Origin of the sequence: Streptomyces sp. NPDC001914 (genome assembly GCF_042891215.1) — a bacterium.
In the GTDB taxonomy this organism is placed as follows: Bacteria; Actinomycetota; Actinomycetes; order Streptomycetales; family Streptomycetaceae; genus Streptomyces.
In genome coordinates this window covers 432,845-521,150 of sequence record NZ_JBIASW010000005.1, presented here as the reverse complement: position 1 = coordinate 521,150, position 88,306 = coordinate 432,845, and the positions used below count along the sequence as shown (strand labels likewise).

The 88,306-nt window shown below is 70.4% G+C and carries 76 protein-coding genes, 2 tRNA genes and 2 pseudogenes (1 of these 80 only partly in view); 26 read left to right on the top strand and 54 right to left on the bottom strand.

What is annotated here, in order from left to right:
* Window positions 1–142: 142 nt before the first annotated feature.
* Window positions 143–1,270, bottom strand: coding sequence for a DUF2786 domain-containing protein (locus ACFYYF_RS17870; RefSeq protein ID WP_388776602.1), 1,128 nt, complete (start codon window positions 1,268–1,270; stop codon window positions 143–145).
* Window positions 1,271–1,502: 232 nt separating this feature from the next.
* On the opposite strand from ACFYYF_RS17870, the gene ACFYYF_RS17865 reads away from it, so the two are divergent.
* Complete coding sequence (locus tag ACFYYF_RS17865; protein WP_388776599.1) at window positions 1,503–2,246, top strand: Clp protease N-terminal domain-containing protein; 744 nt, start codon at window positions 1,503–1,505, stop codon at window positions 2,244–2,246.
* Between the two features lie 229 nt (window positions 2,247–2,475).
* Window positions 2,476–4,164 carry a bifunctional 3'-5' exonuclease/DNA polymerase gene (locus ACFYYF_RS17860; RefSeq protein WP_388776597.1) on the top strand — a complete coding sequence of 563 codons (1,689 nt, stop codon included), beginning with the start codon at window positions 2,476–2,478 and terminating at the stop codon, window positions 4,162–4,164.
* A gap of 5 nt (window positions 4,165–4,169) precedes the next feature.
* Here ACFYYF_RS17860 and ACFYYF_RS17855 read toward each other — a convergent pair whose 3' ends face one another.
* The 3 genes from ACFYYF_RS17855 to ACFYYF_RS17845 form a co-directional block, all read right to left on the bottom strand.
* Window positions 4,170–8,522 (bottom strand): BTAD domain-containing putative transcriptional regulator, encoded by a 4,353-nt coding sequence (locus tag ACFYYF_RS17855; RefSeq protein ID WP_388776594.1) that lies wholly within the window; start codon window positions 8,520–8,522, stop codon window positions 4,170–4,172.
* 587 nt (window positions 8,523–9,109) lie between these two features.
* Complete coding sequence (locus ACFYYF_RS17850; protein WP_388776591.1) at window positions 9,110–10,024, bottom strand: glycosyltransferase family 2 protein; 915 nt, start codon at window positions 10,022–10,024, stop codon at window positions 9,110–9,112.
* Between the two features lie 112 nt (window positions 10,025–10,136).
* A complete protein-coding gene (locus ACFYYF_RS17845; RefSeq protein WP_388776588.1) occupies window positions 10,137–10,565 on the bottom strand; it encodes a DUF3052 domain-containing protein in 429 nt (142 codons plus the stop codon).
* 389 nt (window positions 10,566–10,954) lie between these two features.
* Between ACFYYF_RS17845 and ACFYYF_RS17840 the strand changes: the two genes are divergently transcribed.
* The gene (locus ACFYYF_RS17840) at window positions 10,955–12,517 is read left to right on the top strand and encodes an APC family permease (RefSeq protein WP_388776586.1); all 1,563 of its coding nucleotides are present in this window, start codon (window positions 10,955–10,957) and stop codon (window positions 12,515–12,517) included.
* A gap of 25 nt (window positions 12,518–12,542) precedes the next feature.
* Here the strand turns inward: ACFYYF_RS17840 and ACFYYF_RS17835 are convergent, their stop codons facing one another.
* Window positions 12,543–12,992 carry a hypothetical protein gene (locus ACFYYF_RS17835; protein ID WP_388776583.1) on the bottom strand — a complete coding sequence of 150 codons (450 nt, stop codon included), beginning with the start codon at window positions 12,990–12,992 and terminating at the stop codon, window positions 12,543–12,545.
* A gap of 83 nt (window positions 12,993–13,075) precedes the next feature.
* Window positions 13,076–13,792, bottom strand: a complete 717-nt coding sequence (locus tag ACFYYF_RS17830; RefSeq protein WP_388776581.1) for a hypothetical protein — start codon at window positions 13,790–13,792, stop codon at window positions 13,076–13,078.
* A gap of 265 nt (window positions 13,793–14,057) precedes the next feature.
* Between ACFYYF_RS17830 and ACFYYF_RS17825 the strand changes: the two are divergent.
* Together ACFYYF_RS17825 and ACFYYF_RS17820 are read left to right on the top strand one after the other, a co-directional pair.
* Window positions 14,058–14,429 (top strand): annotated as a pseudogene (locus ACFYYF_RS17825) (tyrosine-type recombinase/integrase); the annotation flags it as partial.
* Between the two features lie 80 nt (window positions 14,430–14,509).
* On the top strand, window positions 14,510–15,328 hold the full coding sequence (locus ACFYYF_RS17820) for a hypothetical protein (RefSeq protein ID WP_388776578.1): 819 nt from the start codon (window positions 14,510–14,512) through the stop codon (window positions 15,326–15,328).
* A gap of 189 nt (window positions 15,329–15,517) precedes the next feature.
* Here ACFYYF_RS17820 and ACFYYF_RS17815 read toward each other — a convergent pair.
* The 11 genes from ACFYYF_RS17815 to bldG form a co-directional block, all read right to left on the bottom strand.
* Window positions 15,518–15,591 (bottom strand) — tRNA-Thr (locus tag ACFYYF_RS17815).
* A 108-nt stretch (window positions 15,592–15,699) separates the two neighbouring features.
* On the bottom strand, window positions 15,700–17,283 hold the full coding sequence (locus ACFYYF_RS17810) for an alpha/beta hydrolase (RefSeq protein ID WP_388776576.1): 1,584 nt from the start codon (window positions 17,281–17,283) through the stop codon (window positions 15,700–15,702).
* 405 nt (window positions 17,284–17,688) lie between these two features.
* Complete coding sequence (locus ACFYYF_RS17805) at window positions 17,689–18,894, bottom strand: DNA polymerase III subunit delta' (RefSeq protein WP_365479533.1); 1,206 nt, start codon at window positions 18,892–18,894, stop codon at window positions 17,689–17,691.
* Between the two features lie 349 nt (window positions 18,895–19,243).
* Window positions 19,244–22,651, bottom strand: a complete 3,408-nt coding sequence (gene tmk, locus ACFYYF_RS17800; RefSeq protein WP_388776573.1) for a dTMP kinase — start codon at window positions 22,649–22,651, stop codon at window positions 19,244–19,246.
* 163 nt (window positions 22,652–22,814) lie between these two features.
* Complete coding sequence (topA, locus tag ACFYYF_RS17795; RefSeq protein ID WP_388776571.1) at window positions 22,815–25,628, bottom strand: type I DNA topoisomerase; 2,814 nt, start codon at window positions 25,626–25,628, stop codon at window positions 22,815–22,817.
* 249 nt (window positions 25,629–25,877) lie between these two features.
* Window positions 25,878–26,075: a hypothetical protein gene (locus ACFYYF_RS17790; RefSeq protein ID WP_388776568.1), complete on the bottom strand. Its 198-nt coding sequence runs from the start codon at window positions 26,073–26,075 to the stop codon at window positions 25,878–25,880.
* 703 nt (window positions 26,076–26,778) lie between these two features.
* Window positions 26,779–28,308 (bottom strand): methyltransferase, encoded by a 1,530-nt coding sequence (locus ACFYYF_RS17785; protein WP_388776565.1) that lies wholly within the window; start codon window positions 28,306–28,308, stop codon window positions 26,779–26,781.
* A gap of 278 nt (window positions 28,309–28,586) precedes the next feature.
* Entirely contained in the window at window positions 28,587–29,183 is a 597-nt protein-coding gene (locus ACFYYF_RS17780) for a small secreted protein (RefSeq protein ID WP_361684865.1), read from the bottom strand.
* 231 nt (window positions 29,184–29,414) lie between these two features.
* Window positions 29,415–31,823 (bottom strand): sodium-translocating pyrophosphatase, encoded by a 2,409-nt coding sequence (locus ACFYYF_RS17775; protein ID WP_388776562.1) that lies wholly within the window; start codon window positions 31,821–31,823, stop codon window positions 29,415–29,417.
* A 342-nt stretch (window positions 31,824–32,165) separates the two neighbouring features.
* On the bottom strand, window positions 32,166–32,603 hold the full coding sequence (locus ACFYYF_RS17770) for an ATP-binding protein (protein WP_388776560.1): 438 nt from the start codon (window positions 32,601–32,603) through the stop codon (window positions 32,166–32,168).
* A gap of 100 nt (window positions 32,604–32,703) precedes the next feature.
* Window positions 32,704–33,057: an anti-sigma factor antagonist BldG gene (gene bldG / locus ACFYYF_RS17765; RefSeq protein WP_037625427.1), complete on the bottom strand. Its 354-nt coding sequence runs from the start codon at window positions 33,055–33,057 to the stop codon at window positions 32,704–32,706.
* Window positions 33,058–33,137: 80 nt separating this feature from the next.
* Between bldG and ACFYYF_RS17760 the strand changes: the two genes are divergently transcribed.
* Window positions 33,138–35,627, top strand: coding sequence for a DEAD/DEAH box helicase (locus ACFYYF_RS17760; protein WP_388776557.1), 2,490 nt, complete (start codon window positions 33,138–33,140; stop codon window positions 35,625–35,627).
* A gap of 172 nt (window positions 35,628–35,799) precedes the next feature.
* Here the strand turns inward: ACFYYF_RS17760 and ACFYYF_RS17755 are convergent, their stop codons facing one another.
* From ACFYYF_RS17755 to ssd, 7 genes are all read right to left on the bottom strand, one after another.
* Window positions 35,800–36,357 (bottom strand): Rv3654c family TadE-like protein, encoded by a 558-nt coding sequence (locus ACFYYF_RS17755; protein ID WP_388776555.1) that lies wholly within the window; start codon window positions 36,355–36,357, stop codon window positions 35,800–35,802.
* Window positions 36,354–36,776, bottom strand: a complete 423-nt coding sequence (locus tag ACFYYF_RS17750) for a TadE family type IV pilus minor pilin (protein ID WP_388776553.1) — start codon at window positions 36,774–36,776, stop codon at window positions 36,354–36,356. Before ACFYYF_RS17750 ends, ACFYYF_RS17755 begins: the two co-directional genes overlap by 4 nt.
* Window positions 36,763–36,948 carry a DUF4244 domain-containing protein gene (locus ACFYYF_RS17745; protein WP_388776550.1) on the bottom strand — a complete coding sequence of 62 codons (186 nt, stop codon included), beginning with the start codon at window positions 36,946–36,948 and terminating at the stop codon, window positions 36,763–36,765. Before ACFYYF_RS17745 ends, ACFYYF_RS17750 begins: the two co-directional genes overlap by 14 nt.
* A 197-nt stretch (window positions 36,949–37,145) precedes the next feature.
* Window positions 37,146–37,928, bottom strand: a complete 783-nt coding sequence (locus tag ACFYYF_RS17740) for a type II secretion system F family protein (RefSeq protein ID WP_388776548.1) — start codon at window positions 37,926–37,928, stop codon at window positions 37,146–37,148.
* Window positions 37,925–38,797, bottom strand: a complete 873-nt coding sequence (locus ACFYYF_RS17735) for a type II secretion system F family protein (protein WP_388776545.1) — start codon at window positions 38,795–38,797, stop codon at window positions 37,925–37,927. Before ACFYYF_RS17735 ends, ACFYYF_RS17740 begins: the two co-directional genes overlap by 4 nt.
* Window positions 38,784–40,250, bottom strand: coding sequence for a TadA family conjugal transfer-associated ATPase (locus ACFYYF_RS17730; protein WP_388776542.1), 1,467 nt, complete (start codon window positions 40,248–40,250; stop codon window positions 38,784–38,786). The genes ACFYYF_RS17735 and ACFYYF_RS17730 overlap by 14 nt, the downstream gene beginning before the upstream one ends.
* On the bottom strand, window positions 40,247–41,341 hold the full coding sequence (ssd, locus tag ACFYYF_RS17725) for a septum site-determining protein Ssd (RefSeq protein ID WP_388776539.1): 1,095 nt from the start codon (window positions 41,339–41,341) through the stop codon (window positions 40,247–40,249). Before ssd ends, ACFYYF_RS17730 begins: the two co-directional genes overlap by 4 nt.
* Before the next feature lie 572 nt (window positions 41,342–41,913).
* Between ssd and ACFYYF_RS17720 the strand changes: the two genes are divergently transcribed.
* A complete protein-coding gene (locus ACFYYF_RS17720; protein ID WP_365479494.1) occupies window positions 41,914–42,747 on the top strand; it encodes an HAD-IB family hydrolase in 834 nt (277 codons plus the stop codon).
* A gap of 367 nt (window positions 42,748–43,114) precedes the next feature.
* Here ACFYYF_RS17720 and ACFYYF_RS17715 read toward each other — a convergent pair whose 3' ends face one another.
* Window positions 43,115–43,939 carry an oxidoreductase gene (locus ACFYYF_RS17715; protein WP_388776537.1) on the bottom strand — a complete coding sequence of 275 codons (825 nt, stop codon included), beginning with the start codon at window positions 43,937–43,939 and terminating at the stop codon, window positions 43,115–43,117.
* A 101-nt stretch (window positions 43,940–44,040) separates the two neighbouring features.
* Here ACFYYF_RS17715 and ACFYYF_RS17710 point away from each other — a divergent pair, with 101 nt between their 5' ends.
* Entirely contained in the window at window positions 44,041–45,021 is a 981-nt protein-coding gene (locus tag ACFYYF_RS17710) for an ATP-binding protein (protein ID WP_388776534.1), read from the top strand.
* A 144-nt stretch (window positions 45,022–45,165) separates the two neighbouring features.
* Here the strand turns inward: ACFYYF_RS17710 and ACFYYF_RS17705 are convergent, their stop codons facing one another.
* Entirely contained in the window at window positions 45,166–46,437 is a 1,272-nt protein-coding gene (locus ACFYYF_RS17705) for a hypothetical protein (RefSeq protein ID WP_388776531.1), read from the bottom strand.
* Between the two features lie 326 nt (window positions 46,438–46,763).
* On the opposite strand from ACFYYF_RS17705, the gene ACFYYF_RS17700 reads away from it, so the two are divergent.
* The 6 genes from ACFYYF_RS17700 (at window position 46,764) to ACFYYF_RS17675 (ending at window position 55,155) form a co-directional block, all read left to right on the top strand.
* Window positions 46,764–49,151: a SulP family inorganic anion transporter gene (locus tag ACFYYF_RS17700; protein WP_388776529.1), complete on the top strand. Its 2,388-nt coding sequence runs from the start codon at window positions 46,764–46,766 to the stop codon at window positions 49,149–49,151.
* Window positions 49,152–49,612: 461 nt separating this feature from the next.
* Window positions 49,613–51,613, top strand: coding sequence for an acetate--CoA ligase (gene acs, locus ACFYYF_RS17695; RefSeq protein ID WP_365479481.1), 2,001 nt, complete (start codon window positions 49,613–49,615; stop codon window positions 51,611–51,613).
* Between the two features lie 377 nt (window positions 51,614–51,990).
* Complete coding sequence (nhaA, locus tag ACFYYF_RS17690) at window positions 51,991–53,346, top strand: Na+/H+ antiporter NhaA (protein WP_388776779.1); 1,356 nt, start codon at window positions 51,991–51,993, stop codon at window positions 53,344–53,346.
* A 43-nt stretch (window positions 53,347–53,389) separates the two neighbouring features.
* Window positions 53,390–53,866, top strand: a complete 477-nt coding sequence (locus tag ACFYYF_RS17685) for a phage holin family protein (protein ID WP_361693059.1) — start codon at window positions 53,390–53,392, stop codon at window positions 53,864–53,866.
* Window positions 53,863–54,813, top strand: coding sequence for an alpha/beta fold hydrolase (locus ACFYYF_RS17680; protein WP_388776526.1), 951 nt, complete (start codon window positions 53,863–53,865; stop codon window positions 54,811–54,813). The genes ACFYYF_RS17685 and ACFYYF_RS17680 overlap by 4 nt, the downstream gene beginning before the upstream one ends.
* A 162-nt stretch (window positions 54,814–54,975) precedes the next feature.
* Window positions 54,976–55,155, top strand: coding sequence for a hypothetical protein (locus ACFYYF_RS17675; RefSeq protein ID WP_388776523.1), 180 nt, complete (start codon window positions 54,976–54,978; stop codon window positions 55,153–55,155).
* A gap of 104 nt (window positions 55,156–55,259) precedes the next feature.
* Here the strand turns inward: ACFYYF_RS17675 and ACFYYF_RS17670 are convergent, their stop codons facing one another.
* Genes ACFYYF_RS17670 through nth form a run of 3 tightly spaced genes read right to left on the bottom strand, consistent with a single transcriptional unit; the run spans window position 55,260 to window position 58,351 of the window.
* Complete coding sequence (locus ACFYYF_RS17670) at window positions 55,260–56,459, bottom strand: MarP family serine protease (protein ID WP_388776521.1); 1,200 nt, start codon at window positions 56,457–56,459, stop codon at window positions 55,260–55,262.
* Window positions 56,460–56,472: 13 nt separating this feature from the next.
* Window positions 56,473–57,183 carry an NUDIX hydrolase gene (locus ACFYYF_RS17665; RefSeq protein WP_388776517.1) on the bottom strand — a complete coding sequence of 237 codons (711 nt, stop codon included), beginning with the start codon at window positions 57,181–57,183 and terminating at the stop codon, window positions 56,473–56,475.
* 52 nt (window positions 57,184–57,235) lie between these two features.
* On the bottom strand, window positions 57,236–58,351 hold the full coding sequence (gene nth, locus ACFYYF_RS17660) for an endonuclease III (RefSeq protein WP_388776776.1): 1,116 nt from the start codon (window positions 58,349–58,351) through the stop codon (window positions 57,236–57,238).
* A 429-nt stretch (window positions 58,352–58,780) separates the two neighbouring features.
* Here nth and ACFYYF_RS17655 point away from each other — a divergent pair, with 429 nt between their 5' ends.
* Window positions 58,781–59,455, top strand: a complete 675-nt coding sequence (locus ACFYYF_RS17655; RefSeq protein ID WP_006382668.1) for a Crp/Fnr family transcriptional regulator — start codon at window positions 58,781–58,783, stop codon at window positions 59,453–59,455.
* A 110-nt stretch (window positions 59,456–59,565) separates the two neighbouring features.
* A complete protein-coding gene (locus ACFYYF_RS17650) occupies window positions 59,566–60,387 on the top strand; it encodes a nucleotidyltransferase (protein ID WP_388776514.1) in 822 nt (273 codons plus the stop codon).
* A 192-nt stretch (window positions 60,388–60,579) separates the two neighbouring features.
* Here ACFYYF_RS17650 and ACFYYF_RS17645 read toward each other — a convergent pair whose 3' ends face one another.
* From ACFYYF_RS17645 to ACFYYF_RS17630, 4 genes are all read right to left on the bottom strand, one after another.
* The gene (locus tag ACFYYF_RS17645) at window positions 60,580–61,410 is read right to left on the bottom strand and encodes an MBL fold metallo-hydrolase (RefSeq protein ID WP_388776511.1); all 831 of its coding nucleotides are present in this window, start codon (window positions 61,408–61,410) and stop codon (window positions 60,580–60,582) included.
* Window positions 61,407–62,276, bottom strand: coding sequence for an NUDIX hydrolase (locus ACFYYF_RS17640; protein WP_388776508.1), 870 nt, complete (start codon window positions 62,274–62,276; stop codon window positions 61,407–61,409). Before ACFYYF_RS17640 ends, ACFYYF_RS17645 begins: the two co-directional genes overlap by 4 nt.
* Window positions 62,277–62,592: 316 nt before the next feature.
* On the bottom strand, window positions 62,593–63,063 hold the full coding sequence (locus ACFYYF_RS17635) for a RidA family protein (RefSeq protein ID WP_388776505.1): 471 nt from the start codon (window positions 63,061–63,063) through the stop codon (window positions 62,593–62,595).
* A complete protein-coding gene (locus ACFYYF_RS17630) occupies window positions 63,060–63,218 on the bottom strand; it encodes a hypothetical protein (protein ID WP_351291915.1) in 159 nt (52 codons plus the stop codon). The genes ACFYYF_RS17635 and ACFYYF_RS17630 overlap by 4 nt, the downstream gene beginning before the upstream one ends.
* A gap of 139 nt (window positions 63,219–63,357) precedes the next feature.
* Here ACFYYF_RS17630 and ACFYYF_RS17625 point away from each other — a divergent pair, with 139 nt between their 5' ends.
* On the top strand, window positions 63,358–64,335 hold the full coding sequence (locus ACFYYF_RS17625; RefSeq protein WP_361693041.1) for an ArsA-related P-loop ATPase: 978 nt from the start codon (window positions 63,358–63,360) through the stop codon (window positions 64,333–64,335).
* Window positions 64,332–65,810: an ArsA-related P-loop ATPase gene (locus tag ACFYYF_RS17620; protein WP_388776501.1), complete on the top strand. Its 1,479-nt coding sequence runs from the start codon at window positions 64,332–64,334 to the stop codon at window positions 65,808–65,810. Before ACFYYF_RS17625 ends, ACFYYF_RS17620 begins: the two co-directional genes overlap by 4 nt.
* Before the next feature lie 172 nt (window positions 65,811–65,982).
* On the opposite strand, the gene wblA is transcribed toward ACFYYF_RS17620, so the two are convergent.
* Entirely contained in the window at window positions 65,983–66,321 is a 339-nt protein-coding gene (gene wblA, locus ACFYYF_RS17615) for a transcriptional regulator WblA (protein WP_028799159.1), read from the bottom strand.
* A gap of 405 nt (window positions 66,322–66,726) precedes the next feature.
* Between wblA and ACFYYF_RS17610 the strand changes: the two genes are divergently transcribed.
* Window positions 66,727–69,018: a transglycosylase domain-containing protein gene (locus tag ACFYYF_RS17610; protein ID WP_388776498.1), complete on the top strand. Its 2,292-nt coding sequence runs from the start codon at window positions 66,727–66,729 to the stop codon at window positions 69,016–69,018.
* Window positions 69,019–69,345: 327 nt separating this feature from the next.
* Here the strand turns inward: ACFYYF_RS17610 and ACFYYF_RS17605 are convergent, their stop codons facing one another.
* The gene (locus ACFYYF_RS17605; protein WP_361693035.1) at window positions 69,346–69,810 is read right to left on the bottom strand and encodes a GatB/YqeY domain-containing protein; all 465 of its coding nucleotides are present in this window, start codon (window positions 69,808–69,810) and stop codon (window positions 69,346–69,348) included.
* A 170-nt stretch (window positions 69,811–69,980) separates the two neighbouring features.
* Here ACFYYF_RS17605 and ACFYYF_RS17600 point away from each other — a divergent pair, with 170 nt between their 5' ends.
* The 3 genes from ACFYYF_RS17600 (at window position 69,981) to ACFYYF_RS17590 (ending at window position 72,216) form a co-directional block, all read left to right on the top strand.
* Complete coding sequence (locus tag ACFYYF_RS17600) at window positions 69,981–70,907, top strand: metallophosphoesterase (RefSeq protein WP_361693003.1); 927 nt, start codon at window positions 69,981–69,983, stop codon at window positions 70,905–70,907.
* Between the two features lie 406 nt (window positions 70,908–71,313).
* Complete coding sequence (locus ACFYYF_RS17595) at window positions 71,314–72,114, top strand: Pr6Pr family membrane protein (protein ID WP_388776496.1); 801 nt, start codon at window positions 71,314–71,316, stop codon at window positions 72,112–72,114.
* Window positions 72,115–72,142: 28 nt separating this feature from the next.
* Window positions 72,143–72,216 (top strand) — tRNA-Pro (locus ACFYYF_RS17590).
* A 74-nt stretch (window positions 72,217–72,290) separates the two neighbouring features.
* On the opposite strand, the gene xerC is transcribed toward ACFYYF_RS17590, so the two are convergent.
* From xerC to ACFYYF_RS17525, 13 genes are all read right to left on the bottom strand, one after another.
* Entirely contained in the window at window positions 72,291–73,610 is a 1,320-nt protein-coding gene (gene xerC, locus ACFYYF_RS17585; protein ID WP_388776494.1) for a tyrosine recombinase XerC, read from the bottom strand.
* Window positions 73,598–73,804 carry an excisionase family DNA-binding protein gene (locus ACFYYF_RS17580; protein ID WP_388776491.1) on the bottom strand — a complete coding sequence of 69 codons (207 nt, stop codon included), beginning with the start codon at window positions 73,802–73,804 and terminating at the stop codon, window positions 73,598–73,600. Before ACFYYF_RS17580 ends, xerC begins: the two co-directional genes overlap by 13 nt.
* Window positions 73,801–75,147, bottom strand: a complete 1,347-nt coding sequence (locus ACFYYF_RS17575) for a replication initiator (protein ID WP_388776489.1) — start codon at window positions 75,145–75,147, stop codon at window positions 73,801–73,803. Before ACFYYF_RS17575 ends, ACFYYF_RS17580 begins: the two co-directional genes overlap by 4 nt.
* A 97-nt stretch (window positions 75,148–75,244) precedes the next feature.
* Entirely contained in the window at window positions 75,245–75,553 is a 309-nt protein-coding gene (locus ACFYYF_RS17570; RefSeq protein WP_388776487.1) for a SpdD protein, read from the bottom strand.
* 26 nt (window positions 75,554–75,579) lie between these two features.
* Window positions 75,580–75,735: a hypothetical protein gene (locus ACFYYF_RS17565; protein WP_388776485.1), complete on the bottom strand. Its 156-nt coding sequence runs from the start codon at window positions 75,733–75,735 to the stop codon at window positions 75,580–75,582.
* Window positions 75,736–75,750: 15 nt separating this feature from the next.
* Window positions 75,751–75,930 (bottom strand): mobile element transfer protein, encoded by a 180-nt coding sequence (locus ACFYYF_RS17560; RefSeq protein ID WP_356753204.1) that lies wholly within the window; start codon window positions 75,928–75,930, stop codon window positions 75,751–75,753.
* A gap of 17 nt (window positions 75,931–75,947) precedes the next feature.
* Complete coding sequence (locus ACFYYF_RS17555) at window positions 75,948–76,649, bottom strand: DUF2637 domain-containing protein (RefSeq protein ID WP_388776481.1); 702 nt, start codon at window positions 76,647–76,649, stop codon at window positions 75,948–75,950.
* A gap of 86 nt (window positions 76,650–76,735) precedes the next feature.
* Window positions 76,736–78,094 carry an FtsK/SpoIIIE domain-containing protein gene (locus ACFYYF_RS17550; RefSeq protein ID WP_388776478.1) on the bottom strand — a complete coding sequence of 453 codons (1,359 nt, stop codon included), beginning with the start codon at window positions 78,092–78,094 and terminating at the stop codon, window positions 76,736–76,738.
* A 5-nt stretch (window positions 78,095–78,099) separates the two neighbouring features.
* A complete protein-coding gene (locus ACFYYF_RS17545; RefSeq protein ID WP_388776475.1) occupies window positions 78,100–78,447 on the bottom strand; it encodes a hypothetical protein in 348 nt (115 codons plus the stop codon).
* Between the two features lie 176 nt (window positions 78,448–78,623).
* Complete coding sequence (locus tag ACFYYF_RS17540; protein ID WP_388776472.1) at window positions 78,624–79,445, bottom strand: protein phosphatase 2C domain-containing protein; 822 nt, start codon at window positions 79,443–79,445, stop codon at window positions 78,624–78,626.
* A complete protein-coding gene (locus tag ACFYYF_RS17535; protein WP_388776469.1) occupies window positions 79,442–80,293 on the bottom strand; it encodes a sigma-70 family RNA polymerase sigma factor in 852 nt (283 codons plus the stop codon). Before ACFYYF_RS17535 ends, ACFYYF_RS17540 begins: the two co-directional genes overlap by 4 nt.
* 175 nt (window positions 80,294–80,468) lie before the next feature.
* Window positions 80,469–80,867, bottom strand: coding sequence for an ATP-binding protein (locus tag ACFYYF_RS17530; protein ID WP_388776466.1), 399 nt, complete (start codon window positions 80,865–80,867; stop codon window positions 80,469–80,471).
* A gap of 92 nt (window positions 80,868–80,959) precedes the next feature.
* Window positions 80,960–81,820: a helix-turn-helix domain-containing protein gene (locus ACFYYF_RS17525; protein WP_388776463.1), complete on the bottom strand. Its 861-nt coding sequence runs from the start codon at window positions 81,818–81,820 to the stop codon at window positions 80,960–80,962.
* Window positions 81,821–82,312: 492 nt separating this feature from the next.
* Here ACFYYF_RS17525 and ACFYYF_RS17520 point away from each other — a divergent pair, with 492 nt between their 5' ends.
* Together ACFYYF_RS17520 and ACFYYF_RS17515 are read left to right on the top strand one after the other, a co-directional pair.
* Window positions 82,313–82,705 (top strand): hypothetical protein, encoded by a 393-nt coding sequence (locus ACFYYF_RS17520; protein ID WP_388776460.1) that lies wholly within the window; start codon window positions 82,313–82,315, stop codon window positions 82,703–82,705.
* Between the two features lie 39 nt (window positions 82,706–82,744).
* Window positions 82,745–82,912: a hypothetical protein gene (locus ACFYYF_RS17515; protein WP_388776457.1), complete on the top strand. Its 168-nt coding sequence runs from the start codon at window positions 82,745–82,747 to the stop codon at window positions 82,910–82,912.
* 227 nt (window positions 82,913–83,139) lie between these two features.
* Here the strand turns inward: ACFYYF_RS17515 and ACFYYF_RS17510 are convergent.
* From ACFYYF_RS17510 to ACFYYF_RS17500, 3 genes and pseudogenes are all read right to left on the bottom strand, one after another.
* A pseudogene (locus ACFYYF_RS17510) lies at window positions 83,140–83,519 on the bottom strand (helix-turn-helix domain-containing protein); the annotation flags it as partial.
* Window positions 83,520–83,620: 101 nt separating this feature from the next.
* The gene (locus ACFYYF_RS17505) at window positions 83,621–84,535 is read right to left on the bottom strand and encodes an SDR family NAD(P)-dependent oxidoreductase (protein ID WP_388776454.1); all 915 of its coding nucleotides are present in this window, start codon (window positions 84,533–84,535) and stop codon (window positions 83,621–83,623) included.
* Between the two features lie 94 nt (window positions 84,536–84,629).
* The gene (locus ACFYYF_RS17500; RefSeq protein ID WP_388776451.1) at window positions 84,630–85,493 is read right to left on the bottom strand and encodes an NAD(P)-dependent oxidoreductase; all 864 of its coding nucleotides are present in this window, start codon (window positions 85,491–85,493) and stop codon (window positions 84,630–84,632) included.
* 202 nt (window positions 85,494–85,695) lie between these two features.
* On the opposite strand from ACFYYF_RS17500, the gene ACFYYF_RS17495 reads away from it, so the two are divergent.
* Complete coding sequence (locus ACFYYF_RS17495; protein ID WP_388776448.1) at window positions 85,696–86,517, top strand: helix-turn-helix domain-containing protein; 822 nt, start codon at window positions 85,696–85,698, stop codon at window positions 86,515–86,517.
* Window positions 86,518–86,572: 55 nt separating this feature from the next.
* Here ACFYYF_RS17495 and ACFYYF_RS17490 read toward each other — a convergent pair whose 3' ends face one another.
* A complete protein-coding gene (locus tag ACFYYF_RS17490) occupies window positions 86,573–86,890 on the bottom strand; it encodes a hypothetical protein (RefSeq protein WP_388776446.1) in 318 nt (105 codons plus the stop codon).
* Window positions 86,891–87,148: 258 nt separating this feature from the next.
* Between ACFYYF_RS17490 and ACFYYF_RS17485 the strand changes: the two genes are divergently transcribed.
* Window positions 87,149–87,283 carry a hypothetical protein gene (locus ACFYYF_RS17485; protein ID WP_388776443.1) on the top strand — a complete coding sequence of 45 codons (135 nt, stop codon included), beginning with the start codon at window positions 87,149–87,151 and terminating at the stop codon, window positions 87,281–87,283.
* Window positions 87,284–87,348: 65 nt separating this feature from the next.
* Here the strand turns inward: ACFYYF_RS17485 and ACFYYF_RS17480 are convergent, their stop codons facing one another.
* Both ACFYYF_RS17480 and ACFYYF_RS17475 read right to left on the bottom strand, forming a co-directional pair.
* Complete coding sequence (locus ACFYYF_RS17480; RefSeq protein WP_388776441.1) at window positions 87,349–87,519, bottom strand: hypothetical protein; 171 nt, start codon at window positions 87,517–87,519, stop codon at window positions 87,349–87,351.
* A 110-nt stretch (window positions 87,520–87,629) separates the two neighbouring features.
* On the bottom strand, window positions 87,630–88,306 hold the end of the coding sequence (locus ACFYYF_RS17475) for a YncE family protein (protein WP_388776439.1). Its footprint extends 1,312 nt past the window's final position; 677 of the gene's 1,989 nt are visible here — the last part of the coding sequence; its start codon lies off the right edge, out of view; its stop codon occupies window positions 87,630–87,632.

Sequence of the window (88,306 nt, the reverse complement as noted above, 5' to 3'; positions counted from 1 at the left end):
CTCTGGCGGACGTGGCGCGGTTCCAGGAGACCCGGCGCGGCTCTGGCGGACGTGGCTCGGTTCCAGGAGACCCGGCGCGGCTCTGGCGGACGTGGCTCGGTTCCAGGAGACCCGGCGCGGCTCTGGCGGACGTGGCGCGGTTCTAGGGGAGCGGGCGTCTGCCGCGGACCTGGGCTCGGTCCGCGGCCGCGGCGCCCTCGTGCCATCCGGCCTCGTCGGTGATCCCGCGCATCCTGGTCGTCACCGTCTCCGGGAACATCCGGTCCAGCTGGTCCGTGACGGCCACGTCACGGGCCGCCAGGACCGGCAGCAGGTCCCCTTCCGTGGCGGTCACCTGTTCCTCGGCGACCGACGCGAGCCGGTCGCCGATCCGGTGCGCGTACGCGGCCAGGAACGACTGCCGGAAGGTCTTCGTACGCTTGCGGCCGCCCGCCCGCTGCGCCGCCTCCGCCTTCGTCATCGCGGCCGTGGCCTGCACGAGGAGCGAGGTGTACAGGAGCTCGACCGCCTCCAGGTCGGGTTCGAAGCCGACGACGGTCGAGAAGCAGAGGGCGTCGTTCCACACGGCCCGGCAGCGGTTCGCCCCCGCGACCGCGTCCAGGAGCACGGCCTTGGCCGTCTCGTACGGCGGCTCGACGCCGACGCGGCAGGCGCCGGGCGCGTCCTTCGCGTGGGTGCGGGCCGCGAGCAGCGCCTCGTCGATGGTGTGCCGCGCCATCAGCTCCTGCGCCTTGGCGCTCAGCGCCTCCGCCTCCTCCGGGAACCCGGTCGCCTCCGCCTTCGCGAGCAGGGCGCGGATGCGGGTGAGCATGCGCGTCTCCTGCGGGGCGGCGGCCGTCACCGGTGTCCGGGGCGGGTACAGGGGCTCGATGGCCGGCAGGCGCAGGAGCAGGCGGTAGAGCTCCAGGGTCGCGGTGGCGCGTGAGAAACGGTCGGCCCTGAGGTCGTGGGGTTCGGCCGCCAGCTCGTCGAGCTGGGCCGCCCAGCGCGCGCCCCGGGGTTCGCGGTCGCCGTCCCGCTGCTCGAGGATCGAGGAGATCACCAGGCGTACGTGTACGTCGTCCAGGTCGCGTCGCACGATCCGTACGACGTCGGCGGGCTGCCAGCCACGCCGCCAGGCAGCCGCCACGAACTCCTCACCGCGCCGGGCGAGTTCGGCGTCGGAGGCCGGGTCGGCCGCGAGCACGGAGGCTCCGGTGTCGAGCGCCGCGTCGGTGTCGGCGTAGAGGGCGGCCGCGAAGGCGCGCTCCACGGTGCTGGACGTACTCATCCCCCGATCGTGTCACGGGCGGCCCGGGTCTCCGCGTACACCCCGGCGCCGCGGCCGCCAACTGTCCACAGCCTGTGGACAGTGCTCCGCCCGCCCGGATCCTGCGGCGGACACCCTGTCCCACTTCCCCCTCCCGAGGATGCCCGGCCGCGCCACCCCGGGCGCTCCACGGCACTACTCGAAGTGTCAACTCCGGGTTGACACTCATGAACTGTCAACCTAACGTTGACACATGACGACGAACTCTCCCGGCAAGGCATCCGTGCGTCTCGACGACCTCATCGAGGCCATCAAGAAGGTGCACACCGACGCGCTCGACCAGCTCCAGGACGCGGTGATCGCGGCGGACCACCTCGGCGAGGTGGCCGACCATCTGATCGGGCACTTCGTGGACCAGGCGCGGCGTTCGGGGGCGTCCTGGACGGACATCGGCAGGAGCATGGGCGTGACCCGGCAGGCCGCGCAGAAGCGCTTCGTGCCCAAGGCGGAGGCGGACCTCGACCCCAGCCAGGGCTTCGGCCGTTACACCGACCGGGCCAGGAAGGCCGTCGTGGTCGCGCACGAGCGGTGCAAGGCCCTGGGCGGGACCGAGGGACTGCCCGAGCACCTCGTCCTCGGCCTGCTCAGCGAGCCCGACGCGCTCGGCGCGCGGGCCATCACCGCGCAGGGAGTCTCCCTTGACGCCGTCCGCGAGGCGGCCGTCGCCGCGCTCCCGCCGGCCGTCGACGAGGTCCCTGAGCTGGTCCCGTACGGGCCGGCGGCCAAGAAGGTCCTGGAGCTCACGTTCCGCGAGGCCCTTCGCCTCGGTCACAACTACGTCGGCACCGAACACATCCTGCTCGCCCTGCTGGAGTTCGAGAACGGCCAGGGCGTGCTCAGCGGCGCGGGCGTCGACAAGGCGGCGGCCGAGGCACACATCGGACGCATGATCACGGAACTGGTGAAGGAGAAGACGGAGGCGGAGAGCGCGTCCTAGGGCAACCGAGGGCAGGGCTCGGGCATCGCCCGGGGCGCGGCTCGGGACTCGGCTCGGGACACGGCTCGGGACACCGCTAGGGACACCGCTCGAAGGAGCAGCCCGCAAGCGGCCGCGGGAACGCCGGAGGGAATGTCCGGACGCGAGCCCGGGGCGACCGGAGGGACCGTCCCGCGTCGGCGGCGGCGCCGGACCGGCATTGTCAGACCCTCCTGCGAGACTCGGAGGCATGACCGAGCGCTGGGCTCTCGCGCCGGCCGAGGACGGTGGCGTGGAGCTCGCCGCCCTCGGCCCGGACGGGCTGCCCGCGGGGGAGGTCCGCCGGGAGGCGGACCTCGCGGAGGCCGTACGGGCCCGGCCGGACGTGAGCCGGTGGGTGTGGCGGTCGACGGCCGATGTCTATCCGCGACTGCTCGCCACGGGGGTGCGAGTGGAGCGGTGTTATGACATGGAGGCCGCCGAGACCCTGCTGCTCGGACACGAGGGGCGGCTCGGCGAGCCCCGGTCGGCGGCCGCCGCGCTGGCGAGACTGCGCGGCGGCCCCGTGCCGCCGGACCCGCCGCAGCGTTCCGCCGAGCCCGGATTACAGTCCTCCCTCTTCGAACCCCGCCCGGTGCACGTGCCGTTGGCGGATCTCCTCGCGGTCTACGCCGACCAGCAGCGCCGGCACGACGCGGCCGCGCACCCGGACCGGATGCGGCTGCTCACGGCCGCCGAGTCCGCGGGAATGCTGGTGGCCGCCGAGATGAACCGGGCCGGGCTGCCGTGGAGCGCCGACGTCCACCGGGACGTGCTGCACGAACTGCTCGGCGAGCGGTACACCGGGGGCGGTGAACCCCGGCGCCTCGCCGAACTCACCGACGAGGTCTCCGCCGCGTTCGGGCGGCGGGTCAGACCCGACCTGCCGGCCGACGTCGTCAAGGCGTTCGCGCAGGCCGGGATCAAGGTCAGGTCCACCCGGCGATGGGAGATCGAGTCGATCGAGCATCCGGCGGTGAAACCGCTGATCGAATACAAGAAGCTGTACCGGATCTGGGTCGCCCACGGCTGGTCCTGGCTCCAGGACTGGGTGCGCGACGGGCGGTTCCGGCCCGAGTACCTGCCGGGCGGGACCGTCACCGGACGCTGGGTGACCAACGGGGGCGGCGCGCTCCAGATCCCCAAGGTGATCCGGCGTGCCGTCGTCGCAGATCCCGGCTGGCGGCTGGTCGTCGCCGACGCCGACCAGATGGAGCCGCGCGTCCTCGCGGCCGTCTCCCGCGATCCGGGTCTGATGGAGGTCGCGGGCCGGGAGAGCGACCTCTATCAATCGGTCTCGGACCGGGCGTTCTCCGGCGACCGGGCGCAGGCCAAGCTCGCCGTGCTCGGCGCCGTCTACGGCCAGACCTCAGGCGACGGCCTGAAGAACCTCGCCCTGCTCCGCCGCCGTTTCCCCAAGGCGGTCGCGTACGTGGACGACGCGGCCCGCGCGGGCGAGGAGGGGCGCCTGGTGCGCACCTGGCTGGGCCGGACCTGCCCTCCGGCGGTCGGATCGGGCGACGGCGGCGGGGAGGCGGGCATCCCGCAGGACGATCCCGTCGACACGGCCGTCGACCAGGGCTGGGTGCCGGGGTACGCGTCTTCCGACTCCCGCGCCCGCGGACGGTTCGCGCGCAACTTCGTCGTGCAGGGCAGTGCCGCCGACTGGGCCCTGCTGATGCTGGCGGCTCTGCGCCGCACCTGTGCGGGGCTCGCCGCCGAGCTGGTCTTCTTCCAGCACGACGAGGTGATCGTGCACTGCCCCGCCGAAGAGGCCGACGCCGTGGTGGCCGCCATCCGGGACGCGGCCGAACTCGCGGGCCGCCTCACCTTCGGCGAGACCCCGGTGCGCTTTCCCTTCACGACGGCGGTCGTACGGTGCTACGCGGACGCGAAGTGACGCGGTCAGACCGCTCTGTCCGCTCTGTCCGCTCTTTCCACCCTGTCCGCTCCTTCGACCCCTTCGACCCCTTGGGCTCGTTCGGCTCCTTCGGCCAGCAGCGTCCGCAGTTCGCCCGTCACCGGGCTGTCCGTCTCCGCCAGGGCCTCCAGAGCCGACGCCCACTCCTCGTAGGCCGCTTCGAAGTCGCCGCATTCCCGGAGCAGCAGGCCCGCCTGGTGACGGGCGAGCCCTCCGGTGTACCGGTCGGCCCGGCGGTCGGCACGGCACCGCAGCAGATCGCACTCGCGCGCCGCGCGTTCCCGGTGACCGACACCGCGCAGGGCCCGCACCAGGCCGAGCCTGGTCTGTGACTCGCCGTGCCAGTCGCCGTGGCCGCCGAGGATGCGCAGGCTCTCCTCGAAGTGCGGCACGGCGGCGGCCGGTTCGCCGAGCGTGAGGTGGGCGTAGCCGATGTTGCAGTGCGCCGAGTGCCGGATGATCACGTCGTGCAGGATGTCGCCGATCGCGAGACTGCGTTTGTGGTGATCGATGGCGGCTCGCGGGTCGGTGTGCTCGTACAGGTTGCCGAGGTGGCTGTAGGTGATGGCCTCCATGTGCGGGTCGCCCAACTCCCTTGAGAACTGGAGACTCTGGAGCAGCGCCTCACTCGACTCGGCGTGGCGGCCGAGGGTTTCGAGGAGCATGCCCCGGTTGTTCAGGGCCCGTCGCTGGCAGGAGCGCACGCCGAGGCGGCGCCAGATCGCCAGCGCCTCGTCGTTCAGGGTCAGGGCGTCGGCCACCCGGCCCGTCATGAAGTGCAGACCCCCGAGGTCGCCGAGCGCGTACGCCTCCGCGGCCTCGTCGCCGAGCAGCCGCGCCGCGTCGAGCGCGGCCCGCTGAAGGACCTCCAACTCGGCCACCCGGCCACTGCGTTGGACGTACGGGTTGAGCAGGCGGGCCAGCAGGGGGAAGTACGGCGAGCCGTGCGCGTACCGCTCCGCGAGCGCGACCACGTTCGCCAATTCGGTGTCGCCCCAGGCGAAGGCCTCCCGGGCGGAGCAGAACGGGGGTGTGGCCGCCACGTCCGCCGCGTGCCCGGCCGGCTGCGAGGCGGTCGGCCTGCCGCGGTCCTCCCTGTCGAGACCGGGTTCGAGAATCGCCTCCAGGGAGCGGGCGGCGACACCGGCGTACCAGCGCAGGGCACGTTCGGCGACGACGGCGTCATCGCCGAGCAGGGCCGGGCCGTTGGCGACGTGGCCGGCGACGACGTCCGTGGCCGCGGGCCTGGGTGCCGGCCCGGGCGCGGGCGCTGTCTCAGCCGCGGGCCCGGGGGCCGACGTGGGCGCGGGCGCTGTCGCGAGGACGCACTCCGCCGCGCCCGCGATCTCCCGGGCGAAGTCCCGTACGAGATCGTGCGGCGCGTACCGCCCGTACGCGGTCTCGTCCAGGAGGGCGACGTCGACCAGGCGGTCGAGCGCGGCCTCGGCACGACGTTCGTCGGTGCCGGTGAGGCGGGCGACGAGGGCGGCACCGTACGCGGGCAGGTCGAGCGCGCCGATACGGCACAGGGCGAGCGCCGCGTCCCGGTCGGCCTCGCGCTCGGAGGCGCGCAGCGCGTCGTGCGCGACGGCGAGCGAGCGGCGCACGCTCAGGTCGTCGTACTCCAGATGATGCAACCGGCCTTCTGTCGCGGCCAGTTGACCGGCGAGAACGTCGGGGGTCAGTGCGCGGCGGGCGGCGAGACGGGCCGCGACCACCCGGAGCGCCAGCGGCAGCCGGCCGGTGAGTTCGACGAGGGGGTGACCTCCGTCGAGCCCTTCTCGGCGGCCGGAGACCGCGCGGAGCAGGGCCGCGCTGTCCTCGTCCGTCAGCGGCGCGAGCGGGAAACGGTCGGCGCCGTCCAGGGCGGTGAGCGGAGAGCGGCTCGTCACGATCACCGCGCAGCCCGCGCCGGCCGGCAGCAGTGGCCGCACCTGGGCGGCGTGCGCGGCGTCGTCCAGCACCATCAGGGTGCGGGTGGGAGCGAGCATCGACCGGAGCAACGCCGCCGCCGCGTCGGGGTGTTCGGGGATCCGCCGGGGTTCCGTCCCCAGGTCGCGCAGGAGCGCGGCGAGCGCCTGACCGGCGGTGAGCGGGGTCATGCCGGGGGTGGCGCCGTGCAGGTTGACGTACAACTGGCCGTCGGTGAATCGTTCCCGCAGTCCGTGCGCGACGTGCAGTGCGAGCGCGCTCTTGCCGACGCCCGCCATGCCGCTGATCACGGCGACGCGTGGCAGTACGGTGGCGGGCTCGCCGGCGAAGGGCCGGTCGTGCGGGCCAGTGTCGCCTCCGGCGCCGTCGGGGGACCCGTCGGCGTACGCGCCACCGGCGAACGTGACACCGGCGGTCGCACCGCTGTCGGTCGCATGGCCGTCGGTCGTATGGCCTGCGGTCGTACGGCCGTCGGTCGCCCGGCCCTCGGTCGTGGGGTCGGTCACCTGGCCGGTCGTCCGGGCGGGCGCCCCGGCGGGCGTCGTGACACCGGGGCCCGCCTCGGACGCACGCGCGGACGCACGGTCGAACGCGCCTGCGGATGCTCCGGCGTCGGGGCGGCCCGGGGCGTCGGCCGGGTGCGCCCGGCGCGGCGAGGGCTCCGGGTCCAGGACTCGGAAGAGCTGGTCGCGGACGTCTTCACGTCCGGTGAAGTGGGGCGGGGGCGGGGGAAGTTGAGCGGGCCGGGGAGGTACGCCGACGCCGCGCTCGCCCCGGCCGGAGCCGACCACGGACTCCGCCGTGCCGGCGTCAGCGTGCCGACCACGACCTCCGTCCCGGTCGCCGCTCCTGTCCTGGTCGACGTTCCTGTCTTGGTCGACGTTTCCGTCCGGGCTGACACTCCCGTCCCGGTCGACCTTCCCGTCCCGGCTGGTGTTCCCGACCCGGCTGGTGTTCCCGACCTCACCCACGTTCCCGCGCCTGTCACGGCCGCCGTCGCCACCACGACCGGCGCGCTCAGCCCCGGCGGCATCGCCCTCGCGACCACCGTCTCCAACACGGCCAGGACCCCCGTACCAGCCATCGTCTTCGTCGCGGTCGACAGTCCCGGCCTCGCCGACACTGTCCTCCCGACCGGCAGCCCGATCACCGTCGACGCTCGCGTCACGGCCTACACCCCCGCCCCGGCGGTAATCGCCGCCGTGACCCACACCGCCGTCCCGACCGGCGATCCCATACCTGGCGGCGTCGTCGGCGCCGTCGCCGCCCTGGCCTACGCCCCAGCCGTTGTCCGCCTCGCCGCCACTGCCTCCGGCCTCGCCGGTGTGTCCGAAAGTGCCTCTGTCGTCACTCCTGGTGCCGTCCCTCTCGCCACGCCAGGACTGATCGCCGCTCCCAGCCCGATCGTGCCCCCCGTCGGCGTCGCCGCTCGACGGCTGGTCGGCGTTCCCGGCCTTCCGCCGGTCGTCGGCGTCGCCGCCCCGGCGTCTGTCGCCGCCTCGTCTCCGGTCCGCGCCCACGCCCGGGATCCAGGCACTGCCCCCGTCGGCGCCCCCGCTCCCGCTCCCCTGCGGATCTCCGGAACCGTCCTGGAGCCCGTTCCCGCCCGGGGGCACGTCGTCGGTACGGGCCTCGCCCGGGAGCCGGTCGTAGTCCCGCAGGATCTCCAGGTGGGCCCTGCGCACGGCGGGCCCCGGTTCGATGCCGAGTTCGTCGAGCAGGCGGGCCCGCAGATCGCGGTGGACGGCCAGGGCCTCGGCCTGGCGCCCGGTGCGGTGCAGCACCAGCATCAGCAGCCGGTGGAACGACTCGCGCAGAGGATGCCCTGCCGTGCGGGCGGCCAGTTCCGGTGCCAGCCGGTCGAGCCGGGAGGCCGTCGGATCGAGGCACAGCTCCGCCTCGTACGCCCACTCCAGGACGAGCAGCCGCCCCTCCTCCAGGCGCTGGACGAAGGCGTGTCCGCCGGTCTCGGGCGGGAGGCCGCTCAGGGGGGTGCCGCGCCACAGCGCGAGCGCGGCGGTGGCCTCGCGCAGCGCCCGCTCCCAGTCGCGCTCGGCGTGCGCGTCCCGCGCGGAGGTGGCGTGCCGCTCGAAGACTCGGACGTCCAACTCGCCCTCGCCGACCCGCAGGACGTACCCCGGAGAGACCGCGCGCAGCCGTTCCGGATCGTCGAGCAGACGGCGCAGCCGGGTCACATGGTTCTGGAGGGACGCCTGGGCGGAGGCGGGCGGCGCCCCGCCCCACAGCGCGTCCTTGAGCGCGTCGACGGAGACGACCCGGCCCGGTTCGAGGAGCAGCGCGGCGAGCAGGGCGCGCATCTTCCGGCCACCGATCGAGACGACCTCGCCATCGGCGTCGTACAGGACCGGCGGCCCCAGCAGTCCGAACCGCAGCCCGTTCCGCATCACGCCGCCCCATCGCCTTTCCGCCCGGCCGCGCCGGCCGCGCACCACGGCGGTTTCGTGCCTCTCGGGACGAGTTCACGCCGGTCAACTGATCGTCCCCGAGGGAACCGTTGGCCATATGTTAGCGATCCGTTGGCGCAGGCTGATGTGATCAAGCCATCGGATCTGGCCCGACGGTGCGCGCGTACTACGCGTAACTCGGGGGAGTGTCGCCGCCGTGGCCGGATCCGGGGACGTCAGAGGCCCCGGTCGTCGAGGTGATCGACCGGGGCCTCCGTCCGTACCCGGCCGGTGGGCCGTCCCGGATGACGAGCGGTGCCGCTCCGGGTGACGAACGCCTCGGAGCAGACACGTCGACGCAGACGCTTCGGAACAGACGCCTCGAAACAGACGCCTCGGAACGGCAAGCCGTCTCGTGTGGCGAGCCGGCCGACGGCCTACGGGTTCAGCCCGTTCAGCCGACCGACGACCCGCGGGTTCAGCCGACTCACGACCTACAGGCTCGGACGAACCGCAGGCTCGGACGACCGGCAAGCTAGGTGGACCGGCAGGTTCAGACGACCGACCGGTTCAGACGACCGACCGGCTCAGATGACGGGCGGCCGGCCGAGGCGGGTGAGCCGCCAGACCGTCCGCCACCGCATCGGGCGCCGCTCTCCGCCGGGCCGCCGCAGCCCCTCCGCGAAGCCGCCGAACCAGGCCCTCAGCCCGCCGACCGACCGCGTCCGCAGGAGCGTGAGCGCGATCCAGATCCCCAGGTGCACGGGAATCAGCACCAGGGGCAGCCGGCGGCGGGTGAGCCAGACCCGGTTGCGGGCGGTCACGCGGTAGTAGATGGCGTGCCGGGCGGGCGAGGTCTTGGGGTGCTGGAGCAGCAGTTCGGGCTCGTACAGCACGGTCCAGCCGGCGTCGATGGCCCGCCAGGCGAGGTCGGTCTCCTCGTGCGCGAAGAAGAACTCGGCGGGCCAGTCCCCCGTCTCGGCCAGCATCGGCATGGACAGCGCGTGGCCGCCCCCGAGGAAGCCGGTGACCGGTCCGCCGCGCATCGGGTCCTTGGCGCCGACCCGCGGCACATGGCGGCGCTGCGTCTCCCCGTGCTCGTCGGCGATACGGAAGCCGACGATGCCGAGGCGCGGCCGGGCAGCGTACAGATCGCGCACCTTGCGCAGCACGTCGCCGTCGACGAGGAGCCCGTCGTCGTCGAGCTCGACGACCACGTCCACGTCCCCGAACTCACGGAGCCGGCTCAGGCCGACGTTCCGGCCACCGGGGCAGCCGAGGTTGTCGTCCAGCTCGACGGTGGTCACCTCGCCCGGCAGGCCGAGCCGTTCGGCGAACTCGGGCAGCGGACAGCCGTTGCCGACAATCACGATCCGGGTGGGGGCCACGTCCTGCTTGGCCACGGAGGTGAGCAGTGCGTCGACCTCCACGGGCCGGTTGCCCATGGTCACCACGGCAACTGCGATCCGTGGCCCCTCCTCCGCCTGCGACACGACACCCACCCCATCCCGGCCGACAACTGTGCCGCGATGCTAGTCGTTCACCCGGACGACCCCTCAAATACGCCGGCTGGTCCGTCGTGCGTACGTCCTGATCTAGGCCCATAAGTGCGGATCAGGAGCGCCGGTTCTCCTTGCGGCGGACGAATTTCAGTCCCGACCAGTCCTCCCCCAGGGCCGCCACCTTCACGTCGACCAGTCCGAGCGGCAGGAAGAGGTCCCGCAGATCGTTCTCCGTGATGTCGCTGGTGTGCCCGGCGGCGCGGCGGGGCCAGGCGATCCACAGCATGGCCTCGTCCGCGAGGCCGCCGGCCAGTGCGGCCGCCCGCGCCGCCAGTTCGGCGCGCTCCCGGAAGAAGGCGACGGTGACGTCCGCCCCTTCCGGGCCGCCCTCCCCGACCGCGCAGTCCTCGGGCAGCCCGGGGATCTCCCAGTCGGGCGGCGCTTGGAGCAGCCGCACCCGGTGCCCCGCCTTGATGCCGATCTTCCGGGCGAGCGGCGTACCCGAGTACCCGCCGCCGCCCGCCACGCTGGATCCCGTCATCCCCGCAGGATGACACCGCCCGACCCGGTCGGCCTCGCGTTCGGGGCCCGCCCGAGGTCAGCCCCGTACTCGGTCCGGCCCGGTCGGCGCCATACGCGACCCGGCCCGGTCGGCCCTGTACGCGACCCGGCCCCGTCAGACGCCGTACGCAGCGCCGTACGCACCACCCGCCGGCTCCGTGAAGCGCGGCGGCGCGAGGGGCGGGCAGGGGTGCCGGCCGTCCTGGGCACGCTCGATTACCGGTTGTCGGCGAGCGGGTTCATGCTGGTGGGAGCGGCCCGGTCCCCCGGACGTCCCCGGCGATTCCCGGGATGTCCGAGGCTCCCGGGCCGGGGACAGCGTGCGCCCGGTCCACCCCCGGCGGGCGCCACCAGGTTCCGGAGGGCGTCATGAGCTCACCATCCGTCCCGCCGCCCGCGCCCCTGCCACCGCTGGGCCCGGGATCCATGGACAAAGGCCTCAAGGGCGGCGCCCTGGGTCTGTTCTCCAGCACGGTGATCGGGCTGGCCTCCACGGCCCCCGCCTACAGCCTCGCGGCGACCCTCGGCGTCATCGTCGGAATCGTGGGCTTCCAGTCACCGATCGTGATCATCCTCGCGTTCGTCCCGATGTTCCTGATCGCCTACGGCTACAAGGAGCTGAACCGGGCCGACCCCGACTGCGGCACCACGTTCACCTGGGCGGCCCGCGCCTTCGGCCCCCGTACCGGCTGGCTGGGCGGCTGGGGCATCGTCGCGGCCGACATCATCGTGATGGCCAACCTGGCCCAGATCGCCGGAGCGTACGGGTTCCAGCTCATCGGCGCCGACGGGCTGGCGGAGGACACCTTCTGGGTCACCCTCGTCGGCGTGCTGTGGATCGCCGTCATGACCCTGGTCTGCTACATCGGCATCGAGCTCTCGGCCAACCTGCAGAAGGCGCTGCTCACGATCGAGATCGTCGTGCTGGCCCTGCTGGCGGTCACCGCGCTGGTCAAGGTGTACGGCGGCACGGCGCCGGACGTCTCCTCGGAGATCTCGTGGTCGTGGTTCAACCCCTTCGAGATCAACTCGTTCGACGACCTGACCAAGAGCATCCTCGCCGGAGTGTTCATCTACTGGGGCTGGGACACCGCCGTGTCGGTGAACGAGGAGACCGTCGACCGCGACCGCACCCCCGGCCGCGCGGCGGTCATCTCGACCGTCATCCTGCTTCTCATCTACGTCCTGGTCACCACGTCCGCGCAGGCCTTCGCGGGGGTCGGCGAGAAGGGCATCGGCCTGGGCAACCCGGACAACTCCGGAGACGTCCTGTCGAGTCTCGGCGCCGAGGTCTTCGGCAGCGGGACCTGGGGCACGGTCGCCACCAAGCTCCTGATCGTCATGGTCCTCACCTCGGCGGCGGCCTCCACGCAGACGACCATCCTGCCGACCGCCCGCACCACGCTGTCCATGGCCGTGTTCAAGGCCATCCCGCAGCGCTTCTCCCGCATCCACCCCCGGTTCCTCACCCCGACCTGGTCCACCGTGGGCATGGGGATCGCCTCGATCGTCTTCTACGTCCTCCTGACCAGGGTGAGCGAGAACGTGCTGGCCGACTCCATCGGCTCGGTCGGCCTGATGATCGCCTTCTATTACGGGCTCACGGGCTTCGCCTGCGTCTGGTACTACCGCAGGGTCCTCACGCGCAGTGCGCACGACCTGTGGACGCGCGGGATCATGCCGGGCCTGGGCGGTCTGCTGCTCCTGTACTTCTTCGTCAACGCCTGCTTCGTGTACGCCGCCGCCGACTACGGCAGCACCTCATGGACCCTGCCGTTCCCGCCGCACTGGCAGTTCGGCGGCGTCTTCGTGACCGGCGTCGGCGCCCTTCTCCTCGGAGCCGTCCTGATGCTCGTGTACAGCGCGGTCCGCCCGTCCTACTTCCACAAGGAAACGATCCCGGTATCGGCCCACGACCGCGAAGGCCACTGACCCCCACATCCATCGGGGGCACGGGTTATACGTCGTGTTCGCCCGCGACGACCGCGACGGTCCAGTTCGTCGGGTCACCGGCCACACGGATCTGCAGGCGCTGCGTCTCGATGTCGACGTAGACGCGGCCGACGGACACGACACCGTCGCACCGCACCAAGGTCGTGCCGTCCTTGTCGTCGTCCCTGTCGACGATCGTGACCTTCCCCTTCCCCGAACAGCGCGAGTAGATCGTGTACACACCCTTGCCGGGCTTGAACTCCTTCAGGTCCTTGTCCGACGTACCGGAAGTCTCGGCGACGAGAACCTCCGCGTTCTCGGGGAGGTCGAAGGACGACTCCTTCACCGAGGGCCTCACCGAAGGCTTCGCCGAAGTCCTCGTCTCCACCGGGGCGCTCGCCTCATGCGAGGCCGAACAGCCGCTGACGAACAGTCCGACCAGTGCGGCGGCTGCGAGTGATGCGTAACGGCGCATGGCGATTCTCCAAAGAGGGGGGAAGGGCCCTGCCCCTCACAGGATGTGGGGCTCGGGCCCAGGCCGGTGGGACTACGGGTCCGCTAGCTGACGACCCATCCCTCGCGGTACGGCGCCCACGCCGTCATGTACTGCTTCGTGCCGGTGCCGCAGTTGCTGTACCGGTAAGCCTTGTAGCCGTAGACGTTCTCCTTCATGATCCCGTAGTCGCCGTTGACGGTGGAGTGCGCCTTGACCTTGCCACTGGTCTCGATACCGAGTTCGGAGGTCCAGCTGTGCTTGACGCTCGCATTCACGTCGACCTTGATCTTCCCCAGGATCATGACCTTGGTCTCGCCACTGACCGTCAGCGAAGCACCGACCTCCGTCGTCCCGCTCTTCTTCGAGGAGAACTTGAAGTCGATCGCGTAGTCCTTCTTGTTCTGGACGTACGTGTGGTACTTGACCGACATCGTGTTCTTCTTGTTCTGAGTGACGTGGAAGAACCACTCAGGATCACACTGGTTGCTCATCGGCGTCTTCGCGGGCGGCATGTCGCTCTCCGCCGTCTCCCCCGGGATCGGCAAGTCTTCGTTCAGCGCGGCATCGGATTCCGTCCCGGCCTCCGTCAGACTGTCGGCGGACGTCACCGCGGGGCTCGTGTCGCCGTCGGCTGCGAGCGCGGGAACGGATGACCCGGCTATCAGCAGCGCCGTCGCGGCAATCGTTACGCGTGCCCTGTACTTCACAGAAATCCCCCATATGTCGTGCCAGCCCCTGTTGGTCATCAGGGGGCCGGTCGCCACCGCGAAGCAGATCATGTACGCGACAGGGAGTCACGACCGCTTGAGGAAATCCTGAGGTGAAGTGGCGAGATATGCTCGCCCAGTGCTCGCTTCACAAAGCGAACCTATTCAACCAATGCGATCACCTCGCACGACGATCTCTCGAAAGAGGACTGCCTGAGTAGGCGTCAAGTTGCTTTCAGAGCAGCCTCGTTGTGAGCTCAAGCGCATGAACAAGCCAAGAAGGCTCTTGGCGCCGAGTGGTCATTCTCGTTGACGTCCCATGTGATCGGCTTCACTCCGCCTCAAGACGACGAAGAGCCGCAATGCCGTGCCGATCCCACCGCCGTTCATCCCTTGCCTGGTCGAGCACAAGGCCCGGCAAGACGAGTTACGTGAGGCTGCGGGCGACGGGTCGGAGGAGCACGGCGCCGCATTCACGCGGTCCGACGGCCGGCCGCTCGACCCCGGGCCGACTGGGAGAAATTCAAGGAACTACTCCCCGAAGCCGGAATGGACGACCACGGCCTACACGACGGAAGCCGTCACACGGTCGGCACCATCCTGGACGAGCTGGGCGTGGACTATGCACCAGCATGGAGATGCTCCGGCACACCCAGATCAGCAGACCCGTCGGTACGTGAAGGGGCGGTCTCACCGGTCCAAGGACGCGAGCCACTCCTGCCCGGGGGGGCGCTTCGAAGAGGCGCACAGGGTTCCCAAGCACAGGCTGCACCGACATGATGAACAAGCGTGAAGGACTTCATGATTCCTCTCGCTCTTGCTGCAGTCGGGCTAGCGGCAACGTGGCTGGGAGCCATCGTTGGGGCACGAGCAGCCAAATTCGGTGCCGAGAAGAGCGCCGAGGCCATTCGAAGCCAAGTGCATGACCAAGGTGCCGTGGAGCATGCTCATTGGCTGAGGCAGCAGCGCTTCAGTACCTACGAAAGCTTCCTCGAAGCCTGGGATGAGTGCCTGCGTATCACTCAGGCATCCGCAGAAACTGATGCCTCAGACCTAGCGGGCCTTGAGGACCTTCGTTTGGCAGCGGACCGCATGGTGGGGCGCGCGCGACGCATCGCGATCTTAGGTCCCGCAGAAGTCACGCGTGCGGCTGAGTCTCTGGCGGAGACGATGCAGGAAGACGTCAGAGTCGCTGTCCGCTTCATCGAGGTGACCAAAGCTTCGATAGCGGAGGTCGACGGACGCCCGATACCCGCTGACGCTCTGTCCGAGGCGTCAGAGGATCACCGACACCACGCCCAACAAGTTGCGGATCTCATCTCTGCCCATCGAAGCCAGGGGCGCGACATGCGGGAGCTTGATGGCCACCCCCTGTTGCAGGCAGCGATGGAGAGTGCGGAGCGCTATCGACTCACCTCGGGAGAGGCACGAGAAGCGCTGAGAGCGAACGTTGAGCGAATCTCCGCGGCCGCAAGCGAGGCGTTCTCAATGGCGGATGTACTCATGCGGAACAAGGAAGCGCGGGAACGCAGCCGGGAACGGTTCACGAGCGCGGCGCGGGAGGCGCTCAGCAAGACGCCGCCCGACCTGCGGTCCGATCGAGAGTGAGCAACCCGTGCGCTTCCACATCTGCAGCGTCTTCGAGGCGGAAGCACTTCGGCACCCTCAGATGAACCCGCGGGCTGAGACCAGAACGGAGACCGCCGACACTCCAGGGGCCCGGTTCCAACCTCATCACCGCGTCCAATGAAAGCAAAAGCCCCAGGTCACGGCGAGTGAGTCCTGGGGCTTCCACAGAGCCGCCTTCGGGATTCGAACCCGAGACCTACGCATTACGAGTGCGTTGCTCTGGCCATCTGAGCTAAGGCGGCGCGCTGTCCACACCTATGGTGCGATCAGCAACGTCGGTAAGTCTACACAGTTTCCGGGGGTGCTCCGTACATGGCCCGGGGCGGGGTCCCCGTGGGGGCCCAGCAGGGCTATGAGCAGCGCTTTCCCTTCTCGGGAGGGGTGCCCTGGAGGAGGTAGCGGTTGACCGTGGAGTCGATGCAGGAGCTGCCGCGCCCATAGGCGGTGTGGCCGTCGCCGACGTACGTCAGGAGCGTTCCGGAGGAGAGCTGGGAGGCGAGGGACTGCGCCCACGGGTACGGGGTCGCCGGGTCCCGGGTGGTGCCGACGACGAGGATCGGCGCCGCGCCCTTCGCCTCGATGCGGTGCGGCTCTCCGGTGTTCCTGACCGGCCAGTACCCACAGTTCAGCGAGGCCCAGGCCAGGCCCTCACCGAAGACGGGGGACGCCTTCTCGAAGTCGGGCAGCGACTCCTGGACCTGGTCCGGGCCCGAGAAGGCGGGCGGCAGGTCGAGGCAGTTCACGGCGGCGTTCGCGGACATCAGATTGGCGTACTGACCGTCGGCGTCCCGCTCGTAATAGCTGTCGGAGAGGGCGAGCAGACCCGCGCCGTCGTTCTTCTTCATCGCCGAGGTGAGCGCGTCACGGAGCTGCGGCCAGGCCGTCTCGTCGTACATCGCCGCGATGACCCCGGTCGTCGCCAGCGCCTCGCCGAGCTTGCGGCCGTCCGGGTCGCCCGTCGGAATGGGCTCCTTGTCCAGTCGCTGGAAGAACGCCTTCAGGTTCCGGCCCACCTCGTCCGGGCTCGTGCCCGCGTCGCCGAGCGGGCAGTCGCTGTGCCGCACACAGTCCTTCGCGAAGGACTGGAACGCCGTCTCGAACCCCGCCGTCTGCTCCTCGTTGAGCTTGCGCGCGTTCAGGGACGGATCCAGCGCACCGTCCAGCACCAGCCGGCCCACCCGATCCGGGTAGAGCCCGGCGTACGTCGCCCCCAGGAACGTGCCGTACGACGCCCCCACGTACGTCAGCTTCTCGTCGCCCAGAACCGCCCGCAGGATGTCCATGTCACGGGCCGCCTCGACCGTGGAGACGTGCCGCAGCAGATCGGGCGAGTGCGCCCCGCAGCCCTCGGCGAACTTCTTGAACGCCTCGACGAGCTGATCCGTCTCCCGGCCGTCGTCCGGCGTCATGTCGGTCTGGGTGTACGCGTCCATCGCGCGGCCGTTGAGGCATTCGACCGGCTCGCTGCGGGCCACTCCCCGCGGGTCGACCGCGACCATGTCGTAACGGGCGCGGACGTCCGCCGGATAGCCGATCCCGGCGTACTGCTGGAGATAGCCGACCGCCGAACCGCCCGGCCCGCCCGGATTGACCAGCAGCGACCCGAGCCGCTTGCCAGGACCCGTGGCCTTCTTGCGGGACACCGCCAGCCGGACGTCGCCCGAACCGGGCTTCTCGTAGTCGAGCGGCGCCTTCATCGTGGCGCACTCGAAGCCGGGGACACCGCAGCTGCGCCAGTTCAGCTTCTGCTCGTAGTACGGCGTCAGCGCGGACGGCGTGGCACGCGGCAGCGCGGTGAGCACCGCCTGCGTCGTCGCGGCCGTCGTCGTGGAACTTCCCGAGGAGCAGGCCGAGATGAACAGCGCCGCGGCGGCCAGCAGCACGCCGCTCGCACGGAGGGGTCGGGTCGGCCGTGTGGTGCGCCTCAAGTCCATCTCGCGAGCGTAACCGTGCGCGATCAATTGATCACCCCCAGCCGAGGAAGCGGCTCGTACGAGTGACCCCGTCAACCGGCCACCAGCGAGACCGCTCCCCACCAGGTCTACACCGCCCGCCCCGCCCATGCCCGACCTCACCGGACAGCCCATCCCGACCGGCTTCACCGGACAGCCGGCCCCGGGACAGGCCTCACCTGACAGACAGGGGCTCCGGCCGACCCGAGCGGACAAGCCACCCGCCAGGTCACCCCTGACCGACCCCAACTCGGCGGGTCACCTCTGCCCGATCCGCCGGGGCACCTGTGCCCGATCTCCACGGGACGGGTCCCACCCGCCAGGTCATCCATTCCTGACCAAGCCCCACCGGCCTGGCCTCCCCCGGCCCGGGCCGACACGCCAGGATCAACCCGCGCGGAGCGCCATCGTCATCGCCTCCACCGCCAGCAGCGGAGCGACGTTTCGGTCGAGGGCGTCCCGGCACGCGGCGATCGCGTCGATGCGGCGCAGCGTCGACTCCGGCGAGCTGCCGCGGGCCAGCCGCTCCAGCGCGTCCTCGGCCTCCGCGTTGGCGATGGCCACGCGGGAGCCGAGCTGCAGGGCGAGAACATCGCGGTAGAAGCCGGTGAGGTCGATCAGGGCCAGGTCCAGGCTGTCGCGCTGCGTGCGCGTTCTCCGGCGCTTCTGCCGGTCCTCCAGCTCCTTCATGACGCCCGCCGTGCCCCGCGGCATCCGGCCGCCCTGCACCGCGCCGAGCGCCGCCTTCAGCTCCTCGGTCTCCTTGACGTCGACTTCCTCGGCGAGCTGCTTCGCGTCCTCCGACGCCGTGTCGATCAGCTCCTGCGCCGCCTTGAGACAGCCACCGACGTCGTCGATCCGCAGCGGGAGCTTGAGCACGGCGGCGCGGCGCTGACGGGCGCTCGGGTCCGTCGCGAGGCGGCGGGCCCGCCCGATGTGCCCCTGCGTCGCGCGCGCGGCGGCGGCCGCCACGTCAGGTTCGATGCCGTCACGCCGGATGAGGATGTCGGCGACGGCGTCGACCGGCGGCGTGCGCAGCGTGAGGAGCCGGCAGCGGGAGCGGATGGTGGGCAGCACGTCCTCGATGGAGGGCGCGCACAGGAGCCAGACAGTGCGCGGAGCGGGCTCCTCGACGGCCTTGAGCAGGACGTTGCCCGCGCCCTCCGTGAGACGGTCCGCGTCCTCCAGCACGATGACCTGCCAGCGGCCGCCCGCCGGGGAGAGCTGGGCGCGGCGCACCAGGTCGCGGGTCTCCTTGACGCCGATGGAGAGCAGGTCCGTACGGACGATCTCCACATCGGCGTGGGTGCCGACCAGGCTCGTATGACAGCCGTCGCAGAACCCGCAGCCGGGGATTCCGCCGAGCGCGCGGTCGGGGCTCACGCACTGCAACGCGGCGGCGAACGCGCGCGCGGCCGTGGAGCGGCCCGAGCCGGGCGGGCCCGTGAACAGCCAGGCGTGCGTCATCTTGGACGCCTCGGGGAGCGGGGCGTTCGCGGCGACCGCCGTGACGAGCGCGTCGGCGTCCCGGGCAGCGGCGGCGAGCTGCTCGCTCACCTTCTCCTGGCCCACCAGGTCGTCCCACACAGGCATGGGCTCCGCCCTTCCGTCGCACTTCGTCTCGCGTCGTCCATTGTGCGGGTCGCCACTGACAACCGAGGCCACCCACCCGGCCGACGGCAGAACCAGCAGCGGCAGAAGGCCGGACCAGCAGCACCACCCACCCCGGCAGAAGGCCGGACCAGCAGCACCACCCACCCCGGCAGAAGGCCGGACCAGCAGCACCACCCACCCCGGCAGAAGGCCGGATCAGCGGCGCCGCCCACCCCGACAGAAGGCTCGGAACAAGGGCCCGGCGCAAGGACCCAGGCGCAGGACGAACCCGCCGTCGACCGGAACCCACGTGCCCGCCCTCGGGCACGAGCCCCGGCCGACGGCCGGACTAGCGGCGCCGCCCACCCCGGCCGCGCCCTCGGCCGGGACCCTCGTCCCAGTCGTCCTCTTCGTCGCGCTCGTCGCGCGGGCCCAGCAGTTCGTCCGCCAGGGTCGGGAGGTCGTCGAGCGGGGTCTCCTCGGCCCAGTCCGGGCGGGGCCTGCGGCGCGGGGTGCCCGTCTCGTCCACCTGGGGCAGCTCCCGCGTGCGGTCGGAGGGACCCTCGGGCCCGCCCGCCGGCCGCTCGTCGCGGAAGAAGCCCCGGGGCATCCGGTCCGCGGGGTCCGCGGACGGCCCCTCGGACCTGCTCCCCGCACCGCTGCTCCCCGCGGCCCTGTCCCGTACCGGAGGAAGGACGGCCGTCTCGTCGGCCGGACCCGGACCCGGGGAGACGGGCGGCAGCACCGCCGTCTCGTCCGCAGACCCGCCCGGAACCGGCGGCTTGGGCAGCGTGGCCGTGTCCTCGACGTCGGCGCGCGATCCCAGACGCTTGCCCGCGCGGCGCGCGTCCGGTCGTACGGGCGGAAGCACGGCGGTCTCGTCGACCCCCCGTGGGTCGGTGACGACCGGCGTGGGCACGGTCGACTCGTTGTCCGGCACGGAGGGCGCCACGGGCTTGGGCGACGCCCCACCCCTGGAAGGCGCCGCGGGCCACGAGGGCTTCGAGGCGGCGGGAGCGGCGGACGGCGAGGCGGCCGCCGAGCGCGTCGGGGCCCCCGCGGCCTCGGATCCCTTGCCCGCCCCGGTCCCCGAACCCGTCGGGCCGTCGGGCTTCGGGGACGCCCCGGCACCCGACACCGCTGCCTCGGCCGAAGCTGCCGCGGCCGCCGAAGCGGCGGCGGCCTCCGCGGCGATCCGCCGGGCCTCCTCGGCCCGCAGCAGCGCCTCCTCGGCCTTCCGCTGCTTCTCCAGACGGCGTTCCTCGGCCTCGGCGCGCAGCCGCGCCTCCTCCTCGGCCTGCCTGCGCGCCCGCTCCTGCTCCGCGGCGCGTGCCTCTTCCTCGGCGAGAAGGCGGACCCGCTCCTCCTCGGCACGGCGGCGGGCCTCCTCGGCGCGCTGCCGGGCCTCCTCCGCCTGGCGCTCGGCCTCGCGCCGCTGGGCCTCCTCGAGCTCGCGCTGCTTGCGCTCCTCCTCCTCGGCGCGCAGCTTCGCGAGCTGCGCCTGGCGCTCACGCTCCAGGCGCTCCTCCTCGGCCTTGCGGGCGGCCTCTTCCTCGGCCTTGCGCCGAGCTTCCTCCTCGGCCGCCCTGCGCGCCTCCTCCTGGGCCTTCACCTCGGCCTCGGAGAGGGGCAGCATCACGTCGAGCCGGTGCCGTACGACGGTGGTGACGGCCTCGGGCTCCTGCGCGGCGTCGACGACCAGGTAGCGGCCCGGGTCGGCGGCGGCGAGCGTCAGGAAACCGGACCTCACGCGCGCGTGGAACTCGAGCGGCTCCGACTCCAGCCGGTCGGGCGCCTCGGTGAACCGCTCGCGGGCGGCTTCCGGCGACACGTCCAGCAGCACGGTCAGATGCGGTACGAGCCCGTCCGTCGCCCAGCGGTTGATGCGGGCGATCTCCGTGGGGGACAGGTCGCGGCCCGCGCCCTGGTAGGCCACGGAGGAGTCGATGTAGCGGTCGGAGATGACGATGGCGCCCCGCTCCAGCGCGGGACGGACGACCGTGTCGACGTGCTCCGCGCGGTCGGCGGCGTACAGCAGGGCCTCCGCGCGGTGCGAGAGACCCGCGGACGACACGTCCAGGAGGATCGAACGCAGCCGCTTGCCGACCGGCGTGGCGCCCGGTTCACGGGTCACGACGACCTCGTGGCCCTTGGCCCGGATCCAGTCGGCGAGGGCCTGTGCCTGGGTGGACTTGCCGGCCCCGTCGCCGCCCTCCAGTGCGATGAAGAAGCCGCTCGTGGCGGGCACCTGCGCGGGGTCGTCGCCGCCGCGCAGCGCGTCCAGCAGGTCCTTGCGCAGCGGCACGCCGGAACGGTCGTCGACCTTGGCGAGCACCAGGGCCGCGACCGGCAGCAGGAGCGCGCCGACCAGCATCAGGGTGAAGGCGGCGCCGCCGTGCGCGAAGACGAACTTGCCGCTCTCCAGACGGTGCGGGCCGATCGCCGCCGCGACCAGCGGCGCCACGATCGCGCCGACCGCCACGAAGACCCGTACGACCGCGTGCAGGTGCTCGGTCGTGCGGGCCCGCCGGTAGTCCTCGGTCTCCTGGTCGAGCAGGGCGTGCCCGGTGTTGGCGGCGACGCCCGCGCCCACGCCGGCGAAGGCGAGGATCAGCAGCACGGTGGTGACGTCCGGGACGAGGCCGGCGGCCAGCAGCGTGATCCCGGTGAAGGCGATCGCGAGCGCGAGCAGCCGGCGCCGCGACAGCGACGGGAGCAGGGAGGGGGCCGTGCGGATACCGGCGACGACGCCGCCGGTCAGCGCCAGCACCAGCAGTCCGTACGTCACCGGTCCGCCGCCCAGGTCGATGGCGTCCAGCACGGCGACGGCGACGGCGGCCGAGATCGCCCCGGCGACGGCGGCGCAGGCCGGCACCAGGTACGGGATCGCGCCCGTACGGCCCTTGTCGCCGCCGGTGGCCGACTTCGGGCGGCGCAGCCCTTCGAGCGGCGACCGCGCGCGCGGGGTGCGCGCGTCGGGCAGTTCGAGGAAGGTGATCACCGAGAGGGAGGCCGCGAACAGTCCGGCCGCCACGTACGAGGCGAGCGCCACCTGGTGCAGGTGGAACCAGTCGATCCCGGCGCCCAGCAGGTTGCTGACGAGGGAGACGGCGACCAGGGCGAGGGCCGCGAGCGGCACCGCGACGAACGCGGTGCGCAGGGACAGCCGGCGCAGCGCGTCCATGTGGTCCGGCAGCGGGCGCACGGTGGCGCCCTCAAGCGGCGGCGCGGGCAGCAGCGCGGGCGCCGCGCTCTCCCGGCACACCGTCCAGAACCGCTCGGCGACTCCCGACACGAAGACGATGACCAGGAGCACGGCGAGCGCGTTGTCCGGGGTCCAGTCGATGAACAGGGGCGCGACGATGAGGAGCGCGGCCCGCAGGCCGTCGGCCACGAGCATCGTCCAGCGCCGGTCGAGGGGTCCCTCGGGGGAGGTGAGCGACGTCAGGGGCCCGAGGAGCACGGCTCCGAAGAGCAGGGTCGCGAGGACGCGGGCCCCGAAGACGGCCGCCACGGCGAGGGCGGCCCCGCGGGCGCCGCCGCCGAAGGAGCCCACGGAGATCGCCGCCTGGAGCGCGAGTATGACCAGGACAAGCAGGGACAGTACGTCCGCGACACCTCCCACGAGGTGTGCGCTCCACAACCGCTTCAACTGCGGTTGCCGCAGCAGTGCGCGGACGGCACGCTCGCGCGAATCCGCGACCAGGGCTTCGTCGGGGGCCCAGTTGTGGGCCGTTGGCTGCTCGGCTCGCGTCATCCTGCAAGCCTATCCGGACCCACTGACTCCCCGAGGCGCTGCCCGAACATACGGACGCCCCTACACGAAATGGTGTAGGAGCGTCCGCTTCTCCGTCACGCAACCGGAACCGGGACTGGCAGGTCCGACGGGTCCGGCAGGTCCTGCGGGTCCGGCAGGTGACTCAGCCTTCCGAGGCCGTCGTCTTCTTCGCCGCGGTCTTCTTCGCCGGCGCCTTCTTGGCGGCCGTCTTCGAAGCAGTCGTCTTCTTGGCGACGGTCTTCTTGGCCGGGGCCTTCTTGGCGGGCGCCTTCTTGGCCGCCGTCTTCTTCGCGGTCTTCTTGGCCGGGCCCTTGGCGCGCTTCTCGGCGAGCAGTTCGTAGCCCCGCTCCGGCGTGATGTCCTCGACGCTGTCGCCGGAGCGCAGGGTCGCGTTGGTCTCGCCGTCGGTGACGTACGGGCCGAAGCGGCCGTCCTTGACCACCACCGGCTTCTCGCTGACCGGGTCGGTGCCCAGCTCCTTGAGCGGCGGCTTGGCGGCCGCGCGGCCCCGCTGCTTGGGCTGGGAGTAGATCTCCAGCGCCTCTTCCAGCGTGATGGTGAAGAGCTGGTCCTCGGCTGTGAGCGACCGCGAGTCCGTGCCCTTCTTCAGGTACGGACCGTAGCGCCCGTTCTGCGCGGTGATCTCCACGCCTTCGGCGTCCGTGCCGACGACGCGCGGCAGCGACATCAGCTTGAGCGCGTCCTCCAGGGTCACCGTGTCGAGCGCCATCGACTTGAAGAGCGAGGCGGTACGCGGCTTGACGGCGTTCTTGCCCGTCTTCGGGGTGCCCTCGGGGAGCACCTCGGTGACGTACGGGCCGTAGCGGCCGTCCCTGGCGATGATCTGGTGACCCGTCTGCGGGTCGGCGCCGAGCTCGAAGTCACCGCTCGGCTTGGCGAGCAGTTCCTCGGCGAGTTCGACCGTCAGCTCGTCCGGGGCCAGGTCCTCGGGGACGTCGGCGCGCTGGTGGTTCTCGGCGTCCTTCTCCCCGCGCTCGACGTACGGGCCGTAGCGGCCGACGCGCAGCACGATGTCGTTGCCCACCGGGAACGAGGACACCTCGCGGGCGTCGATGGCGCCCAGGTCGGTGACGAGCTCCTTGAGGCCGCCCAGGTGGTCGCCGTCGCCGTTGCCGGCGTCGGCGGCGCCGGTCGCGTCGCCCTCGCCGAAGTAGAAGCGCTTGAGCCACGGCACGGCCTGCGCCTCGCCGCGGGCGATGCGGTCGAGGTCGTCCTCCATCTTGGCGGTGAAGTCGTAGTCGACGAGCCGCCCGAAGTGCTTCTCCAGGAGGTTGACCACGGCGAACGACAGGAAGGAGGGCACCAGGGCCGTCCCCTTCTTGAAGACGTAGCCGCGGTCGAGGATCGTGCCGATGATCGACGCGTACGTCGACGGGCGGCCGATCTCGCGCTCTTCGAGCTCCTTGACCAGGGAGGCCTCGGTGTAGCGGGCCGGCGGCTTGGTGGCGTGGCCGTCGACCGTGATCTCCTCGACGGACAGCGGGTCGCCCTCACCGACCTGCGGAAGGCGGCGCTCACGGTCGTCGAGCTCGGCGTTCGGGTCGTCCGCGCCCTCGACGTACGCCTTCAGGAAGCCGTGGAAGGTGATCGTCTTGCCGGACGCGCTGAACTCGGCATCCCGGCCGTCGGCGGACGTGCCGGCGATCTTCACCGTGACGGAGTTGCCGACCGCGTCCTTCATCTGGGAGGCGACGGTGCGCTTCCAGATCAGCTCGTACAGCCTGAACTGGTCGCCGGTCAGTCCCGTCTCGGCGGGGGTGCGGAAACGATCACCCGAGGGGCGGATCGCCTCGTGCGCCTCCTGGGCGTTCTTGACCTTTCCGGCGTACGTACGCGGCTGCGCCGGCAGGTAGTCGGCACCGTAGAGCTGGGTGACCTGGGCGCGGGCGGCCGTGACGGCCGTGTCCGACAGGGTCGTGGAGTCCGTACGCATATAGGTGATGAAGCCGTTCTCGTACAGCTTCTGCGCCACCTGCATGGTCGCCTTCGCGCCGAAGCCGAGCTTGCGCGAGGCCTCCTGCTGGAGCGTCGTCGTACGGAACGGCGCGTACGGCGAGCGGCGGTAGGGCTTGGACTCGACCGAGCGGACGGCGAAGTTCGTGTCCGCCAGGGCGGCGGCGAGCGCGCGGGCGTTCGTCTCGTCCAGGTGGAGCGTGTTCGCGCCCTTGATCTGGCCGAGCGAGTCGAAGTCGCGGCCCTGGGCGACTCGCTTGCCGTCGACCGAGGTCAGTCGGGCGACGAGGTTCGACGGGTCGCTCGCGTCACCGGTGCGGCCGGTGCCGAAGGTGCCGGTCAGGTCCCAGTACTCGGCGGAACGGAAGGCGATGCGCTCGCGCTCCCGCTCGACGACGAGCCGGGTCGCCACGGACTGGACACGGCCCGCCGACAGGCGCGGCATGACCTTCTTCCACAGGACCGGCGAGACCTCGTAGCCGTAGAGACGGTCGAGGATGCGGCGGGTCTCCTGCGCGTCGACCATGCGCTTGTTCAGCTCGCGCGGGTTGGCGACGGCGCTGCGGATCGCGTCCTTGGTGATCTCGTGGAAGACCATCCGGTGGACGGGAACCTTGGGCTTCAGGACCTCCAGGAGGTGCCACGCGATGGCCTCGCCCTCGCGGTCCTCATCGGTGGCGAGGAAGAGCTCGTCGGAATCCTTCAGCAGGTCCTTGAGCTTCTTGACCTGGGCCTTCTTGTCGGCGTTGACCACATAGATCGGCTGGAAGTCGTGTTCGACGTCCACACCGAGGCGGCGGACCTCGCCGGTGTACTTCTCCGGCACCTCCGCGGCGCCGTTGGGGAGGTCGCGGATGTGCCCGACGCTCGCTTCGACGACATAGCCGGGGCCGAGGTAGCCCTTGATCGTCTTCGCCTTGGCAGGCGACTCGACGATGACGAGTCGGCGGCCGCCGTGTGCGGTGTCGCTGGTCGGGGACAACTTCGCTCTTCTCTCCGGTCGACGCGGAATCTCCCCGGGGACTTGCCTCCCGGGGGATCGGGTCATGCTGACGCTGCGGAGTGTGACGGTACATCCCGCCCCCGTGTCAAACGGGAAAAGCCCGCAACGGCCACTCGAACGGTAACCCGACTACCGCCATTCCTGCCGCCCGGAGTGTCGACCTGCTGTTCCGGGCCTATCCGGAGGGTAACTTCCCAGTTACCGGAGTCACCGTGCTCGCGCGCGGTCTCACAGGCGCGTGAAGCACCACACCCCGAGTGCCAGCGCCCCGCTTCCGGCGACACTCGCGAGGGTCACCGATGCGACGCGGTTCACACCGTGGGCGACCGGCTCGCCCTGCCGCACCCGGACCACCGTCCAGGCCAGGATTCCGCCTCCGAACAGGGCGAACACCATCCCCGCGAAGATCGCCGGACTGCTTTCCATCGCTCTGTCCCTTCACCCGGGTGCTCAGGCTCGGGAGGCTGACACGCCCCGGCAGCCGGCGTACGAACCCACGGTGAACGCCGGGCAACCGGCGCCCCATGGGCCCCTCGCAGCCCGCCCGACGGCGCGGTCCACCCCGCAGTCCTGCGTCCACCGTCGCGGCCTCCCGCACTCCCGACTGTGGCGAATCCGTCGTTCCCGTCCCCCTCCCGCCCTGCCGGCGGGGCTCCGCCAGGCTCCCTTCCGCTCCGGGATCGCCCCGCAACCGCGGCGGAGCTCTCCCCCCGCGACCGGTCCCTTTCTGTCTCGCCCTGTTCGGCGGGGCCTTTCCCGTGGCCAAAGACCGTCGCCGAAGTCCGTCGCCGCAGGGGGTCTCCCCGGTCCGTCCGCCTATCCATTTCCGTCATGCAGACCGGCCATTCCCATCGGCCATCGAGTCCACCGGAGCCGTCCCCTTGCAGGCAGCACGAATACTCCGGGTAACCGCAGGCGACGGCTTGGGTACCGCCGCGGGCGGCAGGAGGTTGGCCGGATTCCCCTCCCGGTGGAGCGGGCGAGGGAACGGACACCCGGCAGCTCGCGGCCCCACCCGCCGCGCCCGAACCGCCCGAGCTGCCCGAGCTGCCCGAGCTGCCCGAGCTGCCCGAGCTGCCCGAGCTGCCCGAGCTGCCCGCATACGGTCCGGCGGCCGACCCGGTGTCCCCTACTCGACCGGCTCCAGGAATCCCTGCTCGACCAGCAGGCGGATCTGCGCGGGTGTCCGGTCCCGCAGCAACACCGGATCCTCGCCGACCAGTTGGGCGATGGCGTCGAGGATCCGCCCGGCGCTCAGTGTGCCGTCGCACACGCCGGCGAAGCCCGCGCCGACCGTGTCCACCTTGGTGGCCCGGCGCATTCCCCGGTGCTGACGCAGCACCACATGCTCCGGGTCCTCGGCTCCTGGCAGCCCGACCTGCTCCTGCACGACCTCCGCCACGAGTCTGAAGTGACCGGCGAGCAGACCCGCGTCGTCGTGCCGTCTCAGATAGTCGACCCGGTCGAAGTGCTCACGTACGGCGTCGCCGAGCGGTTGCTCGACGGAGTGCGGCCACTCCTCCACGACGATCGACGGCTCGGCCGCCGCCGTCCTGCGCAGGGTGATCCACCCGAAGCCGACGGCCTTCACCTTGCGGGCCTCGAACTCGTCGAGCCACGCGTCGTACCGCGCCTGGTAGTCGGCCGGGTCGGCCCGGTGGTCACCCGAGTCGCGCAGCCACAGCTCCGCGTACTGCGTGACGTCCTGCACCTCGCGCTGCACGATCCACGCGTCGCAGCCGCGCGGCACCCAGGAACGCAGCCGGTCCTGCCAGTCCTCGCCCTCCACGTGCTGCCAGTTGGCCAGGAACTGGGCGTACCCCCCGTCGTTCAGCCGGTCCCCCGCCTCCTGAACGAGCGTGCGGCACAGGTCGTCCCCGCCCATTCCGCCGTCGCGGTACGTCAGCCGGGCGCCCGGCGAGATCACGAAGGGCGGGTTCGAGACGATCAGGTCGTACGTCTCGTCGGCGCGGACCGGCTCGAAGAGGGAGCCCTGGCGCAGATCGGCGGCCGGTGCGCCGGAGAGCGCGAGGGTGAGCGCGGTGATGTGCAGGGCACGGGGGTTCAGGTCGGTCGCCGTCACGCGTGTGGCGTGCTGCGCGACGTGCAGGGCCTGGATCCCGGAGCCGGTGCCGAGATCGAGCGCGGAGTCCACGGGCCGGCGCACGGTGATGCCGGCGAGGGTCGTGGAGGCGCCCCCCACCCCCAGGACGACCCCTTCGTCCCGGCTGCCGATGCCTCCCGCGCCCCCGACGGCGCATCCGAGGTCGGACACGATGAACCAGTCCTCGTCGTCGGGTCCGCCATAGGGCCGGATGTCGACGCTCGCGGCGACCTCGTCCCCGCCCGTCCGGGTCAGCCAGCCGCTTTCCAGCGCGTCCTCGACGGGCAGCACGTCCGCCACGCGGGCGTACGGCACGGGCTGCTGCAGCAGGAACAGCCGGACGAGCGTCTCCAGAGGTGTGTCCCCGCGGGTCGCCCGGAGCGCGGGCACGGTCTCGCTGCGTGCCAGCGCCGCGTACGCGGGGGCGCCGAGCAGGTCGAGGAGACCGTCCGCGGTGAAGGAGGCGTCGAGGAGCGCGCTCCGCAGCCGGGCGGCGATGTCGGTGCGATCGGACGAGGGCAGTGGTGACAGGCTGGTGTGACTCACGCCTCCCATTGTGTCCGCTATCGCCCACGGGCACCCACACCTGTGGACAGAGCCCGCCCACGGACCTCTCCGCCTGTGGACAGAGGCTCATCTGTGGACGTGGCTCGCCCGCCGGCAAGCGCTCGGCTGTCGACCGCGGCCGCCCGCCCGTGGACTGCAGCTCGCCCGTCGACGGCCGCCGGCGCGCCGACGGACAGCGAGCCGCCACGCGCAGCGGGGCCGAGAGCCCGGCACACCTGCGTGCCGGGCTCTCGGCCCCTGCCGTCCTACGCTCCCGCCGGTCGATCTCAGCCGTTGGCCGCCGCAGGGGATCCGGACGCCGACTTGCAGCTCTCCTGCTGCGCCATCGCCTGGCCCACGTCGCCCTCCTCCAGCTTCTTCAGGGCGTCGCTCCCGCTCTGGCTCAGCTTGCCGAGCTGGGTCGCGATGCCCTTGAGGCCCTCGGCGAACTTGGCCTGGTCCTTGGTGTCGAGCTTGGCGACCTGGGTCTTCAGGCTGGCGTACGAGGCGGAGATGTCGTTGAGCTCCTTGACCGCGTTGGTCTGCTTCGTCTTGCCGTTCTCGACGTCCGGCGGTCCCGCGTTGTCGACGGCGGTGCCGATCGCCTTGTAGGCGTCGGACATGTCCTGGAAGGCCTGGGCGTCGGTCTTCTGGACGGCTTCCGGCGTGCTGTTGTCCGAGGTCTGCTTCTGGATCGCGGCGTTCGCTTCCTCGATCTTCTGCGCCTGCGGCTTCACCGCGTCGCAGACCTGCTTGGCCCAGGAGTTCAACTTGTCGTTGCCGCTGTCGCCGCTGCTGCCGCATCCCGACAGCGCGAGCACCAGTACCGCACCGCCGGACAGTGCGGCCGCGAGCTTCTTGTTCACCGGTTTGGTCCCTTCCATGGCTCTCGGCCCCGGAACATACACGCCATGTGGGCGACACCCACATGGCGAATGCCCGCTATGACACCTATTGAAGCCATTTGCACCAAGCGAGAGAAGGCTCACGACGGCAATGTGAACATGCGCAGGGCGGGCGCGCGGCACGTCAACACGCGCCGCGCGCCCGCCCGTTGGCCCGCTCCCCGGTCCGGCACGAAATGACGTTCCGGACCGGGGAGCGGAACCGGTGCGCTACGAAACCACCGCCGGATCGGCCGACTTGGCGACCCCTTCGTCGCCCTCCTCTTCGTCGCCCATGGCGATCCCGCGCCGCTTGGAGACGTACACGGCGCCCACGATCACGATGAGCGCGAGGATGGCGATGAACACCCGTACGCCGACGCTCTTGTCGTCGCCGTACGAGAACTTGACGATCGCCGGGGCGATCAGCAGAGACACCAGGTTCATGACCTTCAGCAGCGGGTTGATCGCGGGGCCCGCCGTGTCCTTGAACGGGTCACCGACGGTGTCACCGATCACCGTCGCCTCGTGGGCCTCGCTGCCCTTGCCGCCGTGGTGGCCGTCCTCGACGAGCTTCTTCGCGTTGTCCCACGCGCCACCGGAGTTGGCGAGGAAGACCGCCATCAGCGTGCCGGTGCCGATGGCACCCGCGAGGAACGAACCGAGCGCGCCGACGCCGAGCGTGAACCCGATCGCGATCGGTGTGAGCACCGCGAGCAGGCCCGGTGTCGCGAGCTCGCGCAGCGCGTCCTTGGTGCAGATGTCGACGACTTTTCCGTACTCGGGCTTCTCGGAGTAGTCCATGATCCCCGGGTGGTCACGGAACTGCCGCCGCACCTCGTAGACCACCGCTCCGGCGGACCGCGACACCGCGTTGATCGCCAGCCCCGAGAAGAGGAAGACGACCGCGGCACCCGCGATGAGACCCACCAGGTTGTTGGGCTGTGAGATGTCCATCATCAGGTTCATCGGCGCGCCCGCGCCCGAGACCTTCTCGCCCACGTCGCTCGCGGCCGTGGTGATCGCGTCACGGTACGAGCCGAAGAGGGCCGAGGCCGCGAGGACGGCGGTGGCGATGGCGATGCCCTTGGTGATGGCTTTGGTGGTGTTGCCGACGGCGTCCAGGTCGGTGAGCACCTGCGCGCCCGCGCCCTCGACGTCGCCGGACATCTCGGCGATGCCCTGCGCGTTGTCGGAGACGGGACCGAAGGTGTCCATCGCGACGATGACACCGACCGTGGTGAGCAGGCCCGTTCCGGCGAGCGCCACGGCGAACAGCGCCAGCATGATCGACGTACCGCCCAGCAGGAACGCCCCGTACACGCCGAGGCCGATCAACAGGGCGGTGTAGACGGCCGATTCGAGACCGATGGAGATGCCGGCGAGGACGACGGTGGCCGCGCCGGTGAGTGAACTCTTGCCGATGTCCCGGACGGGACGGCGGCTGGTCTCGGTGAAGTAGCCGGTCAACTGCTGGATGAGCGCGGCCAGCACGATGCCGATCGCGACGGCGATGACGGCGAGGACCCGCGGGTCACCGCCCTTGGCCTTGATCGCCGCGTCCGTGACCCCGTCCAGTTCGGCGTAGGTCCCCGGAAGGTAGATGTAGACGGCGAGGGCGACCAGCACGAGCGAGATCACCGCGGAGATGAAGAAACCGCGGTTGATCGCCGACATGCCGCTGCGGTCGGAGCGCCGGGGCGCCACCGCGAAGATGCCGATCATCGCGGTGAGTACGCCGATCGCGGGCACGATGAGCGGGAACGCGAGCCCGGAGTCGCCGAACGCCACCTTGCCGAGGATCAGCGCGGCGACGAGCGTGACGGCGTACGACTCGAAGAGGTCGGCGGCCATACCGGCGCAGTCGCCCACGTTGTCGCCCACGTTGTCGGCGATCGTCGCGGCATTGCGCGGGTCGTCCTCCGGGATGCCCTGCTCGACCTTGCCGACCAGGTCGGCCCCGACGTCGGCCGCCTTGGTGAAGATGCCGCCGCCGACACGCATGAACATGGCGATCAGTGCCGCGCCGAGACCGAAGCCCTCCAGGACCTTCGGCGCGTCGGCCGCGTACACGAGCACCACACAGGAGGCGCCCAGCAGACCGAGCCCCACCGTGAACATGCCGACGACGCCACCGGTGCGGAAAGCGATCTTCATGGCTTTGTGCGAGACGGCGGTGAGATCCTTTTCCGGCTCACCCTCCGCCGGGGTCGCTTCCCTTGCCGCGGCGGCCACGCGGACATTGCTCCGTACGGCGAGCCACATACCGATATAGCCGGTGGTCGCCGAGAACGCCGCGCCGATCAAGAAGAAGATCGACCGTCCGGCGCGCTGATTCCAGTCGTCCGCGGGAAGCAGCATGAGCAGGAAGAACACCACGACGGCGAATACGCCGAGCGTGCGCATCTGACGTCCCAGGTAGGCGTTCGCGCCTTCCTGGATCGCCGTCGCGATCTTCTTCATGCTGTCGGTGCCCTCGCCGGCCGCGAGAACCTGGCGCACCAGGATTCCGGCGACCACGAGCGCTGCCACGGCCACGACCGCGACGACCGTCACGATGAGGCGGTTGTCGTCCGTCAGAACCGCGGCTGCGAAGGTTGTGGGGTGGTCAAACTGATGAGGGGTAGAAAGCCCCGCCATTCGTCCTCCTTGACGCTTGGGCTGAGCTCAAGATGTGGACGGATTCTAGGTACCGGAACCTGATCAAAACAGTGCGCGGTAAGCGGAATTAGCCTTCACTTGCCCTTCAGCAAATGATCGACAGGCGTCCACGGACCCAAATGCAGTAATGCCCCAGAAGCGTTGACGCTTGATCCAATTATCACGCGGTTGATCGTGAATCAATTCACGAAACGCCGTACGCGATGACCGGAGTACACGATCACCGGAGTGCGCGATCACCCAAAGGACCGGAGCATGTTCCCGGACATGCCGAAGGGCCCCACCGGGTGGGGCCCTTCGGGACAAAAAGAGGGGCAGCTGTCAGGAAAGAGCCACGGCCGGCGGCGTGGTGGGCCAGCTCATCCTGATCAGTCCGCCGTGCTCTCCGGCGATGACTTCCACGTCGTCGACGAGGCCGCTGATGACCGCGAGGCCCATCTCGTCCTCCTCGGCATCCGCGTCCGAGCCGTTCGAGGCGGCGCCGGACGCCGCCCCTCCGGGCACCGAACCCGGCGCCTCGTCGCCGACCTCGATGGAGAACTGCTTCTCCTCCTCGATCAGCGTCACGTGCACCGGCGCCGCGATACCGCCGCTCTGGTGCAGCCCGACGGCACGAGTACAGGCCTCACCGACGGCGAGCCTGACCTCGTCGAGGACGGCCTCGTCCACTCCGGCCCTGCGCGCCACCGCTGCCGCCACCAGTCGGGCGGTCCTGACGTGCTCGGGCAGCGCGCTGAAGCGGAGTTCAACGGTGGCCATGCATCCCCCTCTGAACTACGGGCGTGCTGTCCGGGGGCCGGGCCGTGGGCCCGGTCCCCGCTGTGTGCGATGCCGGGCCCACGACCCGGGAGACCGGTCGTCAGTCGGTCGCGTTGACCGCCTCGTCCACCGAGGTGTGGATCGGGAACACCTTGGTGAGACCGGTAATACGGAAGATCTTCAGAATGCGCTCCTGGTTGCAGACCAGACGCAGCGAGCCCTCATGGGCCCGGACGCGCTTCAGGCCGCCCACCAGCACGCCGAGACCGGTGGAGTCGAGGAAGTCCACGCCCTCCATGTCGACGACGAGGTGGAAGCTACCGTCGTTCACCAGCTCGACCAGCTGCTCTCGCAGCTTGGGCGCGGTATATACATCGATTTCGCCGCCGACCTCGACGACCGTACGGTCGCCGTTAGGGCCAGACACATTGCGAGTCGACAGGGACAGGTCCACGGATCCTCCAGCACCTTGCTATCGAGCGGTCGCCCCATGGGACACCTCGGCAGAGCCCCCGGGACGGTTCGCCAGCCGCGATGGCATTCAATCACTTACCGGCAGGCGTGCACGACGCCTTGGGCCCATTGTCCGTCACGCCAGTGACACACTCGATGCCGATGGCCAAGAATCACCGATCCGATCGATCCTCGGCGGACACCGCTTCCCGCCCGTCGCCGAGCACCGTCCTGGACCGGCTCGCCTCGGGGCCGAGCCGGGCTTCGCGCATCACTCATACGGAGCACTTGCCCCCGCGGGCGGGTCGCCATGCCGTCTGGCCCGACCGGATCCGTTCGGAGGTCATCGCCGCGGTGCAGGCGGCGGGCATCGAACACCCCTGGGCCCACCAGGCGCGCGTCGCCGAGCACGCCCTGGACGGCGAGTCGGTGATCGTCGCCACCGGCACCGCCTCCGGCAAGTCCCTGGCCTACCTCGCCCCCGTCCTGACGGCCCTCCTGGAGGGATCCGAGGCCCCGAACGGCAGGGGTGCCACCGCCCTCTACCTCGCCCCCACCAAGGCCCTGGCGGCCGACCAGCGCCGCTCGGTGAAGGAACTTTCACAACCGCTGGGCAACGCCGTACGCCCGGCCGTGTACGACGGCGACACCCCCTTCGAGGAACGCGAGTGGGTGCGCCAGTACGCGAACTACGTCCTGACCAACCCCGACATGCTGCACCGCGGGATATTGCCCTCCCACCCCCGCTGGTCATCCTTCCTGCGCGCCCTGCGCTACGTCGTGATCGACGAGTGCCACACCTACCGCGGCGTGTTCGGCTCCCACGTCGCCCAGGTACTGCGCCGTCTGCGCCGCCTCTGCGCCCGCTACGGCGCCTCCCCCGTCTTCCTGCTGGCCTCCGCCACCGCCGCCGAACCCTCGGTCGCGGCGCGCCGCCTGACCGGCCTGCCCGTCGTCGAGGTCGCCGACGACGCCTCCCCGCGAGGGGAACTCGTGTTCGCCCTGTGGGAGCCCCCGCTCACCGAACTGCACGGCGAGAAAGGTGCACCCGTCCGGCGTACCGCCACCGCCGAGACGGCCGACCTCCTGACCGACCTCACCGTCCAGGGCATGCGCTCGATCTCCTTCGTACGGTCCCGGCGTGGCGCCGAGCTGATCGCGCTGATCGCCCAGGAACGCCTCGCCGAGGTCGACCGCTCGCTGGCCCGGCGCGTCGCCGCCTACCGCGGCGGCTACCTCCCCGAGGAACGCCGTGCCCTGGAGAGCGCGCTGCACTCCGGAGAACTCCTCGGCCTCGCCGCCACCACCGCCCTCGAACTCGGCGTCGACATCTCCGGCCTCGACGCCGTCGTCATCTCCGGCTACCCCGGCACCCGTGCCTCCCTCTGGCAGCAGGCCGGCCGCGCGGGCCGCTCCGGAGAAGGCGCGCTGGCGATCCTGGTCGCCCGCGACGACCCGCTGGACACCTTCCTCGTCCACCACCCCGAAGCCCTGTTCGACCAACCGGTGGAATCCACCGTCCTCGACCCGGACAACCCGTACGTCCTGGCCCCCCACCTGTGCGCCGCCGCCTCCGAGATCCCGCTCACGGACGAGGACCTGGACCTCTTCGGCCCCGCCGCCGCCGGACTGCTGCCGCAGCTTGAGGCCGCGAAACTGCTGCGCCGCCGGACCTCGGCCTGGCACTGGACGCGCCGGGAGCGCGCCGTCGACCTGACCGACATCCGCGGGGGCGGCGGCAGCCCCGTGCAGGTCGTCGAGGCCGGCACCGGCCGCCTGCTCGGCACCGTCGACGAGGGCGCCGCGCACACGGCGGTCCACGAAGGCGCGGTCCATCTGCACCAGGGCCGTACGTACCTGGTGCGCAAGCTGGACCTGGAGGACTCCGTCGCCCTGGTCGAGGAGGCCAGCCCGCCCTACTCGACCGTCGCGCGCGACACGACCACCATCGCCGTCCTCGAGACGGACGTCGAAGTCCCCTGGGGCGAGGGCCGGTTGTGCTACGGCTCCGTGGAAGTCACCAACCAGGTCGTCTCCTTCCTGCGCCGACGTGTCATCACCGGCGAAGTGCTCGGCGAGACCAAGCTCGACCTCCCTCCCCGTACGCTCCGCACCCGTGCCGTCTGGTGGACGGTCACCGAGGACCAGCTCGACGCGGCCCGGATCAACCCGGAGATCCTCGGCGGCACCCTGCACGCCGCCGAGCACGCCTCGATCGGCATGCTGCCGCTGTTCGCCACCTGCGACCGCTGGGACATCGGCGGCGTCTCCGTCCCGCTCCACCCGGACACGCTCCTGCCCACTGTCTTCGTCTACGACGGGCACCCGGGCGGCGCCGGATTCGCCGAGCGCGCCTTCCAGACCGCCCGCTCCTGGCTCACGGCCACCCGCCAGGCCATCGCCTCGTGCGAGTGCGACGCCGGCTGCCCTTCCTGCATCCAGTCCCCCAAATGCGGGAACGGCAACGAACCTCTCCACAAGCGAGGCGCCGTACGACTGCTCACGGAACTCCTGCGGGCGGCACCGGAGCCGGGCCCGGAGGTACCAGATCCAAAGGTGCCGGTTTCGTGAGGCGCCGGGTCGGTAGCGGCCGGGTGGGGAGTGGCCCGGGCGGGGAATGGCCCGGGCGGGCCGTCGGCGCTGGATGCCCCGGATGAGTGAGGTCCGGCGGCCGGCCGGATGAAAGTCGGGTCCGGATAGGCCGAACGGGTGAGTGCCGGGTGCGCACGCGGATGCGCGACGGTCATATGGACCCCGCGGGCCCCGCTGGTCCTGAACGAAGCTTTGGATGATCCGTGGGTCTCGCAGATCCCGGAAGCCCTGGAGGTCCTGGAAGCCCTGCGGACTTCGCTGACCCCGCGGGCCCCGCCCTCGATCTGACCTCGGCGGTGATCGGCCCCGTTCCGGAGGACGCCGTCACCTCCGAGATCTGGCCATCGACCTCGCACCGCACGAGCCGCGCGCTCTGTGCTCGGGCCACGCGGTCCGCGCGGGCACAGGCCGCCGTGCCACCCTCGCTCCAGTGATCCGCCGCGGCGAGGGCCGCCAGGTCCGCGGCTCCTGCCGCCCGGTGCCGCACCACGACGGCCTGGCCCATCGCCAGCACCGCCCCGAAAACGGCACAGAGCACGGCGACCATGCCCACCGTCCACACCGTCGCCGCCCCTCGGTCGGAGCTCGCACGCCACCCGTCGGAGGGCGAACGCCACCTGTCGGAGGTCGCACGCCACCGCCCACGAAGCCCTTTCCCGGCGGGCGGCCACACCCATGGCCGACTCAGCCGGTGAACCCGGCTCCTCATCTCCCCTCCGTCTCCACGGCCGTGTCCCCCACCGTCTCCTCCGCCAGCGCGACCGCCTCGTCCTTCAGCTCCAGGGACAGAGCGGCCGGACCAGGTGTCCGCGCGCCGACGGTGACTCTGACCAGGTCCCCCTCCCGGCCCACCGTGACGCTCGCACCGGGCGGGGCCGCGCGACGGGCCGTCTCCAGCACCGCCTCCGCCGGGTCCTGGCGTGCCGCCGACCGGGCGCCCGCCCTCGCCGCGTCCACGCACTGGATCTGCGCGGACGCGGCGAGCAGGGCCCAGACGAGGCCCATGCCGACGAGCACCAGAGAGGGCAGGACCACGGCGGCCTCGGCGGTGACGAATCCGCCGTCCCGGCGCGTGGCCGGCCCTGCCCTCAACTTGGCCTGTTCCCTGCGGCGTTCACATCTGGACATTGAGCGCCCGCCCCACGATTCCCTGCAGTTCCTCGCCGACCTGCCCGCTCGTCACCACCTTGTAGAGCGCGGCCGCGAAGGCCACCGCCGCGATGACACCCACCGCGTACTCGGAGGTGACCATCCCCGCGTCCCGCCGGGCCGCGACGGATGCGGACAACCAGGCCCGCATCCGTGCACGCCTGCCCCTTTGCACCGACCCCTGTTGCCGCCCCTGACCTCGTCCCCGTCCGCGTCCCTGTCCTCGCGCCAGTCCGGAAACCCGCACCATCCCGCTCATTCCAACCTCCTTGAGATTCAGCCCTGTCGGATCAATTCGCCTGGTTGCCGTTCACCGCTTCACTCACCGCTCACCCCTGTCGCCGACCGTCACCCACCACCCCCTCTCAGCAATCCGCCGGCCAGCCCGATCACAACAGGCAGCACGCCGATCGCGAGGAAGGCGGGCAGGAAGCACAGCCCCACCGGGGCGGTGACCATGACGGCCGCCCGGCGAGCCCGCGCCGTCGCGGTGCGCGCCCACTCCGCGCGGGCCTCCGACGCGAGCCGGCCGACCGGTACCGCCGCCGGTACACCCGACTCGCCCGCCCGCTCCAGCAGTCGCGCCAGCCCCTGAGCACCCGGCAGTGCCGCCAACCTCCGCCACGCGTCCCCCGGTTCGCCGCCGAGCCGCACCTCCGCCGCACCCCGGGCCAGCCGCTCACCCACCGGCCCGCCCAACGCCTCACCGACGGCCTGAGCGGCCGCCACGGGACTCGCGCCCGCCGCGATGCAGGCGGCCACCAAGTCGGCGGCGAGAGGCAGTTGACGGACCGCCGACGACACGTCGTACTCCTCCGGGGGTGCCGCCGTGCGCCGTCGGAGCCACCACCGGACTCCGAACCCGGCCGCCAGCCCGACCAGGACTCCGGCGAACCCGCCGACCAGGACCCATCCGGCACACACGACACCCAGCGGGGGCAGCCACCGTCGGCCGTAGCCCCGGACCTCGTGGCGCCGCGGCGCGGGCGTGGGTTCCGGGAGCAGCATCGTGGCGAGGCGTCCGCGTACTCTCCTCGCCCGCCGCAAAGTCCCCAGCCGGCGGACCGGCGAGCCGACCAGGAGCGCTCCGCACGCAAATACCCCCAGGCTGTGGACAACTTCCGCGCTCATGCCGCCTCCGCTCCTCGTACGATCCGCAGCGCCCACCACAGCCCCACTCCCTCCAGGACTCCGCCGACCAGCAGGCAACCGAGCCCGGGACCGGTGTGCAGCAGCACGTGCAGGGGGTCCGCGCCGAGCGCGGTTCCGAGCAGGAGACCGAGGGCGGGCAGACCCGCGAGCATGGAGGCGGTCGAGCGCGACCCGGCCAACTGGGCACGCATGTCGGCTCTTTGATCGCGCTCCGCCCGCAAAGCGGCCTCCAACCGGTCCAGTCCCGCCGCGAGCCCAGCACCCCGGTCCACGGCCACACGCCAGCACGCGGCGAGCCCCACCAGTCCATCGGCGCCGGGACGGCGTGCAGCCTCCGTGAGCGCGTCCGGCACATCCCCACCGAATCTCGCCGCGGCCAGCACCAACGGCTGTGCGTCGGCGAGTCCGTCCGAGTCCCGTGCGGCCGCGAGCAGTGCCTCCCCGGGCTGACGTCCCGCCCGCACCTCTCCGGCGAGTGCACCGCACAGGGCGATCACCGCTTCGCCCCGTCGTTCGCGCTCGCGCCGGGCCTCCGCCGCTCGCCGCGCCCGGCGCAGCAACGGCATGCCGACGGCTCCGAGGAGGAGGGGTACGAGCGAGGTGCCCAGTACCGCGATCACCGTGCCCGCCACCAGGGACCACGCTTCGGGCCGTAGCCGTCCGCGCAGCCGTCGCCAGTCCGCACGGGCCCGCTCCCACGGGGGCGGCCCGGTCGCCGTCCCGCCGCCGGCGAGCAGTGCTCTCGCCCTGCGCCCGCCCGAGCCGTGCTCGCCGAGCAGCCAGGCCGCGATCCCGGCGCACGCCACGGCCGCTCCGGCGGGCGCGCCCGCCATCTCACCGAACCTCATCCCGCTCCCCGTTCGCATCCCGACGTCCGGGCCCTGTGGGGACCCCTGCGTCCACCACCTCCGAAGGACCCCTCGAACGCCTCCGGCCCAGAGGGACTTCCTCCCTCCCGATCCCGATCGCCTCGCGACACCCGTGACCCGACCCGACCGCCTCGCGACACCCCTGACCCGACCCGATCACCTCGCGAGTCCCTTGCCTTCGATATCCCTGGCTTCCCTCCCTCAGGAGCTCCCTCAGCCGTTCCCACCCCCGCTCAGAGACGAAGGCGTCCTCGCCCCACCGCAGTGCCGGCACCGTCACCACCAGCCCCGACGGGTCGCGTTCCAGCACGTGCACCTCGGCGATCCGGCGCCGCCCGGTCCGGTCCCGCACGAGATGCAGGACCACGGACAACGCCGCCGCCAACTGGCTGTGCAGCGCGGCCCTGTCCAGCCCTGCCGCGGTGCCCAGGGCTTCCAGCCGGGCCGGGACCTGAGCCGCCGCGTTGGCGTGGAGCGTCCCCGAGCCGCCCTCGTGTCCTGTGTTCAGGGCGGCCAGCAGCGAGACGACCTCGGGACCGCGCACCTCGCCGACCACCAGCCGGTCCGGCCTCATCCGCAGGGCCTGCCGGACGAGATCCTGGAGCGAGACGAGGCCGACGCCCTCCTGGTTGGCGGGCCGACCTTCCAGGCGCACCACATGCGGATGGTCGGGCCGCAGCTCGGCCGAGTCCTCGGCGAGCACGATCCGCTCCCCCGGACCGACCAGCCCCAGCAGCGCGCTCAGCAAGGTCGTCTTGCCGGTGCCCGTGCCCCCGCTGATGAGGAAGGACAGCCGGGCGTCCACCAGCGCCCTGAGGACCTGGTCCCCGCCCGGTGGCACCGTTCCCGCCGCCACCAGTTCGTCGAGGGTGAACGCGCGCGGCCGCACGACGCGCAGGGACAGGCAGGTGGAGCCGACGGCGACCGGTGGCAGCACCGCGTGCAGACGGGTTCCGTCGGGGAGCCTTGCGTCCACCCAGGGGCGGGCGTCGTCGAGCCGTCTGCCGGCCACCGCCGCGAGACGCTGCGCGAGACGTCGTACGGCTGCCGTGTCGGGGAAGGACACGGAGGTCAGTTCCAGGCCGCCGCCGCGGTCCACCCAGACCCGGTCGGGCGCCGACACGAGCACGTCGGTCACCGACGGATCGGCGAGCAGCGGCTCCAGCGGACCGCTGCCGACCAGTTCGGAGCGCAACCGCTCGGCGGCGCCGAGGACTTCGGCGTCCCCGAGCACCCGTCCTTTCTCCCGCAGTGCCTGGGCCACGCGCGCGGGAGTCGGTTCGGATCCGTTCTCGGCCAGCCATTGCCGCACGCCGTCCAGCAGTCCCGTGCCTCCGTCCGGGCCCGTCCCGGGCCCCTCCCACGCCTCCGTCCCCGCGTGCGACGGGCCTGGCGGGCCACCCCGCGTCTCCCTTCTCGCGTCCCAGCTCATAGGCCTCCTCCCTCGACCGGAAGGCGCTCCCAGAAGGCCGCGCAGAACCGGGCCAGGGGCCCCTTCGCCGCGCTTCCCGGCGGTGGCCCGCCGTCGAGCGGGAAGGACTCGGCCGGGAGTCCGCCCACCAGCGGCAGGTCGAGCAGGCGGGCGACCTCGCGGTCGTCGAGTCCGGGAGCGCGGGGGCCGCGGACCACGATCCGCAGATCGCGCAGGACCATCCCGGCGGCGGACGCCACCCGCCCGGCCGCCGCGACGGAGCGGAGGTCGGCGGGGACCACCAGCAGTCCCATGTCGAGCTGGGCAAGGATCTCGGCGACGCCTTCGTCGATACGGCGGGGGAGGTCGACGACCACCACGCCACCGCGGCGTCTGGCGGCGGCCAGCACCGCGCGCACCGCTTGCGGGGGAACGGTGACCGTGTCGCTCCGGTCCCAGCTGAGAACCCGCAGGGCGTGCAGGCGGGGCAGGGACTCCTCCAGGGCCCCGCCGCCGACCCGGCCGCGGGACGCCGCGAACGCCGGCCAGCGCAGCCCCTCTGCCGTCTCCCCGCCCAGGAGTACGTCGAGTCCGCCGCCGAGAGGGTCCGCGTCCACGAGCAGGGTGCGCTTCCCCTCGCGCGCCGAGGTGATGGCGAGCGCGCAGGCGAGCGTGGACGCGCCGGCCCCGCCGCGGCCGCCGAGCACGCCCACGGTGATGGCGGGGCGGCCGACTCCCTCGGCCACGTCCGCGATGCGGTCGACGAGCCATTGCTCGCCGTCGGGCAGGACCAGGACATGATCGGCGCCGATCTCGACGGCACGCCGCCAGACTCCCGAGTCGTCCTGGTCCCGGCCGACCAGGACCACTCCCCTTCTCCGCGCGGCGCCCCGGACACGCCGAGCCGCGTCGTCGCCAACCAGGACGAGGGGCGCCGCCTCCCAGCTGTCCCTGCGTTCCGGAATCCCGTGATGGACCTCGGGCCGCGCACCCGCCGCGGCGCACAGGCGCAGCAGGTCGTCGAGGAGTTCGACATCCTCGGTGACGATCAGTGGTCCGCCCTGCCGCCCCTCGGCGGTGGGCGGCCGGTCATGGATGATGGCTCCCGCCACGATCTCCAGCCCCCTTCGCTGCTTCTTGCGCGGGGCCCTCCAGGACCCCTTGATTCCCGCTCGTGTGAAGAACCGGCAAGCGGTCTCCATATGAACGGCCGATACGAACCGGTCAAACACGTCCGACAAACGGAACCGGCCATGAACCGGGCCGCGAACGGAGCGCGTGAGAATCACGGTGCGGCGATCCTGGAAATCGTGTGGATCTTGGTCGAAAACTGTGGACAACTCGGCGGCTGTGAATATCGCCTTCACGCCTACCGGTGAACGCTCAACGGCTTCCGCAGAGCACTCCGACAGCTACGCACAGTGACGGATCATGGATGCACAGCAGCGGCGGGATCATCGGTGCTGGGAAGGCTCCGGGGCCGCGCAGAAGTGGAGAAAACACATCCGGACATGCGACGACCCCCGCCGGGGGGGAGAGCGGGGGTCGTCCCCACGGCCGACTCGGGGGGGGAGGAGTCGGACCGGGTTAGCACGGTCGCGAACGATCCGTGACTTCCATGGTGTACCCGAGAGCCCTCTCAGGCAAACCCACGCGCCTCACCTTACGCCGAATGGTGGGCCCTATGCTCGACCTCGTGGAAAACCACTCCTTGCCTCGTACAGCGGCCTTCTTCGACCTGGACAAGACGGTCATTGCGAAGTCGAGCACGCTCACCTTCAGCAAGTCGTTCTACCAAGGCGGACTGATCAACCGCAGGGCGGCCTTGCGTACCGCATACATCCAGTTCGTGTTCCTGGCGGGCGGCGCCGACCACGACCAGATGGAACGGATGCGCAAGTACCTGTCCTCGATGTGCCGCGGCTGGAACGTCCAGCAGGTCAAGGAGATCGTCGCCGAGACACTGCACGACCTCATCGACCCGATCATCTACGACGAGGCCGCGTCGCTCATCGAGCAGCACCACAAGGCCGGCCGCGACGTCGTGATCGTGTCCACGTCCGGTGCCGAGGTCGTGGAGCCGATCGGCGAACTGCTCGGCGCCGACCGGGTCGTGGCGACCCGCATGGTCGTCGGCGAGGACGGCTGCTTCACCGGGGAGGTGGAGTACTACGCCTACGGACCGACGAAGGCCGAAGCGATCAAGGAGCTGGCCGCGTCCGAGGGGTACGACCTGCCCCGCTGTTACGCCTACAGCGACTCGGCGACCGATCTGCCGATGCTGGAGTCCGTCGGGCACCCGCACGCGGTGAATCCGGACCGCGCGCTGCGCCGCGAGGCGGTCGCCCGCTCGTGGCCGATCCTGGACTTCCACCGCCCGGTCCGGCTGAAGCAGCGGCTGCCCGGCCTGTCCGTACCTCCCCGCCCCGCCCTCGTCGCGGCGGCCGCGATAGGAGCGGCGGCGGCCACGGCGGGACTCGTCTGGTACGCCAGCCGGCGCCGCGCGACGGCGGTGTGAGCCGTCACGCGCGCGTGACGGCTCACAAATGAAGTCCATTTCTCACCCTTTTGAACCTAAAAGTAAAGAAGTGCGGCGAGGGGTTTCGCTTCCTCGGGACCTGGAGTACAAAGGGGTTAACGGCCCGCGAGACCAAGGACATCCGCGAGGATCACCTTCAAACGCAACAAGGCCCCACGGACCGAGCATGAACATCGAGCACCCACGCGACGTCGACCCGTCGATTACGGGCCAGCCGCACCAGGTGACGGGCAGAAGATCCCGGCCTGATGGGCAACATCTCGAGGACGCTTGGTAACCCGGTGAACATGCCAGCGGCGGTACGAGAATTCGTACCGCCGCAACCCTTTTCCCGGCACTCCCGCCCTTACGCGGCGCCGCGCTGCAGCGCCTCGCAGACCGCGGCGGACTCGCGGGCGCCCAGTTCGACGGCCCGTCCGCAGTGCGCGATCCAGGCGGCCATGCCGTCCGGGGTGCCGGAGACGTAGCCGTCCAGCGCCGCCAGGTAGGCCGCACGGCCTTGTTCCGCGTGGCCGACCTCGGCCGGGCAGATGGACTTCGGGTCGAGACCGCTGCCGATCAGGACGATGCGTTCGGCGGCGCGCGCGACCAGGCCGTTGTGGGAGGCGAAGGGGCGCAGGGCGATCAGTTCGCCGTGGACGACGGCTGCCGTGACCAGAGCGGGGGCGGAACCGCCCGCGATGATCAGCTGGGACAGCCCTTCGAGCCGGCCCGCGACCTCGTCCGCGTCCGGCAGCGGAAGCTCCACCAGGGGCTCGTCGGCCTTCTCGCCGGCCTGGCGCGGCCGGCCAACGGCCTCGCCCCGGTCGGCCGCCGCGACCAGGTGGAGCCGGGCCAGCACGCGCAGGGGCGACTGCCGCCAGATGGACAGGAGCTGGCCCGCTTCGGCGGTCAGCCGCAGGGCGGCGCCGACCGTACGGTCCTCCTCCCCCGCGCTGAAGTCGGTACGACGGCGCACCTCTTCGAGGGCCCAGTCGGCACCGGACAGCGCCGCGGAACCAATGGCCCCGCGCAGCGCCGCCTCGGACGTGATCTCGTTGCTGCGGCGCCGCATGATCCGGTGTCCGTAGACCCGGTCCACGGCCTTGCGCACGGACTCCACGGAATCGGGCACCCCGGGAAGTGAACCGAGGGCCGCGAGCGGATCGGCGGTCGCACCTGTCGTACTCATGAGTACGACATTACGCACCCCGGGCACGCACCCCACGAAGGAGTGGTCTTCTTCACGCGGCGTGAACACCTGGAGCGACGATCGCACTACGCTTGGTGAACATGAAAATTGCTTTCGTCGGGAAGGGCGGCAGCGGCAAGACCACCTTGTCGTCGCTCTTCATCCGCCACCTCGCCGCCTCGGGGGCACCAGTCGTCGCCGTGGACGCCGACATCAACCAGCATCTGGGGGCCGCGCTCGGGCTCGAAGAGGCGGAGGCCGCGGGGCTTCCCGCCATGGGCGAGCGGCTGCCGCTCATCAAGGACTATCTGCGCGGCTCCAACCCGCGCATCGCGTCGGCCGAGACGATGATCAAGACGACCCCGCCCGGGGAGGGTTCCCGGCTGCTGCGGGTCGGGGAGACCAATCCGGTGTACGACGCCTGCGCGCGGCCGGTGGAACTCGACGGCGGCGTCATCCGTTTGATGGTCACCGGCCCGTTCACCGAGGCCGATGTGGGGGTGGCTTGCTACCACTCCAAGACCGGTGCCGTGGAGCTCTGCCTGAACCATCTCGTCGACGGCCGGAGCGAGTACGTCGTCGTCGACATGACGGCGGGCTCCGACTCCTTCGCGTCCGGCCTGTTCACCCGCTTCGACATCACGTTCCTCGTCGCCGAGCCGACCCGGAAGGGAGTCTCCGTCTACCGCCAGTACAAGGAGTACGCCCGCGACTTCGGCATCACCCTGAGGGTCGTCGGCAACAAGGTGCAGAACCAGGACGACGTCGACTTCCTGCGCGAAGAGGTCGGTGACGACCTCCTCGTCACGGTCGGGCACTCGGACTGGGTGTGCGCCATGGAGAAGGGCCGGCCGCCCCGGTTCGAGGCCCTGGAGGAGTCCAACCGGCGCTCGCTGCACGCTTTGCGGGCCGCCGCCGACGCCACGTACGCGATGCGTGACTGGGAGCGGTACACGCGCCAGATGGTGCAGTTCCACCTGAAGAACGCCGCCAGTTGGGGCAACGCCAAGACCGGAGCGGACCTCACCGGACAGGTCGACCCCGGTTTCGTACTCGGCGAAAGCCCCATGGCCACCGCGTGATTGGCCGACCGCCGGCGGCGCCGCCTCGGGCCGAGCGACAGCCGGCCCGAAGAGGCGGCGCGGACTGAGCGACGGAACGGCCCGGGGCGCCATCACCGCGTGGACGACAGGACGGCCCGGACGACAGGACGGCCCGGGGCACCGCTACGGCTTGAGCGCGGGCGCCCCGGGGACGCCCTTCGGTGCCGGGGCCGGGCGGCCTGCGAGGAAGGACGCCCAGCCCCGCTCCGGCGCCTGACCGACCTGGAGGCCGCGGAGCTTGTCGAGGATGACCGGGTCCTGCGCGTCGAGCCAGTCGGCCAGCTGCCGGAAGGAGACACAGCGCACCTCGGCCCTGGTGCAGACGCTCTCGACGACCTCGTCGACGGCACGCATGTAGGTGCCGCCGTTCCAGGACTCGAAGTGGTTGCCGATGATCAGCGGAGCGCGATTGCCCTCATAGGCGCGGTCGAAGCCCTTCAGCAGCCCGTCACGCATCTGGTTGCCCCAGGACTCCTGCTTGGCCGGGTCGCCCTGAGTCTGCGTTCCCGACTGGTTGACCATGAAGTTGTAGTCCATCGTGAGCTGTTCGTAGGAGTGTCCGGGGAAGGGCACGAGCTGCATCGAAAGATCCCACAGCCCTTCCTTCTTCTTCGGCCAGACCTGTTCGCCGACGCCGCTCGTGTCGTAGCGGAAGCCCAGTTCGCGGGCCGCCTTCATGAAGTTCTCGCGGCCCTCCAGACAGGGGGTGCGGGCGCCGATGAGTTCCTTGTCGTAGTCGAAGGGCAGCGAAGCCGCTTCCTTCAGGCCCGCGTTGGTCCTCCAGGACTTCACGAACGACTTCGCCTGGGCGATCTCGCTCTTCCAGTCCGCGACCGACCACAGACCGACCCCGGCCTCCGTGCCGCAGAAATGGCCGTTGAAGTGCGTGCCGATCTCGTTGCCCTCCAGCCACGCGCCGCGCAGCTGCTTCACCGTGTCCGCGATGCCCTGCTGGTCGTTGAAGCCGATCTCCGAGCTGCCGGCCGAGTGCTGGGGCGGCCGGTACAGGTCGCGCTTGTCCTCGGGCAGCATGTACACACCGCTCAGGAAGTACGTCATGGTCGCGCGGTTGGCCTTGGAGAGCTTCCGGAAGTGTGAGAAGAGTTTCTGGCCGTCCTCGCCCGCGCCGTCCCAGGAGAAGACCACGAACTGCGGCGGCTTCTGACCCGGCTTCAGCCGCTCGGGCCGCGGCAGATGGGGCTGGGCCCCGGTGTACGACGTGGATCCGTCGCCGATCAGGCGGACCGCGGCCTTGGGCGCAGGGGCCCCCGTCGCCTTCTTCGCTCCGTGCGCGCGCTCACGGGACGGCGCGCCGCCGCCCGCGCAGCCGGCGAGCGTCGTGGCGCAGGCCGCGGCGATTGCCACACCCGCGGCGATCCTCTGGGTGGCGGCCATGTTCCGCCCTCCTTCTCCTCGGTCGGGCAGCGCCGGTCGGGGCGCCGGCGCGCTGGTGCACGACAGGGCCGTCAAGGTTTCACGGGACCGAGAAGGAATAAGTACGACAAGCCGATCAAAAGCCCGCTTCACTCCAGGGGGTGAATTGATGCCCCATTCGCCCCCATTTTCGCCATCATCCCTTTACTCTGCATTACGATCCGTTTACCGAGCGTTGAAGAATCCCGCCGCTGTACGCCGTGACCCACGGCCGCGACCCGCCCCCGCCGCTCCGGACGGGGGATCACCTGTTCCGCGACCGCGTAGCCCCGGAGGAGACGGGAACCATGTCTGCCTGCGTCCCCACCCGCGCCGCCGACCCGACTCGGCCCGCGCAGGTTCACCCGCCCCACAGCCCCCCGCCGACCCCGCCCCGACGCTTCCGCGTCGCGGGCGCCGATCTGTCCGCCTCGATCGCGGTCTTCCTGATCGCCCTTCCCCTGTCCCTCGGCATCGCCCTCGCCACCGGCGCACCGCTCCAGGCCGGCCTGGTCGCCGCCGCCGTCGGCGGAATGGTCGCGGGCCGGCTCGGCGGCTCGCCGCTCCAGGTGAGCGGGCCCGCCGCCGGGCTCACCCTCGTCACAGCCGAGCTGATCCAGCGCTACGGCTGGCGCGCGACCTGCGCCATCACCATGCTGGCGGGACTCACCCAGCTCGGCCTCGGCTGCCTGCGCGTAGCCCGCACGGCCCTCGCCGTCAGCCCCGCCATCGTGCACGGCATGCTCGCCGGCATCGGCGTGACCATCGCCGTGGCCCAGCTGCACATCGTGCTGGGCGGCATCCCGCAGAGCTCCGTCCTCGACAACCTCATCGGGCTGCCGGACCAACTGGCCCGCATGCACCCCGCGGCGGTGTCGATGAGCGTGCTGACCCTGGTGCTGCTGTTCGCCTGGCCGCGGCTTCCCGGGCGGACCGGGCGGCTGCTGCGCAAAATTCCCGCCGCGCTGGTCGCCGTCGCCGGCGCGACCCTGACCGCCTCGGCCGCCGGACTGACCCTGCCGATGGTCGAACTGCCCGCCTGGAGCAGCCACGCCCTGGCCGGGCTGCCCGAGGGCCCGGTGCTCGGCGTCGTGGCCGCCGTCCTCACCGTGACCCTGGTGTGCAGCGTGCAGTCGCTGCTCGGGGCCGTCGCCGTGGACAAGCTGGCGAGCGGCCGTCCGGACCTCCAGGGCCGTGTGGGCCGTTCCAACCTGGACCGGGAGCTGCTCGGGCAGGGCGCCGCCAACGTCGTCTCCGGCGCGCTCGGCGGCCTGCCCGTGGCGGGAGTCGCGGTACGAAGTTCCGCGAATGTCCACGCGGGTGCCGTCAGCCGGAACTCCACGATCCTGCACGGCGTTTTCGTAGTGATCGCCGCGCTGCTGATGGTCCCGATCCTGGAGCTGATCCCCCTCGCATCGCTCGCCGCCCTGGTGATGGCCGTCGGCATCCAGATGGTGTCCCTGCACCACATCCGCACGGTCACCCGCCACCGCGAGGTCCTGGTGTACGCCGTCACCACGCTCGGCGTCGTGTTCCTCGGAGTTCTCGAGGGCGTGGCGCTGGGGGTCGCCGTGGCCGTCGGTGTCGCCCTGCACCGTCTCGGCCGCACCCGCATCACGCACGAAGAAAGGGAAGGAGTCCATCACGTACATGTGAGAGGCCAGCTGACGTTCCTCGCGGTGCCGCGACTCAGCCGCACGCTGCACCTCGTGCCCCGGGGCACGGACGTGGTCGTGCAGCTGGACGGCTCGTTCATGGACCACGCCGCCTACGAGTCGCTGCAGGACTGGCAGACCACCCACGTCGCCCAGGGCGGCACGGTCGATCTCGGCGGGCGGACCGGAACGCGGATCGCCGAGCCCGCGAACTCCGGACACTGCCGCTGCCGGCCCTGGACTCCCTGGCGGAACCACCAGTGCGACGCCGCCGCCGAACCGGGACTCCCGTCCTCGCAGGCACCTTCGGCCGGACCCGAGGAAGAGGCGGACGAGGCCAGACCGAGCGGACATCAACTGGCCCGCGGAATCAGCGCGTTCCAGCGCAACACGGCACCCCTGGTGCGTGATGAACTGGCCCGCCTGGCCCGGGAAGGACAGCGTCCTTCCCAGCTGTTCCTGACCTGCGCCGACTCCCGGCTCGTCACCTCGATGATCACCTCCAGTGGTCCCGGTGACCTCTTCGTCGTCCGCAACGTCGGCAACCTCGTGCCGCCGCCCGGGAAGGAGAGCGGGGACGACTCGGTGGCCGCGGCCATCGAGTACGCGGTGGACGTACTGAAGGTGCGGTCCATCACGGTGTGCGGACACTCCGGGTGCGGGGCCATGCAGGCCCTGCTGGCGTCGGAGCCGGGAGGGGCGCTCACGCCGCTCAAGCGGTGGCTGCGGCACGGGCGGCCGAGCCTGGACCGGATGGCCGCCGACGACAGACCGGGCGCGCGGATCGCCGGGCGGGCACCCGCCGACGCGGTGGAGCAGCTCTGCCTGACCAATGTGATGCAGCAGTTGGAGCACCTGCGGGCGCACGAGTCCGTGGCGCGGGCCCTCAGGGAGGGCGTGCTCGAACTGCACGGGATGTACTTCCACGTCGGGGAGGCGCAGGCGTATCTGCTGGCCGAGGCCGACGGGGCTGAACTGTTCGATCACGTGGGCGCGTTCGACCAGGCGGGCGCGGCGGAGGAGCTGAGGCATCCGGCGTGATCGGACGGTGGTGCGCGGCCCTGGTCGGCGGGGCCGCGCACCACGTACTCCTCGCGGAGCCTCCCGCTACTCCCCGGGGGCCTCCCGATCCCGTTCCCACCAACGGCAGGCAACGCACCCCCGCCACAGGCGACGCACCCCGCCACGGGCGGCGCTTCCCCCGGCACGCGCGCTGCACCCAAGGCACGCGCGCTGCACCCCAAGCACAGGCGACGCACCCCGGGCACGGGCGACGCTCTCGACGCCCAGGCGAACGCGCCCCCGGATGAACCCGGTGGCCGGTACGTCCGTGCCACAAGGGGGCAGACTCGTGCGGACTCGTGTCGCGTCGGGAAAGGCGGCGGAGCCGTACCGCAGGGTGCGGAGATGCCGTGCCGACCGGGGTTCGGACCGATAGCACAGCATAGGTCTAAACCAATTTCGGGTCGGCCCTTGTCACCGGGCTCGCGGTCTGATGAGCTGTGGCCTGGGACACAACGGACACCCTGGGAAAGGGAGATGTCGTGAGCAACGAAAGCCTGGCCAACCTGCTGAAGGAAGAGCGCAGGTTCGCGCCGCCCGCCGACCTGGCGGCGAACGCCAATGTCACCGCGGAGGCGTATGAGCAGGCCAAGGCTGACAGGCTCGGCTTCTGGGCCGAGCAGGCCCGTCGGCTGACCTGGGCCACCGAGCCGACCGAGACACTGGACTGGTCCAACCCCCCGTTCGCGAAGTGGTTCGCCGACGGAAAGCTGAACGTCGCGTACAACTGCGTGGACCGGCACGTCGAGGCCGGGAACGGCGACCGCGTCGCCATCCACTTCGAGGGCGAGCCGGGCGACAGCCGGGCCATCACCTATGCCGAGCTCAAGGACGAGGTGTCGAAGGCCGCGAACGCCCTCACCGAGCTGGGCATCGGCAAGGGCGACCGCGTCGCCGTCTACCTTCCGATGATCCCCGAGGCCGTCGTCGCGATGCTGGCCTGCGCCCGTATCGGCGCCGCGCACTCGGTGGTCTTCGGCGGGTTCTCCGCCGACGCGATCGCCACCCGCATCCAGGACGCCGACGCCAAGCTGGTCATCACCGCCGACGGCGGGTACCGGCGCGGGAAGCCGTCCGCGCTCAAGCCCGCCGTCGACGACGCGGTGAGCCGGGTCGACGGCGTCGACAAGGTGCTGGTGGTGCGCCGTACCGGCGAGGACGTCGACTGGACCGAAGGCCGCGATGTGTGGTGGCACGACATCGTCGGACGGCAGTCAGCCGAGCACACGCCGGAGGCGTTCGACGCCGAGCACCCGCTGTTCATCCTCTACACCTCCGGAACCACCGGGAAGCCGAAGGGCATCCTGCACACCTCGGGCGGCTACCTCACGCAGGCCTCGTACACCCACCACGCCGTCTTCGACCTCAAGCCGGAGACCGACGTGTACTGGTGCACGGCCGACATCGGCTGGGTGACCGGGCACTCGTACATCACGTACGGACCGCTCTCGAACGGCGCGACGCAGGTCATGTACGAGGGAACGCCGGACACGCCCCACCAGGGCCGGTTCTGGGAGATCGTGCAGAAGTACGGGGTGACGATCCTCTACACGGCGCCCACGGCCATCCGTACGTTCATGAAGTGGGGCGACGACATCCCCGCGAAGTTCGACCTCACCTCGCTGCGGGTGCTCGGATCGGTCGGCGAGCCGATCAACCCCGAGGCCTGGATCTGGTACCGCAAGCACATCGGCGGGGACCGTACGCCGATCGTCGACACCTGGTGGCAGACCGAGACCGGCGCGATGATGATCTCGCCGCTGCCCGGGGTCACCGAGACGAAGCCGGGCTCGGCGCAGCGCGCACTGCCCGGCATCTCGGCCACGGTGGTCGACGACGAGGCGAACGAGGTGCCCGACGGCGGTGGCGGCTACCTGGTGCTCACCGAGCCGTGGCCGTCCATGCTGCGCACGATCTGGGGTGACGACCAGCGGTTCCTCGACACGTACTGGTCCCGCTTCGAGGGCAAGTACTTCGCCGGCGACGGAGCCAAGAAGGACGACGACGGCGACGTATGGCTGCTCGGGCGCGTCGACGACGTGATGCTCGTGTCCGGGCACAACATCTCGACGACCGAGGTCGAGTCGGCCCTCGTCTCCCACCCGGCGGTCGCCGAGGCCGCGGTCGTGGGTGCGGCGGACGAGACCACCGGACAGGCCATCGTCGCCTTCGTCATCCTGCGCGGGACGGCTTCCGCGGAGGACGAGGGACTGATGGCGGAGCTGCGCAACCACGTGGGCACCACGCTCGGCCCGATCGCCAAGCCGAAGCGGGTCCTGCCGGTGGCCGAGCTGCCGAAGACCCGCTCGGGCAAGATCATGCGCCGGCTGCTGCGCGACGTGGCGGAGAACCGTGAGCTCGGTGACGTCACGACGCTCACCGACTCCACGGTCATGGACCTCATCCAGGCGAAGCTGCCGGCCGCGCCCAGCGAGGACTGAGGCGGGCCCGTCCCACCGGCCCGGCCCTGAGGGGTGCGGGAGTACGCTCACCGTGCTCCCGCACCCCTCATCCGTTTCCCCACCCCCGCCTCATCCGTTTCTGCACCCCTCACCCGTTTCCGCGCCCCCTGGTCCCCGATCGGCCCGGCGCCCCTTCGGCCCAATCAGCGGGCCCCGCGCCCGGTTCCGCCGTAGCGTGAAGATCCCCCACCGACCCGGCCGGATCATGGGTAAAGTAAGCAAAGCGTCAAAGACGTGACAAGATCGTTCATGGTGTGCCGGGAAGTCTGGTCGGCAAGTGCTTCGTCCTGCCTGCTCGACCGGAGGTCCTTCCCGTGGCCGCGCCCCCCAGCACCACCCCACGCAAGTTCCTGGGCATGCTGTCCCTGCCCGAACGGAACTTCGTGGCGGACGCGCTGCGCACCGAGACCGTGGGCGGAATCCTCCTGCTGATCGCGGCGGTCGCGGCCCTGATCTGGGCGAACACCCTGCCGCACAGCTATGAGACCGTCTCGCATCACCACTTCGGACCGGCCGCCCTCGGGCTCGACCTGTCCGTGGAGCACTGGGCGGCCGACGGACTGCTCGCCATCTTCTTCTTCGTCGCCGGCATCGAGCTGAAGCGCGAACTGGTGGCCGGCGATCTGCGGGACCCGAAGGCCGCGGTGCTGCCCGTGGCCGCCGCGGTCTGCGGCATGGCCGTACCCGCGATCGTCTACGTCCTGACCAACGTGTCCGGCCACGGCTCGCTCGAAGGATGGGCCGTCCCCACCGCCACGGACATCGCCTTCGCGCTCGCCGTGCTCGCCGTCATCGGGACGTCGCTGCCGTCCGCGCTGCGCGCCTTCCTGCTCACCCTCGCCGTCGTCGACGACCTGTTCGCGATCCTGATCATCGCGGTCTTCTTCACCAGCTCCATCAACTTCGCCGCGCTCGCGGGGGCCTTCGTCGGCCTCGGGGTCTTCTGGCTGCTGCTGCGCAAGGGTGTGCACGGCTGGTACGTGTACGTGCCGCTCGCGCTGGTCATCTGGGCGCTGATGTACAACAGCGGCATCCACGCCACCATCGCCGGTGTCGCCATGGGCCTGATGCTGCGCTGTCATCCCCACGAGGGCGAGGAGCACTCCCCCGGCGAGCACATCGAGCATCTGGTGCGACCGGTGTCGGCGGGGCTCGCCGTGCCGCTGTTCGCCCTGTTCAGCGCCGGTGTCGTGGTCTCCGGAGGCGCGATCCACGATGTGTTCACCCGGCCCGAGACGCTCGGCGTGGTGCTCGGACTCGTCGTCGGCAAGGCGGTCGGCATCTTCGGCGGCACCTGGCTGACGGCCCGGTTCACCAGGGCCTCGCTCAGCGACGACCTGGAATGGGCCGACGTCGCCGCCGTCGCGACCCTCGCCGGCATCGGCTTCACCGTCTCCCTGCTCATCGGTGAACTCGCCTTCGAGGGCGACGCGAGCCTCACCGACGAGACCAAGGCCGCCGTCCTGATCGGCTCGTTCATCGCGGCCGTGATCGCCACGGCGCTGCTGAAGATACGCAACGCCAAGTACCGCTCGCTGTGCGAGGCCGAGGAGCGCGACGACGACCGCGACGGCATCCCCGACATCTACGAGGAGCACCAGCCGGCGTACCACCTGCGTATGGCGGCGATCTACGAGGAGAAGGCCGCGGAGCACCGCAGGCTTGCCGAACTGGCGGGTGGGGCAAGCGAGGAGAACGGCGGTCCGGCATGATCTGACAGGACCGTACAAACACATGCAGAAGAGGGAGATCGCGATGAGCGCACCCGACGGGAGCCCGGTCGGTGCCGAACGCAGTATCGGCCAGCTGGTCGCCGCGGCGACGACCGAGATGTCCGCGCTGGTGCACGACGAGATCGCGCTGGCGAAGGCGCAGCTCAAGCAGGACGTCAAGCGCGGTGCGGTCAGCGGCGGCGCGTTCTCGGCGGCCGGGGCGATCCTGATCTTCTCCCTGCCGATGCTCAGCTTCGCCCTCGCGTACGGCATCCGGACCTGGAGCGACTGGAATCTCGCGATCTGCTTCCTGCTGTCGTTCGCGGCGAACGTGCTGGTCGCGGCCGTGCTCGCGCTGATCGGCGTGATCTTCGCGAAGAAGGCCAAGAAGAGCAAGGGCCCGCAGAAGGTGGCCGCCTCCATGAAGGAGACGGCGGGTGTCCTGCAGAACGCCAAGCCGCACCCCCGGCCCGAACCGGTCGAGGACGCCGTCAAGGCTGTGGCACGCTCATCCTCATGACGGACCCCGCCACACCATCGGCGCAACCCACCTCGGTCGTACGGATCGACCTCCCCGGCGACCACAAAGTCACGCACCGGGACGTGGCCGCCAACGGCGCGCGCTTCCACATCGCCGAGCTCGGCGACGGGCCGCTCGTGCTGCTGCTGCACGGCTTCCCGCAGTTCTGGTGGGCCTGGCGGCACCAGCTCGTCGCGCTCGCCGACGCCGGGTTCCGGGCCGTCGCCATGGACCTGCGGGGCGTCGGGGGCAGCGACCGCACCCCGCGCGGCTACGACCCCGCCAACCTCGCGCTCGACATCACCGGGGTCGTGCGCTCCCTCGGCGAGCCCGACGCCGCCCTGGTCGGGCACGACCTCGGCGGCTATCTGGCGTGGACGGCGGCGGCCATGAGGCCCAAGCTCGTCCGCCGGCTCGCCGTGTCGTCCATGCCGCATCCGCGGCGCTGGCGTTCCGCGATGCTCTCCGACGTCCGGCAGACGACGGCGGGCTCGTACATCTGGGGGTTCCAGCGTCCCTGGATCCCCGAGCGCCAACTCCTCGCCGACGACGCCGCCCTGGTGGGCCGTCTGGTGAGCGACTGGTCGGGCCCCCGGCAGCCGGACGAGGAGACCCTGGAGACGTACCGCCGCGCCATGCGGATCCCCTCGACCGCGCACTGCTCCATCGAGCCGTACCGGTGGATGGTGCGCTCCATGGCGCGCCCGGACGGCATCCAGTTCAACCGGCGCATGAAGCGGCCGGTGCGGGTGCCGACCCTGCATCTGCACGGCTCACTCGATCCGGTGATGCGGACGCGGAGCGCGGCGGGCTCCGGGGAGTACGTCGAAGCGCCGTACCGCTGGCGGCTGTTCGACGGGCTCGGCCACTTCCCGCACGAGGAGGATCCGGTCGCCTTCTCCACCGAACTGATCAACTGGCTGAAGGACCCGGAACCCGATCGGTGACACCTCGGTCACTTCTGCGTGACCGCGCGAACGCGCCCGGTGCGACCTCCGGAACGCGGTCCGTGAACACCTGTCCTACGAACGGCCACTTGCCTGGCGCATAGGCCAATTGAGGGGCCGGGGCGAGGTTATCGACCTTGGGGCGGGGGCAGACGTCGGGGTATGGGCTGGACGCACGACTACAGTGACGCAGCACGCAATCGCCGCTCGGCCACCGGTCTGAGCTCTCGTCAGGGGGGCACCCCGCAATTGACGGGCACAGATCCGCGTGTAGGGATTCCGCACATTCTGCGACGCCGGGCCCGCTGGGTCTCCGTACGGCTCCGCCATCCCCGCGGCTGAGTTCCCGCCCGCACCCTCACCACGGCGAAGAGCGCCCGCTCCGCACCCTCCATCCGGCGAGGAGCCCGCCCGCGCCGCCCCTGCGGCAACGGCCGGGCCGCCGGTCAGAGAGCGCAGCTGTCGCTGTCCACCTGCTGGTTGGCCGTACGCCCCTTGGCGATGTCCTGCCGGACCTCGTCGGCGGTGAGGGCGTACCCGGTCTCGGCGTCGTCGAGGGACTTCGCGAAGACCACGCCGTACACCTTGCCGTCGGGCGTCAGCAGCGGTCCGCCGGAGTTGCCCTGACGGACCGTCGCGTACAGCGAGTAGACATCGCGGCGCACCGTCTTGCGGTGGTAGATGTCCGGGCCGTTGGCCGTGATGCGGCCCCGCACGCGCGCGGGCTGCACGTTGTACGAGCCGTTCTGCGGGAACCCGGCGACGATCGCGCTGTCGCCGCTGGCCGCGTCCTTGGTGCTGAACCGCAGCGCGGGTGCCTTCAGGTTCGGTACGTCGAGGACGGCGATGTCGCGCTCCCAGTCGTACAGGACGACCGTGGCGTCGTACTTCTTGCCCTCGCCGCCTATCTGGACGGTGGGTTCGTCGACTCCGCCGACCACGTGCGCGTTGGTCATCACGCGGCGGTCGCTGAAGACGAAGCCGGTGCCTTCGAGGACCTTGCCGCAGCTCTGGGCGGTGCCCATGACCTTGACGATGGAGTTCTGCGAGCGGGTGGCGACGGGGCCGGCGGCGAGCCGGGGGTCGGGAGGCTGGACCTCGGTGATGGGCTCGTTGGCGAACGGGCTGAAGACCTGCGGGAAGCCGTTCTGGGCGAGGACCGAGGAGAAGTCGGCGAACCAGGTGTTGGCCTGGGCGGGCAGCGCGCGCGAGACCCCGAGCAGCACCTTGGAGTTGCGGACCTCCTTGCCGAGCGTCGGCAGTGTCGTGCCGGCGAGGGCGGAGCCGATCAGCCAGGCGACGAGCAGCATCGCCACGACGTTCACCAGGGCGCCGCCGGTCGCGTCCAGGGCTCTGGCGGGGGACCAGGTGATGTGCCGGCGGAGTTTGTTGCCGAGGTGGGTGGTGAGGGCCTGGCCGACGGAGGCGCAGACGATCACGACGACCACGGCGACGACGGCGGCGGTCGTACTCACCTTGCTGTCGTCGGTCGTCCAGCTCCAGATGACCGGGAGCAGGTAGACGGCGACGAGACCGCCGCCCAGGAAGCCGATCACCGACAGGATGCCGACGACGAAGCCCTGGCGATAGCCCACGATCGCGAACCACACGGCGGCGACCAGCAACAAAATGTCCAGCACATTCACGAAGGTCACCTTGTCACGAGCGCCAGTCGAGCGGGACCTGCTTCTCGCGGTCCCACGGACGCTCCCAACCCGCGAAGTGAAGGATCTTGTCGATCACTCCGGCCGTAAAACCCCAGACCAGAGCCGATTCGACCAGAAATGCCGGGCCTCGGTGGCCGCTCGGGTGGACGGTGGTCGCACGGTTGGCCGGGTCCGTGAGATCCACCACGGGGACCGTGAAGACCCGGGCCGTCTCGCCCGGGTCGACGACCCCGACCGGCGTCGGGCGCCGCCACCAGCCGAGGACCGGGGTGACCACGAAGCGGCTGACTGGGATGTAGAGCTTGGGCAGCACGCCGAAGAGCTGGACACCGCTCGGGTCGAGGCCGGTCTCCTCCTCGGCCTCACGCAGGGCGGCGTTCAGCGGCCCGTCGGTCGTCGGGTCGCCGTCCTCGGGGTCGAGGGCTCCGCCGGGGAAGGACGGCTGTCCGGCGTGCGATCTGAGGGTGCCCGCCCGTTCCATGAGCAGCAGCTCGGGGCCGCGCGGGCCCTCGCCGAAGAGGATGAGCACCGCGGACTGCCGGCCCGCGCCGTTCGCCGGCGGCAGGAAGCGGCTGAGCTGGAGCGGTTCGACGGTCTCCGCGACCTCGGCGACCGGGTCCAGCCAGCCGGGCAGACCGTCCTTGCTGAGCACCGGCCCGCCCTTCGCGTCGCTCGCGTCCCGTGTGTTGCCTGCGTGCTTCATCGCCGCCCCCGTTCTGCTGTTCCCAACGCCCGCCGGGGCCGTGTTCGTTCCGTCATCCGGCGCCCAACGGGGGCGCGGGCCTGCCGCCGGCGTCCAGATAGGCCTGCGGGGGGTTGAGCCGCTGTCCGGGGAACCCGCCCTTCTCGTACTTCAGGAGCTTCTTCGCCTTCTCGGGGTCCGTCTCGCCCTCTCCGTACGCCGGGCAGAGGGGGGCGATGGGGCAGGCGCCGCAGGCGGGCTTGCGGGCGTGGCAGATGCGCCGGCCGTGGAAGATCACGTGGTGCGACAGCATCGTCCACTCGCTCTTCGGGAAGAGCTCGCCGACGGCCTTCTCGATCTTGTCCGGGTCGGTCTCCGCGGTCCACTGCCAGCGCCGCACGAGCCGCTGGAAATGGGTGTCCACGGTGATCCCCGGCCGCCCGAAGGCGTTGCCGAGCACGACGAAGGCGGTCTTGCGGCCCACTCCGGGCAGTTTCACGAGATCTTCGAGGCGACCGGGCACCTCGCCCCCGAACTCGTCCCTCAGGGCCCTGGAGAGCCCTATGACGGACTTGGTCTTGGCCCGGAAGAACCCGGTCGGCCGCAGGATCTCCTCGACCTCCTCCGGGTTGGCCTCGGCGAGGTCCTCGGGGGTCGGGTACCTGGCGAAGAGCGCCGGCGTCGTCTGGTTCACCCGCAGGTCAGTGGTCTGGGCGGACAGAACCGTGGCGACGACCAGCTGGAAGGGGTTCTCGAAGTCCAGTTCCGGGTGGGCGTACGGGTACACCTCGGCGAGTTCGCGGTTGATGCGGCGGGCCCGGCGGACGAGGGCGGTGTGCGACTCGTTCCGCGGCGGGGCGGCGACGGGCCGCACGGATGCCGTCTTCTTGGCGGCGGCACTCACCGGAACGGCCTTCTTGGCGGCCGCTTTCCCGACGGCCTTCTTGGCGACGGTCCTTCCGGCGGTCTTCTTGGAGACGGTCTTTCCGGCGGCCCGGGTGGCCCCGGCAGTCTTCGCGGCGGTCTTCCCGGCGGCAGCCTCGCCAGAAGTGGCCTTCGCCGAAGCCGCCTTCCCGGCACCAGTCCTGCCAGAAGCCGCCTTGGCCGGAACCGCCTTCCCGGTGGCGGTCCTCCCGGAAGCCGCCTTGGCCGGAACCGTCTTCTCAGCGGCGGTGCTCCCGGGTGTCACCTTCTTGGCGGTCCGGGGGGCGTCCTTCTTCACGTTCTTCCCGTCGGTGGTGGTCGACGCGGCCGCGGACTCCGCCTCCGGCACGGCCCCGACCGGCTTCGGCTTTGCCGCTTTTGCCTGTTCCTTCGTTCCGTCGGGGGCCTGTTCGCCCACAGCGGAATCGCGACGTACAACCACCCGCCCAGCCCCCTTGGCCTGTGCTCTCACCGGCGATTTGGACACCCGGCCAGCCTAAAGCCCGGCACCGACATCCGCCCCGGACCCTGAAGATCGGCCCCCAATTGGCCCCCTGCCGCACTCGTTGGGACGCCAGTGCGGCAGACTTGTGACTGATCACACTGTTTGGACCGTCCGGCAAGATGGGGAACACGGTCCCCTGGTACCAAGGGGGAGCACGGTCCCCTGAGCAGGTCGACAAGGAGAGAACTCGTGGACGACGTTCTGCGGCGCGCCCCGCTCTTCGCGGCGCTCGATGACGAGCAGGCCGCGGAGCTCCGCGCCTCCATGAGTGAGGTGACCCTCGCGCGAGGCGACGCCCTCTTCCATGAGGGCGACCCCGGCGACCGCCTCTATGTGGTCACCGAGGGCAAGGTGAAGCTCCATCGCACCTCCCCCGACGGGCGGGAGAACATGCTGGCCGTCCTCGGCCCCGGTGAGCTGATCGGCGAACTGTCGCTGTTCGACCCGGGCCCGCGCACGGCGACCGCCACCGCGCTCACCGAGGTCAAGCTGCTCGGCCTCGGCCACGGCGACCTCCAGCCCTGGCTGAACGCACGCCCCGAGGTGGCCGCCGCACTGCTGCGCGCCGTCGCCCGGCGCCTGCGCAAGACCAACGACCAGATGTCCGACCTGGTCTTCTCCGACGTGCCCGGCCGTGTCGCGCGCGCCCTGCTCGACCTGTCGCGCCGCTTCGGCGTGCAGTCCGAAGAGGGCATCCACGTCGTGCACGACCTCACGCAGGAGGAGCTCGCCCAGCTCGTCGGCGCCTCCCGCGAGACCGTCAACAAGGCGCTCGCCGACTTCGCGGGCCGCGGCTGGCTCCGCCTGGAGGCCCGCGCGGTGATCCTCCTGGACGTGGAGAGGCTCGCCAAGCGCTCGCGCTGACGCCCCAGGCCCTACGACGAAGGGGTCCCGCCTCGACAGGAGGCGGGACCCCTTCGTCGTAGGCGTTAAATGATCTGCGCCTCCGCACCCCTTCACGGGACAGTGTGCGCATGGCCGAACAGGGGCACCTCAGAGGGCTCGACGCCCAGGGATACATCGAGCGCGAAGGATCACTCGCGCGCGTGCCGGACGCTTTCCAGGCTGTCGTCGCGGCGGCACGGGTGCGGGTCCAGGACGTCTTCGGGGCCCGGCTGGACGGCGGCGCGTACCTCTACGGCTCGATCCCGCGCGGCACCGCGCGCGTGGGACGTTCCGATCTGGACCTGCTGCTGTCGCTGCGCGAGGAGCCGACCGGCGCCGACCACGCCGACGCCCGCGCGCTCGAAGCGGCGCTCGACGAGGAGTTCACCGAGATCGACGGCGTGGGAACGCTGCTGTTCAGCCGTACGCGGCTGCTGAGCGACCTGGAGACCCACGACCTCGGCTGGTTCGTCGCCTGCCTCTGCACGCCCCTTCTGGGCGAGGACCTGGCCGGACACCTTCCGCGCTACCGTCCCGGCACGCTGCTGGCCCGCGAGACGAACGGCGACCTCGCGCTGCTGCTGCCACGCTGGCGCGAGCGGATCGCCGCGGCCGCGGACGCGGACGCGGCCAGGCGCCCGCTGGTGCGCTCGATGTCCCGGCACCTCGTCCGCACCGGCTTCACGCTCGTCATGCCGCGCTGGAACGGCTGGACCAGCGACCTCGGGGAGATGGCCGGGGCGTTCGGCGCGTACTACCCGCAGCGGGCCGCCGAGATGCGCGACGCGGCCGCGCGCGGTTACGAGCCGACCGGCGACCCGGCCGTGCTGCGCTCGTACGCCGAGGATCTGGGGCCATGGCTGGCCGGGGAGTACACGCGCGTGCACGGCATCAAGGCACCCCGCCCCTGAAGGCCCACTTCCAGAAGCCACCGCGGACGCCACCGCCCGAGGCCACCAGAACCCGTAGGACGCCACCGCCCGAAGACCACCGGAACCCGGAGAACACCGCGCCGGACGTCACCGCCCGAAGACCACCGGAACCGAGGAAGAAGCCACCACGGACGCGACGACCGCCTGGGGAGCGAACGCGTCGAACGCGTCCTAGATGAGCCCGTGCTCGCTCAGATATTCCATCTGCGCCCGCACCGAAAGCTCGGCGGCGGGCCACAACGACCGGTCCACGTCCGCGTAGACGCGGGCGACGACCTCCTCCGGCGAGCGGAAGCCGTTCTCCACGGCGGTCTCGACCTGCGCGAGCCGGTGGGCACGGTGGGCGAGATAGAACTCGACCGCCCCCTGTGCGTCCTCGAGGACCGGCCCGTGACCGGGCAGGACGGTGTGGACGCCGTCGTCGACCGTCAGGGAACGGAGCCGGCGCAGGGAGTCGAGATAGTCGCCCAGCCGCCCGTCCGGATGGGCCACCACGGTCGTACCGCGCCCCAGGACGGTGTCCCCGGTCAGCACGGCCTGATCGGCCGGGAGATGGAAGCACAGCGAGTCCGCGGTGTGCCCGGGAGTCGACACGACCCGCAGCTCGAGCCCGCCGAGGCTGATCACGTCTCCCGCGGCCAGTCCTTCGTCCCCGAGCCGCAGCGCGGGATCCAGCGCGCGCACGGCGGTCCCCGACAGCTCGGCGAAGCGCGACGCGCCCTCCGCGTGGTCGGGATGCCCGTGCGTGAGGAGGGTCAGCGCGACACGCTTGCCGACCCGCTCGGCGGTGTCCAGGACCGCGCGCAGGTGTACGTCGTCCAGGGGGCCCGGGTCGATGACGACCGCGAGCTCGGAGTCCGGCTCGGAGACGATCCAGGTGTTCGTGCCGTCCAGGGTCATCGCGGAGGCGTTGGGGGCGAGGACGTTCACCGCGCGCGCGGTGGCGGGACCGGACAGGACCGTGCCGCGCGGCTGGCCGGGAAGGGCTGCTGCGTCGGTCATCCGGACGCTCCGCCGGTCGGGATGTGCTTGGTGAACTCGTCGTGCCCCGGCCAGGAGAGGACGACCTCGCCGTCCTCCAGGCGCGCCTCGGCCAGGACGGGGGTCAGATCACGGGCGTCCGCGGCGGCGAGGGCGTCGGCGGCCCTCTCGTACGCCACGATCCCGCGCAGGGTCGCGATCGTGGGCGGCATCATCAGCAGCTCGCCCTTGTCGTAGCCGGCCGCCGCGTCGGCGGGACGGATCCACACGGTGCGGTCGGCCTCCGTGGAGGCGTTCCGCGTGCGCTGGCCCTCCGGGAGGACGGCCACGAAGAACCACGTGTCGTAGCGGCGGGACTCGAACTCCGGGGTGATCCAGCGGGCCCAGGCCCCGAGCAGGTCCGAGCGGAGCACGAGCCCCCTGCGGTCGAGGAACTCGGCGAAGGACAGGTCCCTGGCGACCAGGGCCGCCCGGTCCGCCTCCCAGTCGTCCCCCGTGGTGTCGCCGACCACGCTGTCCGGGCTGGGGCCGGCGAGCAGGACGCCCGCCTCCTCGTACGTCTCCCGTACGGCCGCGCACACGATGGCCTGGGCGGAGGTCTCGTCCACGCCGAGCCGCTGCGCCCACCACGCGCGCGTGGGTCCCGCCCAGCGGATCTGCTGCTCGTCGTCGCGCGGGTCCACGCCGCCGCCCGGATACGCGTACGCGCCTCCGGCGAAGGCCATGGAGGCGCGTCGGCGCAGCATGTGGACCACGGGGCCGGTCTCGCCGTCCTTGACCAGCATCACCGTGGCGGCGCGCCGGGGTGTGACCGGCGTCAGCGTGCCCTCGGCGAGCGCCCGAATCCGCTCCGGCCACTCCGCCGGAAACCATTGCCCATTCCCCATGGCCGGAGGCTATCCCGAGCCGGGCGGATGTTCGAGGCCCCACCGCCCCACAAGCCCTTTTCGCCCCCTCCGCCCCTACCCGTCCCACCCTGGGGCTCCGCCCCAGACCCCGCTCCTCAATCGCCGGAGGGGCTGGATCCTGCACCCGCAGCCGGGATCCGGCGGGAGGGGACGTGCCGGTACATCGATGGCCGTCGCCACTAACGGTCACTTCTCTGCCCGACAGCGACGGCCTGATGCACCGGCGCGGCCCCGACCCACCCACCGGACCGGAACCGGACCGGTACCGGGCCAGCCCTGGTGACACCCCGAAGGGCTACGCGTGCGTGAGCTCCACCTGGATCTCGACCTCGACCGGCGCGTCCAGCGGCAGAACAGCCACACCGACCGCGCTCCGGGCGTGCACGCCCTTGTCGCCCAGCACGGCACCCAGCAGCTCACTCGCACCGTTCAGCACACCCGGCTGCCCGGTGAAGTCCGAAGCCGAGGCCACGAACCCCACGACCTTCACGACACGCGCGATCCGATCGAGGTCGCCCACGACCGACTTCACCGCCGCCAGAGCGTTCAGCGCGCACGTACGGGCGAGTTCCTTGGCCTCCTCGGCGGTGACCTCGGCGCCCACCTTCCCGGTGACCGGAAGCTTCCCGTCCACCATCGGAAGCTGCCCGGCGGTGTACACGTACACGCCCGACTGCACGGCCGGCTGGTACGCGGCCAGCGGCGGCACGACGTCCGGAAGGCTCAGTCGGAGTTCGGCGAGCTTCGCCTCGACAGCCCCGCTCATGCGGACTTCTCGCGCTTCAGGTAGGCCACGAGCTGCTCGGGGTTGGGGCCGGGCACGACCTGCACCAGCTCCCAGCCGTCCTCGCCCCAGGTGTCCAGAATCTGCTTCGTGGCGTGGACGAGCAGCGGCACAGTGGCGTATTCCCATTTGGTCATGCGGCCGACTGTAGCCGCTGGCGACCACCACCTCCCGCCCGAGCCACCCCCGCACCGCCACCCCCGCCCCGCCGCCGACAGCACCGGTTGTCCACAGCCTCCTGCTTACTCCGGCGGCGGACTGGTTAGGCTCGAATACGTGAGCAGGCTCCAGGTCGTCAGCGGCAAGGGCGGTACCGGCAAGACCACGGTGGCCGCCGCCCTCGCGCTCGCCCTCGCAACGGAGGGCAAGCGCGCCCTCCTCGTCGAGGTCGAGGGCAGGCAGGGCATCGCGCAGCTCTTCGAGACAGAAGCGCTGCCCTACGAGGAGCGGAAGATCGCCGTCGCTCCAGGTGGCGGGGAGGTGTACGCCCTGGCCATCGACCCCGAACTGGCGCTGCTGGACTACCTCCAGATGTTCTACAAACTGGGCGGTGCCGGCCGCGCCCTCAAGAAGCTCGGCGCGATCGACTTCGCGACCACCATCGCGCCCGGTCTGCGGGACGTCCTGCTGACCGGCAAGGCGTGCGAGGCGGTGCGGCGCAAGGAGAAGAGCGGCCGCTTCACGTACGACTACGTGGTGATGGACGCGCCCCCCACCGGCCGCATCACCCGCTTCCTGAACGTCAACGACGAGGTCGCCGGCCTCGCGAAGATCGGCCCGATACACAATCAGGCCCAGGCGGTCATGCGTGTCCTCAAGTCCCCGGAGACGGAGGTCCACTTGGTGACGCTGCTGGAGGAGATGCCCGTACAGGAGACCGCGGACGGGATCGCGGAGTTGCGCGCGGCGAAGCTCCCGGTCGGCCGCATCATCGTGAACATGGTGCGCCCGGCGCTCCTGGACGGCGTCGACCTGGAGCTGACGAAGACCGCTTCCCGTTCGGCGATCGCCAAGTCGCTGTCCTCGGCCGGACTCGGCGGGGCGCGTCGCGGCGGACTCGCCGAACGGCTGGTGGACCCGCTTCTCCAGCAGGCCGAGGAGTACGCCGAGCGGTACACGCTGGAGACCGAGCAGCGCGGCGTACTGGCCGAGCAGGACCTGCCGTTGCACGAACTCCCGCTGCTCGCCGAGGGCCTGGACCTGGCGGGCCTGTACGAACTGGCCGCACAGCTGCGTAAGCAAGGGATGTCATGAGTCTGGACCCCGCCCGCGTCCTCGATCTCGACCCGCTGCTCGACGACCCGGAGACCCGCATCGTGGTGTGCTGCGGTTCGGGCGGCGTCGGCAAGACGACCACGGCGGCGGCGCTGGGGCTGCGCGCCGCGGAGCGCGGCCGCAAGGTGGTCGTGCTCACGATCGACCCCGCGCGCAGGCTGGCGCAGTCGATGGGCATCGATTCCCTCGACAACACTCCGCGCCGGGTGAAGGGCGTCGAGGGCAGCGGCGAGCTGCACGCCATGATGCTCGACATGAAGCGCACGTTCGACGAGATCGTCGAGGCGCACGCGGACGGCGACCGGGCGGCGGCCATCCTCAACAACCCCTTCTACCAATCGCTCTCGGCGGGCTTCGCGGGCACGCAGGAATACATGGCGATGGAGAAGCTGGGCCAGTTGCGGGCGCGCGACGAGTGGGACCTGATCGTGGTCGACACGCCGCCGTCCCGCTCGGCGCTGGACTTCCTGGACGCCCCGAAGCGGCTCGGTTCCTTCCTCGACGGGCGGCTGATCCGGCTGCTGACGGCGCCGGCGAAGCTGGGCGGCCGGGCGGGCATGAAGTTCCTGAACGTCGGGATGTCGATGATGACGGGCACCCTGGGCAAGCTGCTCGGGGGCCAGCTCCTCAAGGACGTGCAGACGTTCGTCTCGGCCATGGACACCACCTTCGGCGGTTTCCGTACGCGCGCGGACGCCACGTACAAGCTGCTCCAGGCGCCCGGCACCGCGTTCCTGGTGGTCGCGGCGCCCGAGCGGGACGCGCTGCGCGAGGCCGCGTACTTCGTGCAGCGGCTCGCCGCGGAGGAGATGCCGTTCGCCGGGCTGGTGCTCAACCGGGTGCACGGCAGCGGAGCCGCCCAGCTCTCCGCCGAGCGGGCGCTCGCCGCCGCGGAGGACCTCGATTCCGCCGACGGGGAGAACCCGGAGACCGCGGAGAACTCCGAGGCCACCGAAACGGAGAATCCGGAGGTCACCGCCACGACGAATCCGGAGGCCGCCGCTGCGCAGAACCCCCAGGGGGACACCGTAGAAAATCTTGCCGGGGCCCGCATTGTGGATCAGGCGGACGGGAAGGCTGGACTTCGTAACTCTCCCGGCACGTACGGCAGTTCAGAATCACCGGCTTCCGGAACATCAGCTCCTGACGAAGGCTCCCCCGCCACCACGGACAGGACCGCCGGCCCGGACCACATGACCGCCACGGACAGGACCGCCGCCACGGACCCCGAGCGATCCATCGACCAGCTCACCGCGGGCCTGCTGAGGCTCCACGCCGAGCGCATGCAGTTGCTCTCCCGCGAGCAGCGCACGCGTGACCGCTTCGCCGCGCGCCACCCGGAGGTGCCGGTGGCCGAAGTGGCCGCGCTGCCCGGCGACGTCCACGACCTCGCGGGGCTGCGGGACATCGGGAACCGCCTCGCGGCCCACCGGCCGGAGCTTCCCGAAAGCTGAGTACGGAGATCCTGGGGGGCCGTGGCCGACTACGGCCGTAGCTCAGCGCGAAGGCGCCGAGAGGCCTCTAGGCCTTGCCCGGCCCCCGCGACCTCCGAGCGGGCCCCGGAAGGGCCCGCACAGGCCTGAGGGGCCCGTGAGCGGCGCCCTGGCCGCGACGGGCGAACCCCCCTCAGCCCACCGCCGCGTAGCGCTCGTACACCTCTTCCTCGTCGAGGGGCAGCAGTCCCGCCCCACGCTCGTACTCCGTACGCGCGGTCTCGAGCAGGCGACGCCACGAAGTGACGGTCGGCCGCCGGCGCAGCAACGCGCGACGCTCACGCTCGGTCATGCCACCCCACACACCGAATTCGACGCGGTTGTCGAGCGCGTCGGCGAGGCACTCCGTGCGAACCGGACATCCGGTGCACACTGCCTTGGCCCTGTTCTGCGCTGCTCCTTGAACGAACAGTTCATCCGGATCGGTAGTGCGGCAGGCCGCCTGCGCACTCCAGTCGGTTACCCAGCCCATACCGGCGCCGTCCTCTCCCGAATCGAGGCTCCCCCACGGCGGCAGCGGCATATTCACCGCCGCCAGTTGAGGACGTTACGGAAGGTGGGCACAGCGCAACACCCCCTTCGGGCCCAATCTTGAATGGCCCGAACGGACTATGCGTAAGCGGCAGATCACCCGGGGGAGTGAGCCGAGGACATGCGCGACGATCCCGGCAAACCGGGACAGTCGGGTCGAGTCACAACGGACTCCATGTGACACACAAGGCTGATTCGGACACACGCTCCACAAGAACGCGGAACTTCCGGAACGATTCGGGGTCGCCGGACGTATTGATACGTGGCCGCACTGCTGTGACAGTTGAGAGCAGCTTAGGCCAAGGCATATACGCGTGTCCGGCGAATGAGAACGTAGGCTGCCCTCATGCCAAAGAAGCGCTCGGGCGGTGGCCTGTCCACTACGCAGCAGGCCGCCAAGTTCCTCGGTGTCAGCGTGCTCGCGGGCGCCGTCATGGCCGGAATCGCGCTGCCCGCCGCGGGTGCGCTCGGCCTGGCGGCCAAGGGGTCGGTCCAGGGATTCGACGACATTCCGGACAACCTGAAGAGTCCGTCGCTGAGTCAGCGGACCACGATCCTGGACAGCAAGGGCGGCCAGATCGCGACCGTCTATTCGCGCGACCGCACGGTGGTCGACCTCAAGGACATCTCGCCCTACATGCAGAAGGCGATCGTCGCGATCGAGGACTCGCGCTTCTACCAGCACGGCGCGATCGACCTGAAGGGCATCCTGCGCGCGGTCAACCAGAACGCGCAGAACGGCGGCGTGGCCCAGGGCGCCTCCACCCTGACCCAGCAGCTCGTGAAGAACTACTTCGTCGAGGAGGCCGGCGACGACCCGACCAAGGTCGCCCAGGCCACCCAGCAGACCATCGGGCGCAAGATCCGCGAGCTGAAGTACGCGATCCAGCTCGAAGAGAAGCTGGGCAAGAAGAAGATCCTCGAGAACTACCTGAACATCACGTTCTTCGGGGAGCAGGCGTACGGCATCGAGGCCGCCTCCCAGCGCTACTTCTCCAAGTCCGCCAAGAAGCTGAACCTCCAGGAGTCCGCGCTGCTCGCGGGCATCGTCCAGTCGCCCAGCCGGTACGACCCGGTCAACGACGAGGAGGAGGCCCTCAAGCGGCGCAACACCGTGCTGCAGCGCATGGCCGAGGTGCACGACATCTCCCAGGAGCAGGCCGACGCCGCCAAGGAGACGAAGCTCGGACTGCACGTCAGCCAGCCGAAGAACGGCTGCATCACGGCCGTCAAGGGCGCCGCCTTCTTCTGCAAGTACGTGGAGAAGGTCTTCCTCAGCGACCCGGTCTTCGGCAAGACCAAGGAGCAGCGGGCGAAGGTCTGGAACCAGGGCGGCCTGACGATCCGTACGACGCTCGACCCGCAGTCCCAGGCGTCGATCCAGGCCTCTCTGAAGGACCACATCTACAAGTCGGACAAGGTCGCCGCAGCAGCCACCCTGGTGGAGCCCGGCACCGGGAAGATCCTCGGGATGGGCCAGTCGAAGCCGTACGGCTACGGCAAGAACGAGACCGAGTACAACTACTCGGTCAACTACGACATGGGCGGCTCGAACTACGGCTTCCCGACCGGTTCGACGTTCAAGCCGTTCGTGGCCGCGGCCGCGCTGGAGCAGGGCCGGCCGGCGACGCAGGAGTACTCCTCGCCGTACAAGATGCCGTACCCCAGCCCGGTGCAGACCTGCAGCAGCAAGCCGTGGACGAACCAGGCGAACGAGCAGGTCCCGAACGAGAGCACGTCGGAGAAGGGCCCGTATCAGCTGAAGGAGGCGATGGCCAAGTCGGTCAACACCTACTTCGTGCAGATGATCTCCGACATCGGCTTGTGCCCGGTGATGAACCAGATCGGCAAGCTCGGCGTGGTCCAGGGCAACGGCGAAAAGCTCCCGGAGGTGCCCTCCATCGCGCTGGGCGCCAAGGGCATCTCGCCGCTCACGATGGCCACGGCCTACGCCGCCTTCGCCTCGCGCGGCATGTACTGCACCCCGGTCGCGATCGAGTCGATCAGCCAGCAGATCGGCGGCCGCGAGAAGTCCCTGGACGTGCCCAAGTCGACCTGCTCGCGGGCCATGTCCGAGCCGACCGCGGACACGGTCAACAGCCTGCTGAGCGGCGTGATCGACTCCGGTACGGGCCAGCAGGCCGGTCTCACCGACCGCGCCAACGCCGGTAAGACGGGTACGACCGACGAGCGCAAGAACGCCTGGTTCGTCGGCTACACGCCGAACCTGTCCGGCGCCGTCTGGGTCGGCAGCGCCACCCAGCGGGTCCAGATGCGGGGCATCCAGATCGGCGGGGTCTGGCACGACAAGGTGTACGGCGGTCAGGTCCCCGGTCCGATCTGGCGGGACCTGATGACGGGCGCGCTCGTGGGCAAGGACGCCCCGTCCTTCAACCTGGTCAACATCCCCGACCCGGACAAGAACCGGGACAAGGGCCAGGACGACGACAACAACAACGGCCGCGGCCGCCACGGTGGCAGGGGTAACGACAACACCACCGGCGGCACCGTCAACGGCAACACCATCAGCGGCCAGAGCGACGGCGGAGTGACGTTCCCGACGCCTTCCTTCTCGCTCCCCGAGGGATGGATCCAGGGCAACACGAACAGCGGCAACGCGAACGGCGGCCAGCGCTGAGGCGCAGCCCGTACGCCTTCGCCTGAGCGCGTGAACGCCCCGTGGGCCAGGAGTCGATCCTGGCCCACGGGGCGTTCGGCGTAAGGGGTGTTGCACGGCGGACGTGACGGCGCCCCGGGGCCAGGTGCCCCGGGCCCGTCTACGGACCGGCGAGAACACGGAGGCCGGATCTGGTCCTGGTCCTGGAACTGGTCCTGGAACTGGAACTGGTCCTGAAAGTGGAACTGGAACTGGAGCGACACCAGGACCAGAACCGGCACCAGTATTGGCACCGGCATTGGACCGACACCGGGCGACGTCAGCCCGCCCGCTCAGGACCGACCGGCGTCAGCCCGCGAGCAGCTGCTTCACGACGGCGGCGACACGGCCGCCCTCGGCCTGCCCGGCCACCTTCGGGTTCACGATCTTCATGACGGCACCCATCGCGCGCGGACCCTCGGCACCAGCCGCCTTGGCCTCCTCGACGGCCTGGGCGACGATCTGCCGAAGCTCGTCGTCGGAGAGCTGTTTGGGCAGATACACGGCGAGGATCTCGCCCTCGGCCCGCTCACGCTCGGCCGACTCGGCGCGCCCGCCCTGCGTGAAGGCCTCGGCCGCCTCGCGACGCTTCTTCGCCTCGCGGGCGATCACCTTCTGCACCTCGTCATCGGAGAGTTCGCGCTTGGTCTTGCCCGCGACCTCCTCATTGGTGATCGCGGAGAGGGTCAGCCGGAGCGTCGAGGAGCGGAGCTCGTCGCGCCCCTTGATCGCGGCGTTGAGGTCTTCCTGCAACTTCGACTTGAGCGTGGTCATGCCGCCAAGTGTCGCAGGTGCGGTGATGCGGACGCCTGTTGATTTCCCAGCGCGCCCAGCCGGGGCCGGAAGGGCCGTCCGGGCTCGGGTTCGTCGCGGTCCGGGAGGGGGACTTCCGTACTGTCCACAGGGGGTGAGGAGCGCTCGGCGGAGTCTGACACGATGGGCGCATGCGCGCGCGATACGGAGTACCCCTGGGAATCACGGCGGTGGGCGCCGCCGGTCTGCTGTACTCGGCGGGGTTCGAGGCCCGTTCCTTCCGCCTGCGGCGGGTGACGGTCCCGGTTCTGCCGCCGGGGATGCGGCCGCTGCGCATGCTCCAGGTCTCCGACATCCACATGGTGAGCGGACAGCGCAAGAAGCAGCGCTGGCTGCGCTCCCTCGCCGGTCTGCGCCCGGACTTCGTGATCAACACCGGGGACAACCTCTCGGACCCGGAGGGCGTGCCCGAGGTACTGGACGCGCTCGGCCCCCTGATGGAGTTCCCGGGCGCCTACGTCTTCGGCTCGAACGACTACTACGGCCCCACGCTGCGCAACCCCGCCCGCTACCTGTTCGAGAAGGCGGCCGGCCGTCACGGACTGAACGGCAACAAGCCGGTCGTGGGCGCCGTCCACAACCCGTGGGAGGACCTGCGCGACGGTTTCGACACCGCGGGCTGGCTGAACCTGACGAACACCCGGGGGACGCTGAAGATCGAGGGCACGGAGATCGAGCTGACGGGCGTGGACGACCCGCACATCAAGCGTGACCGCTACGCGCGCGTGGCCGGCGGCCCGTCCGAGTCCGCCGACTTCTCGATGGGCGTCGTGCACGCCCCGTACCTCCGCAGCCTGGACGCCTTCACGGCCGACGGCTACCCCCTGATCCTGGCGGGCCACACCCACGGCGGCCAGATCTGCCTCCCCTTCTACGGCGCCTTCGTCACCAACTGCGACCTGGACACGGACCGCGTCAAGGGCCTCTCCCGGCACACGGCGGAGGGCCGGACGTCGTACATGCACGTCTCAGCGGGCTGCGGCGCGAGCCGCTACACACCGGTCCGCTTCGCCTGCCCGCCGGAGGCGTCACTGCTGACGCTGGTGGAGCGGGTGTAGGTGGAGCGGGTGTAGGGGTTCCCGGGGCGGGGGCGCCGGGACGTCGCGGGCACCGGGGGTTCTCGGAGCTCTTGGGCGCCACGCCACAGGCCGGGACGACACAGAGTCCCGTCGATCACGAACGGTGACGACGGGGACGCCGGGACGCCGGGGAATGGCTGCCTCGGCGGTGTCCGGGGGCATCAGCGGACGGCCCCACTGCATGACGCCACCGCATCACGCCACCCCACGACGCCACCACACGACGCCAAGAAGCGCCACCACGGATCGGCACCACCGGCTGGCATCGCGGTCGGCGCCACGCCCCCCTTGTGCCAGACCCTTGGCTGGGCGACATGCACAGACCGCGTAACCCACCCGGTCGACACATATCGCCCAAATACATCGCTCCACTTAGCGTGAGGGCATGATCACCCCCATGCCCAGGGACATACCCGATCTCCCCGCGATACCGGGCATCATCCCGTCGACGCACCCCTTCGTCCCCGCGACGGCGGTGGTGGCCCCCTCCCGCCGCCCGGCCGCGGCGGTCTACCGCGTCCTGGTGGCCCTCGCGGCGGCGACGGGCGTGGCCATCGAGATGAGGCTGGGAGCGCCGGCCCGTCTGCTGAGCTACTTCACGATCCAGACGAATCTGCTCGTCGCCGTGGTCTTCGCGGCGTCGGCCCGCCGCGCCTGGTCGGCCCGCAGGCCCCTGCCCGGGGTGCTGACCGGCGGCACATTGATCTACATCTCGATCACGGGCCTGGTCTACCACCTGATCCTGGCGAACGAGTCGACGCCGTTCGCCATGACCGGGGGCGACGACACGCTCTCCGGCTGGCACGCGCTCGCCAATCAGCTCCTCCACACGGTCACGCCGATCGCCGTGGCCCTGGACTGGCTGCTGCTGACCCGCCCGACCCCGCTGGCGCTGCGGAACGCGGCGACGTGGCTGATCTATCCCCTCGCGTACCTGGCGTTCAGCCTGGCCCGCGGCGCGATGCTGACGCCCGGGACCCCGGCCCGCTACCTCTACCCGTTCGTCGACGTCGACCGGCACGGCTACGGAGGTGTCCTCGGCAACACCGCCATCCTCGGCACCGCCTTCTACGCCCTGGGCCTCCTGATCGTCGTCCTCGACCACGTGCGCCCCGACCCGGTCCGACGCCGCGTCCGACGCCCAGAAAACCGGATTTCGTCTCAGGCCACCGGTGGGCTAAAGTAAACGACGTCGCCGCGAGAGCAGCGACAATCGGGGTGTAGCGCAGCTTGGCAGCGCGCTTCGTTCGGGACGAAGAGGTCGTGGGTTCAAATCCCGCCACCCCGACACAGGTCAGAGGCCACATACCAGCTTTGGTATGTGGCCTCTGTCGTGCGTACAGCAGTGGAGTACAGCAACCGCTATGACTCTTGCTGGCCGTCCTCGGCCGACGGCTCCTCCGCCCGCTCCTGCTGCTTGCGCTTCCCCTTCTTTTCCTTCTTCTGCTTGCTGCCGCCGCCCAGCGCCTTGCCGAGCTTGCGGAGCGCCCGGCGGGTCTCGGCGGAGGGCACGTGCGTGTAGACCTCCATCGTGACCGCGATCTCCGAATGGCGGAGAATCTGCATCGCGATCCGGGGGTGGACGTCGAGAGCCGCCAGGAGCGATGCACAGGTGTGGCGGGTGTCGTGGACACGGATACGGCGGACGCCGGCGCGTTCGCAGCGGCGGTCGAACTCACGGGTGAAGTTCCTCGGCTCGACCGGGGTGCCGTAGCGAGTGGTGAAGACGAGGTCTGATTCCGTCCAGAGATCCGCGGCTCGCTCCTTCGCCGCCTGCTGCTCCTTCTGGCGGAGCCGGAGGGCGGTCAGGCAGATGTCGGGCAGCGGGAGCACCGCCTCCGAGGCCTCCGTCTTGGCCGTGTCGGTGTGCAGCAGACGCCGGCGGACCCGCTGTAGCTGGTGGCGAATGTGCAGCTCTCCCGTATCAAGGTTCACGTCCGACCAAGTGAGGCCCAGGACCTCTCCCTTGCGCAGGCCGAGAACGAGGATCAGGACGTACGCCGGGTAGAGGTAGTCCCGCCAGATCTGGGCGTTCTCCAGGAAGGCGCAGGCTTCCTCCACCGACCAGGGTTCCGGCCGCTTCCGCCGGGCCCGCTGGACCTTGACGAGCTGGGCGACGTTCTTCGAGATGCGCTCCTCGACCATGGCATTGGTGAGCGCGCTGCGAAGGATGGTCCGGGCGTCATTGACCGAGCGCTTCGAGAGCGTCTGTCGGCAGCACTCCCCCATGGCGCAGCACCGTCGCCGTTCCTCGGGCCGCTTGGCATCCTTGCCCTGGGCGCAGCACTGGCAGGCGTCAGCGAGCTTGTTCAGCCAGCCGCGCATGTCCTGCACGGTCAGCCGGTCCAGCCGCTTGGAGCCGAGGAGCGGCACGATGTAGAGGCGCACAGTCGTCTCGTAGGTCGCCGCGGTCAGCGGCCGGAGGTTCGGCTCCACGACCTCCCGAAGCCAGTAGGCCAAGTACTGAGCAAGAGAAGGCATGTTGGTCGCCACCGGCCCCTTCTTGGCTTCGTTGTGGAGCTTGAGCCACTTCTCGTGGACGTCCTTGCGGGTCGGTCCGTAGACGTACTTCCGCTTGCGATTCCCCTCCGGGGTGGTGACCCAGGCATAGGCCGCATAGCCGTTCCGGTAGGGGTAGATCGATCCTTCGCCGTTGCCTCGCTTGCCGCTCACGCGGACCACCTCTCGGATTCGTCGGCACAGCGGTTCACGTAGTCGTCCACCCAGGCCGGGAGGATGCGGCGACTGCGGCCGATCTTGACGGAACGGATCTCGCCGGTGAGGACGAGCATCTTGGTCTTGGAAAGGCTGAAGGCGAGCATTTCGGCGACCTCAGCCGTCGTGTGCCACTTGCGGTGAAGGGTCGCCGTGGTCATGGGGTTTGTTCTCCTTCTCCGTCGGGGGCGGGTGTGCGTGAGGCGGCGAACAGAGCTTCCGCAGCGGTCAGACCGGTGCCGGCGAACCGCCAGTGCGAGAGGACGAGCACGGTGTCCGGGTCGGGCAGTGGATGCCCGGCCGCGGCGGCGCGTTCGCGGGTCAGCGTTTCGTTGTGGTCGGCGCGTTCCTGGCGCAGGGCACCGAGGGTGACGGAGTAGGCGCGGGACTTGGTGGAGAAGTGGCCGCGGAAACCGAGCATGTGGGCCCACTTGCGAAGGCGCAGTTCTTCGAGCTCGGGGAGGCCGCCGAGGCGCCAGCAGGTGAGGATCATCTGCCGGGCGTGGTCCGTGACTTCGGCTCCGATGAGGTCGGTGATCGGGTTGCGGATGGGACGGTCGAGCGTGCCTGTCGCGCTTTCGGCGCCCTTGGTTGCGTACTTGGCGATGTAGGCGGCGACGGCACGGCTGCTCAAGTTCGTGGGGCCGGTGAAGTCCGCGGACTGGATGGGGCGGACGTCGAGTTGTTCGCCAAAGCGGAAAGTGTGGGCGCGGTCGTCCAAGACCGGGCCGGGTGTCTCGGCAAGCTTGGCGGCCGAGCGGATGGCGTCGGTGAGGAGTTCGGTGGTGGCCCAGACCGGCGGGGTGTCCTCGGCTCCTTCCGGGCCGTCGAGGCGGATCACGGCATGGAAGTGGACGGCGCCCCGTCGCTGATACTCGGCGACCTTGGCGTACGACACCTTGAGGCAGTCGCGCAGCTCCGAACGGCCGATGCCCGCGCGAGACGCGAGCTGCTGGCGGAGGTACGTGACGAAGCGGGCCCATAAGGCACCGGCGTGGGCATTCCACAGGACGGCGGCGCGGTAGTCGTAGCGGTCCGCGGCCAGCGGGGTGCCGAGAACGGCGTCTCCATCCGCGTGCAGGAGCCCGCAGCGGCAGCGACCACCAGCAGGCCGGTTGTGGACGGGGCCGAAGGACGGCGCGGTGAAGGTGGCGAAGACGCGGGGGTGTTCGGCGACCGCGGGGCCGATGCCCTTGCCGCCGCTCAGGCCGGCTGTGACGAGGTGGAAGGTGTCCTTGCGGTAGACCTCGGCGCAGGCGGCGCAGCGGGTTGCGCGGCGGTTGTTGCAGCGGATGAGGAGTTGTCCGGCGGGAAGGTCGCGGTCGACGATCTCTCGGACAATTTCGCCGGTGGCGGCGAGGACGTCCAGGCGGTGACCCTCCATCCGTACGGGTCGCTCGCAGCCGCCGAGTCGTTGGATCTGGTGCGCGTAGGTGCTGAGGTCGCCGTGTTGGGCGAGGGCCGCCAGTTGGCGGACGGCTCCGGTCGGAGCCTCGGGGCGCATGTGCGGGTTCCTCCTTGAGGGAACGGGTTCGTGACGACGTCTGGCCCGTCCAGGGGGCTAGACAGCATGGGCAGGCCAAGGCGCGGAAGAGATGAGGTCAAGGACGGTCGCTCTTGAGGATCGAGCGCACGGTGACCCCGCAGACAGCCACGGAAGCGGCGGTGATCGCGACGGCAAGAAGCATGGAGACCAGGACGGCGCCCACGACCAGGACGACGGCGGAGCCGCCCACCACGAGGGTCAGCACGCCTCCCGGGGTGAGCTGCACGGCAGGACGGCTCGAAGTCACCCCGACCATGGGAGCAGGCACCGCACCGCGCTGGAGGGGAACCGGGCTGTGGACGGTCGAGGGCGGCGCGGCGAGTACCGGGGCGGTGTCCATGGGCGGGTACTTGGGCTTGAACATGGAGCGGACTCCCTTCTGTTCGGGCGCTACTTGAGGGCGGGGTCGATGGCGGGGGCGAGGAAGCTCCCGGCGGCGAGGTAGCCGCCCAGGAGGAGCACGACGACGAGCCACCACGGTGGGCGGGCCAGCCGGACCCCGAGGGCCCCGACGACAAGGAGGGCGAGCCAGAGCGGAACGTGCATGTCTGTCGTCTCCTGTCAGGCGCGGCAGCGGTGGATGCGGGCGGCGAGTTCGGCGGCAGCGCGGCTGTCGTACTCGGCGGAGAAGTCGCAGTGCGGGGCGGTGCAGGCTGCGACGTGTCGGTTTCGGCCTCGGGAGAGGTAAGAGGCGACCTGAACGGGGCCGATGCGGCGAACGTCGCGGAAGCGCGGGGTCATGGCGGGCGTCTCCCTGGTCAGAGGTGCGCGGCGACGGCCGGCGTCATGGACGCGGGCAGGCCGAGCCGAGCACGGACGGTGTCGGGGTCGGCGGGTTCGCCGGTACTGGAGTGAAGCTCTCGGGCGAGAGCTTGGGCACGGTCGACGAGGGCGGGCGGAAGGTGGAAGGTCGAGGCGGTCACCGGTGCCGGGCCCGAGTCGGCCAGGGGCTCCAAGGCCGGGATGAGGTTGGGCTCCGCCGGGCCGCTGATTGTCGGTTCGACGATCGCGGGAGTGCGGACGAGCGAAATCGGCTCCCCCACCTCGGACCCAGTCGACGCACTACGGTCGGCGCCCTCCGCGGTGCGGGGCGTGTGGGCCAGCAGCGTGCCGCCGAAGAAGGCCACCGCCGGCCAGCCCGCGACGACCACGCGGAGCAGGGCAGGGACGTCGGTCAGGTCGAGGAGTCCGGCGGTGGCGATGTTCGCGCCGAGGGATGCCGCAAGGGCGACCAGGAACCACAGCCGAGACCCACCGGCCGGGAGCCCGGCACGTTGCTGTTCGCGCATCCGCCGCCAGGCAGCGACCAAGAGCAGGTCGACGGAGACGGGGTAGGCCCACGCCTTCCAGCCGCCCTGTCCGGCCGCCTCGGCGAGGTCGTGCAGGTGGGAGAAGGACAGGGCGCCCGCGATGACGGCTTGGATGATCACGGCGTCCACACGGGCCAGGAAGGCACGCATCGGCACGGACTCCTTCCGGTTCGAGGCATGGGAGAGGTAGGGACACGGCGCGAGGCGGTCACGCCGACCGGGGGAATGAGGTGCTGCTACTCGGTTACGGGGCGCGGGGCAGCCACAGCGGCAGGTGTGGACTTCTCCGGAGCGACGGCCGGCCGAAAGGCGGCGAGGCGGGGCAGGTCCGGGACCAGGTCGACGGTGGCGCGGCAGACGGCCGCGGCGTCGTCCAGGGTGAGGTGTGGTGAGCGGGCACGGGACCAGCCGCCCGAGGAGTCACCGACGACGGCCACACCGGGGCAGTCGGCGGGAATGCCCGTCGCGGCGAGCGCCGCCTCCGGGGAGATGTCGGCCAGGGCCATGTTCGCGGAGGACTCGTCGTTGACCCGGTGGCAGACACGGCCGGTGAGCTGGGCCCGCAACATGGTGGCGCCCTTGCCAAGTTCGGAGCCGAAGCGCTGCCCGCACACCTCCAGGTAGATGCCCGCGGCGCGGCCGAGCTGGGCGATGCGGATCAGCTTGGTGACCATTGCGTCCCGGCGCTTCTCGTCATCGCGGCTCGCGGCGAGGAAGAGTTCCGCCACCTCGTCGACGACGACCACGATCGGCACGGGCCGGACCACGTCGGGCAGTCCCCACACGTCGGACGTGAGCACGGCATCTGGGCCCGCTCCAGAGGTGACACCGATCAGCCGGAACCGCTCCTCCATCTCCTCCAAGAGGACGTCCAGGAGTTCGTTCGCACGGTCGGAAGTATCGGCGAGCGCGGACAACCGGGGCGCGAACGGCGCCAGTTCAACGCCCCACTTGCAGTCGATGCCGACGAGGACGACCCGTTGCCGGGCCAGACCGCACAGCAGGTTGCGCAGGTAGACGGACTTACCAGACTGAGTGGCACCGAGGATCAGTTCGTGCGGCACGGTACGGAAGTCCCGTACGTGCCAACTCCCGTCGTCCCGCAGGGCGAGAGGCAGAGTCAGCGGTCCGCCAGCGAGCCGGCGCCGGGCGGGACGCACGTTGGCGAGCACGTCCCAGCCGATGAGCCGCAGTTCGAGACGTCCCGGCTTGGTCGGCCGGATGTGGACGGCATGCGCCGCCCAGGCATGGCGCAACCGGTCGGCGGAGGCGGCAAAGTCCTCCGGAGCCTGCCCGGTCGCCATGCGCAGTCGCATCACGAGCCCAGAACTTGTGGGCAGCGGAAGCGATCGGCGCGGCGGAACAGGCCCCGCCTCCCGTCCCATCATCCGGGCCGTCGCTCGCCGTACAGCCGAGGCCGGAACGGTCAGACCGCACGCGTCCATCGTGGCGCGGTAAGTGGTGATCACGCGCAGCGCGACGACCGGATACCCGATGAGCCACCAGAAGACGACCGGTAACCGGCGCCGCAGCACCTGCAAGACCACGCCCAGCATCACCAGCGCCAGGAGCAGCGTCCACACGGAGTCGGTCATGGCGTTCAGCCCTGCACCGAGGCGGGGACGTTGGCCATGACGGCATCGGCCCGATAGGCGATCCCGTGCCGGGCCCGGCCGCCGAACTCGCTCTCCCAAGGCCGCGCGATCAGGCCGGAAAGAATCACCGGCGTACCCATGACCAGGCCCTCACCGATGCCCTTGGCGGGCACGGTCACCTTGACCATGTCCGAGCCGCCCTGGGCGATGAACACCACCTCCAGCACCATCAGCCGGTCGTTGGTGACCGGGTCTACGGCGATCTCGCCCGTCTGCCGGTCCTTCACCTTCACCTCGGGCAGCTTGGTGACGAGGAGCGTCGCGGCCGAAGTGTCCACGGGGATAACACGCATTCTGTTGACCTCACTGAGTCGGTGGCGCCACTTTCGACGCCATCTCGATTGGATACCCCCCTAGACGGCAAAGGGGGGAGCCACCCCAACCGTCTAGGGGGGTTGACGACAACGGTAAGCCGACGACCCATCAACTGTCTAGGGGGGTAAACGCAAGGCGCGGTGGGCCGCAGCGACTACGGCAGCACCCAGTGCAGCACCGTGGCATCGTCACGGGCCTTGCCCCGCGGCCATCGCCGGCCGTCAGAGTCACCGGCTTCCGCGTCGCGCACCTGGCGGATTGCCTCGGCAGGACCGGACGCGGCGACGAGTGCGAACAGCTCATCCCATGTGGCGAGTTCGAACCGGTCTACGAGGCGGGTGGCCCCGTCGCTCATCAGGGCCACGGACGCCAAGGAGTCCAGCGGAACAGAACCGGTGAGCGCATGTTGGGCCGCTTCCGGGTCGGGCCCGGCAATCCAGAAGCCCTCGGGCCGGTTCCGCAGCCGGGTAAGGGCAGTCCTGTACTCGGCGAGAGCGGCAGCGTGTTCGGGCGACCCTGTGGGCAAGGAATCCACGGGTCCGCGTAGTTGCTTGCCCACCTCGTCCAATCGTCGATCCGTGACGACGTCGACCGTGCCGTCACGGCCGGCCATGAGGAGCGCCGAGTCTCCCAGGACGAGGTATTCCAGAGCGCCCGCCTTGGTCCTCGCGGCGACGACGGTACTGGTTGGGCTGGCCGGGTGGCGCAGGTCGCAGTCATCCTCGTGCAGGGACCCGACAGTGCGGATCGCATGGCTCAGACACTCGACCAGCGGGAGGCCCGACTGCTCAACGAGCGTGCCGAGCAGAACCCCGCCCAGCGTTGCGGAGAACCAGGCGACACCGTGCTTACAGCCGGTCTCACCCCCGGCCACCCCCGCACCATCGAGGAGGACCGCCACCCCGGATGAGGCGGCGGCGAAATCCTCATTCGGCACGTCGGATGCCGCCGGGAGCGAGACCAGCGCGATCGTCACGCCTCCGGCTCCTCGGCGTGACGGTAGAGCGGGCAGAGCAGTTCGACGCTGCGAGGTTCGCCGGTTTCGGGGTCGTACTCGACTCCGACGAGAGTGGAGAAGCGATGCTCACCGACCTGCCCCCACAGGCTGTTCAGGTCGGAGGAGAGCAACTGGACGACGCCGAGGGAGCCTTGAGTGTGAATTCCGGCGATGGCCAACAGCGAGCCCGCTCCATCCGGCCGAGGCAGCCTGCCAAGGTACCCGACGTCGTACGGGCGAGCCGGGTTGCTGTCCTGCCCAGACCGGTACACAGCGCCCGTGCGCCCGTCGACAACCGTCCACGGCCCGTCGTCCGCCTGCTTCCAGCGAAGCACCGGATCTTGGCCGTAGGTGTCCCACATCTGCTGGGACATCCGGGGGCCGCAGACCACGACCAGGCCGTCGCGGTCGAGGTCGATCTCGCCGCTCACCGACACGTGCTCGGACTGGACATCGAGCCCGTACGATCGCGCCAGGTCCTCCAGTCGCTTGCCCGAACTGACGTCGTCCACAGCGACCACCGTGCGCCCACGCTCGTCATCGCGACGCAGAGGAGTGGCCACGGTGACGGCGCCCCGCCCGAGAAAGGCCCCTTCGGGAGCCGGCCCGGTATGCCGGATCTGATGAATGCGTCCGCGGCTCAGGCCGGCCTTCGCTGCGATCTGCGCGTACGACAGCCCCTGCGCGTGCAGGTCCTGCACTACGCGCCGGCGCAGCCGAGCGAGCTCCGTAACTTCCTGCTGAGCGTCGGCCAACCTGGTGGTGACCTCACGCAGCAGCAAGTACGGATCATCGATGGCCGCGATCCGCTGCAGCTCGTCCGACATGCCCACACCTCCTAGATACATCCAGGAGTCTAGGGCCCTAGACGATTCGGGTGGGAGACGCCGTCCCGTACGAACTTCAACCACATAGAAGCCGGACCGATAGCCAGGGACCCCGCGGGGGCTCACCCCCCGCCGCCAGCGGGGCATGCGGCGCGGCCGACCAGGACGACGGGAATCATGCGCCAGCTCGGGCGAGCTCGGCCCAGACAGACCGGCCGTGCATCCGCTCCTTCACTCCCCAGTCTTTGGCGCAGGTCGCCATCAACAGCAGCCCGCGCCCGCCCTCCTCCTCCCAGTCGTTGGCGGCGAGCAGTTGCGGTCTGTCGTCGCCCCCCTCGTCAATCACCTCGATGCGTACCCGGTCGTCGTCTAGTACGACGATCACGAGGAACCAGCCGCCTTTGCGACCGCTCCGGGAGTGCCGGACCGCATTGGACGCCAGCTCACTGACGATGAGGACGGCGTTTTCCACCATGCGGGGGCCCTCGGCCTCCATCAGGGCGGCGACGAAGTATCGGGCTTCAGCGACCTGTTGCGGCAGGCCAGGGAACGGACGGCACCACTTCGCAAGCAAGAGGAACACTCCTCGTCTAGAGGGCTAGACAGCACGCAGGCAGAGTATTCCTAGACGCGCCGACCCTCTAGGCATTCAGAGGAATTATTCCTCTATGGAGTGACGTCCTCGGGCAGGACTCGCAGTTCACCCATGATCCGCATCAGCAGTTCCCGCGCCTCATCACCGAAGACGGCCGCACGCTCGAACTGGCCGAACAACTCCTCGTACGACGCGAACACGTCCGGGTCCTTCTCCGTCCGCTCATCCCGGAAGGCCTCCACGACCACCGTCTCTTGATCGCACAGCGTGAAGCCGTGCCGCGGCATGACCGGCACCGGTCGGTCCCACGGGAGCACCCCGAACCGCACAGTGGTCAGGCTCTCCACCGCGAGCAGTCGGTCGAGCTGAGCAAGCATCAGCGCCGGGCTACCAGGCCACGTCCGCAGCACGCCCTCCGTCACCACGAAGACGGACTCTCGCCCGGGTTCGTACAAGACGCTCTGCCGATCCACCCGAGCCGCAACAGCCTTGCCCACCTCGGCCGCAGCAGCACCGGGCGCGCTTGCGAAGACATGCCGCGCGTACTCTGCGCTCTGAAGCATGGCCGGCAGAACCACACACTGGAACGACCGAACGAGCCGGGCCCCGCGCACCGCCAGGTCGACAACGGCATCCGCGGAAACGCTCAAGCCCGACAGGCTCTCGTCTGCGTCCGCGGAAGGAGCCGACTCAACTTCGGCGAGAGCCGCCCGCAGCTCCAAGACGAGAGAGGCATCCAGGCCAAGAGCTCCGGACAGCCGATCGAGGACGTCACGACTGGGAACCATGCGCCCGTTCTCCACCTTGGAAACCGTCGGCTGCCCAACCCCAGCCCGCTGCGCCAACACGGCGCCCGTCAGGCTGGCATCAACCCGCAGAGCTCGAAGATGTGCCCCCAGCGCCCGCATTCGTTCCTGCCGCTCACTCCCCATACCCAGCGTTCTACACCAACGCCTGACGAGCACCCAGCGCGAACGATCACACCGACCCCAAGATCCCGCGTGATTCAAACTTTCTCTACTGGTTCAAGCCCCGGCTGCGCTCCGCTCCGCCGGGCGCGCTCCTGGCTCCGCTCCGCCGCCGCTCCTGCCTTCGGCCCGCTCCGGCGGGCTGCGCCAACGCGCGCCCACGTGGAGAAGTCCGAGGCACGAGGGAGCTCCCGCACAGACGCTGGCGGGGCCGGTTGGCTCCGAGACTTTAGGCAGCCACCATGGGGCGAGCCTCGAAGATCATGGCCCCAGCGTCGTGCTTTAACGGGCAGGTCCACAGACTGCCCGACTCGCCGGAAGCTTAAGGGGCCATGATCACTCGCCCCATGGCAGCTCCCGCCCAAAGTCTCGGAGCCAACCTCTCAGCGTTGTCGACCGCAGGCCGGTGGGCACCGGTGACGAGTGGCCTCACCTGGGCGTATACGATCCCCGGCCATGAAGCGTTCGATGATCGCGCTGGTCAGCGCAGGAGCAATCACATTCGCCCTGGGCGGGTATGCCGTTGGAGCAACGCAGAACGCCGACGCGTCCAAGCAGTCGACCACGTGCGCGCAGGCGAACCAGGAATTCGAGGCACGGGCCGGCCAGTTCCGGAAGCAGCAGCAGCGGATCGCGCAAGGTGTAGACACCAACAGACAGTACGAGATCGCCACGGCACGACTGAAGATCCTCGGCATGATCGTGAGACAGAATCCGACCTGCTTCGACGCCGGGACGCGCGCGACAGCGGCGTATCTCCAGCAACACCCATCCGCGAGCCAGGAAGACGCAGCCGCGTGTGAACTCGCTGGCATCGCTTCCAAAGACTGCGCGATCTTCGGTTACTGAAATGAGCGTCTGCCGTTCGAAGGCTCCTGGAGGCGCCCGGTGAGCACCACCATTTTCCTGCTGCGCGACGCGCTTGGCCTTGGCAGCTGTCTGGTGTTCATGTGGGAGCTGAACCGCCAGGCTTCAGGGCCGGGCTGGAGGAAGCCACGGGTCTTCACTGCTGCGGCGGCCGGGCTACTTTCCGTGCTGCTGGCTACCTACGCATAGAGGGCGCCAGTCGACGTGCCCCTCTCGTGCCCGTTCGGTCGGGAAACAGCGGGGAGTCGCGGGGGCCGGCGGACACCGGGCATGAGAACGGACCCTGACCGATTTACCTGGTCAGGGTCCGTTTCTGCTGGCGGTGGGTGTGGGATTTGAACCCACGGTGACTCGCGCCACGACGGTTTTCAAGACCGTGTACGGCTGGACTCGCCCAGGGGACTCGCCCGACCTAGTTGTATTGACCCTCCCGTGGCACGGTCCAGGTGCGACAGCCGGGCGATTCGATATCGGCTGAGTACGCGGTGCACGGTGGAGGGATTGAGACCGAGCAGGTAGGCGATGCGGGCTGGGCCCCAGCGACTCAGGACGCGGACCTTGATGATGCGCCGCTCAGTGCGGGTCGGAGTGCGGCATGGGCTGAGGTGAGGACGACTTGACCGGTCGCGCATTCCGACCTCGCCCTGCTCGCGGTAGCGGTCCGCCCATCGTTTGGCGGTTGTGGGTGAAACTTGGAAGCGTTCGGCTGCCCGTCGTAGCGGCCAGCCGTCCCGTACCACGCATAGACCAGGCGGAGGCGGCCGGTTTCGGTCAGGGGCGCGTTGCGGTGGGGCATGAACGTCTTTCTGGATCTACGCATGGAGGCGGCCGGGCGCACGAGTGGTGGCTGGTGTGCCCGGCCGTGGTGTGGGTGGCCGCGAGTGGGTGGCGGAGGGGTCAGGACAGGAGTCGCAGGGACTCCTCCCACAGGTGCTCCGCGTTGGCGGTGTCGAGTGCGTACGGTGCGACGCCGGCGGCCCAGCCGTTGCCGTCGAAGACCCGGACGGCTTCGTTGCAGTCTTCGAAGTAGCGGCCGCCGATGCCTTCCAGCTGAGGAGACGTGGCCAGCAGCACGGAGGTTGCGGCGCCCTGCTGGGGGGACTTGCGGCGCTCGGGCGGGGTCCTGAGGCCGCCGGTGTGGCGCTGTAGGTTGGTGGCAATGGCGCCGGGCATGAGGGCGTTGGCAGTGATCCCGTCGGCCGCCCAGCGGCGGCTTGCCTCGACGGCGAAGAGCACGGTGGCGGTCTTGGACTGCCCGTAGGCCACCAGCGGGTCGTAGGGGCGGTAGCGGAAGTTGATGTCGTCGAAGACAACCGGGGAGACCAGATGTCCGCTGGAGCTGACAGCCACGATGCGTGCGTTGCCGTCGGCGGCCAGTGCGCCGTGCAGGCCGGTGGCCAGGGCGAAGTGGCCGAGGTGATTGGTGGCGAACTGCAACTCCCAGCCCTCCGGGGTGCGTTCGAGTTGGGGCGTGGCCATGATCCCGGCGTTGTTGACCAAGAGGTGGAGCGGCCCGTCCCACGCCTGTACGAAGGCGTCCACCGAGGTGCGGTCCGAGACGTCGAGGCGGGCGATGTGGATGTCCTTGTTGCCGGTGGTTTCGGTGATGTCGGCAGCGGTTGCTTCACCGGCCGCCGTGTTGCGTACGGCCAGCGTCACCTGGGCGCCGGTGGCTGCCAGGGTCCGGGCGGTCTCGATGCCGATGCCGGAGGTGGCGCCGGTGATGATCGCGCGCCGTCCGGAGAGGTCGATGCCGCGGGCGACTTCGTCAGCGGTGGAGGAGAAGCCGAAGGGGGTCGTGATGCGAGTCATGAGCAGATGTCTTTCGCGAGAGCGCGGGGGAGTGGAGGTTGGGGATGCCGGCGCGGAGAGGGCCCGTGGGCATCCGAGGGGGGTGACGTGGGTATCAGGCGGCATGGCCTGGTGCGGTTACGAGGGCGACTGTCTCCACCAGTCCGTCGGCGCCGGCCAGTGCACGGTGGCGCAGTTCTTCCGGGTCGAGGCCCTGGGCTCGTATGGCGTCGGCGAAGTGCTCGATGTCCTTGCGCATCAGGCCCTGCAGGTGGGGGGCGATATCTGGGGTGACGACGGTGACGAGCGCGCGCAGTGCGGCGCTGCCTCCGCTGCTGTCGGAGATCACGTCGAGGAGGGCCGGGATGTCTGCCTGGAGCTGCTGGGCGAGGTGGACCAGGTCCACGGCGTTCTTCAGGTTCGACATTGTCATGGCGTTGTTGAGGAGCTTGGTCATCTGACCGCTCCCGACCGGGCCCATATGGCTGACGCGGGTGGAGAAGGTGGCGAACACCGGTGAGCACCGGTCGAAGGCGCCCTCGTCGCCGCCGACGAACGTAGTCAGGGTGCGTGCCTTGGCCCCCGGGCCGCCGCCGCTGACCGGAGCATCCAAGTAGGAGGCGCCAAGGCTGCGAAGAGACTCGGCGATCTTCACGTTCTCGCCCGGATCTCCAGTGCCGTGATTGACGACGACAGTCCCCGGCCGGAGGTGCTCGCGTACCCCCGGAGTATTCAGAACGTCCCAGATGTCGCTGTCATCGCGCAGGCACAGCGCCAGGATGTCGCTGGCGGCCACGAGATCGACAACCGTGGCGTGAACGGTATGAGGGACGTCTCCCACCGCCTCCAACGACGTCGGGCGCCGGGCCCACGCGTGGAGGTCGAAGCCACGGTCCGCGATCGCCTGGGCCATGGGCGCACCCTGGTCTCCCAGGCCGATGAAGCCGACGGCTGAACTCTGCTGTTCGGGGCTGCTCACTGCGGTCACCTTCCGGATCGGGCCATGCGCACGAAAATCGGGATGTTCCGTACCGTTTGACCCTGCCATCGTTGCTCCGTGTCTCGACCCCAGCTAGTGCCGTGTCAACACTGGTAGTGCCAGGACCAGGAAACCCAGCAACGGATCATCAGCCAGCGGAGTCGACCAGGTTGGGGGCGCCATGCCTCGTACTGTGGGGCAGGTGAGTGCCAACCACCTCGGCGACTACCTTCGAGCGCGTCGTGACCTCGTTGACCCCAAGGACGTCGGTCTGCCCGGCGGGGGCCGCCGCCGCGTGCCCGGCCTGCGCCGCGAGGAAGTCGCCCTGCTCGCCGGCATCAGCAGTGAGTACTACCTGCGCCTGGAACAAGGACGCGACCAGAACCCGTCACCGGCCGTTCTCGACGCCCTCGCCCGCGTCCTCCAGCTCGACCTGGACGCGACCCGGCACCTGCACGCGCTGGCCGCCCCCGCTCCGCGACTCGACAGCCCGACCCTCGACGATGAGCGGGTTCCTCCCGGCATCCAGCAACTGATCAACACGGCCTGGGCGAGCACCCCTGCCGTGGTCTTGAACCGCTACATGGACGTCCTGTCAGCCAACCCCCTGGCCATGGCGCTCTCGCCCAGCAACCAGCCAGGCACGAATGCCGTACGGTCCGCATTCCTCGACCCGCGCATGCGCTCCCTCTACCTCAACTGGGGCGAGATGACCGTCCGTGTCGTCGCCAGCCTGCGCGCCCTCATCGGCCCGGACAGCGGTGATCCACGCATCGTCGAGTTGGTGAATGAACTCTCCGCAGACAGCGAGACCTTCCGCCGTCTCTGGGCCCGCCACGACGTCAGCCCCCGGGGATCCGGCGCCGCACAGATAGACCATCCGCAGGTGGGGCGGCTAGAGCTGAGCTACGAACGTCTCCTGCTCGCCGGTATCGAAGGCCAACTCCTCGTCGTGCACCACGCCGAGCCCGGCAGCCCATCCGAGCAGAAACTAGCTCAACTCACCGGCAACCTCGGTCCGTAGCATCCGGCGCCGCGGCCGGACCAGCCGCCGTCCCTAACCTCCGTGGACAGAACACCTAGTGCCCCTCGCTGCCCGGGGTGATGCCGGAGGAGCCCGCGACGAAGGGCTGACAGGCAAGTGCCTTGTCCACGATTTCTGCGGGTGATAGTTCCGGGTCTGCGAAAAAGATCAGGCTCGTGATGTGCTCGCACCCCAGCCCCCGCTTCAGCAACTGAAGTTGCTGGTACTCCGTTTCCTCGTCCTCCACGAACTCCAGGTTCGTGATCCTCGTTATGAGGTCTTCCGCTTCCTCACGGCCAAGGTATGTCCGTTTCACAGCCGTGCCCCTCTCGCTGGCTCTGCGAAGCGAAAGTACAGCAGCGAAGTACAGCAACCACCGCGACCTGAGCTGACCGCCTACATCCCCATCCGACTGTCTGAGTAGCCGAGCAGACCTCAGCACCCTTCCCGCCCATAGTTCGGGACGAAGAGGTCGTGGGTTCAAATCCCGCCACCCCGACAGCTAAGTAGCAGGCCAGAGGGCCCTTATCGGATCGATAAGGGCCCTCTGGCTTTGCTGCGTGTCTGCCGGCGTGACTATCGATTCCCGAGTGCCTGGGACCCGCGTGAGTCGGCGCCGGAGGTGCCGTCCATGGCCACGGCACCGGTCTCGATCACGGGCCGGATCTGCTTCCGGTGGACCTCCTTCGTGACGGCCGTGCCCGGAGTGCCCAACGAGTCGGGAGATCTCCTCCAGCGGGACGCCGCGGACGAGGGATCGTCGTAGCGCGATCTGGCACTACTTCGATCAGCGGCAGCCCGCTGCCTATCAGCCCGGCGGCAACCCCCTGCTCAGGCCGACCTGTCGGATTCTCCTTCGTGAAGGCGACGCCGCCTTTGGCGGACCCAGTCGGTCCCCATGAAGCAAACCGTGACCACGAGCAGCAGTACGGCACCGAACACCACAGTGAACCCCGCCGCGACAGCGGGCATCACCCACCAGTACGCATCGTCGTCCTGCACGACTGCCCCTTCCGATACTCATCCTCGCCCCTGGTGCGCCGCCGTCTCGCAGCCCGGACCAGGGACCGAGGCCCGGCGCGTCATCCGATGCGCCGGGCCTGCGGGGGGCCTCAGTTGGTGAAGGTGAAGTACTTCCAGGAGCCGTGCGTCGTCGAGTTCACGGAGTCGTTCGAGGAGTTGTTGATGTAGGACGACCGCACGCGCATCGAGTAGCCGGTCTGGTGCGTGCCGCCCAGCTGCACCACTGACTTGCCGCTGGAGTCGAGGTTGAAGTAGTTGTAACCCGCCGACCGCCAGGCTCCGCCGGAGTAGATCTGGAACTCCAGCTTCTGTGCTCGGCTGGGGTAGGCCGTCATCGTGGTCGTGAGAAGCGGGTTGGTCGTCTTCCGGAAGTAGTACCTGGTGTGCCCGCTGACCGTGGCCGTCTTGTAGTGGCGGCTCAGGCTCAGCGACACCTTGACCTTCGCGCCCACCCAGCTCGACGCCGTCTTCGGGGCGGTCCGCGAATCGCCGGGGAAGGACGCGCTCACCGTGGTGTCGCGCTTCAGGGGCAGGGTGACCGACAGGTCGCCCGCGCTGTTGACGGTGCCGGTCTTGACCAGGTACTTGCCCTTGCCGTCGCCCGCGGTGTCCGCGTAGAGCGAGAGCGTCCGGCTCTTGTACGTCGTGCCGAGATGGGCCGTGAACGTCACGTTGCTGGCGTAGTCGTAGACGTTGCCGTTCTTGTTCACGGTCAGGGTCGGCGAGGTCCGGGAGACCTCGACCGTGTCCGAGGCGGAGGCAGCCG

Excerpts from the sequence above, each read along its gene's own strand:
- ACFYYF_RS17595 (WP_388776496.1), top strand. The coding sequence starts at position 71,314 with ATGATCACCCCCATGCCCAGGGACATACCCGATCTCCCCGCGATACCG.
- ACFYYF_RS17550 (WP_388776478.1), bottom strand. The coding sequence starts at position 78,094 with ATGACCGACTCCGTGTGGACGCTGCTCCTGGCGCTGGTGATGCTGGGC.
- ACFYYF_RS17835 (WP_388776583.1), bottom strand. The coding sequence starts at position 12,992 with ATGCGCCGTTACGCATCACTCGCAGCCGCCGCACTGGTCGGACTGTTC.
- ACFYYF_RS17680 (WP_388776526.1), top strand. The coding sequence starts at position 53,863 with ATGACGGACCCCGCCACACCATCGGCGCAACCCACCTCGGTCGTACGG.
- ACFYYF_RS17855 (WP_388776594.1), bottom strand. The coding sequence starts at position 8,522 with ATGCGGAACGGGCTGCGGTTCGGACTGCTGGGGCCGCCGGTCCTGTAC.
- ACFYYF_RS17685 (WP_361693059.1), top strand. The coding sequence starts at position 53,390 with ATGAGCGCACCCGACGGGAGCCCGGTCGGTGCCGAACGCAGTATCGGC.
- ACFYYF_RS17865 (WP_388776599.1), top strand. The coding sequence starts at position 1,503 with ATGACGACGAACTCTCCCGGCAAGGCATCCGTGCGTCTCGACGACCTC.
- ACFYYF_RS17635 (WP_388776505.1), bottom strand. The coding sequence starts at position 63,063 with ATGAGCGGGGCTGTCGAGGCGAAGCTCGCCGAACTCCGACTGAGCCTT.
- ACFYYF_RS17840 (WP_388776586.1), top strand. The coding sequence starts at position 10,955 with ATGAGCTCACCATCCGTCCCGCCGCCCGCGCCCCTGCCACCGCTGGGC.
- wblA (WP_028799159.1), bottom strand. The coding sequence starts at position 66,321 with ATGGGCTGGGTAACCGACTGGAGTGCGCAGGCGGCCTGCCGCACTACC.
- ACFYYF_RS17720 (WP_365479494.1), top strand. The coding sequence starts at position 41,914 with ATGCTCGACCTCGTGGAAAACCACTCCTTGCCTCGTACAGCGGCCTTC.
- ACFYYF_RS17665 (WP_388776517.1), bottom strand. The coding sequence starts at position 57,183 with ATGAAGCACGCAGGCAACACACGGGACGCGAGCGACGCGAAGGGCGGG.
- ACFYYF_RS17775 (WP_388776562.1), bottom strand. The coding sequence starts at position 31,823 with ATGGCGGGGCTTTCTACCCCTCATCAGTTTGACCACCCCACAACCTTC.
- ACFYYF_RS17705 (WP_388776531.1), bottom strand. The coding sequence starts at position 46,437 with ATGGCCGCCACCCAGAGGATCGCCGCGGGTGTGGCAATCGCCGCGGCC.
- ACFYYF_RS17650 (WP_388776514.1), top strand. The coding sequence starts at position 59,566 with ATGGCCGAACAGGGGCACCTCAGAGGGCTCGACGCCCAGGGATACATC.
- ACFYYF_RS17675 (WP_388776523.1), top strand. The coding sequence starts at position 54,976 with ATGGGCTGGACGCACGACTACAGTGACGCAGCACGCAATCGCCGCTCG.
- ACFYYF_RS17845 (WP_388776588.1), bottom strand. The coding sequence starts at position 10,565 with ATGACGGGATCCAGCGTGGCGGGCGGCGGCGGGTACTCGGGTACGCCG.
- ACFYYF_RS17735 (WP_388776545.1), bottom strand. The coding sequence starts at position 38,797 with ATGAGGTTCGGTGAGATGGCGGGCGCGCCCGCCGGAGCGGCCGTGGCG.
- ACFYYF_RS17545 (WP_388776475.1), bottom strand. The coding sequence starts at position 78,447 with ATGCGTGTTATCCCCGTGGACACTTCGGCCGCGACGCTCCTCGTCACC.
- ACFYYF_RS17505 (WP_388776454.1), bottom strand. The coding sequence starts at position 84,535 with ATGACTCGCATCACGACCCCCTTCGGCTTCTCCTCCACCGCTGACGAA.
- ACFYYF_RS17535 (WP_388776469.1), bottom strand. The coding sequence starts at position 80,293 with ATGTCGGACGAGCTGCAGCGGATCGCGGCCATCGATGATCCGTACTTG.
- ACFYYF_RS17745 (WP_388776550.1), bottom strand. The coding sequence starts at position 36,948 with ATGCGGGCCTGGTTGTCCGCATCCGTCGCGGCCCGGCGGGACGCGGGG.
- ACFYYF_RS17555 (WP_388776481.1), bottom strand. The coding sequence starts at position 76,649 with ATGCGTGCCTTCCTGGCCCGTGTGGACGCCGTGATCATCCAAGCCGTC.
- ACFYYF_RS17810 (WP_388776576.1), bottom strand. The coding sequence starts at position 17,283 with ATGGACTTGAGGCGCACCACACGGCCGACCCGACCCCTCCGTGCGAGC.
- ACFYYF_RS17715 (WP_388776537.1), bottom strand. The coding sequence starts at position 43,939 with ATGAGTACGACAGGTGCGACCGCCGATCCGCTCGCGGCCCTCGGTTCA.
- ACFYYF_RS17870 (WP_388776602.1), bottom strand. The coding sequence starts at position 1,270 with ATGAGTACGTCCAGCACCGTGGAGCGCGCCTTCGCGGCCGCCCTCTAC.
- ACFYYF_RS17780 (WP_361684865.1), bottom strand. The coding sequence starts at position 29,183 with ATGGAAGGGACCAAACCGGTGAACAAGAAGCTCGCGGCCGCACTGTCC.
- ACFYYF_RS17730 (WP_388776542.1), bottom strand. The coding sequence starts at position 40,250 with ATGAGCTGGGACGCGAGAAGGGAGACGCGGGGTGGCCCGCCAGGCCCG.
- ACFYYF_RS17600 (WP_361693003.1), top strand. The coding sequence starts at position 69,981 with ATGCGCGCGCGATACGGAGTACCCCTGGGAATCACGGCGGTGGGCGCC.
- ACFYYF_RS17750 (WP_388776553.1), bottom strand. The coding sequence starts at position 36,776 with ATGTCCAGATGTGAACGCCGCAGGGAACAGGCCAAGTTGAGGGCAGGG.
- ACFYYF_RS17860 (WP_388776597.1), top strand. The coding sequence starts at position 2,476 with ATGACCGAGCGCTGGGCTCTCGCGCCGGCCGAGGACGGTGGCGTGGAG.
- ACFYYF_RS17710 (WP_388776534.1), top strand. The coding sequence starts at position 44,041 with ATGAAAATTGCTTTCGTCGGGAAGGGCGGCAGCGGCAAGACCACCTTG.
- ACFYYF_RS17610 (WP_388776498.1), top strand. The coding sequence starts at position 66,727 with ATGCCAAAGAAGCGCTCGGGCGGTGGCCTGTCCACTACGCAGCAGGCC.
- ACFYYF_RS17605 (WP_361693035.1), bottom strand. The coding sequence starts at position 69,810 with ATGACCACGCTCAAGTCGAAGTTGCAGGAAGACCTCAACGCCGCGATC.
- ACFYYF_RS17700 (WP_388776529.1), top strand. The coding sequence starts at position 46,764 with ATGTCTGCCTGCGTCCCCACCCGCGCCGCCGACCCGACTCGGCCCGCG.
- ACFYYF_RS17640 (WP_388776508.1), bottom strand. The coding sequence starts at position 62,276 with ATGGGGAATGGGCAATGGTTTCCGGCGGAGTGGCCGGAGCGGATTCGG.
- ACFYYF_RS17580 (WP_388776491.1), bottom strand. The coding sequence starts at position 73,804 with ATGACCACGGCGACCCTTCACCGCAAGTGGCACACGACGGCTGAGGTC.
- ACFYYF_RS17805 (WP_365479533.1), bottom strand. The coding sequence starts at position 18,894 with ATGCCTGTGTGGGACGACCTGGTGGGCCAGGAGAAGGTGAGCGAGCAG.
- ACFYYF_RS17830 (WP_388776581.1), bottom strand. The coding sequence starts at position 13,792 with ATGATCTGCTTCGCGGTGGCGACCGGCCCCCTGATGACCAACAGGGGC.
- ACFYYF_RS17525 (WP_388776463.1), bottom strand. The coding sequence starts at position 81,820 with ATGGGGAGTGAGCGGCAGGAACGAATGCGGGCGCTGGGGGCACATCTT.
- ACFYYF_RS17740 (WP_388776548.1), bottom strand. The coding sequence starts at position 37,928 with ATGAGCGCGGAAGTTGTCCACAGCCTGGGGGTATTTGCGTGCGGAGCG.
- ACFYYF_RS17645 (WP_388776511.1), bottom strand. The coding sequence starts at position 61,410 with ATGACCGACGCAGCAGCCCTTCCCGGCCAGCCGCGCGGCACGGTCCTG.
- ACFYYF_RS17485 (WP_388776443.1), top strand. The coding sequence starts at position 87,149 with ATGGCCACGGCACCGGTCTCGATCACGGGCCGGATCTGCTTCCGGTGG.
- ACFYYF_RS17785 (WP_388776565.1), bottom strand. The coding sequence starts at position 28,308 with ATGGGAGGCGTGAGTCACACCAGCCTGTCACCACTGCCCTCGTCCGAT.
- ACFYYF_RS17565 (WP_388776485.1), bottom strand. The coding sequence starts at position 75,735 with ATGCACGTTCCGCTCTGGCTCGCCCTCCTTGTCGTCGGGGCCCTCGGG.
- ACFYYF_RS17570 (WP_388776487.1), bottom strand. The coding sequence starts at position 75,553 with ATGTTCAAGCCCAAGTACCCGCCCATGGACACCGCCCCGGTACTCGCC.
- ACFYYF_RS17560 (WP_356753204.1), bottom strand. The coding sequence starts at position 75,930 with ATGACCCCGCGCTTCCGCGACGTTCGCCGCATCGGCCCCGTTCAGGTC.
- ACFYYF_RS17620 (WP_388776501.1), top strand. The coding sequence starts at position 64,332 with ATGAGTCTGGACCCCGCCCGCGTCCTCGATCTCGACCCGCTGCTCGAC.
- ACFYYF_RS17770 (WP_388776560.1), bottom strand. The coding sequence starts at position 32,603 with ATGGCCACCGTTGAACTCCGCTTCAGCGCGCTGCCCGAGCACGTCAGG.
- ACFYYF_RS17630 (WP_351291915.1), bottom strand. The coding sequence starts at position 63,218 with ATGACCAAATGGGAATACGCCACTGTGCCGCTGCTCGTCCACGCCACG.
- ACFYYF_RS17520 (WP_388776460.1), top strand. The coding sequence starts at position 82,313 with ATGAAGCGTTCGATGATCGCGCTGGTCAGCGCAGGAGCAATCACATTC.
- ACFYYF_RS17760 (WP_388776557.1), top strand. The coding sequence starts at position 33,138 with ATGGCATTCAATCACTTACCGGCAGGCGTGCACGACGCCTTGGGCCCA.
- ACFYYF_RS17575 (WP_388776489.1), bottom strand. The coding sequence starts at position 75,147 with ATGCGCCCCGAGGCTCCGACCGGAGCCGTCCGCCAACTGGCGGCCCTC.
- ACFYYF_RS17755 (WP_388776555.1), bottom strand. The coding sequence starts at position 36,357 with ATGAGGAGCCGGGTTCACCGGCTGAGTCGGCCATGGGTGTGGCCGCCC.
- ACFYYF_RS17790 (WP_388776568.1), bottom strand. The coding sequence starts at position 26,075 with ATGGAAAGCAGTCCGGCGATCTTCGCGGGGATGGTGTTCGCCCTGTTC.
- tmk (WP_388776573.1), bottom strand. The coding sequence starts at position 22,651 with ATGACGCGAGCCGAGCAGCCAACGGCCCACAACTGGGCCCCCGACGAA.
- nhaA (WP_388776779.1), top strand. The coding sequence starts at position 51,991 with ATGCTGTCCCTGCCCGAACGGAACTTCGTGGCGGACGCGCTGCGCACC.